Origin of the sequence: Paenibacillus sp. ACRRY (assembly GCF_022346995.1) — a bacterium.
In the GTDB taxonomy this organism is placed as follows: Bacteria; Bacillota; Bacilli; order Paenibacillales; family Paenibacillaceae; genus Paenibacillus.
Genome location: NZ_JAKRNM010000016.1, coordinates 1 through 84,175, shown reverse-complemented (window position 1 = coordinate 84,175; position 84,175 = coordinate 1). Strand labels below are relative to the sequence as shown.

The following is an 84,175-nucleotide window of genomic DNA, read 5'->3' as shown; positions in this document are numbered from 1 at the left end:
TACTCACCCGTCCGCCGCTAACCATCAGAGAAGCAAGCTTCTCTTCAAGTCCGCTCGACTTGCATGTATTAGGCATGCCGCCAGCGTTCGTCCTGAGCCAGGATCAAACTCTCCAATAAAGTATTGAAAAGAGCGATTAGCTCATTTTGAATCTGACGAGATTAAAAATCTCATTGTTGTTCCAGTTTTCATACAACCAAATGGCATGTACCAAAAACCTTCACGTTCATCCTGCAAGCAGAATGATTACTCACTCGTTGTTCAGTTTTCAAAGATCAAACTTGTTAATGTGTTTCTTTATCGCGTCAGCGCTGTGTTTCAGCGGCGACTTAAATAATATAACATATCGATTAGATCAATGCAACACTTTTTTCTTTTTTTTATTTCATAGATTTTATATAAGTAAGAACTCTACCAAAATCCATTGAAATAATATAGATAGGGATAAAATAAAACGTATGGATATATTATCACACATACAACGAATTAACAATTATTTTACAACTTTTCGTTTACTTCTAGTTCACATTCCTTCGTTTGCTCATTCTTTTCCTCTCATATCAAGTAAAGAGGCCAGCCTTTGAACATAGGCCGGCCTCTTTTTAACAATCAGGATTTGCAATCCTGTCTGTATTAGCTATGACTGTATCCAGGGATTACGACGTTTTTTGGTTGGATTACGTTTCTCCGTTTCTGTGTTGCGTCTTCCATTCGCAGAAGATACGGATACTTTGGACGTTCTTTTACCATTTGATTTGCTTGTTCTGCGTTTTGCCGTGCCGGTTTTTGCAGAAGCTTGCTTTGTTTTGCCTCCTGCATCGGTTACTTCTTCTCCCGATACATTGGACTGGCTTAAATCCGCTTCTTCACGTCCACCTTTTTTAGTTCCACCATTGCCTTGTGGTGGGTACATTTCCCCAAAAGCTCCTAATGGAGATGGGGGTACCATGTTTTGTGAAGGATACGGATTCTGATATGCATACTCTACAGGCTGGTTAGGTACAATGTTTGGTCCCATATGCATCTGCACACCGTACGGGTTATATGAACCGTACATTCCCCACGCAGGATCCTGATAACTGTATGCAGGTTGCCCATAATGCGGGTTATGCATATGTCCGCCACATCCACACGGTGGATAAGGGAGTGTTGAGTAAGGGGAAATAAACGGCTGCTGGTTCATATGTGTATCAGCAACAAATGGAGGGAACGGGCTATTGACTTGTGCTGCGGGCGCAACCGGATAAAAATTGTCCTGCTGATCAGAAGCCAAATTCGGCATAAAGTTATTGTGGTTCTGCTCTGACCATTGATCTTGGTATGAAGGGCTAACCGAATATGGAGTAGCTTCAGGTAACCCTGGGAACCCAGAATTGTGATTAAACCCAGCAATATGAGATGATTCAGGAACAGCATAAACCTCTTGAACAGGAACAGGGATTTGAGCATATGGATGTTCAGCCGGCGCATGATGCAATTTTTTCCCACAGCCACAAGGAGATTTGGTTGCAGGTGAAACGACTGACGGCGACTTCGTATTAGGGATGACTGGTAGCGGCATAATTTCAGGAGAAAGATTAGGCATGGTGTAAGTCGGCACTTCCGGTAAAGGCTGTACTTCGGCAACTGGGGCAACCTGTTCTTTTTTCTCAGGTGCCTTCTCCGGTTTAACCTCAGGAAGCTCTGGTAACTGCGGCAGTACTTCCAATTCGGGCATCACATTTGGCATGACCGGATTTGCTGGTAAAGGTGCTGGTGCTGGTGTAGGAACTGGCGTCTCTTCTACTGCCTTAGGTATTTCCGGTGCTGGTGCTGGTGGTGCTGGTGGTACCGGCTCTTCTTTGACGCCTGTATATTCCTTGCCTTCAGGCGAAAGCTTTTCATGAGCAGCAATATTACCCGCACTGCTTCCCGTCACCGTGTTTCCCTGTACATGTTGGGACGGGATATAGACTGTTTCTCCAACAAGCAAGGCATTCGGGTTTTTCAACTGAGGGTTGGCGTTGATCATATCCTTCAATGAGACTCCCCAGGCTTGGGACAGCTTCCATAAGGAATCTCCCTGCTGGACCTTGTGACTGTGAAGTATTCCTTCTGGTTTTGGTGTTACAGGCTCTGCAGGAATTTTAACTTTCATACCAATATCCAGCTTGTCGGGATCAGTAATTTGCGGATTAGCCGCAATAATTTTGTCCAGGCCCACATTATATTTTTGGGACAGTAAATATAACGTGTCGCCTTTTTTCACCATGTGTATTTTCACGGGGAACTAACCTCCTAGACGTGTTACTTGGGCAGCGCATTCGCCCATACCGTTACTACATCCTATGCAGTAACTGGGCTAATGACATCATCTAAACAAAAAAAATCCTCCCCGTCTCCAAAACCCGCATCCTATTTGGGATGCTGATCTTATTGGACAAGAAGGATATTGCATTTCAATATGTTTAGAAGAGTTAAGCTTCCCAAACCTTATAACCGTCTTTATCTACAATTTGACGGAACGCTTCGAGCAATCTCAATGTGACTGGGCCTGCTACACCCGATCCAATTGTTCTTCCATCAACCTCATATGCAGCGATGACTTCTGCGGCTGTTCCCGTGAAAAAGACTTCGTCAGCGATGTACACATCATGCAGGGTAAACGGAACCTCTTTTAACTCCAGATCTAATTCACCACACAGGTCAATAATAGCCTGACGCGTAATACCTTCCAGAGCTCCGAGGTAACAAGGCGGTGTGTAGACTACCCCATTTTTGATAATGAAAATGTTGTCACTGGATCCCTCGGTAACATATCCTTGGGAATTCAGCATGATTGCTTCGCCAACACCTGCATAGTTGGACTGGATTTTAACAAGTATGTTATTCAGATAATTTAATGATTTGATTTTGGGATTGAGAGCATCCGGAATATTACGTCGTTGGGATACAGATACAGCCTTTAACCCCGTAAGATACGCTTCCTCAGGATAAATCGCCAGCTGCTCCACAATAATAATAACAGACGCTTTCGGGCAGCGCAGCGGATCCAGACCCAGATTACCAGGCCCACGAGATACGATCAAACGGATATATCCGTTACGCATATCATTGCGGCGCACTGTTTCTGCCATTACTTCTAGCATTTCATCATAGGATAAAGGAATGTTCAAGCTGATCGATTTTGCCGAATCGTACAAACGGTCCAAATGCGCTTTGCATCTGAAAATATTGCCGTTATATATCCGGATACCTTCAAAAATTCCGTCCCCATATAAAAAGCCGTGATCATACACGGAAACGGTTGCGTTCTCCTTGGTTACGTATTGACCATCCAAATAAATCCACTGTTCTGACATGGATGACTGCACCTCCGTTTAATTTCCAATCATTAATTCCCGAATCTTGAATTCTTCCATAACATTGTACAACATGTGGCAAGCTTTTACGTTCACGTTTTACCTATCTCAGTGCCAATCCTCAACCGATCCTACCCGTTTATCAGGTGGTTTTCAATGAAGGATATGTATAACAGGGATAGCTGCCCAGAACACGGACCTGACAATTCAATGCCTCGATCTCAGCCATGGCTGCTGTGAGCAATACGGATTCTACGGTTTCCTCAACATCGATGTAAAAATAGTAACTTCCCAACCTTTTCTTCGTAGGACGAGACTCCAGCCTAGTCAAATTCAGCTTTCTCCAGGCAAATGCGGACAATACCTGATGCAGAGCACCTGGTGCATCTTCAGGCAGTGTAACCAGCAAACTTGTTTTTACATGATCCGGCTCACGTTGAATCTGTACTGGCTCATGACCAATAAGTACAAAACGGGTGTAATTGTTATCATGATCGGTCACCCGTTCAGCCATGATATCCAATCCATGCTTTTGTGCAGCAAGACGGGTGCCAATAGCGGCCCAGCCTTTTCCGGGATTCTTTTTTACCAACTCGACCGCTTCTGCCGTACTATTAACGCCTTCAAGCTCAGCATTCGGGGAATGAAGACGGATAAAGTTCTGGCACTGCGGAATAGCTACCGGATGGGACATGATCTTGGTAATTTTGCTGAAGTCGTATGCACCACTTCCGTCAGAGAACTCGGAACCATGTCCAATCACATTTTGTATGGAGGGATACACCCACTCCGCTTGCATTGGAATATCCACTTCGTTAACCAGCCAGTCCATATGCAAACTAACGGAGCCTTCAATTGTATTTTCAATGGGAATGACGCTATATTGTGACTTGCCACTATCCGTGGCGCGAAACACATCAGAAATCAGTTTGGAATGAAGCAGCTCCAGCGGTTCCCCATTAAACAGAAATTCTACAGCTTCATGGGAAACGGAGCCTTCAGGTAATACGGCAATTCGTTTCATGCTTTAACTTCCCCTTTAATTCTGTCCAAAAAAGGACGTTCATCTTGATCAGGCAGCACGGTTACACCGTCCAGGTCCGGATCCAGCCATAGAGACGTCGCATTAATGCCTTCCTTGGCCATGGTCTCCATCAAATACTGTTCCAGCTCGGCTTTGCGAGGATCATGCCGATCCACCAATGTCAGAACGGTTGGTCCAGCTCCACTTAGTGCAGCCCCCAAAGCGCCATGTTGTACAGCATGTTCCAAAATTTCAGTCATGCCGGGTACCAAAGATGTCCGATATGGTTGGTGAATACGATCGAGCATCGCCCTTTGTATCATATCCAGTCGCCCGCTTGCCAGCGCTGCAACCAACAGAGAAGATCTGCTGATATTATGCACGACATCCGACTTGCCAAATTGCTGCGGGATGACATTTCTTGCTTTTGAAGTCGATAGTTCGAAGTCAGGCACAATGACTAACGACTGTAAATCCTGGTGCGGCTCAATACGGATGTGATCCACACGAATGCCATCCCACGCAGCCGCAATGATACCCCCATATAGAGAAGCCCCCACATTATCCGGGTGCTTTTCGAGCGAAGTAGCCATATCCATTAACTTATCATCCGATAGCGGAGAACCAATTAATGCGTTCGCGGCAGCCAGTGCACCAACTATGGCAGATGCGCTGCTTCCCAGTCCGCGGGTAAGAGGAATATCCGAAACCATCGAAATCTCCAGTTCAGGAACAGACACACCTGCTTCATTGAATACCATCTGTGCGACTTCGTAGATTAGATTGGATTTATCCGTTGGCAAACCATTCAAATGATCTCCATACAGATGAAACACTGTCTGTTCGGACGGCTTCATCTCAATCCAGGCATACAAAGACAATGCCATGCCCAGGGTATCGAACCCTGGACCCAGATTGGCTGTACTTGCCGGTACTTTTACTGTAACACTTTGCTTCAAACTCATACGGATTGCTGCTCCAGCTGTGCAATAGCTGCCATAACTGCTTCTTCCGAATCATCTACTACAAGCGGCTCTGTTGCTACCGTTTTAATGGCGATGTTCGGATCTTTCAAACCATGGCCCGTCAAGACACATACAACCGTCTCTCCGCCTTTAAAGTATCCTTCCTCTTTCAATTTATATACTCCTGCAACCGAAGCGGCCGATGCCGGTTCAGCGAAGATACCTTCCCGTGCTGCAATCGTACGATATGCTGTCAAGATTTCCTCGTCTGTTACATAATTGATCTGTCCACCAGACTCTTCAGCCGCGGTTACAGCGGTCTTCCAGCTAGCCGGGTTACCGATGCGGATCGCAGTTGCCACAGTCTCTGGCTCAAGAATCGGCTCCCCCTTAACGATTGCCATCGCGCCTTCTGCTTCGAACCCAACCATCCGTGGCAAGGAGTCCGATTTCCCCGCCTCTTTGTATTCTTTGAAGCCTTTCCAGTAAGCAGAGATGTTCCCTGCATTGCCGACTGGGATTGCGAGTACATCAGGTGCTTGGCCCAATTGATCAACCACTTCAAATGCAGCTGTTTTCTGACCTTCAATACGGTAAGGATTCACAGAGTTCACCAGAGTAATTGGGTGCTTCGCTGTAATCTCACGTACAATTTCAAGTGCACGGTCGAAGTTACCGTTAATCGCAATCACCTTGGCCCCGTAGATCATGGCTTGTGCCAGCTTGCCCAGTGCGATGTTATTATTAGGGATCAATACGATGCAGTTCAGACCACCGCGTGCCGCATATGCTGCAGCAGCTGCAGAAGTATTACCTGTGGAGGCACACATGATCGTACGGCTGCCCTCTTCCATTGCTTTTGCAACAGCCATTACCATACCGCGGTCTTTGAAAGAACCACTTGGGTTCAAACCTTCGTATTTAAAATATAGATTCAGTCCGAGTTCCTTGGACAGATTTTCGGCATGAATCAGTGGCGTGTTTCCTTCCTGAAGCGTAAGCATAGGTGTATTTTCATTAACCGGAAGGTACTCTTTGTACGTTTGCAGCAATCCTTGATATCTCATTGTAATAAGCTCCTTTATGATTAAGTAATACGAATATGAAGACCTGAAATTATATAATGAATAATTGTGCATTCAATTCAATTCAACAATTCAAACAGTACATGATTATGGAGTTAACCCTACATTAACCCTCAACCCGATATACACTCTTGATGCGGCGAATAACGTTAAGGGATTCAAAGTGTTTCAACACTTTATCCATGCTTGCCTTGCTTGCATTATGAGTAACGATGATGATCTCGGCATCCGGGTTATGCTCGTTTGGCTGTTGAACTACCGAAGCCAGGCTGACTTCATACTCGGCAAAAATTTGCGTGATTTGCGCCAAAACGCCGGCTTTGTCGTCCACGTGCAGCAAAATGAAGTTCTTCGACATAATCTGTTCATCGCTTTGCAGACGCTTCTGCTTGTAAGGAACGATGGCTTTAAGTCCATTTACGCCAAGCTTCAGGTTTTTGATCACAGCCACCAGATCTGCAACGACGGAAGTGGCCGTTGGAAGTTCACCTGCACCCGCACCATAGAACATCGTTTCGCCTACTGCTTCCCCATGAACATAAACTGCATTGAACACGCCATTAACGGAGGCAATCGGGTGACTCTGTCTCACCATGGTAGGCTGTACACTGATATTGATCTCATCATCACGGCAATCCGCAATCCCAAGCAGTTTCATCTCATAACCGAGTCTTCTGGCATACGTAATGTCCTCACGGGTTACGGACGAAATACCACTAACCGCCACATCTTGCAGCTCCACATTGGTGCGGAACCCCAACGTTCCCAGTATTGCCATTTTGCGAGCGGCATCCAGTCCCTCCACATCCGAAGTTGGATCGGCTTCCGCATAACCCAGAGCCTGTGCCTCTGCAAGAACTTCTTCATAAGAAGCGCCTTCCTGGCTCATTTTGGTCAAAATAAAGTTCGTTGTTCCGTTCACAATCCCCATAATACGGGTAATCCGATCAGAGGAGAAACCTTCAATCAGGGTGCGGATAATGGGAATCCCACCGGCCACGCTCGCTTCATAGAAGACATCACATTTCTTCTCCTGTGCCTTCGCCAAAATCTCGGAGCCATGAAGAGCCATCAGGTCCTTATTGGCCGTAACGATATGTTTCCCCCGCTCCAGCGCTTCAAGGATGTACTCCTTCGTCTGTTCAATACCGCCCATAACCTCCACGATGACATCAATGTCCGGGTGGCGTATCACTTCCCACGGATCTTCCGTCAGTTTGTCACGATCCACAGCAATGACGCGATCCTTAACCGTATTTTTTACAGAAATCTTCTCGATTACAATCGGTGAGCCGACCTGACTGCTCAGATCCTCTTGGTTCCCTTCTACGATACGAACGACCCCAGTACCTACAGTCCCGAGTCCCAATAATCCCACTTTTACCGGTTTCACTAACGATCTACCCCCTAATGTCTTTTATGTCTGCCATCTCTGTACACTCTCTATGTACAATGAAGCAGTTTTTTTTCATATACCCGGACGTTATGAGATAAAATCCAGCTAACCCTGACCTACAATCCGTGTGCGCCGAACTCCCGGCATATCCTGCATCCGATCCAACATTTCTCCGATCTCTCCGTGAAGATGTGACGTCTCTACCGAGATAACGACATTGGCTCTTCCCTGAAGCGGGATACTCTGATTAATCGTGAGTACGTTGGCTCCATATCCTGCCACATGTCCCAACACACGAGACAATATACCAGACTGATGCTCCAGATCAATCGATATGGTGACGATTCTTTCCCGTTCCAATTGGTTGATGAGGTGAATTCCATCCTTATACTTATAAAAAGCACTTCGGCTTAATCCGACTTGCTCTACCGCTTCATGCACTGTTTTGACATCCCCTGAAGCCAGCAGCTCTTTCACCTGCATCGTCTTCACCACAGCTTCTGGCAAAATGTCTTCCCGTACTAAGTAATAGCGTTCATTCACAGAACGTCCTCTCCTCAAAGACTCATGTTTTCATATAGTGGACATTATATCGGATCTATACTAAAAGGGCAATACGTTACATGTCTATTTTTTTCAAAACCGTTTCTCAAAGTATACAAGGTTCTCCCTGCCTCATGTTAGGAAAAACAAAAAAACGCAGAGCAGCGGGTCTTTTCCCACTTCTCTGCGTCTACATGCTCGTTTATATGAGCACAGCCATACAGTAATTTTACATTTCAAACTTAATAGTAGCTGCTGCCTTCTACGAATTCAAATTCGAAATCGCCAATACGCACAATCGTGCCTTCTTCAGCGCCACGTTTACGAAGCTCTTCATCCACACCCATATAACGCAGTGTACGCGCCAGTTTAAGGATGGCCTCATGCGAGTTCAGCTGCATCCGTTTCATCATGCGATCAATCTTGGCACTCTCAACAACAAAGATTTCATTCTCCCGCACAATACGGAAGCCTTCGTCTTCTTTCTTATCCAGACTGTACACTTTACGTTCAGATATGTCCGCTACTTCTTCCACCACGACTTCGTCCGGAATCTGATCAAGCAGATCTGCCGCACGATACAGGAGTTCTTGAATTCCTTTACGAGTGAGAGACGAGATCGGCATGATTTCGATATCCGGTTGAACTTCACGAACCTTTTGCATAAATTGCTCCAGATTCTCTTCCGATTCCGGCATATCCATTTTGTTGGCTGCCACAATCTGAGGTCTCTCCGCGAGTACCGGATTGTACAGTTTCAGCTCGTCATTGATTTTGACCCAGTCCTCAAACGGATCGCGTCCTTCCGAACCAGACATATCCACAACGTGAATAATGATGCGGGTACGTTCAACATGGCGCAAAAACTCATGTCCAAGTCCGATGCCTTCATGAGCACCTTCAATCAATCCTGGCAAGTCAGCCATAACGAAGCTGCGTCCTTCACCTACTCCAACTACACCGAGGTTAGGTGTAATAGTCGTAAAGTGATAGGCTCCGATTTTCGGCTTCGCCGCTGATACAACCGACAATAGTGTAGATTTCCCGACACTCGGGAAACCAACCAAACCCACATCCGCCATAACTTTAAGCTCAAGCACAATATAGCGTTCTTGGCCCTCTTCACCATTTTCGGCAAGTTCAGGAGCTGGATTGTTCGGTGTTGCAAACCGGATATTCCCCCGGCCACCTCGGCCACCACGCGCAACGACAACCTGTTGACCATGACGTGTCAGGTCTGCCAATACTTCTCCACTGTCTTCATCCAAAATCACAGTCCCAGGTGGAATACGCACAATCATGTTCTCAGCGTTCGCACCATGCTGACTTTTATTACGTCCCTTCTCACCACGAGGGGCCTTGAAGTGACGCTGGTATCGGAAATCCATCAATGTACGCAAACCTTCATCCACGCGGAAAATGATGTCAGCTCCTCTGCCTCCATCACCCCCGGCAGGTCCGCCGTTTGGTACATACTTCTCACGACGGAACGAAATAATTCCGTCTCCTCCGTCTCCTGCTTTTACATAAATCTTCGCTTTATCTACAAACATGGCTACCCCTTCTTCCTATATTCCACACGGCATTCTAAATTGTATAAACGTGTCTTCAGACGGAATCTGCTCCGTTCTGACTTTTTTTCCTTTGAGTACGGCATTAAGCTGCCGCAATGTTTCCGGATCGGGTGTTTGATCCCCGTCCAGCCGAACAACCACATCCCCATGGTCCTGTCCGAAGTTCAAGGTCAGTTTGCGAACCTCTCCCCAAGACGACCGGCCGCCACCGTATTGATAGGCTCTGATTGCATCTGCAATTGCGCCCGTAAGCGACTCGCCATCCTCGGGAGAGATCAGAGCACTAAGCTGCAACTCTTCCTCGACTTCCACATGCAATTCCAGCGCGGCGCCACTGGCACGAAAAGACTGGAGATAAAAAACGAGTGAGGGAATGCCTAATTTGGAGATCCGACTTTCCTCGGTTACCCGTTCTTTTATTCTTTCCACACATTGCACGGATTTATCAAGTTTGCCCAGCCGAAGATATCCATATAACACCTGAAGATCGTTCATCCAATCATGCCGATGATGATTTAGTGATGCAATTGCTGTCTTTTCCATAGATTGTATGATGGTTCTGCGTTCCGCTTCCGCCTGCCTCTTCATCACATTCATCGAAACAAAGATTACGGCCACGGACCACAATGCGCATACAGCACTCGAAATGGCTGCCGGATACAGCACAACGAAAACCAAAGGAATCAGAAGTGAACATGCCGCAATCCACGGCACTCTTTTCCAAGATTTCATGGCTTCTCCCCGTTCTACAAAACTCGGTTGGTTTTAAACCCCACCGTAACCAAGTATAACATGTCTTTTCTGCCAGTTCATTATCGAAAACATCTATACCGATCCTAAATACAAAGAGCCTCCGGCAAAAATGCCGAAGGCTCCTTAGGCGGAATGCCGATATTATGCTTTTACTGCAGCTGCTACTGGAGCAACGTCCACAGGGTAAATGCTTACTTTTTTGCGATCGCGTCCCCAACGTTCGAATTTCACAACGCCGTCAACTTTCGCAAACAAAGTGTCATCTTTACCGATACCCACGTTCGTACCTGGGTGGATTTTTGTTCCGCGTTGGCGAACAAGAATGCTACCACCAGTTACTGTTTGACCGTCAGCACGCTTAACGCCAAGGCGTTGCGCTCTACTGTCACGACCGTTCTTCGTGGAACCTACACCTTTTTTCGATGCGAATAACTGAAGATTTAATTTCAACATGATTGGTTGTCCTCCTTCTTTACTTATTTGAGTTGCTCTATCTTAATATACTTCCCGTATGACTCTGCAATATCAGTGAGCATAAGAACCATAGATTCGAGCAGCAATTGCACCTGGGACCAAGTTCCGTCTCTCTCCAACACTGGCAAAGAAGCGCTTAAAAAGCCATTCTTCATTTTGGCATCCATTTCGATACCAGTCAGTGCTTCAATCGAATTCACTGTACCCACTGTAACAGCGGATACCCCGGCACATACGATATCTTCTCCCCGCTTGGCATAATTGGCATGCCCTTTGATGGAAAAGCGATCGATGCTCTCGTCATCGTTACGAAAGATTTGAACGATAATCACTTATCGCACCCTCTTACGCTTGGATTTTCTCGATAGTTACTTTAGTGTACGGTTGACGGTGACCTTGCTTCACATGGTAGTTCTTTTTCGGTTTGTATTTGTATACAACAACCTTTTGACCTTTGCCATGTTTCTCCACTTTAGCCGTTACAGTAGCTCCGGAAACCAATGGTGTACCTGCTGTCAAACCTTGATCGTTAGATACAGCCAGGACACGGTCGAACGTTACGCTTTCGCCATCGTTCGCAGTCAATTTCTCGATGAACAGAACATCGCCCTCTTGGACTTTGTACTGTTTGCCGCCTGTTTCAATAATTGCGTACATTTGCCTTGCACCTCCTCATGTCTCAGACTCGCCCGGTCTCAGGTGACAGTCTCCTTGCGGAGCTGTTCTTGTACCCGGCCAGTGCGGTTACAGCATGTGCAAGACCAATTGGCTAAACACATACCTGACGATTATATCATCATCGCGAGCAAAAATCAATGCAATGGAGAAATATATCTTTTACCTGTCCCATGACAAGAGGAACAAGGCTCCACATAAGGAAGTGTACTTTCTTCCCGAACTTTTTTACGCGTAAGTTCAAGCAGACCCAGCTTGGTCCAGCCCATGACAAAAGCCTTCGTTCGGTCTTTTTTGAGTTCAGCCTCCAGCGTTGCAGCAACTTCCTGCCGGTTGGTCGCTTCTTCCATATCAATAAAGTCCACAATGATCATGCCGCCAATGTCCCGCAAACGCATTAACCGTGCAATTTCAACTGCTGCCTGCATGTTGGTTTCCGTTACGGTTTCTTCCAGACTATCCCCGCCGCCTCCGGTGAATTTGCCTGTATTGACATCCACCACGGTAAGTGCCTCTGTATGATCAATGACGATGTAACCACCGCCGGGAAGCCATACTTTGCGTGCAAAATCCTTATTTAATTGCTCTTGAACACCATACGCAGCGAAGATCGACTCTGCTCCCCGGTAAACCTGTACCTTCGGCTGATGACCCGGACTGATCTCTTCCAGCAAAGCCCTCACTTCCCGGGCTTGTCCTTCGCTATCTGTAATGACCTCATCGCTGCCTGGAGTATACACATCCCGAATAATTCGCTGAACCATGCTGTGATCCCGATGCAACAGGCTCGGTGAAGGCAAACTGTCTGCTTTTTCGCATATCAAACGCCACTGCTCACGCAACGTTTCCAAGTCAGCCTCTATGGCTTCCCGCTGCTCTTCTGCGGATACGGTTCGAATGATCAGCCCTTCCTCCCCACGTCTGAGCTGATCACCCAATGCCTTAAGACGGGAGCGATCCCCTTCACGGGCAATCTTCTTCGAGACGGCTATGTAGTCCGCTATCGGCATGTAGACAAGCCATCGGCCCGGTAGTGAGTAATGTGTCGTCACCCGGGCTCCTTTGCTTCCTACTGGCTCTTTCAGAACCTGAACGATGATATTCTGACCTGGACGAAGCAATTCGGAGATTGAAGGTTTCACCTTGGGTTGTTTCTCCAAATGAGGGTGCAGGACATCATCCACATATAGAAAGGCATTTTTTTTCTGACCTATATCCACAAAAGCAGCCTGCATACCCGGTAGCACGTTGACGACCCGTCCTTTGAAAAACGAACCAAGCAGTCCGCGTTCGCGTGTACGTTCTGCCGTAAATTCCACAGCTTTGCCCTCTTCCAGAAGCGCCATTTGCATGAGGTTGTTTTCATTATGTACGATCATTTGTTTCATGGCTTGACCTCTAGAAGACAATTCAATTCATCCACATCCATTCTGTGTCTTTGCAATTCTCAATGTATATGTATTACCCCAAATCGGGACGAGTTCACCAACTGCATTACAGTTTGTCTGTGTTCTGCTTGAAATAAGAACCGATAATACGCTGTTCAGGCAAAACGGCCATAATTCGTCCCTGTCTGTTCATCACATATACCATATGATATTTCTCTCTCTTTAATAGACGCAGAATAGTGTCCAAAGGTTTCGCCGGAAATGAGATTATCGGCTGCGCCAAACTGCCTGTAGCCGCATGATGGGCAAATGCACCTTCCCGGTTCATCAAAAAGCGGATAAAGCGATAAGGTACATTTCGATAATCGGTCACGTTGGAATAGAACAGAAAGAGACCAATTAGCAAGATATTCAGCGGGAGCCCGTAGTCTCCAGTAATCCATTTGCTGATGGCAAACAGAATAACACCTGTACTACATAGGATGCTAATCCGATAGGTCCACATTAATGTCGTATAGTAAGGAGCAACCAGACTGACGAGTGCCTGTACAATTTTACCGCCATCCAGCGGAAGTACGGGCAGCAGGTTAAACAGAGCAATCAGCAGATTCCCTTGGATAATATACGCCAAGAATACCGGATCTCCCAAGTTGGCGTACTGCAGCAGCAAGGTGATCCCGACCATCAATATGTTTTGGAGAGGACCGGCCAGCGCAATGAGGATTTCCCGCCCAGCCGTAAGCCGGCCCCCGTCTTCAATAACAGCCACACCGCCAAAAGGAAGCATCTGAATCGACAGGACACGGCAGCCCAGAAGGGCTGCCGCCGCAGCATGTCCACATTCATGAATAAATACGATCGCAAACAGTGTGATGAGTTCTATAAAATGTCCAGTAGCCAAGGAGGCCAGCATAATGATGACAAAAAACGGATGCAGCGAAATGCGTACACCCCACAACCTAATCAAGGGCAACCACTTCCGCAGGATCTACATACTCTTCGCCCTCTTTTACAGCGAAATATAGCGTGGCAGGTTGTTCGCCGCCTGTGGACTTGAGGCTGCCAACGACATTTCCAGCCTCCACCCAGTCATTTACTTCGACTTCGCTCTCGTTCAGTCGGCCATATATCGCAGTCAAGTTGCCTGTATGCTGGATGACTACGGTTATCCCATTCTCTGCATCACCAAGAACTTGCAGAACTCGTCCTGCATCCGAACTGACCACCTGCACAAATCCAGTCCCTTCTGCTTCCGGGACGATCTCTATGCCCTTCATGCTCAGCGCAAATGGTTGAACGATTGTCCCAGAGAGAGGTTTACCCAGCAATGATCTAACCCCCGAACCATTCACTGCATCTGTGGTGTGGCCCAACACGGGCAGGAAAGACGGTGTTCCGCCAAAGTGCCGTTCATACCAAAGAGCTGCCGAGGCAATGTCCATGTCCCGATGCAGCGCATCTGCAATTACCGTTTTGGGTGAAGATGTCCATGACGCATTCAGTTGAAACAGTCCCCATACGGCACCAAAAACCAATGCACTAACTACTGTTCTACGCACCAACGATTTCACCAGGTTAAACCGTGTATGGCCACCTGAACCGTAATGTCCGTTTTCTTTTTTCCACAGCCATTCGGGATCCCTTTCCTGTTCTGCCAGCAGTGATCCAACACGTCTTGTCCGATCCTGTATATCAGAAGAAGAAGTAGGTCTTGAGCTTTCGGCAATCTTCTTGCTGGGCCCCGAATTCGTTTCCTGCATAATCTCCATTGCTGCACCATCCAGCAACCGCCGTATCCGTTCTTCTCTTCTCTGCTTGATTCGAAGTTTCGTATTCATGGAATATCCTCCCGCCGAGGCTTGTTTAATACATCCTATGAAGAGCTCTTTCATAATATGAACAAGCTTCCGGATCAAAGCAAAATAACCCCACCAGTGAGATTAACCTGCACGAGTGAAGTTTGATGTGGAGAAAAAAGATAGAGATCTCTATGTACTGAAAGCATTAAAAAAGCCGGGCTGCAAAGGCCACGGCTGTAAGTATTCATATCTATGAGGACGATTGGTTTAACCCATACCAAAAAACTTTTTAAAGCGTGAGAACGCGCCCTTTTTCTGCTCTAACTGCATTAGTGGAACCGTATCCCCCAGAATGCGACGAGCAATGTTCCGATAGGCAATCGCTGCAAGCGAATCCGGATTCATGACTGTAGGTTCTCCAGAGTTAGCCGCTTTGATGACAAGTTCATCATCTGGCACAATGCCAATCAGATCAATGTTGAGGACTTGCAAAATACCATCAATATCAAGCATATCGCCTGATTTGACCATGTTGTTCCGAATACGGTTTACAACCAGCTTCGGTGATTGAATATGCGAGCTTTCGAGTAGACCGATGACCCGATCCGCATCACGTACAGCAGCGTTTTCCGGTGTTGTCACCACGATGGCCTGATCTGCTCCAGCGACCGCATTTTTGAACCCCTGTTCAATCCCGGCAGGACAATCGATAATGACATATTCAAAATCTTTTTTCAACTCAAGAATGATGTCCTTAACCTGTTCCGGTGATACAGAGTTTTTGTCTCTTGTTTGCGCTGCAGGCAGCATATACAATTCTTCGAAGCGTTTGTCTTTCACCAACGCTTGATTCAGACGGCAACGCCCGTCTGCCACGTCACACAGATCGTAAATGATCCGGTTCTCGAGTCCCATCACGACATCCAGATTGCGAAGGCCGATATCGGTATCTACCAGACAAACTTTTTTTCCGAGCAGCGCCAGCGCTGTTCCGATGTTTGCTGAGGTGGTTGTTTTACCAACGCCGCCTTTACCCGAAGTGATCACGATCGCCTCTCCCATGAGCTACACTCCTTTAAACACATTAAAATCTCGGCGCAACCGAACGATATTGCTCATCTTGTCGATCTGCATCTGATTGTCCTGTAAATAAGCAAATTCCATCCCGGTATCTCGGCTCTCCCATTCGTCAGGGGGACGGCTGATGATATCAGCAATTCGAAGCTGCGTCGGTGCAAATACCGATGCGGCAATGATTGACTCGTCGTCCCCGCCGATCCCAGCGTGAGCCATGCCTCTGAGTGAACCCAAAACATATATATCTCCGGTACACGTCACCGTGCCCCCCGGATTGATATCCCCAAGAAACAGGAGATTCCCTTCGTGATGAAGCACTTGACCTGAACGCACCATGCCACACATCGTAACAATTGGCGGTGGCCCTTTAACCTCTGGTTTAAGGGCTGGTGAATCGATGGAGCGAATGAGCAGATTCCCCTTTTGCTTCAAAATGTCCAATATCGCTTCTTTTTGGTCCTCTGTCACTTCGCGGCTGCCCAGTTTGATATCCACATGAACAATCGGTCCGGTCAAAATATTTTGATGGCTGTGTTCCAGCTTATAGCGGAGCTCATAGAGCAATTCCTCGAATTCACATTGATCGTCCAACAGGAAAACCAAGCCGTCTCGGATGCCTTTAATCGTTACGTGATTCGATTTTACCGTCATAAGCCTGTCCCTCCCATCTCATTACATTTCGTGCCCGGGCCTCGAAGTTCCTGCTTTTCACTCTATAAAATGTATCAGGATGCCTCCTGCACCTTGCTCTTTCTTTTGCCGATACGCTCCAGCTGCTTCCGCAGCGGAGTATAAATGATCAGGGCAAACACGAAATGAATGAACAGATTGGGAATCATATATTCAAGCAAAGCCCAGTCAAAAGTCACGTGATTGAGGCGGAAGAGCTTATATAAAAAGAACAACATGGTGTCATTAAGCAGACTCCCCAAAATGACGACTGTAACCATAACTGGAAGCGGTGCACGCGGTGCCTGGAATATAAGTCCCATCATATAAGCAGATAACCCCATTGCAAATCCATAAGGTCCGATCATTTCTCCATAAAATACAACGTCATGAAGCAGTCCAAAAAAGATGCCGAGCACCAGAGCAGTGTGGCGATGATGGTACACAGCGATAAACAGTATGACGATATAGACCAAATTGGCCGAAATGCGCAGTTGCCATCCGGAAGGAATAAGCAGTGGCAAAATCGTCCCTTCCGCGATGAACAAAACGAACAGCAACAGGAACAAGACTTGCTTGCGTGTCACCATTACTCCTTCACCTCGGGAGGAATAACCACCATCAGCTCTTTCCAATCCAGGAAGCTCGCATAAGGTTCAATCGTTGCTGTGCGCGTGAGTCCATATTCGCCAACTTCAATTTTTGTGACTTCCCCGATTCGCATATACTTCGGAAAATTATTGATAATACCTGATGAGATAATTTCGTCGCCTTTTTTGATATTAGACTCTTCCGAAATTTTGGTCATCTTGAACATGCCCGTCTTGGGATCAAAGCTCTCGATCATACCGAAAACGGTATCTTCCTTGCCCACCGCTGTTGCTGCGATAGCATTGGAATTGGGATCATTGGCATCCATTGAGGTCAACAGGTTCACCGTTGAAGTATAGGCACTAACGTGACTGATCACCCCAACCAGACCTTCCTGGGAAGTAACTGCCATGCCTGGCTTGATATCCGCATTCTCCCCAATATCAATATTAATCGTTCTGCTATTGGGATCCGAATTGGCACTGATGACCTGAGCAATACGATATTCGTAGTTGTACCGATTTCTCTGCTCACCCGTAAATTTAAGCAAGTCCTTATAACGATCATTGGTTTTCTCCATCTCGTTATACTTCAATCGATCCCGGGTATAGTGCCCCATCGCAATTCGCAACTCTTCATTCTCTTGATAAACCGCACGCATGTTCGCCACATCTTTGAAAAAGCCCGCTACAGCAGAAGCGGGCTTGTAAAATACGTATTGCACAAATCCGACTGAATCCTTCAGGAATTTTTCCGGCCAGGATAGAGCGGTTCGCGGACCGAGCGTAAAGCCCATTAACGCGATAAATGTAACAAGGCCCACCAGCAAAACAAAAAGTCTTTTGTTGCCCAGCAGCTTAAACAGTTCGAACACCCTCTAACATCCATATTCTCTTCCGAGCTATGCCCGGCGGGGAGACATTCAGACTGATAGTCCCTTCGAGAATATTCGCTGATCTCCCCGGGTATGCGGGTAATAGCTCTCCCGACTGAGGTCGGGTCCTCTTCGTTGGCTACTGATGCTCAACTCAAACGTGATATTAAGCAATCAGTGCCAGATTAACGTTTGGAACGAACTGCCGAACTGCTTCTGCTTTTGAACAAATGGATGTTCTCCAGAGCTTTACCTGTTCCGATTGCTACACAATCGAGTGGATTTTCCGCTACGATGACCGGCATACCTGTCTCACCAGCCAGCAGCTTGTCCAGATTGCGGAGCAACGCGCCGCCGCCAGTCAACACGATACCGCGGTCCATAATATCTGCCGCAAGCTCAGGAGGACATTTTTCCAAAGTTACTTTAACAGCTTCAACAATAGCATTTACCGTATCTGCCAGAGCTTCGCTGATTTCATCCGATGTAATCGTGATGGTCTTAGGCAGACCTGTTACGAGATCGCGGCCGCGAATTTCCATCGTTTCCACTTGTTCCAGTGGCATAGCTGAACCGATTTCCATTTTCAATTGTTCAGATGTACGTTCACCAATCATCAGATTGTACTGACGTTTAATATACTGGATAATCGATTCGTCCATCTCATCACCAGCTACACGAACGGAACGGCTAGTTACGATTCCGCCGAGGGAAATGACCGCTACTTCTGTTGTTCCGCCCCCGATGTCCACAACCATGCTGCCTGTTGGCTCCCATACCGGAAGATCTGCACCAATAGCTGCTGCAAACGGCTCTTCAATCGTGTATGCTTCACGCGCACCGGCCTGTTTCGTTGCATCTTCAACCGCACGTTGTTCTACCGCTGTAATTCCGGATGGTACGCATACCATAACGTTCGGATGACGCTGGAACATCGAGCGCTGTTTCTGCGCCTGACGAATAAAGTATTTAATCATCGTTGCCGTCGTATCAAAATCAGCAATAACGCCGTCCTTCATTGGACGAATGGCACGAATGTTACCTGGAGTACGTCCAATCATTTTCTTAGCAGATTCCCCAACAGCCTCAATGCTCTTGGTATCTGTCCGCAGAGCAACAACCGAAGGCTCCCGCACCACAATTCCTTTTCCACGTACATAAACCAGCGTATTCGCTGTCCCCAAATCAATACCCAAATCTTTCGTAAAACCACCAAACATGACGTAATCTCCTTTTCTACCTCATATTGCCGCCCTATTAACGTTCAGAGCGTTTCATTTTCATTTCCTCTGCAATCCAGCAGGGTTCATCATTCATTGAAATGTATTGCATCTGTAAAGTGAACCTATCTTCTACGGACAACGCCGTCAATATTCATAGGAAAACATCAACGCCAACCATTATATTATACTAAGCCCTTCTCCTTCAAACTTACGTATGTTCCATCGCCGATAATGATGTGGTCGAGCACATCTATGCCCACGATTGAACCTGCTTCGATCAGTCTCTTGGTTATTTGGATATCCTCAGGACTAGGCGTAGGATCACCGCTCGGGTGATTGTGCGCGCATACGATCGAGGCACTGCTGCATTTGATGGCAGCTCGAAACACTTCACGTGGATGAACAATTGAAGCATTAAGGCTACCCATGGAGAGTGTTTCCTGGGCAATAATATGATTTTTGCTATTCAGGAAAAGGCACACAAAGTGCTCCTTCTGTAAGTAACGCAGCTGCTCGAGTAAAATATCAGCTGCGTCACGAGGTGTGCGGATTGAAGGAGACTGCACCCGTCTGCTCTTCGCAATCCGGTGACCAAGTTCAATACCAGCCTTGAGCTGAACAGCCTTGGCCATACCAATACCTTTCATGGCAGTCAATTCGTTCAGACTCATATCCATTAGCGAACGGATACCACCTGCTTCAGTGAGAATGCGCTGTGCCATGTGCACTGCCGATTCCTGCCTTGTACCCGTCCGAAGTAAAATAGCCAGCAGTTCTGCATGGCTTAAGGCGCCCGCCCCATATTCCATCATGCGTTCTCTCGGGCGTTCTTCATGGGGGATGTCGCGCATCATGTAATGAGGCGACTCCATATATTCCCTCTTTTCACATCAATCATTTCCCACAATCAGGCTCGCGGCAGCACATGAACTCCGAATCCATCCAACATGTCGCTGAGCAGGGAAAGAGGCAAACCCACTACATTAAAGTAACATCCTTCAATGCGATCTATCAGTGAAGCGCCAATTCCTTGAATTGCATACGATCCTGCTTTGTCCATAGGCTCGCCTGTCTGAACATACGCCCTGATCGTTGCCTCGGACAACTCCTTCATCGTTACCTCGGTCTGCCGATAGTGTACAACGGACTTTCCATCTCCAGCATCAATACATGCCACACCAGTGAATACACGATGTGTACGTCCCTGAAGTCTGGCGAGCATATGTTCAGCATCCTGTTGATCCACAGGTTTGCCCAGAATATCTCCCTCCAGCACAACAACAGTGTCACTGCCTACAATGATGGCGTCCTGTTCCTGACCTTCAAGCCCACGATAGACAGCCATTGCTTTTCGCATGGCGAGCTCCTGAACCGTCTGTTCAGGAGTCCATTCCGGCGGTGTATCTTCATCCGCATGGCTTGGTATTACTTTGAAAGCTAGTTGAAGTGAAGCGATCAGATCCTTGCGCCGCGGCGAAGTGGAGGCCAGAATAATAGGGCGCGATTGTAATTTATTCAAAATAAACGGCTCCTTATGCTACGGCGACATCTGTCCCATCACCATAGTAGATGTCATTCGCTTAGTTTCGTCGTCAAAAATCGTCATTCTCCTACAGTCTGCGATACAGCCATACAGCCGCAATAATGCCAATCAAACTGAGGAGGCTCATTTGAAATTGAAATGAAATGTCATAACTGATAATATCCAGATCAGCCTGCGGTGACCAACGTATGGTCGTGGCTTTGGTTAGAATGGCTACAGCCTTGACTGGCTGCAGTGCCTTGGCGATCCACGCTCCGGCCATCCAGCCGAGCAGAAGAAACAGTATTAACATGCCGAAGTTTTTTTTCATCGGTTATCTTCCCTCGCCATTTTTTGACACCCACATTATTATACGGGGTTTTGTACGTCAATACAAACACAAATCCGGCAAGGGGAACTATTTCCAGTTCCTTGCCGGACAGGGATTTCGGGGCTGTGTTAGGGGAAGGAAATCTTATTGCTTCATCCCTTCAAGCCATTTTTTCTGCTGCAGGACATAATCCATCAGATCCGCTTGTACAGCCCACATGTGTACATCGGAGGGGTTTTTGTTGTACTCGGCAACTGCCGTAATTGCGCTGTTCATCGATTTATCCATGGCTGAAACGATCGGTGCTGCTTCTTGTCCGAGACCTGCCGAGAGTTTACCCATACCTGTTATCCAGGCCTGGTGCTGATTCTGTAATGCATTCATCGTTTCCGAGGCTACAGGCTCTGGATTTGCTTGACCAAGCTGCCCGATGGACAATGTGGATAGTTGTTCCACCAATGCGGTGCTGCTGCTGAAGAAGAGCTGAACATCTCCCTCATTCATACCGAGGGCAGAAGAATCAACTGCAGGATATGCAATCTCTTTGACATACAATTCCACACCCTCCGCCTTAAGACGAGAACTCAGCAGTTTCGCTTCCTCACGGTCAGAAGAGATGCCTGCATACACCCGATTTCCATCCTCCGGGTCCGTCCCTGCAGCAATACCAGCCTGTGAGAGTTCAAGCTTGGCCTGTTCAGCACGTTCAGGCGAACTAAAAACACCATACTGAAGCGCATAGTAACTGCCTCCGCTAAGTGCTGACTGTGCTTGTTGGTCCGTCCCGGAAGCCCCCTGCACTCCCGTCACACTCGATACCGGTTGATTGGTTTGGGGAAGCACGTCGGGACCTGTTCCTTCCCGATTAAAGAAAGAGAGAATAACCATACCGAAAAGGGCACCGGTGACCAGTGCTCCCGTAACCGAACCAATCATCTTCCAGCCTCTCGGAGGGCGATTTCGCTTGTAGGAGTAATTATCACGATCCGCCATCCAGTCATGACCCACATCATTGCTGTCTTCAGGAAGCTCTTTCTCATTTTCCTCAGGATACACTGTATGATCCGAATAAACATACTGCGATTGTACTGGATCCGGATTCCGTTCTTTTCTCTGATCCGACTCCAGAATGCTTGTCCCGGTTAGGGTGGTCTCTCCCCAATCTCCTGGAATATCCTCCGGTGTCCATGAAGGCGTGACATCGATCCGCGGAGCACTGTGCGATATCTCATCAGATAAGGATGGAAAGGTTCCAATCACCTTCTCATCCTTATGATTCGGCTTGTCCGACTCGTTCTCTCCGAAACGAAACGTCATTCTAGCATTGCTCACCCCGTACCCTCTCCTTTGTCCCATTTATATCAGCTATATGCCTAGAGACAATGAAAGATTCCTAGAAATTCAAAAACCCGCCTGCTTCTTTACGAAGACAAGCGGGTCAAAGAAATGGACTATTTCAGTCCTTTCGCCAGTGTGTCGCCAACTTTCCAGATATCCCCTGCCCCCATGGTGAGAACAAGATCTCCTGGCTGCAGACGATTCTGAAGATCTGCTACCACTTCTTCCTTGGTAGGCAAATAACGAGCAGCAGCATTACTGTTCTGAACAATCAGTTCAACCAGCTTAGCGGAGTGAACACCTTCAATCTGTTTTTCTCCCGCCGGAGAATAGATGTCGGTAATAAGTACCTCATCTGCTTCCGCAAAAGCACGACTAAACGCATCCAGCAGGAAGAAGGTACGCGTATATCTCTGTGGTTGGAATACCGCGATAATACGTTTCCCTGTCGCTTTCGCTGCACTGATGGTTGCCTCAATTTCAGTCGGATGATGAGCATAGTCATCGATGACCAGAATATCCCGTGCTTCACCCAGCACCTGGAATCTGCGTTTGGCACCATGGAACTGAATAATGGCAGCCGTGATTTTCTCAAATGGAATGCCTGCTTCCAGACAGGTAATGACTGTAGCCATGGCGTTGTATACATTATGTTTACCTGGAACAGAGAGTTCTACCGTTCCCAGTACGTTACCCTGATGGCTCATGGTGAAGGAGATCCTGCGGTCGCCCAACACGATATCCGATGCCATATAATCGGCCTTCTGATCAATGCCGTATGTCGTTATTCGGGATTTCAGATCAGGTAAAATGCTTTGAACGTTCTCATCATCCGCACAGACAATGGCTGTGCCTTCCGGGCGGATCTGACTCAAGAACTGTACATACGCTTTTTTGAGTTCCTCGAAGTCGCTATTGTAATTTTCCAAATGGTCGGCTTCAATATTGGTCACAATACCCAGCCAAGGATGATATTGCAAAAACGATCCATCGCTCTCATCCGCTTCAGCCACGACCCAATCGCCTTGGCCCGCCTTCGCATTGGTTCCCAAATTCATGATTTCTCCGCCAATGATATATGTCGGGTCTGTATCGCATTTGTCCATGACAAGTGCAATCATCGAGGAAGTTGTCGTTTTGCCGTGGGCACCTGCAACTGCAACACCTTTGCGCTCGTTGAGCAGGCGCGCTAGCATTTGTGCACGGTGAAGAATCGGAATATTAAGCTGCTCGGCTGCCACTCGCTCCACATTATCTGCCGGAGCTGCTGTAGAGTAGACCACGAGATCTGCTCCATTTACGTGTTCTGCCGTATGTCCGATATATATTTTCGCTCCCTTGGCTGCCAGCTTCTCAGTCAACTCCTGTGAAGCAACATCCGATCCGGTAACGGTGTATCCCATCTCCAGCATTACTCGTGCAATGGCACTCATGCCATAGCCGCCAATCCCTATAAAATGAACGTGTTCTGATGTATTTAACAAAACTTTCACCAACCTTTTTCAGAATCGGTTTGATGCAAAAGGGCTGCCCTCACATCTGCAATGAGATACAGTGTGCCGGACACCACCCCCAGATCTTCCGCTTCCGTCCGTGACTTCAATAGATCAAGTGCCTTCGCCCAATCGGGCTCGACGATGATTTCCAGATTTTCTTTCGCAATGGCAGGACGTACCCGCTCGACGATCTGCAGCAACTCGGCTGCATCCATCTTGCGTCGGAAATCTGGCTCGGTCAGGATCAGCGTATCCACTAGTGGCAGTATATGCTGCAAATACGCTTCGTGATGCTTATTCGCCAGCATGCCCATCATCAAATTTAACTTGTTGTGAGGATATACGTCGACAATGCTCTTGGCCAGTGACTCCGCCCCTTCCGGATTATGCGCACCATCCAGTACAATTCGGGGTTCGTGAACGACCTTCTCGAATCGGCCAGCCCAGAAGGCATTCTCCAATCCAAGGGCAATATCTCTGTCATCCAGAATGAATGCCATGTACTGTCTGAGCAATTCAAGCACCATAAGAGCACCCGCAGCATTATCCATCTGATAAATGCCCTGCATTCGAATGCAAACATCCAGTTCGCGGAATGGTCCTGCAAAATGAAAGGATTGACCATTCTCATCACTATGGAGTCTATGGTAAGAGAATTGTTCTCCCGACAAATACACAGTTGATCGGACTTGCTGGGCCTTTTCCTGAATCACCTTAACAGCCTCTGGCTGCGTAACACAGGTGACAACAGGTACGCCTGGTTTAATAATGCCTGCTTTTTCTCCCGCAATCGCTTCAATGGTATCACCCAGGACATCCGTATGATCCATACCGATATTCGTAATGACCGAAACTACGGGTGTAACGATATTCGTTACGTCCATCCTTCCCCCCAGTCCAGTCTCCCATACTACAACATCCGGATAACACTCTTCTGCATAGTACAAGAGTGCCAGGGCTGTAGACACTTCGAACATGGTAGGTGATCCAAGATCAGTAGAGGCCATATCTGTGACCAGCGGATGGAGTCGATTCGCCAACTTCAGCAGTGTCTCTTCCGGAATATCCTCGCCGTTGTATTGAAAACGATTCGTGAATTTCGTGATATACGGAGACGTAAACGTTCCTACATCGTACCCCGCCTGAAGCAGCACTGACGTCAAAAAAGCGCAAGTCGAACCTTTTCCGTTCGTTCCCGCGACATGAATAAATTTGAGACGCTGATGAGGATTACCGAGCAATGACATGAGCTCCGTGATTCGTTCCAATCCGGGTCTGATGCCAAAAGGAATAAGGCCATTGATCCAGTCCACAGCCTCGTCATAGGTATGCAGAGGGGCATCTACGCCCGTGCCATTAAGTTCCGTCATATGTTTCACCTTCGGTCCCGAGTTTGATTGAAAAAAGCGGCCGGATGGCATGCTTGCTCTCCATCCGACCCAGAAACATTAACCTTTCAGTTCCTTGATCCGGGCGATGACTTTATCCCGTTTATCCGAATAATCCGCTTGTTTGGCGCGTTCTTCCTCAATAACCTTGGCTGGTGCCTTGGCTACGAAGCCTTCATTCGCCAGCTTCTTCTCTACACGGAGTACTTCGCCTTCAAGGCTCTGCAGCTCTTTCTCCAGGCGAGCCACTTCCTGCTCAATATCAATCAGTCCAGCCAGTGGCAAGTAAAGTTCAGCCCCCGTAATTACAGCACTCATGGCCTTATCTGGTGAACTCAGATCAAGTCCGCTGTCGAACTCGGATGTATTGCAGAATCGTTGGATGTAATGGCTGTTGCGTTCGATAATGCTGAATGTCTCGGCACTGTTCGCTTTTACCATCAATTCAATCTTCTTGCTCATCGGCACGTTTACTTCTGCACGAATGTTACGTACGGCACGAATGGTATCCATAAGCAGATTCATCTCGGCAACGGCTTCCGGATTTTCCAGCGCAGGATCATACACTGGCCACGAAGCAAGTGTAATCGTCTCGCCTTCATGAGGCAGATGCTGCCAGATTTCTTCCGAGATGTAAGGCATAAACGGGTGAATCAGACGCATGGTGTGGTCCAGGACGTAAGCGAGTACCGATTGTGTTTTTTTCTTGGCAACCGGATCTTCACCGTAGAAGGACAACTTGGAAAATTCAATATACCAGTCACAGAGGTCATCCCAGATAAAGTTGTACAGCAATCGTCCTGTTTCCCCAAATTCGTATGCTTCGATTAGACGCGTAATATCGCGGGAAGTTTCGTTCAGACGGTGCAGAATCCAATAATCCGCTGTTCCAAGCTCTCCGCTGATGTCGCGATCTTCGTAAGTAAAGCCTTCCAGATTCATCAGTGCGAAACGTGATGCATTCCAGATTTTGTTCGCAAAGTTGCGTGCCTGCTCTACCCGCTCCCAGCGGAAACGAAGATCCTGGCCAGGCGTGCTGCTGGTGGAGATCATATAACGCATCGCGTCTGCGCCGTATTTCTCAATAACATCCAGTGGATCTACACCATTACCGAGTGATTTGGACATTTTGCGGCCATCCGCATCACGAACCAGACCATGCATCAGAACATCTTTGAATGGAATTTCGTCCGTGAACTCCAGAGCTGTGAAGATCATCCGTGCAACCCAGAAATAAATGATGTCATAACCGGTTACAAGCACACTTGTCGGATAATAACGTTTCAGATCTTCAGCATCTTCAGGCCAGCCGAGCGTGGAGAAAGGCCACAATGCCGAACTGAACCACGTATCCAGAACATCTTCATCCTGTCTCAGCTTACGACCAGCGTACTCTGGAAGTGTTGTTGGATCTTCAGCCGATACAATAATTTCGCCAGTCTCATCGTCGTACCATGCTGGAATGCGATGTCCCCACCACAACTGACGGGAGATACACCAGTCACGAACATTTTCGATCCAGTTCAGATACGTTTTCTCAAAACGATCCGGAACGAAGTTTACGCCTTCCCCGTTTTGCTGTTTTTGAATGGCTCTTTCTGCGAGAGGCTTCATCTCAACAAACCATTGTGTGGACAAATAAGGCTCAACCACAGCTCCCGTCCGTTCGCTGTGTCCAACTTGGTGTGTGTGATCCTCAATGTCGATCAACACACCAAGTTCCTGCAAATCTGCAACGATCTGCTTGCGGCAGTCGCTGCGATCCATACCCTGATATTTGCCTGCTTCCGCATTCATTGTACCTGTCTCATCCATGACTATGATCTGAGGCAAATTGTGGCGTAGACCCACTTCGAAGTCATTCGGATCATGTGCAGGCGTAATTTTTACAGCACCGCTTCCGAACTCCTTATCTACATAATCATCTGCAATAACCGGAATCTCCCGGCCGATGATTGGCAGAATCAGCGTTTTACCAATCATGTCTGCATAACGTTCATCTTTTGGATGAACAGCAACCGCAGTATCACCGAGCATCGTCTCCGGACGAGTCGTTGCCACCGTAACATAACCGCTTCCGTCCTTAAGTGGGTATTTCAGATGGTACAGGTGTCCCTGAACCTCTTTGTACTCAACCTCAATGTCAGACAATGCAGTGCGGTTCACTGGATCCCAGTTAATAATACGTTTACCTCTGTAAATCAGGCCTTTTTCATATAGTTGAACAAACACTTTGCGCACAGCTTGGGAAAGCCCTTCATCGAGCGTGAAGCGTTCACGTGAATAATCCAGAGACAGCCCCATTTTACCCCACTGCTGACGGATCGTTGTCGCGTATTGGTCTTTCCAATCCCAGACTTTATCCAGGAACTTCTCGCGTCCAAGGTCATAACGGGTCAAACCTTCTTCACGCAGCTTTTGCTCTACTTTGGTTTGAGTCGCAATTCCTGCGTGGTCGGAACCCGGGAGCCACAATGCGTCGTATCCTTGCATCCGTTTGGTTCGGATCAGGATATCCTGGAGTGTAAAGTCCAGTGCATGCCCGATATGAAGCATACCGGTTACGTTCGGGGGTGGAATTACAATCGTATACGGCTCAGCATCCTTGCGCTGACCAGCCTTGAAGTATCCACGCTCTGTCCAGGTGGAATACCATTTCTGCTCCGCAGCTTTCGGATCATACGTAGTCGGCATTTCTGTTGCAGCTGATTTTTTTTCTTCAGACATGTGTCATTCCTCCGTTACTTAATCATCATCGCCAAAAAACAAAAAAACCTTTCATCCATCAAAGGACGAAAGGTTAGCTTTCGCGGTACCACCTTTGTTTCACGCAGACAGAAAGAAACAACTTGCCTTTCTGAGGCTATCGTGACACTTCAAGCAGATAACGGCTGCTACCGGCCCATCCTACTTCAGGAACAAACAAATCACAATGACATGTTTCATCGTTCCTCATATTCAAACAGGCAACTCCCGGGCGACTTCGATCAGTTGGTTCCTGCGGAATTTCTCAGCGCTACAATCCCGCTCTCTGAAAGGCCTTGCTGTCTACTACTCCCATTCAACGTTATTCTTTAAAAAACCTAAACACATCATACCCTGACCGTGCCCGATAGTCAACCTGACAACAGCGGAAACGCGCATCAGCCCTGCATGTTAAACCAAAAAGCCACAAAAACCCGCAATCCTTATAGGATTGCGGGTTGGTAGGGACGTTATTTTACCTGTCAGAGGTCAAGGAATGTATAGAATCTGCCCCTCTTCAACGACCTGTTCAGATAGCCGATTGTATAACTGGAGCTCCCGAGTACTCAATTGGTAGCGGTCAGCAATGCTATCCAAAGTCTCTTCCCGCTGGACGATGCACAGTTTAACTTTGCGGAATGGTGTCTGATCCACAATCGTGCCCAAGAACAGGTTCTTCCACTGAACATCATCTGCCTGGTAGGCTTCTTCCTGTACGGAGCCAGCGACCGACTCGTCCTCCCGATCCGTTTCTGTATCCCGCACTGACCTACCCGATGATAACAGGGACGAGATACCCACGCCTTCTTCCTGTCTTGGTGAAGACTCCCTCTTGCTGCCAAACGCTACTTTGAGCTCTGGCTTGTCTTCTGTCTCAGCCACAGGTTCAGGAATAAACGAAACAGGCTCCGAAGACTCATTTGCATCCACTGCTTCCGGTGCAGAAGGTCTTTCTCCCTCCGCAGATTCCAGCTCAGACGCTGCAAACACATCCTGCCAATTCTCTGCCGGCGTCTCAGCCGGCGTCTGATCTTCCTGCGGTGAACCCGACCTGGAAGATTCGAAATTCCAAACATTCGAAGCAGCCAAGTCTTCCGATGGTTGCCGGTTCAGCCCCGTGTTTGTATGTAAGGTCTCCACGGAAGGCTCGGCCCAGACAGATGGTGATTCCTCAGCCAGAGGTAGCAATGGTTCTGACTCCGGATAAGAAGCCAGCCGGTCTGCAGTCTCCGCCATAAAAGAAGAAACCGGTGAAGGTGAGGCGGGCACTTCATTATCAGCCGCTACATCTTCTTGGGTAATTAATGAAGGAGCGTTTTCTTCAGCAGGTCGTCTGTTCTGACGGTCTTCTTCATTTTGATTCTCGAGCGTATCAGCATAGATCTGTTGCGGTGCTGGGGTTAACTGTTCTTCCGGCTGCACATCTTCTTCATAACGAATACTTTCTTCAGCGGCTTGCTGCGGATTCGCAGGGATTTCTGCTGCGTATAGGGAATCGGCCGTTATAGGCAGCCCTTCCTCTTCACTGCGTTGCAGCAGGTATTCTTGAGCAAAGGTGTTTAACCCAGCATCTGCATACTCTGCCTCCGGAGCGCGGTTACTCTGCTGCGGATCAGGGGAGTGTACCACGGTAAATTCTTCAGCTGACCAGGCCTGCGGCTCTTCAACAGGAAAGCCCTCTATGCCACGAAGTGATAACACACCTGTAATATTCAAGCTTCGGCTGGATAACAAATCCACATCAAAGTTTTCAATCTCAATCGAAATATCCTCAAGCGATCTTACCCGATTCAGGGGAACCGTGATCTCAACCGGAATAAAATGTTTCAATTCCTCCGAGATCTCGTTCTCTCCCCGATACGCACCTGTAAGCAAAAGATGGCCTCGCAACGTTGCATGATCATCCTGTCCGATGACTTGAATACGCGGGTATAACTCAATTTCCTCCAGTTCCTCAATGGCAGGGACTCCCTCGGACAAATGAACGCGCTCATAAATATCGAACCGCAAACCATAAGGTTGATTCAACAAAGGTGGCGTCCTCCTTTCGGCATATGTTCACCATGATCCTTCTCATGGGACTGATCCATGGTCCAAATCCTTCGTTACCCCATCTATATGCCATGGATGAGATGAGCATGCCACCTTTGTTCAAAGCTACCCTTTTTATTAAGTTATTCGTTCCCGCTGAGCCAGCTTTTCAAAATCGGAGGGCCACGGATCCCGAACTTCAATCAGCGCTCCCGTAAGCGGATGATTAAACCTTAACACTTCCCCATGAAGAGCCTGGCGTCCAATTGAATCAGCTCTTCCTCCATACAGCTGATCGCCAACAAGCGGGTGTCCGGCATAACTCAGATGCACTCTGATCTGATGTGTACGCCCTGTATCCAGTATCAAACGCACAAGTGTAGCATGTTCCCACACTTCCACAATCTCTACATGTGTTACTGCTTCCTGCCCACTCTCGGAAACGCGTCTACGCTGCTTATGATGCCTGTCCTTACCGATGGGCGCATCAATTTTGCTGTATTCCGGAGAAACCTGCCCTTCAGCAATGGCAACATACTGACGCCCTATTTCTTTGCGGCGCATTGCCTCATCCAATTTTGCCAGAGCAAAAGCATTTTTGGCATAGAGTACAGGGCCTGTTGTATCTTCATCGAGGCGATGCACATGACGCACGCTGGTGTCGATACCGTTCATCTCATAATAAGAAGCAACAGCGTGATCCAGTGTAATGGCATGATTGGCACGAGTTCCATCCGGATGGAGCTTCATACCCGCGGGTTTGTGCACAACCAGACTAAAATCATCCTCGTACAGCACTTCAATCTCTGCCCACCGGGGTTCAACATCAATGGGCTGAGATGCAAAAAGGGCCAGCCGAAGCCGGTCCCCTGCGAGTTGAATTCCGTGATTTGCCTTGAGCTGACGAAGCAGCTTTTCTGGGAACAAAAGTTCAGTGAGCAGCCACTGCTCTGCCGCAAGCTGTTTGTCCGAACTGCCTGTTACGACTTTGCCTGGCATCAGCTCAAGCCATTCTCCACGACGTTTCCAACTTTTGATCGTCATAGAGATTGAAGAGCCTTGCGGTTTGCTTCAATCGTATCGTCAATGTCCTGCTCTGTGTGCACACCAGAGACGAACATGCCCTCAAATTGGGAAGGTGCTACACTTATGCCGTGATCAATCATCGCTGCAAAGTAGCGAACAAACTGATCCAAATTGCTTTCTTTGGCTATATCGTAATTGGTAACAGGTATACTGCTGAAGAACGGACATACCATGGAGCCAACGCGGTTAATGGTTACTGCAATACCCGCCTCTGCTGCATTCTTTTCGAAGCCAGCCTGCAAACGAGCCGACAACGTCTCCAAACGATCATAAACTTCCGGTGTCAACAGCTTGAGGGTGGTATAGCCTGCTGCCATAGCCAGGGGGTTACCGCTGAGTGTTCCCGCTTGATAGATCGGACCGGTTGGAGCGATCTGCTCCATCAGATCCCTTCGGCCGCCATATGCTCCGACCGGAAGGCCGCCGCCGATAACTTTACCGAGACAAGTCAGATCGGGCGTAACACCGTATCGACCCTGTGCACAGTTCAGGCCTACACGGAAACCAGTCATGACTTCGTCAAAAATAAGCAGGCTGCCGTACTGGCTCGTCAGGCTGCGAAGGCCTTCAAGAAAGCCCTCTGCCGGAGGTACAACGCCCATATTCCCAGCCACAGGCTCGACAATGACAGCAGCCAGTTCCTCACCAAAACGTTCAAAGGCAAGGCTAACTGATTCCAAATCATTGTAAGGTACCGTGATCGTATTGGTAGCGACGCCTTCAGGAACTCCAGGACTGTCTGGCAATCCAAGGGTAGCGACACCAGAGCCCGCTTTGATCAGCAAGCTGTCCGCATGTCCATGATATGAACCTTCAAACTTCAAAATTTTGCTGCGGCCCGTTACACCGCGCGCCAACCTGATGGCACTCATGGTTGCTTCCGTACCCGAGTTGACCATCCGTACAATATCGATGGAAGGTACGCGTTCGCAAACAAGTTTAGCCATCTCGGTCTCCAGCAGCGTTGGAGCACCAAAGCTCGTTCCTTTAAGAGCTGTTTCACGCAGTGCTTCAACGACATCAGGATGGGCATGTCCCATGATAAGCGGTCCCCATGAGCCCACATAATCAATAAAAACATTGCCATCTATATCGTAAATTTTGGACCCTTCTCCACGTTCTGCATAGATCGGGGTAAGTCCTACCGATTTGAATGCCCTAACAGGGCTGTTTACGCCTCCAGGTATGTACTGCTTGGCTTCTTCGAATGCGCTGCGTGAGCGCTCATCGTTGCGTCTTTTTCCTGATTGTGCAGTCATGAACATCCTCCTTAATATGAAGGCCCTGCTTCTATATGAACAGAAAACTGATCCATACAAGTGACATTACAGGGTCGTGCGGGGCCTTGGTATATGTTTATAATTCTGTAACGACTCTCTGAGCAAACGTATAAAACTCAGAACCTTTACTTCTCAGCCAACCAGCGGGATGCATCTTTTCCGTAGTACGTAATGATCATGTCCGCACCTGCGCGTTTCATGCTGAGCAGAATTTCCATGGCGACCTTTTTCTCGTCGATCCAACCTTGTATTGCTGCAGCCTTCACCATGGCGTACTCACCACTTACATTATAAGCCACAAGCGGGAGGTCAAATTGATCCTTGATTGTACGCATCACGTCCAGATAAGAAAGTGATGGTTTCACCATCAGCATGTCTGCTCCTTCAAGCACATCTGTTTCAGCTTCGCGCAGCGCCTCACGGGCATTGGCCGGGTCCATCTGGTACGATTTGCGATCTCCAAACTGCGGTGTGGAATCCGCTGCTTCACGGAAGGGACCATAAAAAGCAGATGCATATTTAACGGAGTATGACATGATTGGAATATGGCTGAATCCATTCTCATCCAGTCCTGCCCGAATGGCCTGAACGAATCCATCCATCATATTGGATGGGGCAATAATATCCGCGCCTGCTTTGGCTTGGGATACAGCTGTTTTCACCAGCAGGTCCAGGGATTCATCATTCAGAACATCTCCGCAGATATGTCCGTCAACTTCAACGGTATGCACCATGCCGCAGTGTCCGTGATCCGTAAATTCACACAGGCAGGTATCCGCCACAACCAGAAGATCGGGATACCAGGACTTAATCAATTTCGTTGCTTCCTGTACAATACCATCTTCAGCAAAGCCGGAAGAACCAATACTATCCTTCGTCTCAGGAATACCAAATAACAATACGGCCGGAATTCCCAGATCGGCAATCTCTTTTACCTCTTCTTGCAGACGGTCAAGAGAGAAACGGAATACGCCTGGCATGGATTTAATCTCGGATTTTACGTTTTCACCGTAAGTTACATAGATGGGCTGGATAAAATCATCCACGGTCAGATGAGTCTCTCTGACCATATTGCGGATGCCTGCGGATTGACGTAAGCGACGGTGTCGTACAATTGGAAAACTCATATAGATACATCCTCTCTTAGAGTAAAGTAGAGCAAAAAGGGAAGCGCGCCGGTATCCTAACGAATTCAGCACGCTTCATCAATCTGCATTTTGGTATATGGATACAATCTATTACAATAGCGATATAATTCGTATTTTCAACGAGGCATAGCCCCTTCTGGAGAAGGCGTCCGTTTCCACTCACACAGCGCAGAGATCATACTCTCGATCGTTGCTTCTGCAGCCATCAGTGTTACCTTTAATCCAGCTGCTTCTGCCGTCTTGGCAGTCACTGGTCCGATGCAAGCAACCTCGACATGCTTTAACAAAGGTAATGGATCTTGGAGTCCCATCCGTTTAAGCATCTCCATGAAGTTCGTAACCGTAGAAGAGCTCGTGAACGTTACCGCGTGAATACCGCCTTCTTCCAGCAGCTTCAGAAGTTCATCATCATCCTCGCCTGCGAGTACGGTGTCATAGATGATCGCTTCCGTGACCTCAAGTCCACGTTCCTTTAACTGGTCAGGCAACCAGGACCGTGCCAGATCTCCATGCGGAAGCAGCACTTTCTGGCCTTCTTTCAATTCACTCTCAAATGCTTCCAGCATACCTTCCTGCTGAAAAGGCCCTTTGACCACTTCCGCAATAACACCGTGCTTACGCAGGGCATCGGCAGTTGAAGGTCCGACCGCGGCTACTCTTGCTTGATGGATAGCCCGGATATCCTTGCCTTGCTCTTCCAGATGACGGAAGAAAAACTCCACGCCGTTTACGCTCGTGAAAAATACCCAATCAAATGTATTTAACGCACGGAAGGCATCTTTGACACTTTGTTTAGCTGTTTCACTCGAAGGCATAACGGTTTCAATAACCGGAAACTCATACGGCTCACCACCGAGTTCTTCGATTCGGTTCACCAGTTCACTCGCCTGACTGCGAGCGCGCGTCACCAGAATTCGTTTGCCGAACAACGGCAGTACCTCGGCCCATTTCAATTGCTCACGCTGGTTTACCACCTCACCCACAACAATGACTGCAGGCGGTTGGAAGTTGGCAGCAATGACCTTCGCTTCTATATTTTCAAGCGTACCCACAAGGGTATCCTGCTCAGCTCTTGTTCCCCAACGAACCAGTGCGACTGGTGTCTGTGCCGGACGGCCATGACGGATGAGTTGTTCACTGATATAACCGATCTTGGCTACACCCATCATAAATACCAGTGTTCCCGTTGCGTTCGTGACTTTATCCCAATGAATGCTGCGATCCAGCTTGTCCGGGCTTTCATGCCCTGTAATTATGGAAATGGATGATGCATAATCGCGGTGGGTCACCGGTATTCCAGCATAAGCAGGCACACTTATGGCTGCGGTAACCCCAGGCACGATTTCAAAAGGAACGCCGTTTTTGTGCAGCAGGTCTGCCTCTTCGCCGACGCGTCCAAATATCGTTGGATCTCCGCCTTTCAGCCGAACAACCACTTTCCCTTCAAGGGCCAGATCGACGAGCAGCTGATTAATCTCTTCCTGTTTCATCGTGTGACGGTCAGGCCGCTTGCCTACGTATATCTTCACTGCGCCAGGCTTCATCTGTTTTAACAATCTTGGACTGGCCAAGCGATCATAGACTACAGCATCTGCTTTGCCGATGGACTCCCATCCTTTTACCGTTATCAGCTTAGCATCCCCTGGACCTGCTCCTACCAAAAAGACCTTTCCCACCATGTCCTCATCCCCTAACTTCTGCCAGTATCTGCTCTGCTCCCCGTTCAATCAATCTCCACGCTACTTCTTCTCCAAGACGTACCGGATCTGTTCCGGTCAGAGCTTCCTTAAGAATCAGTCCGCCATCCGGCGTACCAACCATACCCGTTAATTGTAACGTGTTTTGCCCATTCGGGGAATCTGTATCTTGCTGACGATTCCAGACCGCATGAGCACCGATAGGTACCTGACAACCCCCATTCAATACACTGAGGAATTTACGTTCTGCCAAAACGGGAGAAGCAGTCTCCGGATCGTTATACAGCTTCAACAGATGAAGCAGCTCCGCGTCATCCTCACGACATTCAATACCCAGTGCACCCTGGCCAACGGCAGGAAGACAAGCCTCTTCGGACAGATACTCGGTAATCCGATCCTGCCAGCCCATTCGATATAAGCCTGCAGCAGCCAAAATAATAGCATCGAGGCCCTCCGTCTCCAGCTTGCGAAGACGTGAGTCAATGTTACCACGCAGCGATTCGAGCTGCAGATCCGGGCGATATGCCTTTAACTGACTGGAACGACGGAGACTGCTTGTCCCCACTCTCGCCCCTTCCGGCAATTGATCCAAAGATAGACCTCCATTGGAGATCAGGGCATCACGCGGATCGGCACGGCGCGGAACTGCGCCGTTAATTAAACCTTCCGGCAGTTCGGACGGCATATCCTTCATGCTGTGCACAGCCATATCAATGGTGCGATCCAACATGGCCTGTTCGATCTCTTTGACAAACAGTCCTTTGCCACCGACTTTGGATAGCGTTACATCGAGAATCAAGTCTCCCTTCGTAACGATCTTATGTACTTCAAAGTCAAATGCTAAACCTTCCCGCTCACAAATGCTGCGTAAATCCTGAATTACATGGCCTGTCTGTGTCAAAGCCAGTGCGCTTTGTCTGCTTCCCACTTTAATTGTACGCATGTCTACAGCTCCTCCTGATTACGGGATATCCAGTTCCCGATTTCTTCTTCTGTCCACCACTGAAATTGCCCTGCACGGATATCCTCCAGCACATTCATTTCAGTCAATCGCCGCAGTAAAATGCTTCGCACACGCGGAGACGATACACGTGACTTCACTTGAATCCTCATCTGATGTAAAAATTCAATATACGTCTCGTATTCTTCGCCAAATTGCTGCTCCAGTGTAGACCGAATCTCTGCAGCAGCTGCCGGTCCTGCTCCAGCCGTTGAGATGGCAATGCTCAATCTTCCACGCCTGACCACACTGGGGGTAATGAAAGCACTGTTCTCGGAAGACATCGCGTCATTCACCAGTATGCCCGCATCGTTAGCTTCCTGTACTACTTGTGCATTGACTTCAACGTGATCCGTTGCTGCATATACGAGAAAGGCCCCCCGCAAATCACCTTTGCGGTAGGACCGGGCTATCCACTCAATTCGGGAATCCTGATGCAGTTGTTTCAGCTCCGAGGTGATTTCTGGACTAAACACCTTAATATGCGCTTCGGCGTGAAGCAAACCTTTAATCTTACGTTCGGCAACACGTCCGCCCCCGACAACGCAGCAGGTTTTGCCTGAAGTATTTACATATAACGGCGTATAGCGATCCATAGTCCTCACTCTCCTGTCCAACGATGAAACGCTGAATACGCATTGGATAAAAAGCTCATAATGACAAAACCATATCCAATCAATGTCCATCTTGCCATGATGATGTTGGAAAACTGCTTTCTCTGCTTAGAAACGAAATAACCGATATAGATCGCAATAGCGAGACCTGTTGCAATGACTTTTAGATCCAAAAGCAGATACCACCTGGTCTCAGCGACAATGGATAAAACGGCCAGCACCACGGAGACGCCAAGCAGCGGTGTTCCGATCAATGTTGCGCCATCCATGTATTTGCCAATAACTTCAAGACTCGGCATCCGTCGCATCGCATCATTCCATTTTTTGTTTTTCAATTTACGATGCAGGAACAGATACAACAGGGCGAAGACCGAAGCTACCGTGAGGGCAGCAAAACCCAGATTCGCCAGCGTAATGTGCATGATCAGCAGCCCGTGAACGGTCTGCCAGTTATGCAGCGATATCTCCCCAGCCGTAAACCACAATCGATTCAGTACGGTAACCGAGAAGCCCACGATATTCAATAGCAGGATGACAAATTCCGAACGCTGGACACGTATCATCCCCAGGGACATCAATACGATACTAAACGAGAAGATAAACAGAAAATCGAACGTTGTATAGATCGGAAAGTGGCCCTCGGTCCACATCCGCAAAATCACATGAACGACCTGAAGCAGCCAGACAACAACAAGAAACCCTGTGCCCGTTCGCTTCGCCCCCGCATTCCGTCGAATGCAGTCCGAGAAATAGAACAGAAGGCTCAGGGCATACATATAGATCAGAGCTTCATAGATTTGTTCAGAAAGGGTCAAGCTGTTCACCCGCCCTTATACACTAGCCGGAGCATAGACCGGCACTGCGTCTTGCCGGTTGTCTTTAAGATGAACGGAGGCCGATTTACCCAAGGCCGAGGCATCGCTTTGGTTTACTTTCTCTGCGGCCGTCTCCACTGCATCCTCCAAGGCAAAAATTTGGGTGAACATGCGTAGTGCTTCATCTCCATGCTTGCCGCCAGCCATTTCCTTGATCCGATTGATTGGATCTGTCGTCATTTGATTCACGATGCTTTTGGTTAAACGACGGATAACCTTACGCTGATGTTCGTCCAGTTCAGGCAGTTTATTAAAGAGACTCTCCATCGTATCTTCATGAATGGAAGCTCCTTTCTCCTGCAATGCCCGAATCACCGGACGAACGCCCAATGTCTTGAGCCAGTGATAGTAGTCTTCCATCTCCAGTTCAATCATTTTTTCGATTTTGGCAGCTTCCACCTTGCGCATCTCCAGATTGCTCTCCACGATCCCTTCCAGATCATCAATATCATAAAGGAATACGTTGGATAACTCTCCGATGGCCGGATCAATATCCCGAGGAACCGCAATATCGATCAGGAATAATGGACGTGATTGACGGCGCTTCATGCTCTCACGGACAACGGAAGCATCCAGAACATATCGATCTGCACCTGTCGAACTGATGACAATATCAACCTCACTCAGTCTCTCCAAAGCCTGTTCCATCGTGCAAGGGGTTCCCCTAAACTTGGCAGCCAGCTCCTGAGCTCTTGCAAGTGTCCTGTTCGCTACAATGACCTCTGAGGCTCCATTGGCGTATAGATGCTTGACCGTCAGCTCGCTCATTTTGCCCGCTCCAAGAATGAGTACCTTCTTGTCCGTAAACATGCCAAAAATACGTTTCCCCAGTTCAACAGCTGCGTAACTGACCGAGACTGCACTTTCTCCAATGGAAGTCTCCGAATGTGCTCTCTTGCCCAAAGTTACCGCCTGTTTGAACAACATGTTAAACCAGGTGCCTGTTGATTTCTCTTCCTGGGCAGTGAAAAAGGCCTGCTTCACCTGTCCAAGAATCTGTGTTTCACCGATCACCATTGAATCCAGCCCGCAAATGACACGGAACAAATGGCGAATGGCTTGATCATCTTCATATATATATAAGTGTTGCGTAAATTCTTCCCGCGGAACATTAAACCATTGTTCCATAAACGTACGAATAAAATAACCACACATGTGAAGACGGTCTACCACAACATACAACTCGGTACGGTTACATGTGGCTACGATTACACCTTCCAATACACTCTTGGTCAGCTTGAGCTGCTGCAGCGCTTCAGACAAGTCCTTTTCTGCAAATGTGAATCGTTCCCTAACCTCTACAGGCGCCGTGCGATAATTCAAACCAACTACAACGATGTGCATTGCAAGTTCACCTGCCTAATAAATTTCCAATCAAAGTGTTTTCTACATATCTCCATCCATTTATGCTTGACATGGTTAATTATATCACACATCGCGACCGCGACCGGGCCATTTTTATGAAATGTTTATGAAATCCCCATGTAGATCATCCTATGCATTGTCATTTATTGTAGTGTCTCACCAATCTTCTCCGTTATTCGTTCAAATCCATTTCTTCGAATATTAAAACAAATAGTCATGGAATAATTCCATGACTATTTATAATTCGGGATGGTTACATTCCGTCCCAATATGTGAACATTGTTCATGTTTATCTACATCAGTTATACCAGTTCGGTGGGTTGCATTGTCGGTGTTACGACTTGCAGTTCGCCCAATCCACGCACCAATTTCTTAGCGTACGTTTTCTCCGGTTTCAAAACGGATACCAGGTAGTCAATGGCCAGCTGTGGGTCTACCGTTTCACCACAAGTGTAGCAGTCGATCGCCGCAAACCCTCTCTCAGGATACGTATGAATGGAGAGATGGCTCTCTGACAAGAGCACAAGTACTGTCGCTCCCTGTGGCTCAAACTGCTTGGATTGCACTGACATTACTGTCGCACCACATGCCTCTGCAGCTTCAACCAGTTGGGCTTCCAGATACTCTGCACTGTTCAGTAGCTCAAAGTCGACACCCCAAACATCAACAGCAACGTGTCTTCCGAAAGTTGAATATTCCATCCTTCGGTTCCCCCTTCCTAGGAATAAAATGTTTGAAAATTTCATCCGCTAGGACCTACGTCATTCACTTCCCGAGGGAAAAACCTCTCGTAACATATAATGTCCTGAGTGAATCCTGGTTCCTATATTCTTTTCAACGAGAATAAAAATAACATCTATTTTAAAGGAATGCAACCCTTTTTTTACAGTTAAAAAATTAAATAATTGCCAGCCTAAATGAACGCATTTTTCACAAAAAATCCCCTTCGGATGCTGAACCGGCAAGTGCCTGCGATCAGAATCAATAAGGGGATGGATAAAGCATTTATAGTCGTATAACGGGCGTCTTAAGGTTCGTTAAGCCTCAAGTTCAAAGAGCCGTTTTTGATGTTGAGCAAGTCTTGCATCAATCTGACGAAGCTCTTCAGGAACTGATGTATGAATCCTAGTATCTAAAAGTGTGTCCACCTCTGCATATAAACGGTTAATTTCACGCTCAATATCCCGAGCCTGGAACTGACGCTGTAATTCAAGCAATGTGTTTTTGTATTCATAAATCAGGCGGGTATTTTCCCCGTTTTGTTCTACAATTTTACGAACAGAGCCTTGAGCATAAACATACGTCATGGTGAATTCTTCATAAATCCGATGAACAACACCATCTCCCTTAAAGGTCATAAAGAGTTTTCGGACAACGTTGGTCAGATGATGGTTTACCAGACGGCAAGACAACTCACAGATGTAAAACCCTTCCTGACGGTCAAAAGGAAAATGAACTTCCTCTCCACTGACATCTGCAAGCACAATTTCCTGACAACCGTTATCAAGCACCTTAACCCGGTGATGAATCCGGCCATCGTCTGACATGCGCAAAAACTGATGCATCTGGGGTTCTGACAATTTAAAAGTGGCTTTAACATACTCTGTGGCTAACCGCTGAGCCATACAAATCTCCTCAATTCTTTCCCGATTCTTTTGCCTTCCTGCTCATGGGCAGTTATCTCAAAATTCTTCAGGCCGGCAAAGCCGGTATTTTTGTTCCTGTGGCATGAACGCACCTATATTCATTATACACCACCGCAAAAACAATATGCTCCAGAACAAAACGATAAATTCACATGAAATCCCATGAAAATACGCATATAATCGATCATTCATTCATTATTCAGCCAGGTTACTCACTTTTCTGCATTAACTTGGCACAATTTCTTGCTCATTCATTCACTTCGCTGATCTCTTCGAGTTCAGTTTCATCGGAAGCATATTGTCCAATACCTGCATGGCGTGTGATGATCTCCCATAATTCATCTTTACCCAATCCTAATTCGGATGAAAACGGTACAAACAGATCTCCTGGACGAAGATCGAGCGCTTGCTTGATGACTTTGATATGTTTGGCTCTGCGTGTTTTTGGAATCTTGTCCATTTTGGTTGCTACGACTACCAATGGCAATCCGTGATGGCGAAGCCATTCATTCATCATCTTGTCATCCTTGGAGGGTTCATGTCTCATATCCACCATTTGCATGACAAGTTTCAATTCCTTGCGTCCGAGCAGGTACTTCTCCATCATTTTACCCCAGGCAAAGCGCTGCTCCTTGGAGACTTTAGCGTAACCATAACCCGGAAAATCGACGAAGTATAGATCCTGGTTAATTTTATAATAGTTCAGTTGCTGAGTTTTACCCGGTGTTGAACTTGTGCGTGCCAGATTCTTGCGGCTAATCAAACGATTAATCAGAGATGATTTGCCCACGTTTGAACGTCCAGCCAATGCAATCTCCGGCAGGCCATCATCGGGATATTGTTCAGGCCTAACGGCACTGATAATAAATTCGGATTGGTTTACTTTCATCATATATCTGTCCTCTCTGGATCTCATGTTCTTGCATTAGAAGCTAATGAAGGTATTATGCCTTGGATCATTGTTCTATCATACCAAAAAAACCGTTCCAGCGGACGCCGAAGCTTCCGCAGAACGGTTCATTCTTCATACGCTCCCTTGGTTAACCGGATCTACAGGTGAATTCCTGTCTGCTCCACGAGTGCATGCTGCAGCACCTGATCCATATGGGCTACTGGGACAAATTCCACATCTTCCTTGATGCTGTCCGGAATGTCACGCAGGTCCCGTTCGTTATCCTTGGGCAATAATATTTTTTTGTAACCGGCGCGATGTGCTGCCAGTGATTTTTCCTTCAAGCCGCCGATAGGCAGCACGCGACCACGCAGCGTAATCTCGCCAGTCATCGCAATGTCTTTCGACACATGTTTGTTTGTCAACGCAGAAATCAAAGCTGTGGCCATCGTAATTCCTGCAGAAGGTCCATCCTTAGGAATGGCTCCCTCAGGTACATGGATGTGAATATCATTCTTCTCATGGAAGTCAGCCGGAATACCTAACTGGGCAGCTTTGGAGCGCGTATAACTGAATGCCGCCTGAGCGGATTCCTTCATGACATCACCCAGTTTACCAGTCAACGTTAGTTTTCCTGTTCCAGGCACAACCGTGACTTCAATAACAAGCGTATCTCCACCTACTTCGGTCCATGCAAGCCCGGTTACGGTACCAATCTGGTCTTCCAGCTCGGCCATGCCGTAACGGAACTTACCAGGTCCAAGATAGTCCTTGATTTCATCCGGTGTGATATTGATCTGACCTTCCGCACCAGATACGATATTTTTAGCCGCTTTCCGGCACAGTGAAGCCATCTGCTGTTCCAGATTCCGCACGCCAGACTCGCGGGTATATTCACGAATAACACGGAGCAGGCTGTCATCGCCAATCTCCAGCTGTTCATCTTCCAGACCATGATCACGCTTCTGCTTCGGCAGTAGATAGTTTTTGGCAATCTGCAGTTTCTCGATCTCCGTATACCCAGGAATATTGAGCATCTCCATCCGATCGAGCAGCGGACGAGGAATATTATGCACCGTATTGGCGGTCGTAACGAACATGACGTTGGATAAGTCAAAAGGCAGTTCAACAAAGTGATCGCTAAACGTACTATTCTGCTCAGGATCAAGTACCTCAAGCAGCGCTGCAGAAGGATCCCCGCGGAAGTCAGATGCCATTTTATCGATCTCGTCCAGCAGGAATACGGGATTAAGTGAACCTGCCGTTTTCATTCCCTGAATGATACGCCCAGGCATGGCACCTACATACGTACGACGGTGGCCACGAATTTCCGCTTCATCCCGTACACCACCGAGGGAGATTCTCACAAATTCCCGGCCCAGTGATCTTGCGATCGAACGGGCAAGTGACGTTTTCCCCACCCCGGGAGGACCAACCAGACAGAGAATTGGCCCTTTAAGCTTTTTGACAAGCTTCTGAACTGCCAAATATTCAAGCACACGCTCTTTTGGTTTTTCCAGACCGTAATGATCGGCATTCAGCACATCTTCAGCTTTTTGAATATCCAGATCATCCTCTGTCATCTCGCTCCAAGGGAGAGCCAGCAGCCAATCCACATAGTTGCGAATGACCCCGCCCTCAGCGGAGCTGGCAGGCATTTTTTCCAGTCGGTCGATCTCTTTCTCGACCTTCTCCTTGACCTTGTCCGGCAGACCAAGCGTCTCCATCTGGTTACGGAGTTCCTCAACCTCACCCGCACGGCCTTCTTTTTCACCCAGTTCTTTTTGAATCGCCTTCATTTGCTCGCGCAAATAATATTCCTTCTGGGTTTTCTCCATCTGCTTCTTCACACGCTGGCTGATTTTGCGTTCAAGCTCCAGCACTTCCCGCTCATTATTGAGAATGTCGAGAAGCTTCTCCAGACGTTCGCGAACATCTATGGTCTCCAGGATCTCCTGTTTATCCTTGATTTTCAGGGACAGGTGACTCGTGATCACATCAGCCAGTCGGCCCGGTTCTTCAATATCGGACACAGCCGCAAGTGTCTCGGGTGTTACCTTTTTGGACAGATTAATATAATTTTCGAACTGGTTCAGAACCGTACGCATCAGGGCATCCGTCTCCGGATGGCTGTTCTCTTCTTCAGGCAGTTCCTGTGCCAGCACTTCGTAATATTCCTCGTTGTCCGTATATTCAATGATTTCAGCCCGTTCCAAGCCCTCCACGAGAACACGAATCGTTCCGTTTGGAAGCTTCAGCATTTGTCTGACCTTGGCTACGGTTCCGATTCTGAAAATGTCTTCTTGTGTTGGTTCTTCAATGTTTACCTCGGCTTGGGAACATAGGAGAATCAAATGTTCTTCTACCATCGCTTTTTCTAAAGCCTTGACCGATTTCTCCCGGCCCACATCGAGATGCAGTACCATACTCGGGTAGACGAGAAGTCCTCTTAAAGGCAGTAAAGGAAAACGACGACCTTTCGTTTTGCTCGGTCCCATCGCTTTCGCACCTCCAATGGCTCTCAGGTTGTAGTCATTCATTATTCTATCAAATGTTCACATAAAAAACCAATTGAAGGGAAGCGCTTAGCAGCTTCCCGAATCAGTAACCTGTCCCGGACGGGTCAGGTCAGCACGTAAAAATGAAGCAGATGCTGGAGGGAAAATCTCTGCAGCGGGTGCTGCTGGCTCATCTGCGTGCTTCAATTGCTCCGCCTGCTGAGAATCAGGCACCCAGGCAAATACCTCACGAAAAACATCCTGAACCGTATCTACCGGAATGACGCGTAATCCATCCAGATTCTCAAAAATGGACTGCCAGTTTTCGGCGGGAATAATAACGGTCTTGGCTCCCGCCTGAAAAGCAGCCTCTACTTTGGCGAGCACGCCGCCAATCGGTTTCACGCGGCCATGAATGCTGATCTCCCCAGTCATCGCTGTCTCATGATCAACAGGACGTCCCTGAATAGCAGAGGCAATTGCCGTAGCCATCGCAATGCCAGCTGATGGACCATCAATTGGTGTTCCTCCCGGGAAGTTGATATGCAAGTCATAGTCATTCGGACGTAAACCCATGGCTTTTAACACGGTTATCACATTTTCAACCGAACCTTTAGCCATGCTTTTTCTCCGGAGTGTACGCGAACCGCCTCCAATCTCTTCCTCATCCACAACGCCCGTAATATTGATCCGGCCCTGATCTTTGAGTACAGGCACGGCAGACACTTCAATCTCAAGTATGGTGCCCATATTCGGACCATATACGGCCAAGCCATTAACAAAACCGACCTGTGGCTGCTGAGGCACCTTGCGATCCGGTCGCGGCTGGATTTGGCTGCTGCCTGCTACCCACTCGACATCCGAGGCCTGAAGGGTCTCCCTTTTTTCAGTGAGTGCCAGTCCGGCAGCGAGTTGAATAATATTCACCGCCTCGCGTCCATTCGTAGCATATCGCTTGACCACTTCAACGGCATCCGGACAAGGACTGAAGCCGATTTTCTGCACAGCGTCCTCAGCAATCTTCCCGATCTCTTCCGGCAACAATGGTCGGAAGTATACTTCCATGCAGCGCGAACGAAGCGCTGGAGGCAGTTCATGAGGCGAACGTGTCGTCGCTCCGACAAGACGGAAATCGGCCGGCAGGCCATTTTGAAAAATATCGTGGATATAAGCAGGAGTATGCGTGTCTTCCGAGTTATAGTACGCACTTTCCAAAAAGACCTTGCGATCTTCCAGCACTTTGAGTAATTTATTCATTTGAATGGAATGCAATTCACCGATCTCATCGATAAACAACATGCCCCCATGAGCTTTGGTCACAGCTCCCGGTTTCGGTTGAGGAATACCCGCAACTCCCATGGCACCTGCTCCCTGATATATCGGATCATGTACCGAACCAATTAAGGGATCGGCAATCCCACGTTCGTCAAAACGGGCGGTTGTCGCATCCAGCTCCGTAAACTTGGCATCCGGTTTGAACGGTGATGATGGATTTTTTTTGGCTTCCTCCAAGACCACCCTAGCAGCTGCTGTCTTCCCAACCCCCGGAGGCCCATAAATGATTACATGCTGCGGATTCGCACTGCATAAGGCAGCCTTGAGAGCACGCAAGCCGTCTTTTTGCCCTACGATATCATTGATGGTAGCTGGTCGCGTCTTCTCTGCGAGTGGTTTCGTAAGTGAAATGGAACGCAATTTACGCAGTTTCTCCAGCTCTTTGCGAGACTCACGCTCAACGGCACTGCGATTGGTTTTCTGGCCCCGAAGCAAATTCCAGAAATACAAACCAATCACCACACCAAAAAATAACTGTATCAACATGAAGACCATGCCTAAATCACCCATATCTCAACATCCTCCTGTTCTTCTGACTGTTCCCTACGGAATCATACTAATACATGGTAGTATAGCCGTTTCACCAACAGGTAAACGGTCCAGTCAGAATTTATGGATGTTAAGACACCAAGAGCCCGCCATTGCTGACGGGCTCTCTGCTAAGCATATATGAATCAATCAGTGCGAGCGACCAGGAATTACTCCTGTTGTTTCATAGGTTTCGACGATTTTATCGATTTCCTTTTTTAATTCCTCTACCATGATTTCTTCAGGCACTTTACGGATCATCTTACCGTGACGGAACAAGAGACCTTCTCCACGGGCACCGGCAATCCCGATATCCGCTTCTTTCGCCTCACCTGGACCATTCACCGCACATCCCAGTACAGACACCTTAATTGGCACCTTGAGTTTGGAGATATACTCTTCCACCTCGTTGGCAATAGAGAAGAGATCAATGTCCAGACGACCGCAAGTTGGGCAGGAAATCAACGTGGCGGCATTCGAAATGAGCCCAAAGGTTTTGAGCAAATCGCGTGCAACCTTGATTTCTTCTACCGGGTCTGCGCTGAGCGAGATCCGCATTGTTGAACCAATACCCATGGAGAGCAGAGCACCCATACCTGCCGAGCTCTTAATTGTACCCGAGAACAGAGTACCCGCTTCCGTAATTCCCAAGTGCAACGGATATTTAATGATCTGAGCCGCCTTGGAATACGCTTCAATCGCCATCGGTACGTCCGATGCTTTCAGTGAAACGATAATATCATGGAAATCGAGTTCTTCCAGAATACCAATGTGATACAATGCACTTTCTACCATAGCATCAGCTGTTGGATATCCGTACTTCTCAAGCAAATGATTTTCCAGTGAACCCGCGTTAACCCCGATCCGAATGGGTATACCACGTTCCTTACATGCTTTCACGACTTCTTCCACTTTAGCACGTTTACCGATGTTGCCTGGATTGATCCGGACTTTATCGATGCCGTTCTCTATCGCAAGAAGAGCCAATTTATAGTTAAAGTGAATATCTGCCACAAGCGGAATGTTGATGCGTTTCTTGATTTCCTTAATGGCTGCAGCAGCTTCCTCATTATTTACGGTTACACGTACTATTTGGCATCCTGCTTCTTCCAGTCGCAGAATTTCTGCAACGGTAGCCTCAACGTCTGCCGTTTTTGTAGTACACATACTTTGAATAATGACTTCGTTACTGCCACCAATCGTTATATTCCCTACTTTTACGGGACGTGTATCTTGTCTTAAATACATGAGTGATTTCTCTCCCCACAACGTCAAAGCTCCACCCTGACAGAGACATGAATTCGCCTTCTGCCAAAGTGGAGAACTGACAAGTCTATATTTCAGAGCTGAGCAGGAATTCCGCCTTCAGTTAGGCACTTTCTTCCTGCTTATCGTCCTTCGATTGGCCAAGTTCAGGCACGACTCTTTTCTCAACGACTTCTTCGGTAATCACACAGTTCGTAACATCTTCACGTGAAGGTACTTCATACATGATTTCAAGCATGATCCCCTCAATGATGGCACGCAATCCCCGCGCACCTGTGTTACGTTTGATTGCTTCTTTCGCAATCGCAAGCAATGCACCTGGTTCAAACACCAGATTCACATTGTCCAGTTCAAGCAATTTTTGATATTGCTTGGTCAGCGCGTTTTTCGGTTCGGAAAGAATCCGTACCAGTGTATCTTCATCCAGTGGCTCCAAAGTGGAGATTACTGGGAGACGGCCTACAAATTCCGGAATCAGACCGAATTTCAGCAAGTCTTCCGGAAGGACCATACCCAGGTACTCACCCGGTTTAAGGTCTTTTTGTTCCGCAACGGTATTGAAGCCAATGACTTTTTTACCGATCCGGCGTTTGATCATTTGCTCGAGACCATCAAAGGCACCACCACAAATGAACAGGATATTTGTTGTATCAATTTGGATAAATTCCTGATGAGGATGCTTACGGCCACCTTGTGGCGGTACAGAAGCAACCGTGCCTTCCAGGATTTTCAGCAAAGCTTGTTGTACCCCTTCACCCGATACGTCACGTGTAATGGACGGATTCTCGGATTTGCGGGCTACTTTATCAATTTCATCGATATAAATGATACCGCGCTCTGCTTTTTCCACATCATAGTCAGCAGCTTGAATGAGCTTGAGCAGAATGTTCTCTACGTCTTCACCCACATAACCGGCTTCAGTCAATGAAGTCGCGTCAGCAATAGCAAAAGGAACATTGAGGATTTTAGCCATGGTTTGCGCAAGCAACGTTTTACCGGAACCTGTAGGTCCGAGAAGCAAAATGTTACTCTTTTGCAATTCAACGTCCTCAATCTTGCTTTGAGTATTAATACGTTTGTAGTGATTGTAAACCGCTACAGACAGAGACTTCTTCGCTTGATCCTGTCCAATTACGTATTGATCCAGAATATCGCGGATTTCTTTTGGTTTCGGTATATCTTTGAGGTCCAGTTCTTCGTCATGACCGAGCTCTTCCTCAACGATTTCGGTGCAAAGTTCGATACATTCGTCACAAATGTACACGCCTGGTCCAGCGACCAGCTTGCGCACCTGTTCTTGAGATTTACCGCAAAAAGAGCATTTCAGTTGCCCTTTCTCATCGTTAAATTTAAACATGAAACCACCCCTTTAGGAATTGATCGGTCTGCTGAGCACCTGGTCAATAATGCCGTACGCTTTGGCTTCTTCCGCACTCATGAAAAAGTCACGGTCCGTGTCCCGCTCAATTTTCTCAAGGGGCTGACCTGTACGATCGACGTATATTTGATTCAGTTTCTGACGTGTTTTAATAATCCATTCGGCGTGGATTTTAATATCCGCAGCCTGTCCTTGAACGCCGCCAAGCGGTTGGTGAATCATCACTTCGCTATTGGTCAGCGCATATCGTTTACCAGGGGCACCGGCCGTTAACAACAACGAACCCATGCTTGCTGCCATCCCTACGCAAATGGTAGATACATCCGGCTTGATATACTGCATCGTATCGTATATACCCATCCCTGCGGTGACAGAACCACCAGGTGAATTAATGTACAAGCTGATATCCTTTTCAGGATCGTCGGCTGCCAAAAATAAAAGCTGTGCTATGACAAGATTGGCTACATCGTCATCAATCGCACTGGTTAGAAAAATGATGCGATCCTTCAGCAAACGCGAATATATATCGTAAGACCGTTCGCCTCGATTGGTTTGTTCCACAACCATTGGCACCAGACTCATGAGACCAACCTCTTTTCTACATGTAATTAGACATAGGCTACCTGTAAAGCAAACCCAAATTCATTCTAACACGTTCCTGTGACAATGTCATTTTTCACAAGTAGTGTCAAGCATAAGTTAGTTTACTTTTCAGCCTGATCATATTTAACCATGTTTTCTATGTATGTGCAAATCGAAGGAATCCTATGCCGTTTAACCTTTATTTTATTTGCATGAAGTACATAGGATGCTTGAAGCGGTATAACCCTATCCAACATTATAACCATCCATATTATTACTGAATCATCTATAAAATGGATGCCATAATTTAAAAATAAGGCACGCAATGATTCACGTGCCTTATCCTTTATTCAGCTGTTTGTTGCCTCACAGCTTGTCTTATTTTTCGTCAGATTCTGCAGCAGCTTCTTCAGCAGGAGCTTCAACTGGCTCTACAACTTTGCTGTTCTCAACGAGAACATCGATCGTTTTGCGCAGTTTAACTTCATCGCGAAGGCTGTCGAGGGAACCATTGCTCTCCAGAATGCCACGAATCTCATCAGCAGGACGCTTGTAGGATTCAGCCATTTTTTCGAGTTCTTGGTTCACTTCTTCATCAGATACTTCGATGTTTTCCGCTTTACCTACAGCTTCGAGAACCAGGTTGTTGCGAACACGTTTGGAAGCATCTTCTTGCATTTGTCCTCTCAGGTCAGCTTGTGTTTGACCGGAGAAGCTCAGGAACATTTCCAAGTTCATGCCTTGGTTGCGCAGGCGGTTGTCAAAATCACGCATCATGTTTTGTACTTCGCTGTCAACCATTGCAGAAGGGATGTCCACTTCAGCATTTTCTGCTACTTTTTCTACTACCGCATTTTCTTGAGCTGCTTTGAACTCATCTGCTTTGCGGGAGTCGAGTTGTGTTTTCAGATCAGCTTTGTACTCTTCCAGAGTGTCAAATTCGCTGACATCTTTTGCAAACTCATCATCCAGTTCTGGCAGTTGTTTGCGTTTGATTTCGTGTACTTTCACTTTGAATACCGCTTGTTTGCCAGCAAGTTCTGCTGCATGGTAGCTCTCTGGGAAAGTTACTTCAACGTCTTTGAAGTCGCCTGTGGACAGACCCACAACTTGCTCTTCAAATCCTGGGATGAATGTGTTGGAACCCAGTTCCAAGGAATAACGCTCAGCTTGTCCACCTTCGAATGGTACGCCATCAACGGAACCATCGAAGTCGATAACTGCAACGTCACCGTTTTGTGCAGAACCTTCGTCGATTACAACGAGTTCAGCGTGACGTTGTTGAAGACGCTCAAGCTCTTCAGTTACTTCTGCGTCTGTTACTTCGCCTTTAGCTACAGCAACTTCGATTCCTTTGTAGTCACCCAGGGTAACTTCAGGTTTCACAGTTACTTTCGCTTTGAACTTGAATGCTTGTCCTTTAGCGAATTGTTCGATATCTACATCCGGACGATCTACCGGGAAAATATCCGTTTGGTCGATTGCTTCTGTGTAAGCTTCAGGAAGCAAAATGTCGATTGCTTCTTGGTACAAGCTTTCTACACCGAAACGAGCTTCGAAGATTGGACGTGGCACTTTACCTTTACGGAATCCAGGCACGTTCGCTTGTTTTACTACTTTATTAAAAGCTTTGTCGAGTGCTGCAGTTACACGATCTGCACCAACTTCAACTTCAAGAACCCCAAGGTTCTTCTCTATCTTTTCCCAAGTTGCTTTCATTGTATACTTTCCCCTCCAAAATTCACATGTTCACGTAGGCGATCACGTACAAAATAACCATTTTAGTATAAACAAGATTACATTCTTTTTCAAGGGGAATCCCTTGATGCGGTTTGAGGTAAACGTTTCCGGCCCTTATTGGCCCCCCAAACCTGCAGAAACAAACTGCTTCATCGAACGATATGCCTGCTCCAGACGGAAGCGCATCGCTCCAGTTACAGCATACATTGAACGGGTATCTTCTTCGTCGTGGGAGCCACCCAGGCTGTCTGCAACGGTCATATGTAGTGCTGCTGCCCATATATCTGTCATGGAATCATTTTCTTCCAGCATGGAATCGTAGTCACGTGTTCCATACACCGCCATGACAAACTGGATCCACAGTTCCTGTGCAAAATAAAAGAGTGTCGGTTCGTGAACTTCTGTCTGATCGGCCACTCGCTCGAGAATGCGCACGATCTGAAGCGGAAAATCCTCCGGACGCAGAGGGACCGTATCGATCTCCACTTCAACCTGCTCTTCCCCTCTTGTGAACGTGATGAAGCCCTGCGTACCCCGACGTCGCAAGGTTTGCAATACCCGGAACTGCAGCAGTGGATGAAGAGATTTATCGGTTAACCAGCTGCTGAGTGCCTCATCGATCTCCGGAAGTTCAAGATAGGCGAGCTGCTCCAATGCAAGCATCGTTTGTTCGGATAGCGGTTCTTCCATTACAGTGCGAAGCAGCTTATCCGCGTATCCTTGGTCCTGCTCCAGCTTGGACCTGGCGTGCTGACGCGCCATATCCTCCTCACTGATTTCCTCTTCTTCATGTATATCTGGGGCAATAGAGGAATCTTCCGCGTAATGAGGGAACGCAGCTTCAAGCCACTCCAGCAAAGCCCGCCATTCGTCATAATGGCGTTCTTCCTGTCCCTGACATTGCAGCAAGAAGCGGAGCAGCTTCATGGCTTCACCATATCGCTCATTTTCAAGCATGACCGTTAATTGAATCTGGTAATAGTCCAGCGTCTTAGGAAACAGAACAATATTGTTACTGTGCTCGTTTTCCGGGGTCGTGGATTCCTTGATAGGAGCACCTCCTCTATATCCTCAATCTCCAGTCGGAATCAACCATAAATAGATGTATATTAAACGAAAGTGATCTATTTTCTGAGTTCTCCTGATATTCTAACATAACCTTAAATATAATGAAAAAAACGTCACCTGCCGCCAAATATCATATACGAAAAAGTTATTTAAATAAAATGTTTGATATTCATCATTATTTATGATAAAATCATTTTTGCTTGAAAAATTTCATGTCTCAGTAGCTCAGCTGGATAGAGCAACGGCCTTCTAAGCCGTCGGTCGGGGGTTCGAATCCCTTCTGGGACGTACTAAGAAAAGCTTCCTTCGGGAAGCTTTTTTGCGTTCTGGGGATATATTCATCCAACTTCATTGCCCGATGTTGACATCGAATGTTATGCTTGATGGTATACGTATGTATCAAAGTATACATATTAGAAAAAATAAATAACAGGAGATTTACCTATGCCATCCTCTTTACATCAACATTCGCCTGATCATGCAGTTGCGGATAACTCTACAGCGTCCGTGAAACTCGGACTTCTCCTTACAGGCATCATCCTGATCGCAGCCACGATGCGATCACCCATTACAGCGGCAGGGCCTATCGTTGATTTAATCCGTGCCGATACAGGGATAAGTCATACCATGGCGGGATTACTCACTTCACTGCCACTGCTTGCTTTTGCGGCAATCTCTCCCTTTGCCCCGCAGCTGGCAAAACGATTCGGTTTGGAAGCAGCATTGCTGACCGCTATCATTATTGTAACATTTGGTATTGCACTGCGTTTCTTGCCATCAGTTCCTGCACTTTTTGCAGGCACAGCCATCCTCGGATGCGGAATCGCACTGAGTAACGTGTTACTCCCCAGTTTGATTAAACGGGATTTTCCCTTACGCGTAGGAATGGTTACTGGTCTATACTCCGTATCCATGAATATATGGGGTGCCATTGCCTCGGGAATTAGCGTTCCTGCAGCAGGATACACCTCCATGGGTTGGCATGCTTCACTTGGAATGTGGGCTGTGCTCTCCATTCTGGCTCTTATCTTGTGGCTGCCTCACGTTCGTAACGGACGTCGCGGAGAAGTCTATGTTGCATCCCGGAAAACCGAGAAGCCTGTGCGCCTTCGCTCATCTTCACTCGCTTGGTATATCACGCTGTTTATGGGATTGCAGTCGTTGATTTTTTACTCAACCATCACCTGGCTGCCCGAGATTTTGTCTACTCAGGGTTTTAACCCTTCTTCTGCAGGATTGATGTTATCCATGATGCAAATGGTCAGCGTTCCAGTGACGTTTGTTATCCCTATTCTGGCTGGACGAATGAAGGATCAACGCGTACTGACAGCCATCACCTGTACGTGCCTCATCTTGGGGTATGCGTTCCTCTTAAGCGGTATCTCATCACTGGTTACTGTTGGAGTGGTTCTCGCTGGTATTGGTGGGGGAGCTTCATTCGGCCTGGTAACGATGTTCTTCGTACTTCGGACTTCAGACGCGAGACAAGCAGCAGGATTATCGGGAATGGCTCAATCGTTCGGGTATATGCTGGCAGCTGGAGGCCCCTTGTTGTTCGGACTAATTCATGACTGGACGCATGGCTGGACCATTCCATTGCTTTTGCAGGTTGCACTCGCCATCGTATTGCTGATTACAGGCATCATGGCCAGTAAAAATCGATTGATTGGTGATTCAAAATAAAAAAAATTTGATTCGATGTATAGATATTTTTGAATTTTGCTCTCCTTGTGATGACAGGATAAAACACCAGTCACCGTAAGGGGAGTCTTTTATATCAACATGTATATGCAGTGTTGTTAATCAGAATAAACACTTTAGGTAACCTACAGTTTATTAAAAACTCCAAAACAAGAGGCCTTCACCCTATTAAATAAGGATGAAGGCCTCCTAAGAGAAAGAACAAAGTTTTAAACAAATACTTCACTTAACGTGTATAGATAGTTTATTAAGCCTGCTATCTTACATGAATCTTATAATTGAACTTACTTGACCTTTACAGTAATCGTTTCGGTACTGGTAATACCAGCTGAATTACTTAACTCGGCACGATACTTATACGTGCCTGAAGAGCGTCCAGATATCGTACTGACTGCACTTTGCGCATAAGGTGTAGCCGCACTGAGTGCTTGGGTATCAATTAACTGATCATTTTCGTAAAGGCGGTACTCCGTAGCGTTGGTACCCCACCATAAGTTCATGGTGACCTTATAATTACCATCGCCATCCCAATTGTCCTGAGAAAGCACTGCCTTGCCCGGAGATGCATTGGTAACCCGAACAGTCAGCCTTTGACTCCGTGTTGTCCCTTTGTCATTCGTTAGCTCAGCTACATACGTATATGTGCCATTCGTTTTTCCTGTAACCTCCGTCTGAGCAAACTGTGCCATAGGCGCATTGTATGTCAACTTCTGCGTATCTATCAATACTCCATCTTCATAAAGTTTATAGCTGGTTGCATTTTCGCCCCACCATAAGTTCATGCTGACGGTATAGGAGCCACCGAGCAGACCATTAGCATGTCCATTATTGTGAGAAAGGACAGGTGTAGCAGGTGCTCTGGTAGCCGGAGTCTCCGGTTCAGGCTCCGTAGATTCCAAGCTCAACAACGTGTTGGTTGTACCTGAAAGCCCTTGTTGGTCCTTCACCGTCAGTTCGACGACATATTCGCCGGATTCAATGTCCTCTAAAGCAAGACCAAAGCTACCATCCTGTTGTATTTCAAAGTCGCCCTCTTTAACAATCGAATCATCCTGTTTTTTCACAACATATGATGCTTCGAGGGATGCTGCAGGGTCAAACTCAATGTTCCACCCTTCTTGGAGCGCAGGAGCAACAACGAAGTACAAGTCTTCCACGTTTCCGTTAATAGTTGCAGACTCATCGTTTTTAAATTCCAGCTTCTCTGGAGCAGTGACCACCGGTGCTTCTGTTTTCACCAAGAAAGGAGGAGTATCTTCTACGTACGTTTTGCCGTCTGTACCTATAGTTGTGATATCAACGGTGTACAAACCATCTGGAATTTTCGTTGCTTCTTCTGTAGCGTAATCCAAGTAATTTCCGGTCCAGGCCAAGTTATAACGGGTATTGGCATTGAAGTTATAGTAATTCCCAAAGATACTTCCAATGTACCCGTCCTGGTAAGGACCACCATCCATGTCAAGTCCATTGAAAATTTCGATCAACGCAAAGTTCATTGGGTTATGGAATTCCATCGCCACATTCAACGTATCCAGCGTGCCATCTTCCTTCAATGGATAATGGAATGGATTTGTCTCATTACCATACTTCGTTTCAATGTATTTCACGCCGGATTCAGTAACATTGAAGTGAGCCACGTACGGTAAGCTGTACGTTTTCGCTCCATGACTGAATTCAATATACCCCTGGGCTTCTCCTACAGTAGTCACGCCTTTTGGAACCGTAATCGTCACCGCTACCTCTTCTTCACCATTCAATTCGAAGGACGTCTTATCAACGGAAACCGAGACACCATTAATGGTGCGAGTAGGATTAACGGATACGGAATATTCCCCGCCTGTCCCTTTTAGTGACTGTACTTTGAGCGTTCTGCTGACCGTTTTTTCGTCTGTACTCAGGAAGTTTCCAAAATTGACACTGCCCGTAACGTTTTCCTTTTCTACTGCCTCGCCGTTTTCAGTATATTTCGTAACATCCATGACTTTAACGAAAGTCTCAGGATCAATCGTCTCTGTTGCCTGTATACGCCCTGCGCCTTGATCGAACACATCATAGTTCTCTGTATTCAATACCTTGGCATTGTTCATAAGTGCAACTTTGATATCGAAAGGTGTCCAATCCGGATGTTTTTCGATCAGCAATGCTATCAGCCCGGCTACATGCGGAGTCGCCATGCTTGTTCCCGATTTTCGTCCATACGCTTGATCGTAATCCGCTTCAGGCTCATCCTTGCCATACGCAGGAATGGTTGACAGGATGCTAGTTCCCGGTGCAACGATGTCAGGTTTAATGTCCAGTGTTACCTTGGCTGGTCCCCGGGAACTTGACGAGTTCATCTCATCTCCCTCTGTCATGTCTTTGACGAAATCGCTGAAGCTAACTTCAACGCCTTGACCAGCGTCGAGCTGTGCCTTGATAGCTTCTCCATCTTCCTTGCTCATGCTGAGGGTAGGGATAAATTCAAAATCATCACCTAGACTAACGCCAACTGGCCCAGGAATGTTATTGTAGACAATAACCGCAATCGCCCCAGCCGCTTTTGCATTGGCTATCTTATCAACAAAAGCCAGCTCCCCGCGCTGGATAAAAGCAACCTTGCCATTCATATCTTTCCCTTCAAAATCAGTTGGTTTGCCCAAACCTGAGTAGACCAAATCATATTGTCCATTCAGTACCGTTTCCGGATCTTCCGCTAGATTCCAGCCCATCACATCCAGACGATAGACCGACTCAGTGACGGTTAGTGGATTGCTGTTCGTTTCAGTTGGAGCTGCGACTTCCTCCTCTTCAGTAGGTGCTGCTTCTTCCGTAATCGCAATAGTTGTATCTTGTGTTGTTTCCGATGCAATCTCTGCTTGCTCTACTTGTGGCAACGTATCCTCGCCTGCTGATTCAGGCTTTTCAACGGTTGGCTCTTCTTCATCTGGTGTGCTAGCAGGAATGTCTTGCTCTGGAGTTTCTTGCTCTGGAGTTTCTTGAGCTTCAGTTCCTGGTGCTACTCCAAGTTCAGGTGATTGCTCGATCTCAGGTGCCGGCAATTCTTCAGGTAGTGTGCCTTCATCATCCTCACCGATCCAAAAATGTGTGTCGGCTGTGATCATCTGACTAGGCCCCGTAGAGTTGCCGACCGTGATTGCCATAGCCGATGCTCCTGGAGAACCTAGGGTGTAACGGTTCGGGCCTTCGTTACCACTTGCTACCACTGCAGTCACACCTGATAGCATGGCATTATTGAGGGCAACCGAAGTAATGTAACTTGGATCATTTGCTGTATTCCCCAGCGAGAGATTGATGATGTCCATACCATCTTTAACCGAGCGATCAATTCCGCCCAGTACCCAAGCTGTCTGCCCGCTACCATAAGGTCCTAATACGCGGTAAGCATAGATTTCAGCTTCAGGAGCAATACCAATAACCCCATAATCTCCAGCTTCACGAGCGGCAATCGTTCCTGCTACGTGAGTACCGTGGGATGTATAGTAGGAACTGCCTCTTTCGTTAAACTCGGGCTGTCCAGAACCTTTCCACTCTTCTCTTGTTGCTTCGTAAGGATCTTCATCGTTATCAACAAAATCCCATCCACCCTTATAACCTTCGATCAGATTAGGGTGCTCGTAATCAATCCCTGTATCAATAACGCCGACTTTGATACCATTTCCTTTGTATCCCAGATCCCATACTTCCGGGGCACCAATAAACGGAGCTGTGTCCTTCATATAGGGATTAACTTCATCGTTCTCTGGCGTTAACGAGATTTCAAGGTCAGGATACACACTGACTACACCTGGTATGCGAAGCAATTGCCCCATTTGGCTACCATTCACTTCAATGGCTACACCATTCAGGGCGTATGCGTAATTTTCCAATACTTCGTGATTGATTTTGTTCTGAGTGAGGCTATGTACAAATGACTGTTGTTGTTGTTCGACCTTCGTCACAGCATTTGTTTCCATAGAGGAGGTAAATGACTTTCCTAAGAGGGTTGATTCGCCTTGCGCTACAGCTACGGGTTTGTTTGAGAGTTCAACGATCACTCTTGTTTTCTTTCCACCGAGACCTTCCAGCCTCTGATCCAAATAAGGTTCTGCGGCAAGCTTCTCTTCCCGCTGGTCGAGGATCTCTCTCCACTGTTCGGCTTCAGCCTTGGTAGGCAAATTCCTGTCAAGCTGTACTTCTGCTGGAGCGGCTCCAGCCGCAGGCATAATGATGGAAAAGACCATAAGGACACTTAATAACATGGATATCAATCGTTTATTCAAGGCTATGCCCCTCCTTCGTAATATGAATACCTCACTAATCGCTGGGACCTCGCCTGAACAAGTACTGCAATACTTGAGTACCCTCACCATCCTTTCGGCAAGAAGATTGACCCTTGGTAAATTATTCAACTAAAATATCGCATTTTCCTTCTAAATAATTACAGATATGATATAAAAATTACTTATATGGTTCTTGAGTAAGAGGAAAATAATGAATTTGTATTTATTTGTCGATGGAGATATTGAATTTTGAAATAGTTCATAGGAAAAAAGACCACAATCCTCATTTAAGTATGAGAACCGTGATCCCTGCAAGATACAAACTTTAAAGAGTAACGACCATTTGAAAATCATTTAACAAAGCACATAATACACTACATTTTACTTATCAGGTTTTACAGCCTCCACTCGCAAACGCTTATAATCCGCATAGATGGCATCCTCTTTCCAGAGCTTGGGTAATACTATTTTACTCGTTTCAAGGCAAATCCCCTCGATCTGTTCCTTACTCAGACCATCAAAATAGTCCCCTCCAAAATGAGCTAACCACCCCTCTATACCCTTTTCCCCATCTTGAAGTTGGGTAGGACGATCGTAATGATAGGCCTGTCGAACCAGAAACCCCTTCTCTTCCAAAAGGGAGCTGTATTCACCGATTGTTGGAAAATACCAGGGATTGCGATCTGCAGCATGGATTCCTGTTTTTTGTTCGAGCACTGTCTCCAGTGCATTTACTATGGTCTGAACGTTCCCCTTTCCACCAAACTCCACCACCAGACGTCCGCCAGGCTTTAGTGCATTCCATATGCTTTCTACGACAAGTTCAGGGTTCTTCATCCAATGCAGCGCCGCATTGGAGAAGATTGCATCATAGGGTTTGCTTACCTTGAAATGATGTCCGTCCCCTTCCACAAATTCGAGTACAGGGAACTTCTTTCTCGCCCGTTGTATCATGTCCGGAGAGGCATCCATGCCAACCACCTTCGCATGTGACGAGGCAATTTCATGCGTCAAATCACCCGTCCCACAGCCTAAATCAAGAATATGTTCTCCCTTTTGAGGTTGAAGCCATGAAATCAAACTTTTTCCGTAACCCGATACAAATGCCAATTTGTGATCATACTCATCTGCCTGCCATTGGTTGATTGATTTCATCGATACCACCGTCGCTTTCGTATTGATAAGGTTATTGTGGCACACCTGAAATTATTATTAAAATATATAGTTTCTATTTCATCCATAGGTAAAACCTATATGTATCTTATGCCCCGACGAACCACCGGGGTTCTCATCCCCCGAACGTAAAAAAAGCTTCCCAAAGGAAGCTTTCTTGAACGTCCCAGGAGGGATACTCTCCTTCTAGTCGAGACTGCGAAGTAATCCTCTCGATGCTTATGCTCCGACGAACCACCGGGGTTCTCATCCCCCGAACGTAAAAAAGCTTCCCAAAGGAAGCTTTCTTGAACGTCCCAGGAGGGATTCGAACCCCCGACCGACGGCTTAGAAGGCCGTTGCTCTATCCTGCTGAGCTACTGAGACAAGTATGTATAAATAAAATTTTTGGCGCGATTTCTATTATACTCGGTTTTCTATATTTTTCAATACTTTTATAAAAAAATTAATAAGTTGCATCCCGTTACATTCATTTACGTATAATTTCATACGCTGCTCAACCGATCGAATATGATCTTGATTCGCAGGCAATATTGTTGATGGCAGGGTTAATACCCCATACAGGACATAAACTATTCATTGTCAGTGTGGCTGGGTAATCTTTTGCATACATACCTTTACACCTGAATTCATTCAAAGAAGGAGAGAATTGTTATGAGACAGCTTTTGTCCGCCTTATCCTATTTCAGTATTTTCTTCGCTCCTTTTCTGTTCCCGATTATCATTTGGATTGTTGCGCGAGACACCTATATTGAGGGACATGCCAAACGGGCCTTGTTTTCACACGTATTCCCGTTTCTCGCTGCCATTCCACTCTTTTACTTCTTCGTTACCTCCCAGAGCATCGGTGGCGCGATCGGCTATGTCATTCTGTTCTTTGTCATTTATGGATTAAGCTTTATTTACAATATCGTCAAAGGAATTCAAGTCCTTCGTGAGTATGCCTGACTTTTACACCGTCCCTACCATCAGATTACATGCAGAAACCCGCCGTTTCCAAATAAAACGGCGGGTTCTTCATTCCGGTTACTTGTTTCCCTTACGCCATGGATTTCTAAGCGTAGGACGCTTGCTGTTAACGGCGAGCACTTCCCCGGCAAACTCGGTATGATGCGCGTAAAGGTTTCCTTTGTTTTTCTTGAACTTGGAAGCCATTGCTATCACCTCCCCGGAACTTGGTTGTAGTATGCTCCGGGTTAGCTCCTTTATCCATGCTGGAAGATGATTACGTCTGACCAACTAAGTAACGTTGAAGGGTTGGACCGAGGAGCCCAAACGCAAATAATTCACTTTGGAACCGGGCTTTATCTTCTCCTGCGGTTACACCTTCGCTGTTCTCAAACGCTGTCTCCGTTGCATCCTCAAAGGCAGTGTGCATATTGTTGTTGTACCAATCAAGAACAGCATCTGAATGGTTGCGTACAATCCTAACCACTTCCAATGTGCTTCCAGGCTGAGTTGCCGCTACATATACTAATAAAGAAGGATCGCCTGCATTTGCTGGTTGTACCTCCACTTCTGCACAAGACAATCCATCCACCTCGGTTAATCTGCGGATCTTGGCATCCTGAATTGCATACATTGTTATCGCTCCTTATCATTTCATGTACTTTGTTCGATCTCTCGTCTTGTCTCCGGTGTTCCCAAACGGTAAATCTCTTGATACACCTGCTGTAAAGCAGCTTCATATGCCCGATTCACCGATTCTTCAGGTGTATCCGGCCACGGGAATACCATTCCTGGAAAGGCCTCTTCCTCTTTTTCCTGCATCAGGTTGAGGAGTCCCATTAGATGGTCTACTTCCTGAGGTGTCGCCTGAATAACCCATTCATAAGCAGCTGCGTGCTGATCCTGCAAAACGGAACGTCCACCCACAGAAACATAATAGGTTGTTTTGTCCACAGTCCATTCTCTCCTTCACAGGCATGCTGAGGCCGTTGTTCCTAGATATAGTTTCCGAAGAGGACAGACATTTTATGCCTGCTTTCGGCATATATTTGTTACGACTTCTGACGAAAAAGACAACATTTGCTGGCTCCATGCCATGCAACACTCCACAGGATCAACGACTCGACTAAGAAAGGATGAACAACCATGTGCGGTATAACCGGCTTCATACAGTGGAATCGGGATTTGACCCAGGAATCGGAACTGCTGCTCCGAATGACGGACAGTTTGTCGAACCGGGGGCCCGACGCTTCAGGTACATGGATCTCCAATCCTTGTGCATTTGGACATCGCCGGCTCAGCGTAATGGACCCGGAAAACGGCGCTCAGCCCATGCATGCGTTACAGGGAGACACCTCCTATACCGTCGTGTATAACGGAGAACTATACAATGCACCCGAATTGAAAAAAGAGCTGCTTCAACGGGGGCACCATTTCCGTACTCAATGTGATACGGAAGTTTTGCTCGCCTCTTATATCGAATGGGGACCGGCATGTGTAGACCGTTTTAATGGTATTTTTGCTTTTGCCATCTGGGATGGAGGACGCGAACAGGTCTTCATGGCACGTGACCGCCTTGGCGTCAAACCATTGTTTTACAGCAATGCAAAAGACGCTCTCGTATTCGGCTCCGAACCCAAATCCCTTTTGCATCACCCCGATGTCGAAGCTGCTGTTGGTCCCGAGGGCCTGGCAGAAGTATTTATCGTAGGTCCGGCTAGGACACCTGGACACGGTGTCTATTCCTCGTTGAATGAACTCAAACCAGCTCATGCGCTCATCTTCAACCGGAATGGAATCCGAACCTACGCTTATTGGAAGCTGGAAAGCCAGCCTCATGAGCATGATCTGGATGAAACTGCAGCCGAGGTACGGCGTCTGCTGCAAGATACGCTCGAGCGTCAGCTCGCTTCAGATGTTCCTGTGTGTTCCCTTCTTTCAGGAGGCCTCGACTCCAGTGCCTTGTCTGCACTGGCCGTAGACTATTACAACCGAACGGGTCAAGGTCAAGTCAGTACGTATTCGGTGGACTACGTGGATAACGCCAAGCACTTTCAGGCGCACTCGTTCCAGCCTGGTGCAGATGGACCCTGGATCCAGCGTATGGTAGATGAACTCAAGACAGATCATCACTGGATCGAGATTGAGAATGGAGAGTTGGTTCATGCCTTGAATCAGGCCATGTTAGTTCGAGATTTGCCCGGGATGGCCGATGTAGACTCTTCTCTCTATCTGTTCTGTAAGGAAATCAAGAAAGGGGCCACCGTCGCGATCTCGGGAGAGGCAGCCGATGAAGTGTTTGGAGGGTATCCCTGGTTCCATCGGGACGAGATGCTGAATTCGGGAACGTTTCCTTGGTCGGTAGCACCTGACATGCGTGCAGGGTTGTTATCAGCAGACATTCGAGAGTGGATCAGACCACTGGACTATCTTGCCGACCGGTATTCGGATGCTGTGGCTGAGGTTCCTTTACTGGACGGGGAGACCGGAAAGGCAGCACAAATGCGTGTCATGTCCTATTTGAACATCACCCGATTCATGCCTACTCTACTTGATCGTAAGGACAGGATGAGTATGGGGGCCGGGCTCGAAGTTCGAGTTCCTTACTGTGATCATCGCCTGATTCAATATGTGTTTAACATTCCCTGGGAAATGAAAATAACGGGCGGCCGTGAGAAGGGGATCTTGCGAAAAGCGTTAGAGGGTGTATTGCCTGACGATGTTTTATATCGGAAAAAGAGTCCTTATCCCAAAACACATAATCCAGCGTATTTGGCTGCCGTTAAGCAGCAGGTGCTGGATATCCTTGATGATGCATCTTCGCCAATTCTGCCTTTGATTGACAAGGCACAAATCCGCAAACTGGCTTCTTCACCTGATGCTTCGTCTAATCTGCCCTGGTTTGGGCAGCTCATGTCCGGTCCTCAGCTGTTTGCTTACTTGACACAGATTAATTCCTGGTTGCGCACATATAAAGTTGCCATTCGTTAAAAGAATGTAGTTTAAAAAGAGGGGTACCAGGTGAACAGCATTTATGCATGCACCTGGCACCCCTCTATATTCATTATCGCATCTTACTCTTAGTCATAAGCATAATCATAAGCAATCATAATCTCCATCTTACATAAGGAAATCATCGAGTCATCACAGCGGACTCCGGGTTTCGTTCAAGCAAGCCACGGCCATAAATCTCCCTGAATGGAGAGTCCGTCATATGAACGTATCCAATATAACAGCCGCACTTTTTCATCCTGCAGGGCCGATCCGCGGACAGCTTTTCCAAACCGTCACGGTACAAATGGCCAATGATCCGGCGATCCTTGTAACATCTTTTTACATGCCCCGAACCCTGCACATAAAACACGTCCGAGCCGGCCGCACAGCCTTTGCCATAACTCTCATAATCCTGTAAGTTCCCCTCAAACAGCGGATCGATCGACCGCAAATAGGCAACCTCTTCCGGCTCGTAATAATTAGGCTTATCCTTAAAGGCATTGATCCACATGTAGATATCGTCCGGCAGCGCCTCTCTCATGGACTGAATGGCAGGAAATGCACTGCGGAGTCCCACCGTGCCCACGCTGAATTCAAGACCCATTTCACGCAAAGTAAGGCATTGGTTAATAAAAGAAGATTCCTTGGTTTCACGAGGATGATAGGTTGCCCAGAAAGCAGCTGTCCCGAAATTCAGTTCACGGGCCCAATCCAACTTAACGGAAAGGTTGGTCTGCACAGCAATCTTATGGACATGGCGCATATGTGACAGTTCAACCATGGCTTCCCTGTACCAGCGCCGTACCAGTGCCTCGCCATATGGATTGAAGAAAATGGACAATTCGTGTCCCACCTCTTCCTGAGCCTTCACCCAATCCACGAACTGACGTAATTGTTGTTCGTCTGTTTCCAGCGTCTCCTTGGAATCCACGGTTTTGCTAAACGGACAATAGGGACAATCATAATTGCAGGAGGACAGCTTCCCACGATAATACAAGGTTGCTCTCATGAGAACACAAACCCTTCCATTTGCTCGCGAATCTCGGCAGATATTAACCAATCTCCAATAGCATCGGAATAACCCAAACCTTCTTTAGTTAAACGCAGCACCTGATGTTCATTCTCCTGCTCAATCACAGCCATTCCCTCTGTCAGCAGTTCTGAGAGCCAGGCGTAATCCGTCATAACTTCACTTCCGAACCGCTGGAGATAATCATCCAAAGTCAGACCTTCCCGATGCAGCAGTGCTTTTAAAATAAATCTGCGTTTCTGCTCTTCCCTGCTCAGCACAATGCCATAATTAGCAACATCATATCGCTCGGTAGCCACATAATCGGCGATGATGCTCTGGGTAGCCTTATAGCTCACTCCGTATTTTGATGCATAATGTACTTCACTGGTATAGGAACGAGCGCCACATCCAAGGCCAACCATGCCTTCCTCCTGGCAGCTATAAGGCAGCAGTTCTTTAGTTACATGTGAAGATGACTCTTTTGCAAACCTGCGCATGGAATACTGAACATATCCCCGGCTTTTTAACGTTTCTCTTGCGGCAGTGTATAGTTCCATCCGAATATCCGGACCTTGGCGTTGAATATCTTCCGGCTTCACTATTGTATTCTCGCGCGTATATAGCGGATAAATGAATATCTCTCCAGGCTCATAAGACAGGACACGTTCAAGCGAATACAGCCATGACTCCACCGTTTGGCCGGGCAGACCATAGATCAAATCCAGGTTCAGCAAAGGAAAATCGTATTTCGTAAGCTTCTCCAGTGCGCGCTCTACTTCCTGTGGTTTCTGCGGTCGATATATCGCTGCAGCCTCCGCTTCAATAAAGCTCTGGATCCCCATGCTGACGCGGTCCACGCTACGCTCTTTCAGTAACGCAAGCTTCGCTTCAGTCACGGTGTCAGGTGAGGTTTCGATTGAAATGGAAGCATGTGCGGGATCAAGTCCCATCACATTTTCCGCTATGTCAAACAAACGGTTTAATTGAACCTCATTCAGCAATGTTGGCGTCCCGCCACCAATGGCAAACCTGGAATACGGTCTGCGTGAGGTCATGGGGGCCCACTGCTTCGCCTGGCGTTCCAGTGCATCCACATAACGTTCATGTGTATCGTCACGCCGGTCAGGCAAAGTGAACAGATTGCAGAATCCGCAGCGGGCAGCGCAAAACGGAATATGCATATATAAAAAATACGTGTCGGTATTCTCACGTTCCCACAAGGGTCCCAAGGGCAGCGGCGGGTTCAATTCTCGATATGCCGTCTTATGCGGATAAGAGTATAGATAAGAGCGATAAGGTAAAGTCAGCACTTCCCTAAGACCTGTAGTCGTATTGGATCCGGACGCTGCGGAATGACCTGTTGTTGTAAACTCAGACGGATTATCCATCGGTTTCCTCCTGTCTCCGGTTGTTTTCATTCACAATAAATAAAATCGATGCCATTCAGTCTATAAAACAAATTCACGATAAGGCACATTCCAGACGACTTCATGCGCCAGTCTGTGCCCCTGATACCCCTCTTCGCCATAAGCCGTTCCATGATCCGAAAACGCAAGGCAGAATGTTGGCCGCGAACGCTCCCGCATGGCATCAAACAACGGTCCCAGAGCATCATCCACATACCGAAGGGCAGCCCTTTGAGTCTGAACAGAGTCCTCCCTTGCCCCTTCCACAAAATAGCGATTGGGACCATGAATTGCCGACACATTCAAAAATAGAAATACTTTCTCATCCTGTGGTATCTGTTCAAGCAGCTTCAATGCATGCTGAACCTGATGCTCTGTCGATCGAGGGTTGGTAACTCCGAAGTTCATTCGCCAATAACTCTGCTGAAAGTAACCAGGCAGCACTTTGGCCAGCGGATTTTTTTTCGTGAAAAATATGACTCCACCTATACAAATTGTACGGTATCCTTCCACCGCCAAACCAGATACGATATCCGGTGTATCAAACAGCCACGTATGCGGATGAGTCTTCAATCCGGTATTACGGGAATGAAACAGCCGGACATGTGAGGCCTTGTCCGTATTGGCGGGCGTAGGCATGAAACCACCAAAAAAGGCATGGTGCGCTGCATATGTAAAACTTCCTGGGGTATGGCGTTTCTCCCAGGGACCCGATCCGCACAGATTGGGACAATTCGCTTCCTCCTGCTTCGCTACGTCATACCTTAACGTATCCAGGGTAATCATTAACAGATCATGGGAGCCAACAATGGTGTTCATATCAGGCATGTTCGTAAGGGTTCTTTCGCAAAATATCCATCTCCCATTCGTATGTTCCAAGTCCATTGTGCTGTACATGGTACAACAGATCACCGAACGGATTCACATCCAGAACATAAGCACGCGGATTCGCCCCGACGGTGAGCATGACATCAATGCCTGCAGACCATGAATTCGGAAATGCTGCCATCGCTGTTTGAGCAGCGGTGTGGACCAGATCCAGCCTGTAGTCGTCCACTCCGGCTTCCTCTGGCAGCATCCGCTCGTTGCGTAAATGCAAATTCGTTATAGGCGTCTGGCTCAGCCTCACAATCGCATGACCTGCATGACCGCCAGCTACAAGCTGACGAATATCAAATACACGCGAGCCATATGAAGCCTTGGCCATCCAGCGCTCGACCTGAGCCCCTTCAGCACATAACCAGTCCAGCAGAATCTCAATCTCCTCTCTGGCGGTGTACCTCTGCATGCGACCTTCGTTGTAGAAAATCGGCCTACCCTTAACCACTGTCATCCCCACAGTGGTAACAGCTATCTCTGCACCCGTTCGCGGGTTGATCTGATAAGCAACAACCCCTGATGCAGCTGAGCCATAGGCAAGCTTAACAAATACCCGGTACATGCCTGAAGCCTGCATGGCTGCGCGTAGATCCGAATAACTCAGAATTCGCTCCGCAGATTGGAGAACGGGAGGAACATAAACTCCGTGACCAGATAAATGCTGTTGGCACTTCCTTTTGTCAAACATGGTAGCAATATCTTCTGGATCGTTCAGGAATCTGGCAGAAGGCCAACCTTCACCCGCTTCCCTTCCAATTCGCTTCAGACAACCTTTCCAGCCATTAAACCACTGGGCAGGTGCATAGATGCGCCCCCAATCCTGCCGCAGCTCAAGCGCCTCCTCTGCTGTAAACGACTCTCTGCTTAATGACTCAGTGTTGGGATTGCCGTCCTTCGCCCCAAGAGATAACAATTCACGCTCCACATCCCATTGCTCCCCCGGTGCATCAATTCGAATCAGGGGTGCCACTTCCGCTGTAACCTTGCGTTTTAAACTTGGATTGACCAGGTCGGCCAGGGATCCCCCCTGTCTCCAGGTCTTGAGCAAGTCGGCATAGGGAAGCACTTCAGCAGGACTCAAGCCACATCGCAGCCTTGCCTGCTGCAAACCTGTGGTTCTGCGATTATCCGGGTTTCCGATCAACCAAAATGGCCGTTCTTTGTTCCACTCACTGCTATGGGATTGTAGTCTGTGATCTGCTGTTTGGTTTGTCTTAACGCCTGACATCCCTTATTCCGTTAATGACGGATAACGCCAGTCATCTTCATCACTCTGCTGCTGATCGCTGACATCAACGGATAAGCCCGAACGTTTCCAGCGAATGAGCATTTCGTCTGTCATGTAGTGATAGCTGAGATCGAGATGCTTCAACTTCTTAATCTTGTCGCTGGCAAGCAGAGCCTCAGCCCCTTCATCCGACAATGTGCCTTGGGACAAGTCCAGCACTTCCAGTTGATCTACAATGGGAGCCAGTGCCACGGCTTTGGCGATATCATCCTGAATATCACTGTCTTTCAGGCCAAGGTACACAAGCTTGGGGAATCGTCCCTGTTCCAGCAGCGGAAGCACATCTTCAAGTGAACCGTCGAAGCCATAATCATCTACACCCAAGTACAATTCGAGCTTGCGTAGCTCAGGCAATTGAGCATTTGTAATGGAAGAGAGGACCTCCTGCGGAAGTCCACCACAGATAATGACCAACTCTTCAAGCTTGGCATGCTGCAAGGGTTCAAGGCTCAATCCACTACTGCCTTTTACCGTAAAGGACTTCAGTTCTGGAAAAGCCTTCAAAAGCGGGGTCAGATCTGTCTGAATAATCCAGGAGACCTCACACTCTTCAAAGCCCATATCTCCAATGAACAGCTTTTTTAATGACGGAAAACTTGGCGCCAATTCAATAAGAACATTCATGAATTCGTCCGGCGAACTCTCGTAAGCTTGTCCCCAGTCTCCAATGACCAGACTTTCCAATGAACCCGCATCGGGTTTGGCAGCCAATTCCTTGATCAAATTCTCCATACGGATACCGTTCTCATAGTCATCATAAGATACCGTAAGCTTCACTTCCTGCATCTGTTAACCCCTCCGATTGAGTTCATTCTTGATTCGTTAATTTGAATGTTACCCCATCCTGCACGGGGCTTGCAACTTCTTCCAACTCCAGTCCCAGGAGGATTCTCAAACGCGAAATGACTATACTTCATTAATTAGGAAAGGGAACATACGTTCTTCACCGATTGGTTTCGAAAGATAGATTCCTGTTAGGTATATGGATCGATATAAATAAAGATCACCAATGGTTACCTTGGTTCTATACATTTCGATTTTGTACACTTCCTAGTGATATGAAAAAAAGCGTTAATAGCCGGAGACCATTCCACAATCCGCAGGAATGATACTTCCTTCCATTAACGCCTTCATCTTTTTATATAGTGCTATACCTGATTCATAAGGCTCCTGTTAACCAGGATTCAGCCTTCAAGCCGGGATACAAGCGCTCGCAGTGCATGACCACGATGACTAATAGCCTGCTTTTGTTCCAGCGTAAGCTCAGCCATCGTCATCTCGTATTCTGGTACGTAGAACAGAGGATCATACCCGAAGCCGCCATTACCCGCTGCATCGCTCGTAATCCAGCCTTCGGCTGTACCCTCCGCTTCAAACTTGTCCCCTGTTGCCGGGTCATACAGAACCAGAGCACATACAAAGCGTGCCGGACTGAGCAGCGGCTGCTGCGTATCCTCACCGGATTTGATGGCTTCCAGCGCTGCAAGCAGCTTGGCATTATTCAGGGCATCCGTTGCTCCTTCGCCAGCATATCTTGCCGAATACACACCCGGCTCCCCATCCAGCAGATCCACACAAAGTCCGGAATCATCGGCCAGGACAGGAAGACCAAGTGCATCTCCTACCGCCTTTGCTTTCTTCCAGGCGTTCTCGGCAAAGGTTACCCCGTCCTCCACGACATCCGGAAGCTCGGGGTAGTCGAACATGCTTTTGACCTCTTTGCCAAGTGGTGCAAATGCATGGGCAAACTCTCTTACTTTACCCTGATTCCGGGTTGCAACAATGATGATTGGGCTGTCCAGACGCATCTTAGGCTTCCCCTAATCCACTAGCGCCGATCTTGAGCGCAATCGGTCCAAGCACTTCCTTTTGTCGCTCAATCATCTCCAGGATTCCCTGCTCACCCAGTTCCAACATGGCATTCAGCTCACGACGGTCAAATGGGGCTTCTTCACCTGTTCCTTGCAGCTCTACATATTTTCCGCCACCTGTCATAACCAGGTTCATGTCTACTTTTGCCTTGGAATCTTCATCATAGTTCAGATCCAGAACAGGCTGTTCTCCGACTACACCTACACTTACAGCTGCAATGAAATCCGTGATGGGGAAGGTTTGCAGGCGGTGCTGCTGGGCAATTTTGTTCACAGCCAGTGCCAGCGCAACAAACGAGCCGGTAATGGACGTTGTACGAGTCCCTCCGTCCGCTTGAATGACGTCACAGTCCAGGGTAATGGTCCGCTCGCCAAGCGCCTGCAGGTTCACAACAGAGCGAAGTGCACGGCCGATCAGACGCTGAATTTCCATCGTACGTCCAGTCAACTTCCCGCGGTTCGCTTCACGCTGATTCCGAGTATGTGTTGCACGGGGAAGCATGGAATATTCTGCGGTAACCCATCCCTTGCCTTGACCTTTCATGAAAGGAGGAACGCGTTCCTCCACCGTTGCGGTACAAATAACCTTGGTATCCCCGACTTCAATCAGTACAGAACCTTCGGCGTATTTATTTGTGTTAATTGTTAAATTCATCGGCCGCAGCTGTTCGCTGGTTCGTCCGTTAGATCTCATCATTTCTGCCTCCTACGACTTAAGCATCCTGTAATTGTTGAACTGAGTCACACTTTACTAATCCTTTTTATTTTACCAAAGAGTTCTGTTAAAAGCATCTATCCGCCAAAGACTCTGTTAACTATCCCAGATTTTGTCCAAATCCTAGATCGGAATTTCATTGATATACTCGGGCTTGGAGACTGGCGCACTATAATCCCGGTTATCGTCACCCATGACTGTTTTTTGGCCGTTCCACTCGATTTGAACTTTGGCATCCTTGCTCGCTGTATTTTCCGTCGTTGTCAATACCACCGATTGCAGCAGCTCGCTTGGCACGGCATCTCCTTCTACGAACATATCATCTTTGAGTGCGACTGTAACGGTTCCATCCTCCGCCGTTTTGACGGATTGCAATTCGGTACCGCCTGTCATGACCTCTTCCAGCTCACCATCCTTGGCTGGCCCTTTAATCAGCTCATTCAGCGCGGCTTGCACCCGATCTGTACCTGGTGTGACCAGGCGCGTAACCGGAACATAATATTGAATGCCCGCAGGCGAAGCAGCTGAGAAATACACGGTAACTGGACTGCTGTTGGTGGTGAACGTGTCTCCCAAATCAAGATTGATACCTACCGCCCGATTCAGCGGTTCAGGAAGCGGCGTACTGTTTACCGGCATTTGAGTCAGCTTTTTGCCGTCCACCCAGATCTGCACGTTCTCCACATCCGGTGTACCTGTCAACGTCCACGTTACGGCTTCCAGCATTTTGCGTTCATCCTTGGCGTCGTATTTGGCAAAGTTACCTGAGAACTCTACGACTGCAAGCTTGTCGTCCGGATGAACGGTCACATTCTGCACCACCGTGCCTTGTGGAAGAACGCCTTGGAATCCTTCAGGCAGCATACCTGCATAAGCACCACCTGTTACTAGTGTATCCAGGGCAGTCTTCGGACTACTAACGTCCGATCCAGCAGGCAGCGTCAGTGATACCGGTGCAAGCAATCCCTGCTGATCCTGCAAATAGACTGTTGTGAGCGGAAGGGTTGCGAGTGTCCCATTGCCTTCGGCTGCTTGAATCATGGCTGCCTCCTGGATGGGTGGCGGTGGATCGATAGCCTCGGATGACTGTGCATTAAACATACCACAGCCGGACAACACCAACGGAATGCTCAGCAGCGCTGCTGCTGATGCCGTACGCATATATCGGATCTTACTCATGATCACGTTCCCCCTCATCATTTTTACAGTTTGTACTACCATGTATACGAGCCTTTGCTCAAAAAATAACTACTTTTTAAACAAGCCCTGATACACCAAGCTAAAACGATATTGAAAGAAAGAAACACAAAACGGGTTAATACGTATTAGGAATCAAGAGTAGGGACATTGCTAACTTCAGAGGAGGAATCGCCCATGGAACATCCAGAACAAGAAAAAATCCCTTACAGCCTGAACAGCCGCAAAGTCGCAGACGCTACAAGGGAATGGATGCACAAGCGGGGCGTCACGATCCCTGAGATCGCAGAACTGGTCATGTTATTGCAGAAAAAGTACTATCCGGATCTTACGATGGAAGAATGTATCGATAACGTGGAGAAGGTTCTTCGCAAGCGGGAAGTGCAGAACGCCGTTCTGACAGGCATTCAGCTGGATTTGCTGGCAGAACAGGGGCAGCTCATTTCGCCTCTGCAGGAGATGATTGAAAATGATGAAGGGCTATACGGCGTGGATGAGATTCTTGCATTCTCCATCGTCAATGTATATGGCAGCATCGGATTTACGAATTACGGTTATGTAGACAAGCTTAAGCCTGGTGTACTTGAACGGCTGAACGATAAAAGCCTGGGACCTGTACATACGTTTCTGGATGATATTGTCGGGGCCATAGCCTCGGCAGCAAGCAGCCGAATCGCACACCGCAAACAGTCGGAGCTGGAAGAAACGTTAGGTCAGAAACCAGTCAGTGATGACGTCGTTTAATCCACATTTGTTATAAGGTAATGAGACATGTCTATCAAGGATGAACTCATGGAAAAAAGCGGCCCCTGGGCCGCTTCTTTTTCGTATATACATCAGGTATTGTTACGCCTATTTTAACCGTTCCTGTCTCCTCGCTCCAACGAGTCCGTATGCTTCGCCCCATTTGCGTTCCATGGCTGGCTGTGACTGTGAACGATTGGGTCCAATCGTGATTTGCGGTCCTTTGCGTTCACGCAGAAGCCCCCGCAGCACCGTAATGCCAAGGATGGACAAGCCGGTAAAGACGTACATTAAACGCATCAGTACATTCCCTGAATCGGAACCTGTAATCATGCCATGTACCAACAAACCGATAAATGCAGGATAGGACAGCATGTGGAATATAAACCACCATTTGCGGCCCAGTTTATTACGCAGATCACTGGAGAGCAGCACGATCAGCAAGGCGTAAAAGGATAACGTCCCAAGCCCGCTGCCAACCGGATGTACTGAGGCACTAAACGGAATAAGCAGTTCACTCCATGTAAACGGACTGTAATGGTCGATATACAGGGTTAGTGCATGCAGGATACCAAGTCCAAAGGCAAGCCAGGTTGTCCGGGTATGCCACTGGTACATGGCTGCTTTGGGTTTTCCTTTGGCGGCAGGCATCCCTTGGGCGATTCCCAGAAAGACACCAGCAAAGAGCAGCAGATAAGCGGCTATTCCGCTAATACGAATGATATTCCACGTCGGTACATAATCAACAATCCATTGTGCCATAACCGGCTCCCCCATATCTGATAGGACTTCTCATTTCATCACTTTGCGTCAATATAAATGAATGCAGGATACTTATCTTTAAATAAGGCTGAAGCAGTGATCCGGTTCAAAGCCTGGCCACCGCTCTTCGAGTGCGTCCATATCCCCTCTAAACCAGAATTCACCTTCCCGGGTCATCCATAAAACATCATGCCGGTCATAATGCCTGTTCAGCCAGCCCATCGCTTCAGCACTTCCGAGGATACAGACGGTCTTCGCGATAATCTCGCATTGCGAGACATGCTGGCCTAGAGCGGTGCATTGCACCACATCTGTATCAGCCGGCTTCATTGTCCGCGGGTCAATCAAATGATGGGACAGACTTCCATCCGCCTGCTGCCACTGTCTTCGTGCGATTCCCGAAGTCGCAACCGCACCAGAGTCTAACTGAATGCTTCCTGTCAGATTGCGTTTATCCAGCAAAGGGTCCTTAATATATACAGTCCATGCAGAAGACTCAGGCGTACCCCACATCTGAATATCTCCTCCCGCATTAATCATGCCTGCAGGAATGTAAAGCGTGCGCTGCAGCCATTCCGCAATGCGTTCCGTTGCCCAGCCTTTCACAATACCGCCCAGGTCCAGTTCAATCCCGGGATCCAGATGTACCATTCGGCTGCCCTCTCTGTGCATCCATCCTGGACAGGTATAATCGCGCTCCTCTTCCGGAATTAATGCGGCAACCAAGGTTGAGGTATGCTGCAGGGACTGCGTTATGCTGCGCTCATCCTGCCCGATCTGTTCGAAGCTGACATCATATCCCTGTTGCCGAAGGGCTTTTGAAATGCCCGGTTGAAAAATCCCTTCCGTCTGGCCTATATATCCGTATGCCAAACTCAATACCTCATCCATGGCAGCGGAAACCGGCATCCATCCCACCGATCGATTCAGATGATTCAATTCACTATTGGATATAAACCGACTGAAGCGCTGCTCTTGCGTTTCAAACCAGTTCTTTACAAGCGCTGCTGCATGCTCAGCTTCTTCACGTCCGGCGGTTACCAGCTGAACCTCCACATCCGTATTCATTGTACGAAATCTGAACTTAAACGGACGCTTGGTCTCCGCAGCGCGACTCATGATGCACCTGTGCGTGACTGGTAACTGCCACTGCCGGTTCCTGAGTCAGATACCCGATCAGACTGACTGGAATCCCGGCTATAGGATCTGCTCCGGTCTCCATGTTCCTCTTCCTGATTCTGGACAAAGCTGCCTGTCCATTCATCCATTACATCATCTTGGGTATTCGACTGACTTGCAGGTAAACTATCGGTATCTATTCCATTTGCTGCTGCGTATGCAACATCAAAGGCATCAGAGGATCTTACATATTGAAAGAGTGCAGCCACCGTTAAAGTTGCAACCGCTGAGGCTTGCCATTTTCTCCATTGATTTCGTTTCTTTCTGTTCATCGCTCTTCCCTACTTTCTCTGGCGAAGTTCATGCTCTTATCTTATGGGCCCTAAATTAAAAGCAGATGAATGAACCGTTAAGAAAGGCTAAAGCTTTCCATTTCCTCAGATCCGTAAACACAAAATAGGCCCTGAACCGGAGATGTTCTCCCCTTACAGAGCCTTTGCCTTATGAATAATTGCTTTTCCTATTTTCGAACGAACTCCATTATGCTTTTTTGAAAAAAAATGATCCATCCACTCGCTGTTCCTGCACAATATGCCCCCGCCGGATCAACTCCTGAAGATGAGCGAGCGTTTCACTCATGGCAAAGCGCAGCTGATGTGTACCCAATCGATCACCAAACAAGGAAACACAAACGTCGTACCCGTTCGACGGGCGCTGAGTAATATGTTCATCCATCTTCTGAAGCCGCTCCTCATGGTGAGCTAGCAGATGAGAGGTTCGTTCCGTAAAATGGCTGAATGGATTTCGATGTCCAGGATAGGCCTTCTCGACATCCAAACTCCCTAGACGATGCAGCCCCTGAAGATAAGATAACAATGGCTGGGCATCACTGCCCGGCTGCAAGCTGATATTGGGCGAAATCTGCGGCAGTACGGCATCCCCGCACAACATCTCTCTGGATTCTGGTGCATAAAAGGATAGATGCCCTGGGGCATGTCCACCTGTCTCGATGGTTATCCACCTTTTGCCGCCCATATCCAGCCAGTCCCCATCTTCAATGAACGTCACTTCTGGCAAGGGGGTAATCTGAGAGATAAATCCCTTCATATGTTCACGGATCTGTATGGTCTTCTCATCCGGCATCCCATGTTGGTGATAAAATTCCGGCAGTACGGCATCAATGGTTGCACTCGGGCCCCACATGTAATCTGCCTCCTGACGCGACCTGGCAGACATTCGTACAGGCGCGCCCGACTTCTGCTGCATCCACCCTGACAAGCCAAGATGATCGGGATGATGGTGGGTCAATACAATTTGGCTTATGTCCTGAAAAGACAATCCCAGATTGGTTAGAGCTTCCTGCCATTCCTGTTCTGTTCCCTGGTTGCGCGGGCCTGGATCAACCACGGTTATCCTTCCATCGGCTTCATAGAGCACATAACTGTTCACCCATCGCAACGGGAAAGACATCGTGATCTGGAGCCGATGCATGCCCTCCGGCATGCTGATCGTTTCCGTTCGTTTCATGTTCTTCTCTTCTCCTCCCTGCTGTTCTTACTCTACAGGCCGATGACCAACAAAAATCATGCGCGGGGAATCCTGCTCATCATATTCCTCTTCATCATAACCTCCATGGACCTGATCTACCACAAGCCCCGCCTCCAGCAGCAGCTCACTCAATTGTTCACGGGTGTATAGCTTGACACGTTCCTCATGAATCCGGGGTTTGTGACTGGAACCGGAGTCGGTAATGTGAATTTCCTTCTGCACAAATCCGTCTTTGATCTGGCGAAACTCCTCAATATGATGCCCTTCCGTCTCTCGTTTGGAATGCGGAACCAAATGACGGGTTACGTAAGCTGTATTCATAAAATCAATAATGTAGCTGCCGCCCGGCTTCAGCATGTGACGGATGACCTTAAGCACCTTGAGCTGTTCACCATCCTCACGAAAGTAACCAAACGATGTAAACAGGTTGACTACTGCGTCAAATCCACCTTCGAGTGGCAGATCACGCATGTCAGCATGAACCCACTTCACCCGGTTCTCGGTGTCCATCTGCCGTGCTTCGCGCAGAAGCACATCCGACAGATCAATCCCGGTTACCCGGAAGCCTGCGTCTGCCAGAGCCAAGGAATGCCTTCCCATACCGCAGCATAGATCCAGAACCCGCGCCTGCGGATCAAGATTTAACCAATTGATCATTTTATGTACTTCTTCATATGCTCCCTGAACATCCCTGTGCTTGTATACGAGAAGGTAGTCTTCTCCAAAGCTATCTTCATACCATTCCGTCATTCGTATCGCCCTCCACTTGGTCAATAGCCCTATTCTCTCTGTAACGTACTTGATATAGGGCTGATCATACCTAAGCTTGTTGTAATTGTATCTTCTTTATTCTTCAAACTCAAAGATTTCCAGCGTCTCCCGTTCATTGAACGGCCAGAGTTCGCCCTATATAATGTTAAACATAGTCACGTGCCCGCAAACCGGTTAACTATATATAAGCTATAGAAACAGAACAGCAGGAGGTGTTATTTATGATTCACATTGGACTCACAGGATGGGGAGACCATGATGATCTGTATCCCGATCGTACCAAAGCCAAGGACAAGCTGCGTTTATATGGACAGTACTTTTCAAATGTAGAGGTCGACAGTTCCTTCTATGCTGTTCAGCCACGGGACCGGATGGCACGCTGGGCAGCTGAAACACCGGATGACTTTTCGTTTATCGTCAAAGCGTATCAGGGAATGACTGGGCATCTAAGGGGCAAACCCTATTTCAACAGTACCTCAGACATGTACAAGGCTTTTCGGGAGTCACTGGAGCCGGTGATGGAAGCCGGTAAAATGCGGGCTGCCCTGTTCCAATATCCACCGTGGTTTGACTGCAATCGTGATAACGTTAACGAGCTGCGTGAGGTGAGGCTACGAATGGAAGGCATTCCGTGTGCGCTCGAGTTTCGTCATCGCAGTTGGTACGAGGATGGCATGCGTGAGCGGACTCTTGCTTTTCTACGGGAACAAGGCTGGATTCACAGTGTCTGTGATGAGCCACAGGCGGGCTCAGGCTCCATTCCAATTGTGCCGCAGGCGACGGATTCGGAGATGACCCTTGTGCGGATGCACGGACGCAATGTGTCAGGCTGGCACCAGAACGGTGCACCCAACTGGCGGGAGACTCGTTACCTGTACCGGTACAACAAGGAAGAGTTGATGGAATGGAAAGCATATCTGGAACAGCTGCACGAGCAGAGTAAGGATGTCTATGTGATTTTCAATAACAACTCCGGTGGCGATGCAGCAGCCAATGCACAAATGATGATGGAGCTGCTGGATATTCCGATCCGACCATTTCCAGATCGCACAGCTGACGAGGAAGAGGATGGGCCTGAGCAGCTGGAGCTGTTTTAAAAATCTGGAAACGAACATTATATACAATGATATATACGATTGGAGGTGAGTTCTTTAAGCTTGAATTTATAGTTTCAGACATTCACTGATTAAATTGATGTATTTGGAACCTCGAACTAAGGAAGTGACTAATGAGAGAACAGAATCGAGCTCTAGTGGGTGGAATTATAGGAATCGTCATTACAGTCGCTGCGTTTGGGCTTTATTATTTGGTTACCTTGAATACAACCTTTCAAAAGGCTGTTCTTGACGAGGTCCATAATGTGGATAATGCGTATCTAACTATCGTTCGTGTACCTAGTTCACCTGAGACCAATGAAGAAATTCAAACACTTCTAATGGATATGGATGACTTTCAGGACATATTAAATCAATTATCAAATCTTGAACTTCAGAAAATAAGTACACCAATTAAAGATAAAAGCTCATTTTATATCTATAACATTTACATCTATGATAAGAGTGCTCATAGCGAAATCGTCAACTTTGGAGTCGATAATAGTAAACAAATTTCTATTCGCAGTACGAAAGGTTATCAAAGATACGAAGTAACCAACTCATTTGATTATGATACATTTCGTGCCTCTGTTGACAAACTTATTACTAATACTAAATGAGTCAGAATACATATGTGCTGAGAATCAAAGCTACCCTTCTTTCAATAAAATATAAAAACCATATAATTAAGACCCCAAAAAGAGGACTACTTCAGGTCAAATCCCCCGTAAAATAGTCCTCTTATAATTAGTTGATTTATAGATCTCCTCAAGCCTTCTGCATCGTATCCTCTTCTTCAGTAACGTCCATTTGGCTCAACCACAAGTTCATTTTATGCGCTTCAATCCCTGCCAGAAGTACAATGCCGATCCCATGAGTATCGTTCAGAATCCAGCCCAGATCATCCCGATAGTAGAGCGCGGTAAAGGAATAACCCGACCCACGGCATACACCATATATATTGCCTTTGTAATCAATGGACAGATGGGTTATGCCAGCCCATCCTTTGCGGACAGCTTCCAGATAAGGCGCAGGTGTCTCAAGCCAGCCCTCGCGAATTCCACGGGCATAAGCGTAGATGAACATCGACGTGCATGAGGTTTCCTCATAGGAGTCTGGACGGTTCAGCACCTGATGCCATAGGCCATTTTCCCCTTGCAGCGCCAAATATCCCTGACACAGATCACGGTAGAAACTCAGCAATTCCGAACGCCTTGCATAGTCCTGAGGCAGAATGCTCAATAGCTCCGTCAGGGAGAAGAGAACCCAACCGTTTCCACGCCCCCACGGGATGCCTGTTGCCCGTCCACGCACAAAATCATACACATGCGACATGATCTGCTGCTCAGGAATATAGAGATATTGACGGAATAACAGAAACTGGTTAACTGCATCATCCCAATACGCCGTATTGCCCGTCAGTTGACCATAGCGCATCAGGAATGGCGTGCTCATGTACAGATCATCACACCACATCGTTTCGTGGCGCATCTCTCCGCTTCCGCGAACACGATAAAAGGCTCCATCCTCCAGACGTTCCTGCTCATCCGTAATGTAACGGGCAATCCGGTCTGCCGTATCTCGTCCTCCGCGAATGTCACCCAGTTCCATTGCAGCCAGCAACGTTGATCCGAACGAACCACAATCATCCAGACTGTCGATTGCTGACAACTGGTTGTTAATTCCCGCTGCACCGTAGGTTTCCCGATCCCATAGACCGTAACGGTCGAACGAAGTACTCAGGCCGATATGTTCCCGAACATACTGGATGTAATCGTCACGATTCAGCTCCTGTCCGATACGCAGAAGTCCAAGCAAGGTGACCCCTAAAGGATAATTCCATTTTCCGTAATGTGTATTTTCGAGATATGGGCGAACGCTCGTATCCGGTTGATCCACATGCCAGTATACACCTTTCGATCCATCGTCAAAAACAGTATCAGTCACGACAATCTCCGTGGGTGGAGGCTCAGAACCTGGAGCAAAACTCCCGGTATACAGCCATACATCTGAACTGCCCGCAACCGGATGCGGAGCGCTCAATCTCCAGCCATTCGTACCGGAGACCCCGGGCGATTCCAGTGTGAACCCCCAGCGGGCCTCCCCGGCCTTGGTTTCCCCTCGTGCCACCAGATCGGATAATCCATAGCGGCGCGGCAGCTCCACGCGATAAGGTCCACTTTTGTCTGAGGTATATACTTGCTTACCATCCAGGTACAAATGCAGTGCACCTTCATGCTGACCTTGCAATACCACAGGAGATGATTCCGGCAATGTTACATCCAGCTTGGTCCACGCGTAGGCCACGGCTGGTTGTTCTGTACCAAAGATCCTCGCGAAAGAGCCAGCCTCCCGCTCTTCTTCTGTCCATTCTCTTCGTGGATACCAGGAAAGCCCTGTTTCTTCTTCCGTCATTTCGTCATGGGGGATTGAGGTTACGGGTTCATCAAGAGGCTCGGAATACAGCCAGCCTTCCTGACCTTGCCGATTCACTCCCGGAGTGAGGAAATGAAGCGGGAAGTTCTTGAAGGAAGCGGTACCATAAATGCCGCCGAATCCTACCTCTGTTTTGACAAAACAAAGCAAAACGTCATTCCAGCCAGCCTTTACGGGAATTGGAATCTGGGTTCTTCGCTCGGGAAACAGCTCCTGCAGCAGCTCGGATTTGAAAGCCTCTACCCCGTTCACATAAATCGTTACCGGACTATAGCAGTTCAGGCCTGTGTTCAGCATAGTCTCCTGCTGGCTCCATAACTTGCCCCATACGTATACGTACTGCCCTGCACTCGCTTCTGGCCACTTGTCGTCCAGGTTCAGATCGTAACGGTAATCTCCCAGTCTGCGGAACCCTCCACGATGATAGGCTCGGAACAAAAAAGAATGTTTGGGATGATCGCCGATATAACGCTGGGCCACCGTCGTCAGAATATCCGGAATTGAATGATGCACCTTACCTGCAATCGACTCGTTTGCATGAAAATAGCGAATGATCATCAGCCCCTTCCCTATACCTTGATTCGTTCGGTTAAACGCAATGTCTCCCCTGCACGCACTTCAATGACCTGCTGATCTGCCGTAAACCAGACGGATATGGCCGACGGATTATGGATGATGGATCGGTCTGCTGAACATTCGAGGCGTTTGACCGCTTTCCAATAGGCAATGATCTCAACATTCGTCGCGTACCATATATCGTCCCTGCCCCCGATCTGCTCGCCAAACTGTTCAATGATCTCCCAATTATCATTATCATTGAATTCATAACTGTGTCCCCAAACATAGAGCAGGAGCGGTGTACCCGTTTTGGAATGCTGGATAAAACGATCGGCATGCGCTGCCAGGTCATTTTTATGATGACAGGTCGGATGCCATTCAAGCGGGCGTTCAGGCAGCGTATATCTGCCGTGGGATTCAACCGTCCGGGCATAGTCCAAGCCTAGCCACTCCAGTTTGGTGCTTAATTCGCGATCAAATCCTCCATTTGGATAGGCCATTCCCCTTACCGGGTAACCAACAAGCTGTTCCAGTGCACGGCGATCCTCCATGATTTCTTCGTTCAACAGCTCATCCGGTACATAAGGCAATGTAGGATGAGTAACCGTGTGCACAGCTACTTCATGCCCGGCATATAGTTCAGCGACTTCCTCCGGCTCAATTCGACCCGGTTTCCCCAGCGTACCGGAGTTCAGATTGAAAGTGCCACGCAGTCCAAAGCGATTCAAAATATTCACCAGCCTCCGGTCGTGGACCACACCATCATCATAACTAAGCGTCAATGCCTTCATCACACCGCCAGGATATCGATCAAACTGAATGCGATTCCCCATTTTGTATCTCATCCTCCTCACACTGTTTTCACACCGTTTCGTTCACCTCAAAATATCGAAAAACGCCTTGGCCTCCACGATTCATAGAGAGCGTGTTTAGAGCAAATACCCCCATCTTCGCACCAACCCAGAGTGCGGTTGTCGCCGTAAACGGTGCACCAATAGGCTGGAAGTCTTCTCCGTCCTTACTCCAGCTAAACTGGCAGCGAGCAGGTTCCTCCAGCGAAAAGCGGAGATGAACGGTCCAACCGGTTACCGGTGAACCATGCTCGCTCCAATCCAGTCCGGTTTCTTCCGATTCATCCGCATGCAAATGGTTGTCTGGCTGTTTGGCTCCGCGGAGCAGGGACAATCTGACGGCTCCAGTGTCCGTCTGAGACAGACTCAGGCAAGCATAATCGTCACCAAAAACAATGAGCCCCGCTCGGTCACCCTCCTGCTTCGACAAGAAAGTCAGCTTGGTTGTTGCTTCAAAGGCGGAGGCAGGAAGCTTCTGCATTAGCAGCTGCGGAACGCCGAATAGGGATTGTATGCCTTCAGGGTAAGGATGCATGTGTAATACAAGTCCCTTGTCAGGAACAACCTCTGCCCATTCGGGACGGGAGTTGGCCTGCCATTGCCACTGGACTCCTAAGCGATCATTTTGGAAATCATCTGAAACATCAGGAACCGTAATCGGGTAGGTAGCACCCACATCCGGTTTGGTGTATACATCCACAGGCTCACCTGTTCCATTTCCTTCACGGTCTACGCCAATGACAGGCCATCCGTCTTCGTTCCACTGCATGGGCTGAAGATGAACGATTCGGCCATATGCATCCCGATCCTGAAAATGAATGAACCATGATTCTCCTGATTCCAGTTCCACGTATCCCCCCTGATGAGGACCATTAACGTTGGAAGCTCCCTGATGCATAACGATCCGATCCTCATAAGGGCCAAACACCTGCTTGGAACGCAGAACGGTTTGCCATCCAGGCTTCACACCCCCGGCGGGGGCAAAAATGTAGTAGTACCCGTCCCGCTTATAAAACTTCGGCCCCTCAATCGTAGGATGATGAGCTGTACCGTCAAAAACAATCTGCCCTTCATCCAGGAGTCTGCTTCCATCCGGAGCCATGCGGCACACCTTAATCTTGCTTTTTATGCCAGTGCGGCTCTTAGCAAAGGCGTGAACCAAATAGGCTTGACCATCTTCATCCCATAACGGGCAAGGATCAATCCAACCCTTCACCTCATGGACCAGATGAAGAGGCGACCATTCGCCCTCGGGGTGATCTGCCGTTGTCATGAAGATGCCTTCATCCGGCGTGCTGAAGAAAATCCAGTACTTCCCTTCATGATACCGGATGCTTGGTGCCCATACTCCCTTGCCATGAAGCGGTACATCATACCCTTCCAGATCCAGTCGCTGAATGGCGTACTGCACCAGTTTCCAGTTCACCAGATCCTTCGAATGCAAAATGGGCAGCCCAGGTATGTGCGAGAAACTTGAAGCGGTCATATAAAAATCTTCGCCGACACGAATGACGTCAGGGTCAGAATAATCGGCATGCAATATAGGGTTGCGATACGTCCCGTCTCCCTGATCTGCGACCCAGACGGGTGCCATTTTTTCCTGTCCTGATTGGGTTGTACTCATATGCTCCTCCTTCACATTTCCAAATTTATTCTTCAACTAATCCAATACCAGTCTCATGCAAACTATGGCTTTCCGAATCAAAATAGGTGCCTTCGAGCAGACCAATCAACGTATTGGTGATGCGTACTTCGATCTCGTTGTCTCCTGAACGGAGCCAGGACGTTTCGCCACTCCAGCGATACGGAGACCAGCATCGCACGCCAAGGCTGTGACCGTTGACCAGAACCTCCGCCACATCCTGCACAAGCCATTCACTGAATTCGAGTTCAAAGGATTCGGCATTCGTATCAGGCTGATCCAGCCAGAAGCTGCGTTTATAGCTCATCTCTCCTGCATAATTCGGGTACAGCGGCTGCGGCTCAGGTGTGATCCGAATAGCTGTATCGGGCTCACGGACCAAAGAGACCATACCTTCGTGGTGAAACTCCACACCAAACCGTCCCTGCAAATACAACGGATCGAGAATTCCTTCCTCATCCTTCGTGATCTGTACCGTAATCGTTATTTCATTCAAGCCTGTGCCCAGCCACTCATTGATATCACAGCTAATGTTGGTATAATCTGTGATCTCAACGGACTCAAATTGATCAGGCCCAATTGTTTTGCCGTTGATCTTCATGATCCATTCCCCTGCAATGGCTGCTCGATCCATAAATATGCTGCACTCGGGCAAAGCCGTTCCCAGTTCAAAAGCTGTGGTGTACCGGCATTGAATCGGATAGGCAATTGTCGCTTTCTTCGGCGTGCCAAATACCTGATTAAACTGAACAGGCAAGTGATGATGTCCCGACAATTCAGCCGCTTGATCGATAAAAGGCTTCACGCCTGCATACTTGTTTTCCAAGATCACACCATTGTCATTCGTTGCCGTAAGACGGAACTGTCCAATCCGAAGGGTATTGGGCTGAATGGTCTCCAGTCTGTC

Annotated in this window: 74 protein-coding genes, 2 tRNA genes, 1 rRNA gene and 2 other annotated features; of the genes, 7 read left to right on the top strand and 70 right to left on the bottom strand. The window is 47.8% G+C overall.

The window, feature by feature from the left end; genetic code table 11:
- From MH144_RS28490 to MH144_RS28260, 47 genes are all read right to left on the bottom strand, one after another.
- Positions 1-119, bottom strand: a 16S ribosomal RNA gene (locus MH144_RS28490); the annotation flags it as partial.
- Between the two features lie 518 nt (positions 120-637).
- On the bottom strand, positions 638-2,263 hold the full coding sequence (locus MH144_RS28485) for a LysM peptidoglycan-binding domain-containing protein (RefSeq protein ID WP_239305585.1): 1,626 nt from the start codon (positions 2,261-2,263) through the stop codon (positions 638-640).
- Positions 2,264-2,456: 193 nt separating this feature from the next.
- On the bottom strand, positions 2,457-3,341 hold the full coding sequence (ilvE, locus tag MH144_RS28480) for a branched-chain-amino-acid transaminase (RefSeq protein WP_095293327.1): 885 nt from the start codon (positions 3,339-3,341) through the stop codon (positions 2,457-2,459).
- Positions 3,342-3,483: 142 nt separating this feature from the next.
- Positions 3,484-4,365: a prephenate dehydratase gene (pheA, locus tag MH144_RS28475; protein ID WP_239305584.1), complete on the bottom strand. Its 882-nt coding sequence runs from the start codon at positions 4,363-4,365 to the stop codon at positions 3,484-3,486.
- Positions 4,362-5,330: a homoserine kinase gene (gene thrB, locus MH144_RS28470; protein WP_239305583.1), complete on the bottom strand. Its 969-nt coding sequence runs from the start codon at positions 5,328-5,330 to the stop codon at positions 4,362-4,364. The genes pheA and thrB overlap by 4 nt, the downstream gene beginning before the upstream one ends.
- Positions 5,327-6,397 (bottom strand): threonine synthase, encoded by a 1,071-nt coding sequence (gene thrC / locus MH144_RS28465; protein ID WP_239305582.1) that lies wholly within the window; start codon positions 6,395-6,397, stop codon positions 5,327-5,329. The genes thrB and thrC overlap by 4 nt, the downstream gene beginning before the upstream one ends.
- Positions 6,398-6,521: 124 nt before the next feature.
- Positions 6,522-7,808, bottom strand: coding sequence for a homoserine dehydrogenase (locus MH144_RS28460; protein ID WP_239305581.1), 1,287 nt, complete (start codon positions 7,806-7,808; stop codon positions 6,522-6,524).
- A gap of 108 nt (positions 7,809-7,916) precedes the next feature.
- On the bottom strand, positions 7,917-8,354 hold the full coding sequence (locus MH144_RS28455) for an ACT domain-containing protein (RefSeq protein ID WP_024633956.1): 438 nt from the start codon (positions 8,352-8,354) through the stop codon (positions 7,917-7,919).
- A gap of 242 nt (positions 8,355-8,596) precedes the next feature.
- Complete coding sequence (gene obgE, locus MH144_RS28450; protein WP_239305580.1) at positions 8,597-9,907, bottom strand: GTPase ObgE; 1,311 nt, start codon at positions 9,905-9,907, stop codon at positions 8,597-8,599.
- Positions 9,908-9,922: 15 nt separating this feature from the next.
- On the bottom strand, positions 9,923-10,660 hold the full coding sequence (locus tag MH144_RS28445) for a Spo0B domain-containing protein (protein ID WP_239305579.1): 738 nt from the start codon (positions 10,658-10,660) through the stop codon (positions 9,923-9,925).
- Between the two features lie 162 nt (positions 10,661-10,822).
- Positions 10,823-11,134, bottom strand: a complete 312-nt coding sequence (gene rpmA / locus MH144_RS28440; protein WP_095293321.1) for a 50S ribosomal protein L27 — start codon at positions 11,132-11,134, stop codon at positions 10,823-10,825.
- 23 nt (positions 11,135-11,157) lie between these two features.
- A complete protein-coding gene (locus MH144_RS28435) occupies positions 11,158-11,487 on the bottom strand; it encodes a ribosomal-processing cysteine protease Prp (RefSeq protein ID WP_239305578.1) in 330 nt (109 codons plus the stop codon).
- Positions 11,488-11,500: 13 nt separating this feature from the next.
- Complete coding sequence (gene rplU, locus MH144_RS28430; protein WP_095293319.1) at positions 11,501-11,812, bottom strand: 50S ribosomal protein L21; 312 nt, start codon at positions 11,810-11,812, stop codon at positions 11,501-11,503.
- Positions 11,813-11,826: 14 nt separating this feature from the next.
- Positions 11,827-11,911, bottom strand: a sequence feature (ribosomal protein L21 leader region).
- 56 nt (positions 11,912-11,967) lie between these two features.
- Entirely contained in the window at positions 11,968-13,218 is a 1,251-nt protein-coding gene (locus MH144_RS28425; protein ID WP_239305577.1) for an Rne/Rng family ribonuclease, read from the bottom strand.
- A gap of 106 nt (positions 13,219-13,324) precedes the next feature.
- Complete coding sequence (locus MH144_RS28420) at positions 13,325-14,185, bottom strand: M50 family metallopeptidase (protein WP_239305576.1); 861 nt, start codon at positions 14,183-14,185, stop codon at positions 13,325-13,327.
- Positions 14,178-15,056 carry a M23 family metallopeptidase gene (locus MH144_RS28415; RefSeq protein WP_239305574.1) on the bottom strand — a complete coding sequence of 293 codons (879 nt, stop codon included), beginning with the start codon at positions 15,054-15,056 and terminating at the stop codon, positions 14,178-14,180. The genes MH144_RS28420 and MH144_RS28415 overlap by 8 nt, the downstream gene beginning before the upstream one ends.
- A 228-nt stretch (positions 15,057-15,284) precedes the next feature.
- The gene (gene minD / locus MH144_RS28410; protein WP_024633965.1) at positions 15,285-16,079 is read right to left on the bottom strand and encodes a septum site-determining protein MinD; all 795 of its coding nucleotides are present in this window, start codon (positions 16,077-16,079) and stop codon (positions 15,285-15,287) included.
- A 3-nt stretch (positions 16,080-16,082) separates the two neighbouring features.
- Positions 16,083-16,745: a septum site-determining protein MinC gene (minC, locus tag MH144_RS28405; RefSeq protein WP_095293315.1), complete on the bottom strand. Its 663-nt coding sequence runs from the start codon at positions 16,743-16,745 to the stop codon at positions 16,083-16,085.
- Between the two features lie 74 nt (positions 16,746-16,819).
- Positions 16,820-17,353, bottom strand: a complete 534-nt coding sequence (gene mreD / locus MH144_RS28400) for a rod shape-determining protein MreD (RefSeq protein ID WP_095361431.1) — start codon at positions 17,351-17,353, stop codon at positions 16,820-16,822.
- Entirely contained in the window at positions 17,353-18,228 is an 876-nt protein-coding gene (mreC, locus tag MH144_RS28395) for a rod shape-determining protein MreC (RefSeq protein ID WP_239305573.1), read from the bottom strand. Before mreC ends, mreD begins: the two co-directional genes overlap by 1 nt.
- 185 nt (positions 18,229-18,413) lie before the next feature.
- Positions 18,414-19,448: a rod shape-determining protein gene (locus MH144_RS28390; protein ID WP_095293312.1), complete on the bottom strand. Its 1,035-nt coding sequence runs from the start codon at positions 19,446-19,448 to the stop codon at positions 18,414-18,416.
- A 185-nt stretch (positions 19,449-19,633) separates the two neighbouring features.
- Complete coding sequence (gene radC / locus MH144_RS28385; RefSeq protein ID WP_239305572.1) at positions 19,634-20,323, bottom strand: RadC family protein; 690 nt, start codon at positions 20,321-20,323, stop codon at positions 19,634-19,636.
- Between the two features lie 35 nt (positions 20,324-20,358).
- Positions 20,359-20,970: a Maf family protein gene (locus tag MH144_RS28380; protein ID WP_275440348.1), complete on the bottom strand. Its 612-nt coding sequence runs from the start codon at positions 20,968-20,970 to the stop codon at positions 20,359-20,361.
- A 91-nt stretch (positions 20,971-21,061) separates the two neighbouring features.
- A complete protein-coding gene (locus MH144_RS28375; RefSeq protein ID WP_095293309.1) occupies positions 21,062-21,304 on the bottom strand; it encodes a DUF4321 domain-containing protein in 243 nt (80 codons plus the stop codon).
- Between the two features lie 144 nt (positions 21,305-21,448).
- The gene (locus MH144_RS31045) at positions 21,449-22,636 is read right to left on the bottom strand and encodes an SPOR domain-containing protein (RefSeq protein ID WP_239305571.1); all 1,188 of its coding nucleotides are present in this window, start codon (positions 22,634-22,636) and stop codon (positions 21,449-21,451) included.
- A gap of 119 nt (positions 22,637-22,755) precedes the next feature.
- Complete coding sequence (gene murC / locus MH144_RS28365; RefSeq protein ID WP_239305590.1) at positions 22,756-24,075, bottom strand: UDP-N-acetylmuramate--L-alanine ligase; 1,320 nt, start codon at positions 24,073-24,075, stop codon at positions 22,756-22,758.
- A 56-nt stretch (positions 24,076-24,131) separates the two neighbouring features.
- Positions 24,132-25,508 (bottom strand): bifunctional folylpolyglutamate synthase/dihydrofolate synthase, encoded by a 1,377-nt coding sequence (locus tag MH144_RS28360; protein WP_239305570.1) that lies wholly within the window; start codon positions 25,506-25,508, stop codon positions 24,132-24,134.
- A 78-nt stretch (positions 25,509-25,586) separates the two neighbouring features.
- On the bottom strand, positions 25,587-28,253 hold the full coding sequence (locus MH144_RS28355) for a valine--tRNA ligase (RefSeq protein WP_239305569.1): 2,667 nt from the start codon (positions 28,251-28,253) through the stop codon (positions 25,587-25,589).
- Between the two features lie 58 nt (positions 28,254-28,311).
- Positions 28,312-28,600: a binding site (T-box leader), on the bottom strand.
- Between the two features lie 160 nt (positions 28,601-28,760).
- Complete coding sequence (locus MH144_RS28350; RefSeq protein ID WP_239305567.1) at positions 28,761-30,302, bottom strand: LysM peptidoglycan-binding domain-containing protein; 1,542 nt, start codon at positions 30,300-30,302, stop codon at positions 28,761-28,763.
- Between the two features lie 138 nt (positions 30,303-30,440).
- Positions 30,441-31,346 (bottom strand): RluA family pseudouridine synthase, encoded by a 906-nt coding sequence (locus MH144_RS28345; RefSeq protein ID WP_239305566.1) that lies wholly within the window; start codon positions 31,344-31,346, stop codon positions 30,441-30,443.
- Positions 31,343-32,647, bottom strand: coding sequence for a glutamate-1-semialdehyde 2,1-aminomutase (gene hemL, locus MH144_RS28340; protein ID WP_239305565.1), 1,305 nt, complete (start codon positions 32,645-32,647; stop codon positions 31,343-31,345). The genes MH144_RS28345 and hemL overlap by 4 nt, the downstream gene beginning before the upstream one ends.
- Positions 32,648-32,793: 146 nt before the next feature.
- Positions 32,794-33,795, bottom strand: coding sequence for a porphobilinogen synthase (hemB, locus tag MH144_RS28335; RefSeq protein WP_239305564.1), 1,002 nt, complete (start codon positions 33,793-33,795; stop codon positions 32,794-32,796).
- Positions 33,796-33,932: 137 nt separating this feature from the next.
- Positions 33,933-35,495 (bottom strand): uroporphyrinogen-III C-methyltransferase, encoded by a 1,563-nt coding sequence (gene cobA, locus MH144_RS28330; protein WP_239305563.1) that lies wholly within the window; start codon positions 35,493-35,495, stop codon positions 33,933-33,935.
- A gap of 4 nt (positions 35,496-35,499) precedes the next feature.
- On the bottom strand, positions 35,500-36,456 hold the full coding sequence (gene hemC / locus MH144_RS28325) for a hydroxymethylbilane synthase (protein WP_239305562.1): 957 nt from the start codon (positions 36,454-36,456) through the stop codon (positions 35,500-35,502).
- Positions 36,457-36,458: 2 nt separating this feature from the next.
- Positions 36,459-37,109 (bottom strand): precorrin-2 dehydrogenase/sirohydrochlorin ferrochelatase family protein, encoded by a 651-nt coding sequence (locus tag MH144_RS28320; RefSeq protein WP_239305561.1) that lies wholly within the window; start codon positions 37,107-37,109, stop codon positions 36,459-36,461.
- A gap of 5 nt (positions 37,110-37,114) precedes the next feature.
- Entirely contained in the window at positions 37,115-37,942 is an 828-nt protein-coding gene (gene ccsA / locus MH144_RS28315) for a cytochrome c biogenesis protein CcsA (protein WP_481857404.1), read from the bottom strand.
- A gap of 15 nt (positions 37,943-37,957) precedes the next feature.
- Positions 37,958-39,346, bottom strand: a complete 1,389-nt coding sequence (gene hemA / locus MH144_RS28310) for a glutamyl-tRNA reductase (RefSeq protein ID WP_239305560.1) — start codon at positions 39,344-39,346, stop codon at positions 37,958-37,960.
- A gap of 323 nt (positions 39,347-39,669) precedes the next feature.
- Positions 39,670-40,068 (bottom strand): adenosylmethionine decarboxylase, encoded by a 399-nt coding sequence (speD, locus tag MH144_RS28305; RefSeq protein WP_239305559.1) that lies wholly within the window; start codon positions 40,066-40,068, stop codon positions 39,670-39,672.
- 336 nt (positions 40,069-40,404) lie between these two features.
- Entirely contained in the window at positions 40,405-40,992 is a 588-nt protein-coding gene (locus MH144_RS28300; protein ID WP_239305558.1) for a non-ribosomal peptide synthetase module, read from the bottom strand.
- A gap of 268 nt (positions 40,993-41,260) precedes the next feature.
- Positions 41,261-41,902, bottom strand: a complete 642-nt coding sequence (gene yihA, locus MH144_RS28295) for a ribosome biogenesis GTP-binding protein YihA/YsxC (protein ID WP_239305588.1) — start codon at positions 41,900-41,902, stop codon at positions 41,261-41,263.
- A gap of 161 nt (positions 41,903-42,063) precedes the next feature.
- A complete protein-coding gene (gene lon, locus MH144_RS28290; protein ID WP_239305557.1) occupies positions 42,064-44,403 on the bottom strand; it encodes an endopeptidase La in 2,340 nt (779 codons plus the stop codon).
- An 87-nt stretch (positions 44,404-44,490) separates the two neighbouring features.
- Positions 44,491-46,248 carry an ATP-dependent protease LonB gene (gene lonB / locus MH144_RS28285; protein ID WP_239305556.1) on the bottom strand — a complete coding sequence of 586 codons (1,758 nt, stop codon included), beginning with the start codon at positions 46,246-46,248 and terminating at the stop codon, positions 44,491-44,493.
- A 168-nt stretch (positions 46,249-46,416) separates the two neighbouring features.
- A complete protein-coding gene (ispG, locus tag MH144_RS28280) occupies positions 46,417-47,514 on the bottom strand; it encodes a flavodoxin-dependent (E)-4-hydroxy-3-methylbut-2-enyl-diphosphate synthase (RefSeq protein ID WP_239305555.1) in 1,098 nt (365 codons plus the stop codon).
- 121 nt (positions 47,515-47,635) lie between these two features.
- Positions 47,636-48,889, bottom strand: a complete 1,254-nt coding sequence (clpX, locus tag MH144_RS28275; protein WP_095293292.1) for an ATP-dependent protease ATP-binding subunit ClpX — start codon at positions 48,887-48,889, stop codon at positions 47,636-47,638.
- Between the two features lie 12 nt (positions 48,890-48,901).
- Entirely contained in the window at positions 48,902-49,492 is a 591-nt protein-coding gene (clpP, locus tag MH144_RS28270) for an ATP-dependent Clp endopeptidase proteolytic subunit ClpP (protein ID WP_091001992.1), read from the bottom strand.
- Positions 49,493-49,870: 378 nt separating this feature from the next.
- Entirely contained in the window at positions 49,871-51,211 is a 1,341-nt protein-coding gene (tig, locus tag MH144_RS28265) for a trigger factor (protein WP_239305554.1), read from the bottom strand.
- 135 nt (positions 51,212-51,346) lie between these two features.
- Positions 51,347-52,189, bottom strand: coding sequence for a hypothetical protein (locus tag MH144_RS28260; RefSeq protein WP_239305553.1), 843 nt, complete (start codon positions 52,187-52,189; stop codon positions 51,347-51,349).
- A 325-nt stretch (positions 52,190-52,514) separates the two neighbouring features.
- On the opposite strand from MH144_RS28260, the gene MH144_RS28255 reads away from it, so the two are divergent.
- Both MH144_RS28255 and MH144_RS28250 read left to right on the top strand, forming a co-directional pair.
- A tRNA-Arg gene (locus MH144_RS28255) sits at positions 52,515-52,588 on the top strand.
- A 156-nt stretch (positions 52,589-52,744) separates the two neighbouring features.
- The gene (locus tag MH144_RS28250; RefSeq protein ID WP_239305552.1) at positions 52,745-53,983 is read left to right on the top strand and encodes a CynX/NimT family MFS transporter; all 1,239 of its coding nucleotides are present in this window, start codon (positions 52,745-52,747) and stop codon (positions 53,981-53,983) included.
- A 302-nt stretch (positions 53,984-54,285) separates the two neighbouring features.
- On the opposite strand, the gene MH144_RS28245 is transcribed toward MH144_RS28250, so the two are convergent.
- The 3 genes from MH144_RS28245 to MH144_RS28230 form a co-directional block, all read right to left on the bottom strand.
- The gene (locus MH144_RS28245) at positions 54,286-58,260 is read right to left on the bottom strand and encodes a S8 family serine peptidase (RefSeq protein WP_275440347.1); all 3,975 of its coding nucleotides are present in this window, start codon (positions 58,258-58,260) and stop codon (positions 54,286-54,288) included.
- Between the two features lie 381 nt (positions 58,261-58,641).
- A complete protein-coding gene (locus MH144_RS28235; protein ID WP_239305551.1) occupies positions 58,642-59,415 on the bottom strand; it encodes a class I SAM-dependent methyltransferase in 774 nt (257 codons plus the stop codon).
- 310 nt (positions 59,416-59,725) lie between these two features.
- Positions 59,726-59,799: transfer RNA gene (locus MH144_RS28230), tRNA-Arg, on the bottom strand.
- Between the two features lie 288 nt (positions 59,800-60,087).
- Between MH144_RS28230 and MH144_RS28225 the strand changes: the two genes are divergently transcribed.
- Positions 60,088-60,381: a magnetosome magnetite crystal formation protein family gene (locus MH144_RS28225; protein WP_239305550.1), complete on the top strand. Its 294-nt coding sequence runs from the start codon at positions 60,088-60,090 to the stop codon at positions 60,379-60,381.
- Positions 60,382-60,459: 78 nt separating this feature from the next.
- On the opposite strand, the gene MH144_RS30900 is transcribed toward MH144_RS28225, so the two are convergent.
- The 3 genes from MH144_RS30900 to MH144_RS28215 form a co-directional block, all read right to left on the bottom strand.
- Positions 60,460-60,588: a hypothetical protein gene (locus tag MH144_RS30900; RefSeq protein WP_255248063.1), complete on the bottom strand. Its 129-nt coding sequence runs from the start codon at positions 60,586-60,588 to the stop codon at positions 60,460-60,462.
- Positions 60,589-60,658: 70 nt separating this feature from the next.
- Complete coding sequence (locus MH144_RS28220) at positions 60,659-61,015, bottom strand: hypothetical protein (RefSeq protein ID WP_239305549.1); 357 nt, start codon at positions 61,013-61,015, stop codon at positions 60,659-60,661.
- A 20-nt stretch (positions 61,016-61,035) separates the two neighbouring features.
- A complete protein-coding gene (locus MH144_RS28215) occupies positions 61,036-61,335 on the bottom strand; it encodes a hypothetical protein (RefSeq protein ID WP_239305548.1) in 300 nt (99 codons plus the stop codon).
- A gap of 192 nt (positions 61,336-61,527) precedes the next feature.
- Here MH144_RS28215 and asnB point away from each other — a divergent pair, with 192 nt between their 5' ends.
- Entirely contained in the window at positions 61,528-63,372 is a 1,845-nt protein-coding gene (gene asnB, locus MH144_RS28210) for an asparagine synthase (glutamine-hydrolyzing) (protein ID WP_239305547.1), read from the top strand.
- 142 nt (positions 63,373-63,514) lie between these two features.
- Here asnB and MH144_RS28205 read toward each other — a convergent pair whose 3' ends face one another.
- The 8 genes from MH144_RS28205 to MH144_RS28170 form a co-directional block, all read right to left on the bottom strand.
- Complete coding sequence (locus tag MH144_RS28205; RefSeq protein WP_239305545.1) at positions 63,515-64,384, bottom strand: STM4011 family radical SAM protein; 870 nt, start codon at positions 64,382-64,384, stop codon at positions 63,515-63,517.
- The gene (locus MH144_RS28200; protein WP_239305544.1) at positions 64,381-65,775 is read right to left on the bottom strand and encodes an STM4012 family radical SAM protein; all 1,395 of its coding nucleotides are present in this window, start codon (positions 65,773-65,775) and stop codon (positions 64,381-64,383) included. Before MH144_RS28200 ends, MH144_RS28205 begins: the two co-directional genes overlap by 4 nt.
- Before the next feature lie 60 nt (positions 65,776-65,835).
- Positions 65,836-66,621, bottom strand: coding sequence for an STM4013/SEN3800 family hydrolase (locus tag MH144_RS28195; protein WP_239305543.1), 786 nt, complete (start codon positions 66,619-66,621; stop codon positions 65,836-65,838).
- On the bottom strand, positions 66,614-67,900 hold the full coding sequence (locus tag MH144_RS28190; RefSeq protein ID WP_239305542.1) for an STM4014 family protein: 1,287 nt from the start codon (positions 67,898-67,900) through the stop codon (positions 66,614-66,616). The genes MH144_RS28195 and MH144_RS28190 overlap by 8 nt, the downstream gene beginning before the upstream one ends.
- Positions 67,901-67,903: 3 nt before the next feature.
- A complete protein-coding gene (locus tag MH144_RS28185) occupies positions 67,904-68,746 on the bottom strand; it encodes an STM4015 family protein (protein ID WP_239305541.1) in 843 nt (280 codons plus the stop codon).
- A gap of 398 nt (positions 68,747-69,144) precedes the next feature.
- Positions 69,145-69,768 (bottom strand): XTP/dITP diphosphatase, encoded by a 624-nt coding sequence (locus tag MH144_RS28180; protein WP_239305540.1) that lies wholly within the window; start codon positions 69,766-69,768, stop codon positions 69,145-69,147.
- Between the two features lies 1 nt (position 69,769).
- A complete protein-coding gene (gene rph / locus MH144_RS28175) occupies positions 69,770-70,528 on the bottom strand; it encodes a ribonuclease PH (RefSeq protein ID WP_095293274.1) in 759 nt (252 codons plus the stop codon).
- 141 nt (positions 70,529-70,669) lie between these two features.
- Positions 70,670-71,725, bottom strand: coding sequence for a GerMN domain-containing protein (locus tag MH144_RS28170; RefSeq protein WP_239305538.1), 1,056 nt, complete (start codon positions 71,723-71,725; stop codon positions 70,670-70,672).
- A gap of 195 nt (positions 71,726-71,920) precedes the next feature.
- On the opposite strand from MH144_RS28170, the gene MH144_RS28165 reads away from it, so the two are divergent.
- Positions 71,921-72,487, top strand: coding sequence for a phosphatidylglycerophosphatase A family protein (locus MH144_RS28165; RefSeq protein ID WP_239305537.1), 567 nt, complete (start codon positions 71,921-71,923; stop codon positions 72,485-72,487).
- 108 nt (positions 72,488-72,595) lie between these two features.
- Here the strand turns inward: MH144_RS28165 and MH144_RS28160 are convergent, their stop codons facing one another.
- The 5 genes from MH144_RS28160 to MH144_RS28140 all read right to left on the bottom strand — a co-directional run bounded on the left by MH144_RS28160 (position 72,596) and on the right by MH144_RS28140 (position 76,666).
- The gene (locus MH144_RS28160; protein ID WP_239305536.1) at positions 72,596-73,249 is read right to left on the bottom strand and encodes a ferric reductase-like transmembrane domain-containing protein; all 654 of its coding nucleotides are present in this window, start codon (positions 73,247-73,249) and stop codon (positions 72,596-72,598) included.
- Positions 73,250-73,327: 78 nt separating this feature from the next.
- Positions 73,328-74,368: an FAD:protein FMN transferase gene (locus MH144_RS28155; protein ID WP_239305535.1), complete on the bottom strand. Its 1,041-nt coding sequence runs from the start codon at positions 74,366-74,368 to the stop codon at positions 73,328-73,330.
- Positions 74,365-74,700 carry a hypothetical protein gene (locus MH144_RS28150; protein WP_239305534.1) on the bottom strand — a complete coding sequence of 112 codons (336 nt, stop codon included), beginning with the start codon at positions 74,698-74,700 and terminating at the stop codon, positions 74,365-74,367. The genes MH144_RS28155 and MH144_RS28150 overlap by 4 nt, the downstream gene beginning before the upstream one ends.
- A 208-nt stretch (positions 74,701-74,908) precedes the next feature.
- Positions 74,909-75,895 carry an MBL fold metallo-hydrolase gene (locus MH144_RS28145; protein ID WP_239305533.1) on the bottom strand — a complete coding sequence of 329 codons (987 nt, stop codon included), beginning with the start codon at positions 75,893-75,895 and terminating at the stop codon, positions 74,909-74,911.
- Between the two features lie 27 nt (positions 75,896-75,922).
- On the bottom strand, positions 75,923-76,666 hold the full coding sequence (locus MH144_RS28140; protein ID WP_239305532.1) for a class I SAM-dependent methyltransferase: 744 nt from the start codon (positions 76,664-76,666) through the stop codon (positions 75,923-75,925).
- Between the two features lie 242 nt (positions 76,667-76,908).
- On the opposite strand from MH144_RS28140, the gene MH144_RS28135 reads away from it, so the two are divergent.
- Positions 76,909-77,784 carry a DUF72 domain-containing protein gene (locus tag MH144_RS28135; RefSeq protein WP_239305531.1) on the top strand — a complete coding sequence of 292 codons (876 nt, stop codon included), beginning with the start codon at positions 76,909-76,911 and terminating at the stop codon, positions 77,782-77,784.
- Between the two features lie 131 nt (positions 77,785-77,915).
- Positions 77,916-78,401: a hypothetical protein gene (locus MH144_RS28130; RefSeq protein ID WP_239305530.1), complete on the top strand. Its 486-nt coding sequence runs from the start codon at positions 77,916-77,918 to the stop codon at positions 78,399-78,401.
- A 148-nt stretch (positions 78,402-78,549) separates the two neighbouring features.
- Here MH144_RS28130 and MH144_RS28125 read toward each other — a convergent pair whose 3' ends face one another.
- The 4 genes from MH144_RS28125 to MH144_RS28110 form a co-directional block, all read right to left on the bottom strand.
- Positions 78,550-80,775, bottom strand: a complete 2,226-nt coding sequence (locus MH144_RS28125) for a glycoside hydrolase family 88/105 protein (RefSeq protein WP_239305529.1) — start codon at positions 80,773-80,775, stop codon at positions 78,550-78,552.
- A gap of 11 nt (positions 80,776-80,786) precedes the next feature.
- Positions 80,787-81,608, bottom strand: coding sequence for a polysaccharide deacetylase family protein (locus MH144_RS28120; RefSeq protein ID WP_239305528.1), 822 nt, complete (start codon positions 81,606-81,608; stop codon positions 80,787-80,789).
- Positions 81,609-81,636: 28 nt separating this feature from the next.
- A complete protein-coding gene (locus MH144_RS28115) occupies positions 81,637-83,250 on the bottom strand; it encodes a glycoside hydrolase family 43 protein (protein WP_239305527.1) in 1,614 nt (537 codons plus the stop codon).
- 25 nt (positions 83,251-83,275) lie between these two features.
- Positions 83,276-84,175 (bottom strand): hypothetical protein (locus tag MH144_RS28110; RefSeq protein WP_239305526.1); only part of this gene is annotated, 900 nt, incomplete at its 5' end.

Excerpts from the sequence above, each read along its gene's own strand:
- yihA (WP_239305588.1), bottom strand. The coding sequence starts at position 41,902 with ATGAAAGTAAACCAATCCGAATTTATTATCAGTGCCGTTAGGCCTGAA.
- clpP (WP_091001992.1), bottom strand. The coding sequence starts at position 49,492 with ATGAGTCTGGTGCCAATGGTTGTGGAACAAACCAATCGAGGCGAACGG.
- thrC (WP_239305582.1), bottom strand. The coding sequence starts at position 6,397 with ATGAGATATCAAGGATTGCTGCAAACGTACAAAGAGTACCTTCCGGTT.
- MH144_RS28120 (WP_239305528.1), bottom strand. The coding sequence starts at position 81,608 with ATGGGGAATCGCATTCAGTTTGATCGATATCCTGGCGGTGTGATGAAG.
- MH144_RS28360 (WP_239305570.1), bottom strand. The coding sequence starts at position 25,508 with ATGACGGAACTTAATGGCACGGGCGTAGATGCCCCTCTGCATACCTAT.
- cobA (WP_239305563.1), bottom strand. The coding sequence starts at position 35,495 with ATGGTGGGAAAGGTCTTTTTGGTAGGAGCAGGTCCAGGGGATGCTAAG.
- hemB (WP_239305564.1), bottom strand. The coding sequence starts at position 33,795 with ATGAGTTTTCCAATTGTACGACACCGTCGCTTACGTCAATCCGCAGGC.
- MH144_RS28115 (WP_239305527.1), bottom strand. The coding sequence starts at position 83,250 with ATGAGTACAACCCAATCAGGACAGGAAAAAATGGCACCCGTCTGGGTC.
- MH144_RS28225 (WP_239305550.1), top strand. The coding sequence starts at position 60,088 with ATGAGACAGCTTTTGTCCGCCTTATCCTATTTCAGTATTTTCTTCGCT.
- minC (WP_095293315.1), bottom strand. The coding sequence starts at position 16,745 with ATGACGGTAAAATCGAATCACGTAACGATTAAAGGCATCCGAGACGGC.
- rpmA (WP_095293321.1), bottom strand. The coding sequence starts at position 11,134 with ATGTTGAAATTAAATCTTCAGTTATTCGCATCGAAAAAAGGTGTAGGT.
- MH144_RS28160 (WP_239305536.1), bottom strand. The coding sequence starts at position 73,249 with ATGGCACAATGGATTGTTGATTATGTACCGACGTGGAATATCATTCGT.
- speD (WP_239305559.1), bottom strand. The coding sequence starts at position 40,068 with ATGGAATATTCAACTTTCGGAAGACACGTTGCTGTTGATGTTTGGGGT.
- mreD (WP_095361431.1), bottom strand. The coding sequence starts at position 17,353 with ATGGTGACACGCAAGCAAGTCTTGTTCCTGTTGCTGTTCGTTTTGTTC.
- MH144_RS28125 (WP_239305529.1), bottom strand. The coding sequence starts at position 80,775 with ATGATCATTCGCTATTTTCATGCAAACGAGTCGATTGCAGGTAAGGTG.
- MH144_RS28135 (WP_239305531.1), top strand. The coding sequence starts at position 76,909 with ATGATTCACATTGGACTCACAGGATGGGGAGACCATGATGATCTGTAT.
- hemA (WP_239305560.1), bottom strand. The coding sequence starts at position 39,346 with ATGCACATCGTTGTAGTTGGTTTGAATTATCGCACGGCGCCTGTAGAG.
- MH144_RS28235 (WP_239305551.1), bottom strand. The coding sequence starts at position 59,415 with ATGAAATCAATCAACCAATGGCAGGCAGATGAGTATGATCACAAATTG.
- ilvE (WP_095293327.1), bottom strand. The coding sequence starts at position 3,341 with ATGTCAGAACAGTGGATTTATTTGGATGGTCAATACGTAACCAAGGAG.
- MH144_RS28145 (WP_239305533.1), bottom strand. The coding sequence starts at position 75,895 with ATGAAACGAACGGAAACGATCAGCATGCCGGAGGGCATGCATCGGCTC.
- clpX (WP_095293292.1), bottom strand. The coding sequence starts at position 48,889 with ATGTTTAAATTTAACGATGAGAAAGGGCAACTGAAATGCTCTTTTTGC.
- MH144_RS28425 (WP_239305577.1), bottom strand. The coding sequence starts at position 13,218 with ATGAAACAAATGATCGTACATAATGAAAACAACCTCATGCAAATGGCG.
- MH144_RS28375 (WP_095293309.1), bottom strand. The coding sequence starts at position 21,304 with ATGAAAAAAAACTTCGGCATGTTAATACTGTTTCTTCTGCTCGGCTGG.
- MH144_RS28445 (WP_239305579.1), bottom strand. The coding sequence starts at position 10,660 with ATGAAATCTTGGAAAAGAGTGCCGTGGATTGCGGCATGTTCACTTCTG.
- MH144_RS28205 (WP_239305545.1), bottom strand. The coding sequence starts at position 64,384 with ATGAGAGCAACCTTGTATTATCGTGGGAAGCTGTCCTCCTGCAATTAT.
- MH144_RS28250 (WP_239305552.1), top strand. The coding sequence starts at position 52,745 with ATGCCATCCTCTTTACATCAACATTCGCCTGATCATGCAGTTGCGGAT.
- MH144_RS28190 (WP_239305542.1), bottom strand. The coding sequence starts at position 67,900 with ATGTCAGGCGTTAAGACAAACCAAACAGCAGATCACAGACTACAATCC.
- MH144_RS28415 (WP_239305574.1), bottom strand. The coding sequence starts at position 15,056 with ATGAATACGAAACTTCGAATCAAGCAGAGAAGAGAAGAACGGATACGG.
- MH144_RS28170 (WP_239305538.1), bottom strand. The coding sequence starts at position 71,725 with ATGAGTAAGATCCGATATATGCGTACGGCATCAGCAGCAGCGCTGCTG.
- rph (WP_095293274.1), bottom strand. The coding sequence starts at position 70,528 with ATGATGAGATCTAACGGACGAACCAGCGAACAGCTGCGGCCGATGAAT.
- MH144_RS28155 (WP_239305535.1), bottom strand. The coding sequence starts at position 74,368 with ATGAGTCGCGCTGCGGAGACCAAGCGTCCGTTTAAGTTCAGATTTCGT.
- MH144_RS28180 (WP_239305540.1), bottom strand. The coding sequence starts at position 69,768 with ATGCGTCTGGACAGCCCAATCATCATTGTTGCAACCCGGAATCAGGGT.
- tig (WP_239305554.1), bottom strand. The coding sequence starts at position 51,211 with ATGAAAGCAACTTGGGAAAAGATAGAGAAGAACCTTGGGGTTCTTGAA.
- MH144_RS28130 (WP_239305530.1), top strand. The coding sequence starts at position 77,916 with ATGAGAGAACAGAATCGAGCTCTAGTGGGTGGAATTATAGGAATCGTC.
- murC (WP_239305590.1), bottom strand. The coding sequence starts at position 24,075 with ATGAGTGCCATTGCACGAGTAATGCTGGAGATGGGATACACCGTTACC.
- MH144_RS28165 (WP_239305537.1), top strand. The coding sequence starts at position 71,921 with ATGGAACATCCAGAACAAGAAAAAATCCCTTACAGCCTGAACAGCCGC.
- MH144_RS28185 (WP_239305541.1), bottom strand. The coding sequence starts at position 68,746 with ATGCAGGAAGTGAAGCTTACGGTATCTTATGATGACTATGAGAACGGT.
- radC (WP_239305572.1), bottom strand. The coding sequence starts at position 20,323 with ATGGAGTCGCCTCATTACATGATGCGCGACATCCCCCATGAAGAACGC.
- MH144_RS28355 (WP_239305569.1), bottom strand. The coding sequence starts at position 28,253 with ATGTCTGAAGAAAAAAAATCAGCTGCAACAGAAATGCCGACTACGTAT.
- MH144_RS28260 (WP_239305553.1), bottom strand. The coding sequence starts at position 52,189 with ATGCTTGAAAATGAGCGATATGGTGAAGCCATGAAGCTGCTCCGCTTC.
- hemL (WP_239305565.1), bottom strand. The coding sequence starts at position 32,647 with ATGACTGCACAATCAGGAAAAAGACGCAACGATGAGCGCTCACGCAGC.
- MH144_RS28345 (WP_239305566.1), bottom strand. The coding sequence starts at position 31,346 with ATGACGATCAAAAGTTGGAAACGTCGTGGAGAATGGCTTGAGCTGATG.
- MH144_RS28140 (WP_239305532.1), bottom strand. The coding sequence starts at position 76,666 with ATGACGGAATGGTATGAAGATAGCTTTGGAGAAGACTACCTTCTCGTA.
- MH144_RS30900 (WP_255248063.1), bottom strand. The coding sequence starts at position 60,588 with ATGGCTTCCAAGTTCAAGAAAAACAAAGGAAACCTTTACGCGCATCAT.
- ispG (WP_239305555.1), bottom strand. The coding sequence starts at position 47,514 with ATGTATTTAAGACAAGATACACGTCCCGTAAAAGTAGGGAATATAACG.
- rplU (WP_095293319.1), bottom strand. The coding sequence starts at position 11,812 with ATGTACGCAATTATTGAAACAGGCGGCAAACAGTACAAAGTCCAAGAG.
- thrB (WP_239305583.1), bottom strand. The coding sequence starts at position 5,330 with ATGAGTTTGAAGCAAAGTGTTACAGTAAAAGTACCGGCAAGTACAGCC.
- MH144_RS28300 (WP_239305558.1), bottom strand. The coding sequence starts at position 40,992 with ATGGCTCAGCGGTTAGCCACAGAGTATGTTAAAGCCACTTTTAAATTG.
- MH144_RS28320 (WP_239305561.1), bottom strand. The coding sequence starts at position 37,109 with ATGGATCGCTATACGCCGTTATATGTAAATACTTCAGGCAAAACCTGC.
- hemC (WP_239305562.1), bottom strand. The coding sequence starts at position 36,456 with ATGCGTACAATTAAAGTGGGAAGCAGACAAAGCGCACTGGCTTTGACA.
- pheA (WP_239305584.1), bottom strand. The coding sequence starts at position 4,365 with ATGAAACGAATTGCCGTATTACCTGAAGGCTCCGTTTCCCATGAAGCT.
- lon (WP_239305557.1), bottom strand. The coding sequence starts at position 44,403 with ATGGGACCGAGCAAAACGAAAGGTCGTCGTTTTCCTTTACTGCCTTTA.
- obgE (WP_239305580.1), bottom strand. The coding sequence starts at position 9,907 with ATGTTTGTAGATAAAGCGAAGATTTATGTAAAAGCAGGAGACGGAGGA.
- MH144_RS28195 (WP_239305543.1), bottom strand. The coding sequence starts at position 66,621 with ATGCCTGATATGAACACCATTGTTGGCTCCCATGATCTGTTAATGATT.
- MH144_RS28390 (WP_095293312.1), bottom strand. The coding sequence starts at position 19,448 with ATGTTTGGTGGTTTTACGAAAGATTTGGGTATTGATTTGGGGACAGCG.
- MH144_RS28150 (WP_239305534.1), bottom strand. The coding sequence starts at position 74,700 with ATGAACAGAAAGAAACGAAATCAATGGAGAAAATGGCAAGCCTCAGCG.
- minD (WP_024633965.1), bottom strand. The coding sequence starts at position 16,079 with ATGGGAGAGGCGATCGTGATCACTTCGGGTAAAGGCGGCGTTGGTAAA.
- MH144_RS28200 (WP_239305544.1), bottom strand. The coding sequence starts at position 65,775 with ATGGATAATCCGTCTGAGTTTACAACAACAGGTCATTCCGCAGCGTCC.
- asnB (WP_239305547.1), top strand. The coding sequence starts at position 61,528 with ATGTGCGGTATAACCGGCTTCATACAGTGGAATCGGGATTTGACCCAG.
- MH144_RS28220 (WP_239305549.1), bottom strand. The coding sequence starts at position 61,015 with ATGTATGCAATTCAGGATGCCAAGATCCGCAGATTAACCGAGGTGGAT.
- lonB (WP_239305556.1), bottom strand. The coding sequence starts at position 46,248 with ATGGGTGATTTAGGCATGGTCTTCATGTTGATACAGTTATTTTTTGGT.